Raw genomic sequence first — 113,127 nt, 5'->3', positions numbered from 1 at the left:
CGCCGCGACGCTTTCGCTGCGCGACAGCTTCATCCCTTCATGCATGCTGGCATGGACCAGCGCGTCATGGACGATCAGGTCACCGCGCTGCGGCAGCGTCGCCAGCAGCGTGGCGTTGGCGGTATAGCCGGACGAGAAATAGAGGCTGGCCTCCGCGCCGAAAAACGCGGCAGCCTCCGCCTCCAGCGCCTCATGCTCGGGATGGTTGCCGCGCAACAGCCGCGACCCGCCCGATCCGACGGGCACGCCTTCCGCCACCGCGTGGGCGATGGCGGCGGCGAGGCGGGGGTGGCCCGCCAGGCCGAGATAGTCATTGGAAGCAAAGTCCCGGCCACGCTGCGGAGCCAGCCCCCGCAATCGGTCCCGCGCGGCCAGTCGGGCCAGGTCGGCGCGATGAAAGTCCAGCATGGGGGCTTCCGTATCGCCCTTAGGAAGAGAGCGGAACCCGGAAAGGTGAGGGATCCCCGTGGCCTTCGACGCCCAACTCAAGCCACGCCCCACCCTAACTCAAACAGGCTCCGCCAAAGTCACGATCGATACCCCCGGCGTCATCGGTGCGCGGCCGACCAGATGCCGTTCCAGCCGGAAGATCGCCTCGAACGCCTTGTTGAGCGGCGCGGGCGGCGGCGAATCGTCGCTGTCGTCGCGGCCGGTCAGCCGCCCGGCGATGCGCGCGGCGGCGGCCAGGGGGAAGAGCAGCGAGTTGAAATAGCTGAGCTTGCGGGGTTTCAGCCCCGCCTTCTCGATCGCCGACACCAGCGTGCCCTTGGAATAACGACGATGGTGATGGTTCACCACGTCATGCGCCGACCACATCCACTGGTGCGCGGGCACCGCGATCAGGATCTTGCCGCCCGGCTTCAGGCAGGCTTTCATCGCGGCCAGCGCAGCGACATCGTCCTCGATATGCTCGACCACGTCGAGCACCGCGATCAGGTCGTACGCGCCGCGTTCGATCCCCGGCAGTTCGGGCAGCGGCGCGGCCTGCACCGGCTTGCCCAGCCGCTCGGACGCGATCTGCCTCGCGGCCGGATCGATCTCGATCGCGTCGACCGTGCCGAACTGCGCCAGCATGGGCAGGTTGTGCCCGGTGCCGCAACCGATCTCCAGGATGCGGGCGTTTCCGGGCAGCTTTCCGTAGCGGGTCAGATAGTCGGCCAGGATGTCGCGGCGCGCGCGGTACCACCAATGGGTGGAGTCGTGCGCGGCCATGCGGTCGTAAACGATACGGTCCATGAACTTATCCGAAGACCCATTGGCGGTTGAGCGCGAAGGTCGCGATCGGCGTGATCGTGACCACCGGGATCAGCGCGACCCAGGGTTGTTGATGCAAAAGCCCGGTGACGATCCAGGTAAAGAGCGCATTCAGCACAAGTCCAAAGCCTTGCACCACCAGAAATTTCAGATGCTGCCGTCCGCTGGAATCGCGGGTGCCGTGGCCGCGAAAGCTCCAGGCGCTGTGCAGGAAGAAACCGAAGATCACCGCAACCAGGAAGGCGGGCGGCACCGCGAGCACCGCCTGCCTCTTCGGCAGGACCCATGCGGTCAGCGGCAGGTATACGGCGGAATAGACCACCGTCGACAATCCGCCCGCGATACCGAAACGGATCAGCTGGCCCAGCATTCCGCTGTCCCGCCACCGTTCGATCCGATCGTGAAGAATTGCCACGCGCCCTCGCCCAACCTTGCCCTTTGCGCGGCCCGCGATAGAGCGGGCCCCGAGTCCCCGCGCCTTAGGCTGCGGGCGGGTATGAGGGAAGCGTCTTTGGAACGTCTGCAGCGCGAGATCGATCGCAACTGGCAACGCTGGGTGCTGGTGGCGTGGGCCGCGATCGCCGCCTGGTATCTCTACGACCGGTGGGGTCAGATCCGCTGGTGGTCGCTGTCCGACACCGACGACAATATGCGCCTGATGCAGGTGCGCGCCTGGATGGCGGGCCAGGGCTGGTATGATCTGCGCCAGTATCGGATGAACCCGCCGGTCGGCTTCGACATCCATTGGAGCCGCATCGTCGACCTGCCGATCGCGGGCCTGATCCTGTTCTTCCGCCTGTTCACCACCCCGGCCTGGGCGGAGCGACTCGCGTGCGGGATCGCACCGATCCTGCCGCTGTCGATCACCATGCTGGCCATCGCGGCCACCGCGCGGCGGCTGATCGCACCGCTCGCCTGGCCGCTCGCAATGATCCTGCTGATGTGTGCGGGCGCGACCCAGCTGATGTACATGCCGATGCGCATCGACCATCACGGGTGGCAGCTGGCGATGCTGGCGGTCACCGTCGCCGGCTTGTGCGATCCGAAGGCGCGGCGCGGCGGCGCGCTGGTCGGCCTGGCCAGCGCGGTGTCGCTGGCGATCGGGCTGGAGATGCTGCCCTATGCCGCGATGGCGGGTGCGATCCTGACGTTGCGCTGGGTCTGGGACCGGGCCGAGGCCGAGCGGCTGGCGGTCTATGCGCTGACCCTGGGCGGGGGGAGCGCGGCGGGGTTCGCCGCCTTTGCCTCCAATGCCAATTACGCCATGCGCTGCGACGCGCTGACCCCGGTCTGGCTGTCGGTGACGGTCGTGGCGGGCGCGCTGTTGTTCGTGATGGCCCGGATCAACCCGGAGTCGCGCGCGGCGCGCCTGGGCCTGGCGGTCGGTGCGGGCGCGGTGATCGCGGGCGGCTTTGCCAGCCTGTTCCCGCAATGCCTGACCCGTCCCGAACAGGTCAGCCCCGAGTTGCAGCGCAACTGGCTGAACAATGTCCGCGAGGCCAAGCCGATCTACAAGCATCCGCTGCGCGTCGCCCTGCCGATGGCGACGATGCCGCTGATCGGCATGATCGGTGCGATCGCGGCGGCATGGCGGCGGCGGACGATCGGCTGGACCGCCGTGGCGCTGTTCACGACCTTTGCCTGCCTGATGCTGTTGTGGCAGGCGCGCGCCGCCCCGGCGGCGCAGATGCTGGCGGTGCCCGGCATCGCGGCGCTGCTATGGATGATCCTGCCCTGGCTGCTCCGGCTGCGTTCGCCCCTGCTGCGCGTGCCCGCGATCGTGCTGGCGATCCTGGTCCCGACCGGGATCACGGCGACATGGGTGGTCAAGTATCTGCCCGCCGCCCAGTCCAACGCCTATGCCAACCGCGTCAACACTGCGACCGGCCAGTGCGTGCGGACATCGGTGCTGACCCGGGTCAATGCCTATCCGCGCGCCACGGTCTTCACCTTCGTCGACCTGGGACCGCGCCTGATCGTGACGACGCATCACGATGCCATCGCGGGGCCCTATCACCGCAACGGCGATGCAATCCTGGACGTGCAGCACGCCTTCCAGGGCGGCGAGGCGCAGGCGCACAGCATCATGAAGCGGCATGGTGCGACGCTGTTGCTGATCTGCCCCGACATGGCCGAGTCGACCAATTACCGCGCGCGCGCGCCGGGGGGCTTCTATGACCGGCTGGCGCATGGCTGGACGCCGAAGTGGCTGACGCCGCTGCCGCTTCCCAAGGGTTCGCCGCTCAGATTGTACCGGATCGATTGAGCGGAGCCCTTTCGGCGGGCTCCGGCGTGATCGCCGGGCCTGCCGTCAAAGCGCCCGCTTGAACGCCCAGCTGACATGCGCGCCGCCGGCAGGCGTCTCGCCGATCACGACCAGCTGCTGGGTCGCGACGGGGCGCCCGGTGCCGTCGATCCACAGCGATTCCTCGATCGCCAGCATGCCGCCGCGGCAGCGGAACTGCCACAGCGCGCCGTCCTCCAGCCGCAGGATCGCCTGGCCGCTCTCGGCGGTCACCATCGCCTCGACCCCGTCGCCGAGGTGGAAGCGCAGGGCGAAGTTCGTGCTGCCCGCCTGACGCTTGCGCCCCTCGGGCAGCAAGGCATCCTCGCCGCGCAATTCGCGCCCGTCGCCGGTCAGCAGCAACTGGCGGCGATGGGTGAAGCCATAGCGGCGGACATAGCCGTCATGGCTCGCCTCGATCCGGCTGGCGGCGTCCGATTCCTGTCGGCTGAGCTCGACCTGCGCGACGCCGCGCCCCAGCGTGCCGTCGGCGTGGATCGCGGTGGAGTTCGAATCGCCCAGCGTCAGCGTGGAATGCGCCGCCGTGGTGCGCAGGCCGTGCGCCAGGCTGGCGGGCACCTGCGCCACGGTCGCACGCGCGCCGCCGCAATTCACGACGATCCGCTGCGCCCCGTCCGAAAACTCGAAGGCCAGGGTCGAGGCGCAACCGCCCTCGATCGCGCGGGCGATCGGCGGAGGGGCTGCGTCCATGACCAGCACCGCCTGCCCGGCGGCCAGCCGCTGATAACCCCAGTCGCCCGCCTGGCGCAGCGGCCGGGTGCGAACGCCCGACGCCTCGATGACGGCGGCGATCCGCTCGGGCGTCTCCGGGCCCGAGCCCTGCCAGCTCGACAGCGCGCGGTCGCCATGCATGACGCCGAGCAGTGCCGAAATCATGCGCTGCAACCGCGTCTGGAAGGCTTCGGGGAATGCCAGTCCGCGCGCGTCATAGACTTCGCGCATCATGGTCAGCAGCATGACCGCGTCCAGCTGCACCGCCGGGCTGCGCGCGATGACGCCGCCATCGGCGAACAGCCCGGTGTCGAGCGCGCGGGCCAGCCCCGCCTCGCCGAACGCCTGGCGCGGATCACCCCCCGCCAGCAGCAGCCCGGCCGCGATCACCCCGCACCAGGCGGCGATTCGCGCCACGCCCGGCGGTGCCTTGTCCGCACCGCGATCGAGATGCCGTGCCCCGCGCGCCATCGTGTTGAGCACGCGCGAGCGATAGACGAGATCGGTCGACGACAGGATCAGCGGGGCGTGCGCGGTCCAGAACAGGATGCGCCGCCCCCACAGGTCGGGCCGCCAGGCGGTGGCGTCCACCGTCTCGGCAAAGGCATCGAGCCAGCGGCCCATCAGATATTCGGCGATCGGCGCGCCTTGTGCCCGAGTCGCGACGGTCGACAGGTCGCGCAGCCAGGCAAAGCTGTGCAGATGGTCGGCGAACCCGGTCGACCAGTCGGGCCGGGCGAAATCGATCGATTCGACCCCGCGTTCCTCGCCGCGCCAGTCGAGCACCCCGCCAAGCAGCGCATGGCCGCGCTCGATATCGCCCAGCACCGGGTCCTCGGGCACCGCCATCAGCTTGAGCGGATGCCGACCCTTCAACCGCAGCGAATGGAGCGGCGTGCGCCAGGTCAGCCGGTGGAGATGCTCGCTCAAGCGATCGGCGAGCGACAGGCCGCCGCTCTGCACGCGGACGAGGCGTTTGCCCTCTTCGATGCTGTCGGCGGCAATCCGGGCCTCTTCGGCCCCCATGCGATCGGGCATTACGCTCAACCGCGCAAAGCGGCGATGTTCGCGGCGTAATGCTCCGGGCCACCCCGGAAGGCGGCGGTGCCCGCGACCAGCGCGTCGGCCCCGGCCTCGATACAGCGCTTGGCCCAATGCGGATCGACGCCGCCATCGACCTCCAGGTCGATCGCGCGGCCCGAATGCTCGATCATCTTGCGGATCGCGGCGATCTTCTTGAGCTGGCTCTCGATGAAGCTCTGTCCGCCGAAACCGGGGTTCACGCTCATGACGAGGACCAGGTCGACCATGTCGATCAGGTAATCCAGCATCTTGGCCGGCGTGGCGGGGTTCAGGACGACGCCTGCCCGCTTGCCCAGCCCCTTGATATGCTGGATCGTGCGGTGGATGTGCGGTCCCGCCTCCGGGTGGACGGTGATCGTGTCCGCCCCCGCCTCGGCGAAGGCGTCCAGATAGGCGTCGATCGGCGAGATCATCAGATGCACGTCGAACGGCTTGGTCGTGTGCGGGCGCAACGCCTTCACCACCGCCGGGCCGATGGTGATGTTGGGCACGAAATGCCCATCCATCACATCGATGTGAATCCAGTCGGCGCCGGCGGCGTCGATGGCCCTGACTTCTTCGCCCAGCTTGGCGAAATCGGCGGACAGGATGGAGGGAGCGATACGGACCGGGAGCATGGCGTGTGTCCTTAACGTCATATCGCGCCCAAGTCAGCCTTTGCGTTGCAGCCGCGCGATGAAGAACCCGTCGAGCCGCCCTTCTTTCGCGAGCATCGTCGGCAGGGTGCGGATCGTGCCCTGTTCGGTGATGCCGGGCCAGTCGCCGGTGATCGGCGACAGCGCATAATCGGGCCGCTGCTCCAGGAACGCCGCGATCTGCGCCTCCCCCTCTTCGGGCTCGAGCGAGCAGGTGGCATAGACCATCGTGCCGCCGGGTTTCAGCCAGTCGGCGGCGCGGGCCAGGATCACCCGCTGCAACTCCGCCATCTCGGCGATGATCGCGGGGCGGACGCGGTAGAGGACGTCGGGGTGGCGGCGGAAGATGCCGCTGGCGCTGCACGGCGCATCGACCAGGATTGCGTCCACCTGGTCCTTGGGGGCCCATTCGCGCAGATCGGCGACGACCACTTCGGCGGTCTGATTCGTGCGCTCCAGATTCTCGTTCAGCCGCCCCAGACGCTGCTCGGACTGGTCGATCGCGGTCACGTCCCACCCGGCGGCGGCGAGCTGGAGCGTCTTGCCCCCCGGCGCGGCGCACAGGTCGAGCACCTTGCCCCGGCCCTCGCCCAACAGCCGCGCGGGGATCGAGGCGGCCAGGTCCTGCACCCACCAGGCGCCTTCGTCGAAGCCCTGCAACTCCATGACCGAATGGCCAGAGGGCAGGCGGACATGGCCTGGCAGCAGGCTGACCCCGCCCAGCTTTTCCGCCCATTCCTCGGCCGCCGCCGAATCGGCCAGCGTCAGGTCGAGCGGCGGCGGGGCGGCGATGGCGTGGGCGGCGGCCTCGACCATATCCTCCCCCCAATTCTCTTCCCAGCGTGCCTCGGTCGCCTCGGGGAGAGCGGGGATTTCGGGCAGCAGCACGCCACTCTTGGTGATGGTGCTGAACACGCCGTGGACCAGCTTGCGCGGTCCGCCATCGACCAGCGGCAGCACGGTCGAGATCGCGGCATGCGGCGGCGTGCCGAGCGCCAGCACCTGGACGAGCGCGATGCGCAGCGCAAAGCGCGCCTTGGCATCGTCGGGCAGCCGCTGCTTGGTCGCCGAGTCGATCAGCGCGTCGAGATCGGGCAGGCGGCGCAACGTCTCCGCCGCGATGGCATGGGCCAGACCCCGGTCCGGCCCGCCCGCCAGCGCGCGCGTCGCCGAAGCGAGCGCGGCCTCCAGCGGCTCGCCCCGACGCAGCACCGCGTCGAGCAGGCGGATGGCGGCGCGGCGGGCGGCGGTGCCCAGCGGCTCGGTCGGGCGCTGCTGCCGCCCGCGCCGGTCCTCGCCCTTCGGGGGCCCGCGACGATCGGAACGGCCACGGGTCGGCGATTGGGGAGGACGTGTCACTTGGCAAAACTCCTGTCAGCCCCGACATGGGCTGCAATCATTGCCCCTTAGTCGAAAGGACCGCCCATGGGCCAGCGCCCCGACCATGTGAAGCCGCCAGCCTACCTGTCGCAAAACCCGCCGGTGCCCGAACCGGAGGCCAAGCCGGAGCCGCAAGACGATCCGTTGGGCAAGAATCCGGTGCGATATGGGGATTGGGAATTGAAGGGCGTCGCGGTCGATTTTTGAGGGTCGAGACCCTCCCGCCTTCTTCTTCTGAAGCCCCTCCCGCAGGCGAGTTTCAGGTCGGTCATGCCCCCGGCATGACTTAAACGATGCGGGGCATCGTTTACCTGAAACTGGGTTTGGGGAGGGTAAGGAGCCTCGCAGAGCGCATTGCTTGGGGCCTGCCCTCCCCCATCCCCTCCCGTTTACGGGAGGGGAGCGGCCAGAGGCCGGGTTCTACTACCCCAACCCCGTTCAGCCTGAGCGAAGTCGAAGGCCACGCCCGCGACCTCACCCCATTACCGACGCACTAACGTCCCCGCACCCTGCTTGGTGAAGATCTCCAGCAGCATCCCGTGCGGCACCCGGCCGTCCAGGATCACTGCCGCATCCACGCCCGCCTCGACCGCGTTGACACAGGTTTCCAGCTTGGGGATCATCCCCCCCGAAATCGTGCCATCGACACGCAGTTCGGCGATCTTGGCCGGGTTCAGGTCGGTCATCAGCTCGCCCTGCTTGTCGAGCACGCCCGCGACGTCGGTCAGCAGGAAGAAGCGCGACGCGCCCAGCCGCGCGGCGATCGCGCCCGCCATGGTGTCGGCGTTGATGTTGTAGGTATGGCCGTCCAGCCCGATCGCGACCGGCGCGATGACCGGGATGATGCCGTCGGCGCACAGGCTCTCGATCAGGCGCGGGTCGACCGACACCGGCTCGCCGACGAAACCCAGATCGACATGGCGTTCAATGCCCTGGAGCGGATCGGCCTCGCGCCCCTGAATCTTTTCGGCGATGACGAGGCCCGCATCCTTGCCCGAGATGCCGACCGCGCGGCCGCCGGCGGCGGAAATCCAGCTGACGATTTCCTTGTTGATCGAACCCGCCAGCACCATTTCGGCGATCTGCGCGGTTTCGCGGTCGGTGACGCGCAGGCCGTTGACGAACTGCGACTCGACGCCCAGCCGCTTGAGCATCGCGCCGATCTGCGGACCGCCGCCATGCACCACCACCGGGTTGATGCCGACCGCCTTCAGCAGCACCATATCCTCGGCGAAATCGCGCTGCCGCTCGGGGGCGCCCATGGCGTGGCCGCCATATTTCACCACGAAGGTCTTGCCCGCATAACGCTGAAGATAGGGCAGCGCCTCGGTCAGCGTCTCGGCCTTGGCGAGCAGGGCGGCGTCGGGATCGTGGTTGGTCATGAGCGGCCCTTTATCGCGCGCGCGCGGCGGGGAAAACCGGCAATATGGATCAGGCCCGGTCCAGCCGACGCCCGATCGCGACGAAGACATAGATCAGCGGCGGCACCAGCACCGCCGACAGCGTGACCTTGGCGATCATCTGTCCGACCAGGAGCTGGCCGATCGGGAAGGCGCCGTAAAAGGCGATGGTGACGAACAACAGCGTATCGACCACCTGGCTGAGCATGCTGGCGATCGCCGCGCGCAGCCACAGCAGCTTGCTGCCCTCGCGCCCCTTGAGCGCGGCAAAGATGGTGACGTTCAGCGTCTGCGACACGCCATAGGCGACGATCCCGCCCAGCCAGATCCGCCAGGTCGCCCCCAGCACCAGCTGGATCGCGTCGCGATTGGCCGGGATCATGTCGGGCGATGCCGGCAGCACGAACACCACCCAGGACAGCGCCAGCGACACGAGCAGCGGCACGAAGCCCACCCGCACCAGCCGCCCGGCGGTGGCCGGACCGTGAAGCTCGGCCACTGCGCTCGACGTGACGACCAGCAGCAGGAAGGCGAAGATCCCCGCCTCCACCGCCAGCGGGCCGAGCGCCACCTGCTTGTTGCCCAGCACGCCCGCGATACACACCATGCCGCCATAGAAGATCGACAGCGCAAACAGCGAAGGCGAGATCAGGCGGGGGCGAGTGGAAATGTCAGGCTGGTCCATCGGCGACTGCTAGCGCGAAATCGGCCCGGGGCAAAGGACTTGCGATCCTCCCCGGTACGGGGAGGGGGACCGCCGCGAAGCGGTGGTGGAGGGGGTTCTCCACAAAGGATGTCATTCGTGGCACGCCCCCTCCACCATGCTGCGCATGGTCCCCCCTCCCCTTGCAGGGGAGGAACGCTTGCACCCGGTCGCACGAACCGCTCTATTCCCCGCCGACATGGAAAAGAGGGGGATCACATGCGGTTGGCAAAATGGCTCGGCGGGGTGGCGGCGACGCTGGCGCTGTTGCCCGGTATCGCGGCGGCGCAAGGGAGGCCCGACCAGAGGGCATTCTTCAATCTCTACAAGCAACTGGTCGAAACCAATACCAGCCTGTCGGTGGGCAGCTGCACCCAGGCGTCGGCGCAGATCGCCGACCGGCTGAAGGCGGCGGGCTACCGGGACGCCGATATCACCCTGTTCTCGGTGCCCGAGCATCCCAAGGACGGCGGCATCGTCGCGATCCTGCCCGGCACCGACAAGGCGCTGAAGCCGATGCTGCTGCTCGGCCATCTCGACGTGGTCGAGGCCAAGCGCGAGGACTGGACCCGCGATCCGTTCAAGCTGATCGAGGAGGACGGCTTCCTCTATGGTCGCGGCACCGTCGACGACAAGGCGATGAGCGCGGTCTGGGCCGATACGCTGATTCGCCTGAAAAAGACCCCGCCCAGGCGCACGATCAAGATGGCGCTGACCTGCGGCGAGGAGACGACCTTCGCGTTCAACGGCGCGGAGTGGCTGGCCAGGAACAAGCCCGACCTGATCGCGGCCGAGCTCGTCCTGAACGAAGGCGGCGGCGGGCGGCTCGATTCGGACGGCAAGCGCGAATTGCTGGCGGTGCAGGTCGGCGAGAAGGCGGCGCAAAACTATACCTTCCTCGCCACCAATCCGGGCGGCCACAGCTCGCAACCGACGCCAGAAAACGCGATCTACGAGGTCGCCGATGCGGTGAAGGCGGTGCAGGGTTACGAATTTCCCATCCACCTGACCGACACCACCCGCGCCTTCATGACCGCGACCGCGCAAAAGGTCGGCGGCCAGCTGGGCGACGCGATCACCCGGCTGCTCGCCGATCCGAACGACAAGGCGGCGGATGCGATCGTCAGCCAGGACAAGGCGCTGCACTCGACGCTGCGCACCACCTGCGTCGCGACTTTGTTGCAGGCCGGTCATGCCGAAAACGCCCTGCCCCAGCGCGCGACCGCCAATATCAACTGCCGCATCTTCCCCGGCGAAACGGTCGAGGGCACGCTTGCCAGGCTGAAGGAGTTGGCGGGCCCCAAGATCACCGTCACCGCCAACCAGCCGGTCCGCCCGACCGCCATTCCGCCGAAACTCGATCCCAAGATCATCGGCCCGATGAAGACGCTGGCGGCGAAGCACTTTCCCGGTGTGCCGCTGGTCCCGATGATGTCGACCGGCGCGACCGACGGCATCTTCTTCCAGGCGATCGGCATCCCGGTCTATGGCGCGCCGGGCATCTTCATCGAAAAGGACATGTCGGGCATCCACGGCCTGAACGAGCGGATCCGGGCCAAGTCACTCTATGACGGGCGCGACTATCTGTACGATCTCGTCCGGGCCTATGCCTATTGAGGAATTGCGGGCTCGCAAGGATCGGAGAGCGATGACGAAGCATATCGCTCTCCGGCTCGGGCGGGATGATCGGCTGGACAAGCTCCTGCGCTGACCCGCTTCGACCTGTCGCCTCGAATGGCCGGTCAGTCCTGCCGACCGGGCGCCGTCAACGTCAGCCGGTCGATTAGGACGCGCGCGGGATCGTCGGCATCGACATCGACGAGCAACGCCGCGCCGAGCGGCTGGTCGAGCAGCACGAAGCCGTCCGGGTAGACCGTGCGCAGATGCGGCAGCGCCCGGATGAGCGCCCGGAACGACAGCAGCAGCGCGGGCTCCTCATCGACATGCCATCCGACCAGGACCACCATGTCGCGGCCTGCGGCGAAATCGGCCAAGGCATCGGACACGGCATCCGGTGACGACACGGGCCGATCCGGCGTGCGCTGCAGGGGCGACTGGCGCAATCGCCCGATCAATTCGCGCTGGCGATCGGCAGACAGGGCCGACGCCATGACGCCGACCATCGCCCACCCCTCGAGCAGGTCCAGCACGCGCCGCGCGCGCCGCCGCCCACGCAGGGCCTGGTCGAGCCCAGGTCGATCGCCGGGCCTGTCGATATCGCTGGGCATGCATATCCTCTCCGTCGATTGCGGAGGACCATGAGCCTGGTGTATTACTAAGTCAATACAGTATGGGTCGGTGGCGGGGTGCCATGCCGGATAGACGCGCGCTTCTTGCGCACCCGACGGGATCGCAACGACGACCAGGTTATTGTGAAAGCGCCGCAACGTAGGAGTTCGGTCGAGGCCGATGCTGGCGATCGGACGTTCTGCCCGACCCGCCCCCGCCTCGCGGCCAAGCTGCCAATTCGCTGAACGTCGGCGCCACGGTCCGTTCAGGATAGGTCGCGCATGGTCCACAGCGTACGGGAGCCTATCGTTTCGAGGATGTTGCGATGACACTGCTCAGGACGGGATTGCTGGTCGCGATGGCCGGTGGCGCCATGCTGGGTGCGACCGCCGCCAGCGCACAGGACTGGCGTTATGACGAATATCGCGCGCATCAGGCCGCACGCGGCGCGGAGGTCCGGGCCTATCAGGCGGGCCGCGACCAGCGGGCGGCGGACACCGCGGCCTATTATGGCGATTACCGCGCGGCCGACGCCTATGCCCATGCGGCCGCCGTCCGTCGACATGAGGCACGCCGCGACGCGCATTTCGCCCGGCACGAAGAACATGCCGCGCGGCGGGATTACTGGGACGGCTATTAAGGACCGCAATTCGCCAGACGTGAAAAGGGCCGGTGCGAGGGTTCGCACCGGCCCTTTTTCATCAGGGTGACGGACGGCGATCAGCCGTCGTAGTCGGCACCCAGGTTCTGGTTGCGCGGCGGAGCGGCGGCGGTCAGGCGCAGCGCCTCGGCCGATGCCTGCAGGCTGCCGACGTCATCCGCCTCGTCCTCGTCGTCGATCTGGACGCGCTGGAGGCTGCTGACCACCGACTCTTCCAAATGGGTCGGACGGACGGTTTCCTCGGCGATCTCGCGCAGGGCGACGACCGGGTTCTTGTCGCGATCGCGGTCGACGGTCAGGTCGGCCCCGCCCGAAATCTGACGAGCCCGCTGCGCCGCGAACAGCACCAGATCGAACCGGTTGGGAATCTTGTCGACGCAATCCTCGACGGTGACGCGCGCCATGCGTGTGTCCTTCGCAAATAATGCTGGGATGAAAGAGGGCCCCCTAACAGCAAAGGGGGGGCAAGTCAAAAGCCTTGGCCCTTGCAACGCGCATGTCGCCTGGATCGTTATAGCGACCCGGAGGATATCTTGTCAGTCGCCACGTCCCTGTCGCTTGCTCCGCCGTCCGAACAGCCGCGTTTCGACGTCGACGGACAGGCCCTGACCCTGCTCGATACCGGGCCGCGCCGTCTGGATGCGGTGATGCACCTGATCGAGGGGGCGCGGACGAGCTTGCGCATCCTCTATTATATCTATGCCGACGACGCGACGGGGCGACGGGTGCGTGATGCGATGATCGCCGCCGCGCGACGGGGGGTGGCGGTATCGGTCATCGTCGACGGCTTCGGCGCGGGTGCGGACGCGGCGTTCTTCCAGCCGATGGTCGATGCGGGCGCGCGGCTGTCGCGGTTCGAGCCGCGCTTCGGCCGCCGCTATCTGCTGCGCAATCACCAGAAGCTGGCGCTGGCCGATGCCGAGGGACCCGATCCACGGATCATCATCGGTGGCTTCAATATCGAAGACGATTATTTCGGCACCCCCGCCGACCAGAGCTGGCGCGACCTGGGCCTGCTGGTCGAGGGGCCGGCGGCGGCGCGGATGGCGGGGTATTTCGATGCGCTGTTCGCCTGGACGGAAAATCCCAAGGGGCGGCTGCGCGACCTGAACAAGACGCTGGCGCGTTGGAGCGAGTCGAAGGGGCGGCTTCGCTGGCTGATCGGCGGGCCGACCCGGCGGCTGTCGCCCTGGGCGCGGACGGTGCGCGACGATATGCGGCGGGGCAAGCGCATCGACGTGATCGCCGCCTATTTCACCCCCAGCCCGACGATGCTCCGGCGGCTGGACCGGGCCGGGCGCCGCGATGCCGAGGTGCGGGTCGTGACGGCAGGCAAGTCGGACAACCAGGCGACCATCGCGGCGGCGCGCTTCACCTATGCGGGCCTGCTGCGCAAGGGCGTACAAATCTTCGAATATCAGCTCACCAAGCTGCACACGAAACTCTATGTCATCGACGATGCCGTGCATGTCGGCTCGGCCAATTTCGACATGCGCAGCCTGTTCGTGAACTTGGAACTGATGCTCAGGGTGGAGGACCCGGCCTTCGCCACCCATGTCCGCGCCTACATCGATGGCGAGGTCGCCCGGTCGGAGGCGATCACCCCGGACTGGTACAAGCGCAATACCGGCTGGTTCCAGCGACTGCGCCAGTTCACCGCCTATCTGCTGATCGCGGTGATCGACCCGTCGGTATCGCGCGGTCTGAATTTCGGGATCGAATCGCCCGACGGCGATTGATCCTCCCCGTAGCGGGGAGGCGTGATTCAGTCCTTCCAGGCCCAGTAGAGCTGCGCCGGCGGCACGTTCCACCATTCCATGTCATGGTCAATGTTCGACCAGTGCGGGACCAGGAAGTCCTTCACCTTCGGGCTGAACTGATAGACCAGGAAGGCACCGCCGGGACGCAGCACGTCATGCGTGCCCTTGGCGATCGCCGGGCCGACGCCGGGCGGCAGGGTCGAGAAGGGCAAGCCCGACAGGACGTAATCGGCATGATCGAAACCATGGTCGCGCACGATCTTCTGCACATCGGCCGCCGAGCCGTTCACCGCCGCGAAACGGGAGTCGACGATGGTATGGCTGAGATAGTCGCAGAAATCGGCATTGGTATCGATCGCGATCAGCTTGGCGTCGGGTGCCATCCGCTCCAGGATCGGACGACAGAAGGTGCCGACGCCGGGGCCATATTCCACGAACAGCTTGGTATTGGCCCAGTCGACCGGGCCCAGCATCTTGCGGATCAGCTTGCCCGACGACGGAATGATCGAGCCCACCATCACCGGATGCTTCAGGAACTGTTGAAAGAACATCTGGCCGGGCGACGGATAACCCGTGGCATCGGTGCGGGACTTGCGCGCGGCGGTGGTCGAGCTGGGCATCGAGTTCCTGTCGTTCGTGATCCCCGCGTAAGGGACGCGCGAGGGAAACCCCCTCGTCGCACAGGTGCCGAACGACTTTCAAGCTATTGGGTTGCGCGCAAGGGGTGCATTCCGTCGCAAAGCGAACGCGGCGGATGGGGGAATATCATGGACCGGACGAGTCAAATCGCGGTGATTTTCATGTCCCAACGGACGGGGGATGACGAACCGGGCTATGCCGATGCGGCGTCGGCCATGGATCGGCTGGCGGCGGCACAGCCGGGCTATCGCGGTGTCGACAGCGCCCGCGACGCTGACGGATTCGGGATGACCGTCAGCTGGTGGGCGGACGAGGCGAGCGCCCTGGCGTGGCGGGCGCATCCCGAACATGCGGCGATCCGGGAGCGGGGGCGGGCGGGATGGTATGCGCGGTATGAGGTCGCGGTGGCCAAGGTGGGGCGGAGTTATGGGTGGTCGGCGAATTAGCCCCGACCTCCGATCCTGCCGCTCCCCTCCCGCAGGCGGGAGGGAAAGGAGTCTCACCGAGATCGTCGCCTGTGGCTCTGCCCCCATCCCAAACCCCTCCCCCCTGCCGGGAGGAGGGGCTTCAGAAGGAGGATGGCCTCCCCCTCAGGGCTGCTTGTCACCCCGCGGCGTCAGCATCCCCGGGGCGATGAAGCCGATCGGCTGGATCGCCGCCGCGTCCTGTTTCAGTTTCGCCGCGATCTGTTCGTAGTCGCGCTCCATCTCCGGGGTCACGCTGGCCCGTGCCTCGGTCAGGGCCTCGTCAAAGGCGGCCATGTCGACCTGGGTCGCGCCCAGCGACTTGCGCAGCGCGATCAGACCCGCCCGGCGCACCACATCGCCCAGATCGGCACCGGTGAAGCGATCGGTCCGCGCCGCCACATCGTCCAGATCGACGTCCGCAGCCAGCGGCATCTTGGCGGTCTGGATGCCCAGGATCCGCCGCCGCCCGGCCTTGTCCGGCACGCCGACATAGATCAGCTCGTCGAACCGCCCCGGCCGGAGCAGCGCCGGGTCGATCAGGTTGGGCCGGTTGGTCGCACCGATCACGACGACCGACTGCAACTCCTCCAGCCCGTCCATCTCGGCCAGGATGGTGTTGACCACCCGCTCCGTCACCTGCGGCTCGCCCAGCCCGCCGCCGCGTGCGGGGACGAGGCTGTCGAGTTCGTCGATGAAGATCACCGTGGGCGCGACCTGGCGGGCGCGGGCGAACAGCTTCGTGATCTGCTGCTCGCTCTCGCCATACCATTTGGACAGCAGGTCGCTCGACTTGGTGGCGATGAAGTTCGCCTCCGCCTCGCGCGCGACGGCCTTGGCCAGCAAGGTCTTGCCGGTGCCGGGCGGGCCATAAAGCAGGAAGCCCTTGGCGGGACGGATACCGAGTCGCCGAAACGCGTCCGGGTCCTTCAGCGGCAGCTCGACCCCTTCCTTCAGCTTGATCTGCGCGGTGTCCAGGCCGCCGACGTCATCCCAGCGGACGGTCGGCGCCTGTACCATAACCTCGCGCATCGCCGAGGGCTGCACGCGCTTCAACGCCTCCAGGAAGTCCTCACGCGTCACCGACAGCGTGTCGAGCACCTCGGACGGGATCGTCCGTTCCTCGAGATTCAGGCGCGGCATGATCCGCCGCACCGCCTCGATCGCCGCCTCGCGGGTCAGCGCCGCCAGGTCCGCGCCGACGAACCCGAAGGTGGTGCGCGCCAGTTCGTTCAGATCGACCTTGTCGCCCAGCGGCATGCCGCGCGTGTGGATGCCCAGGATTTCGCGCCGCCCGCGCTCGTCGGGCACACCCACCACGATCTCGCGGTCGAAGCGACCCGGCCGCCGCAGCGCCTCGTCGATCGCCTCGGGACGATTCGTGGCGGCGATGATGACCAGGTTCGCCCGCGCCTCCAGCCCGTCCATCAGCGTCAGCAACTGCGCGACGAGCCGCTTCTCCGCCTCGCCCTGCACCCGGTCACGCTTGGGGGCGATCGAGTCGATCTCGTCGATGAACACGATGGAGGGCGCCGACTTGGTCGCTTCCTCGAAGATGTCGCGCAGCCGCTGTTCCGACTCGCCATACGCCGAGCCCATGATCTCGGGACCGTTGATCAGGAAGAATTGCGCATCCGATTCGTTGGCCACCGCGCGCGCCAGCCGCGTCTTGCCGGTGCCGGGCGGCCCATGGAGCAGCACGCCCTTGGGCGGCTCGACACCCAGCCGTTCGAACAATTCGGGATAGCGCAGCGGCAGTTCGACCATCTCGCGCAACTGATCGATGGTCGAGGCCATGCCGCCGATATCGTCATAGGTGACGTCGGCACGCCGGGCCTCGCGCGGCTCCTCATATTCGGGGCGCAGCTCGACCTCGGTATTCTCGTCGATATGCACGACGCCCTTCGGGCTGGCCGCGACGACGGCGAGGCGGATTTCCTGGAGCGCGTAAGCTGGCGCGTTCATGAACTGCGCGACGCCCGGCGGCATGTTCGTCACGCGCTGCTGTCCGGCGGTGGCCACCACGTCGCCCTGGCAGAGCGGGCGGTTGAAGAAGGTGCGCTTGAGCGCCTGGGCCGAGCCCTGGAGTCGCAGATTCTGCTGTGCCGGCGCGAAGACGACGCGGGTCGCAGGCTTCGATTCGACGCGGCGCACCTCGACGAAATCACCCGAGCCGACGCCCGCATTCGCCCGCTGCAACCCGTCGATGCGGACCAGGTCCAGCCCTTCATCCTCCGGATAGGGGGCGACGACGCGCGCAGGCGTCGCCTGCTTGCCGACGATCTCGACCACATCCCCCTCGGTGATGCCCAGCGCGGCCATCAGGCTGCGCGGGACATGGGCGAGGCCCCGGCCCGAATCCTCGGGGCGGCTATTGGCCACCTGTATCTTGCGGGTCGGCGCGTCGCTGTCGGCCATGATCGTCCCTTGGCAAAGTGTCTGAGACACGAAAGCGCGGGACGTGGGGGTGGGTTCCGGTCTGCAAAAGGGCGGACGGCCCAGCCGAGGCAAAAAAAAGGGCCGATCGAAACGACCAGCCCGTGAAAGTTTTTAGGAGAGGATGCCTGAAAGGCCCGTTCCTTTTGCGGTGCGAAACGTTATGTTGCAAGTGCGAAAAGCTTGGCTATGATTGCAGTTTGTGCAATCCTCTGACCAATAGGTCAACGAGTACAGGTACACCATGCGCAGGCTCCCCCCGCTCGGTGCGATCGAAGCATTTGTCCAGGTCGTGCGCCTAGGCTCCATCAAGGCGGCGGCCGAGGAACTGGCGCTGTCCGCGCCCGCGCTCAGCCGCAGGGTGCAGACGCTGGAACGCTTCGTCGGCAAGCCGCTATTCGCCAGGCGGCATCAGGCGATGGTGCCCAACGAGGACGGCCAGCGGCTGATGGAACAGATCGCCCCCCTGCTCGACCAGCTGTCCGACGCGGTGGAGGCGATGACCAGCGGGCAGGAGGTACTGCGCCTGCGACTTGGTGTGCTGCCGCTCTATGCGTCGCAGCGGCTGTTCCCGCATATGGGGCTGTTGCGCGCGGCGCATCCCGAACTGCATCTGGATATCGACACCGCCGGGCATGGCATCGCGCGGCTGGGTGAGGGGCTGGACGCGGTGATCGCGCTGGGCCGCGATATCGATCCGTCGCTCTATGCCAAGCGACTCGACCGCAACAAGGTCTATGTCATCGGCGCCAAGCGGCTGCTCGAAGGACCCAATCCGCTGCTCCGCCCGGAACAGCTGAACGGCATGACCGCCTTGCTGCACCGCGAAATGCCGGACGCCTTCACCGCCTGGTGCCAGGTCGCGGGCCTGAGCGACATCAAGCCCAAGGCGATCGACTTCTTCGATTCGGGCGGGCTGATGCTGGAGGCGGTGGCGCAGGGACTGGGCGTCGCGTTCATGCATGCCAGCCATTTCGAACATGCGCACGACCCCCGCCTGGTGCGGCTGTTCGATATCGAGGTCGACAGCCCGTACAGCCACTGGTTCGTGTGCCGCCCGCGCGCGTTGCAGCAAAAGTCGGTGAAGCTGTTCCACGACTGGCTGATCGGGACGCTGTACCCGGAAGCGGCGTAAACCATCTCCCCCTCCCGCAGGCGGGAGGGGGTCGGGGGGAGGGCCCGCCCCAGGCGATTCATCTCGTGGCTATCCCTCCCCCATCCCCTCCCGCCTGCGGGAGGGGCGCGCTTGTGGAAAGCGATGGGGGAACAAAAGAACCAACGACAAAAAGCCGCGCGTCCTTCCGGACGGCGGCTTCACGCCTTCAAGTCCTTCGCGGGGCGCTATGCCAGCGCCCCTCGCGAATTACTTGATCTTGGCTTCCTTGAACTCGACATGCTTGCGCACGACCGGGTCGTACTTGTTGAAGCTCAGCTTCTCGGTCTTGGTGCGCGGGTTCTTCTTCGTGACGTAAAAGAAGCCGGTATCAGCCGAGCTGACGAGCTTGATCTTGACGGTGGTCGGCTTGGCCATGACCTGGTTCCTGTATGCGTGAAAAAGCGAAAGCGGCAGCCGGAGCCGCCGCTATATAAGGGCCGCCCATGGCCCATGGACCTGCCTGAGTCAAGCATTTCGCCCCATTTAAGCCCCTCTTTACACCCAAGAGCCTATACGACGTCCCATCGACTTCCTAGGCGGGCGCACGAAAACCGCCATGGCGGCGACGGGAAAGGTGCGAGGAACATGACCGATTCGGGATCTGCGATTCGCGAGCATACCGATGTCCGCGACCAGCTTCGGGCGCGAATCGCCGCGCTTGACGTCCGGGCACCCTATGCACCCGCCACCGAGCTGATGCCCGGCATCGACGCGATTCGCCGCCTGGCCCATGCGCATGGCCTGACCTCCGCGGTCACCGTCACCCATTTCATCGACCGTGCGCTGATGCGCGCGGTGGATACACCGCCCGTCCATGGCTGGCTGGCGATGCTGACCGACGCGGTGGCCAGCGAGCGCCAGGACCTGGAGACGACTCAGCATTTCGCCGAAGCCTGTTCGGTCCGGCTGGCGCGCTGATGGACGCATTGATGATCGTCCTGGTCGTGACGTTTCTGGCCCAGCTTGGTGGACGGTCGAGCGGCTTTGCGACCCGACTGGCCGAGCGGACCGGGGCGATCGTGCCGGTGCTGTCCGGCCTTCTCGTCGCACAAGCGGTGCTTGCCGCGATGGCGGTCGCGCTGGGCATCGCGATCGCGCCGGAGCTGACCCCCGAATTGCGCAGCCTGTTGCTGGCGCTCGCCCTAGTCCTGGTCGGCGTCGCGCTGACCACGCGCATGCCCCGGCCCGGATCGCCGTTCGGCTGGCCCCGGCTGAGGGCGTTCGGCACCGCATTGTTCGGGGGCGGCGCGATCCTGGTCGCCGATTCGGGCATGATGCTGGTGGCGGCCGCCGCCGCGCGATCGCCGCTGCCCTGGGCGGCCTGGCCCGCCGCGATCCTGGGCCTGCTCGGCGCGCTGCTTCCCCCGCTGATGCTGGGCGAGCGCGAATGGCAGCGCCTGCCCTGGCGTACGATCCGCATCGCGATCGGCGCGGTGCTGATACTGGCGGGCGTGATCGTCGGCTTGTCGGCAAAGGGGTTGATCTAGGCGATCGATCAGATTGCGCGGGCTTTGTCGATGGACATGGGGGGAGCATTTGCGCCATCGGTTCGTTCACGCAACGATCCAGACTGCCACGACTGATTGCGGGAGCACGTCCATGTCCGATATCAACCCGGCGCTCGATACGCCGACCGACCTCAACCGCAACGCGACCGCCAGCGTCGCGGATGCCCTGAACGGCGCACTAGCTGATTGCTATGCGCTGTACCTGAAGACCAAGAACTTCCACTGGCACGTCTCGGGCCCGCATTTCCGCGACTATCACCTCATGCTCGACGATCAGGCCGCACAGATCCTGGGCGTGACCGATGCGATTGCCGAGCGGGTGCGCAAGACCGGCAACCTGACGCTGCGCTCGATCGGCGACATTGCCCGCCGCCAGACCATCGTCGACAATGACCGCGAATTCGTGTCGGCCGCCGACATGCTGGTCGAACTGCGCGACGACAATCTGAAGCTCGTCGAGCGTTTCCGCGCCGTCAAGGATGCCGCCGAAGAGGCCAAGGACAATGCCACCAGCGGCATCGTCGACGAATGGACCGACCAGGCCGAGGAACGCGCCTGGTTCCTGTTCGAGGCGGGCCGCAAGGGCTGAGCCGAGCCTGCGCCTTTCGACGATAAAAAAGCCCCGGTGAGAGCCGGGGCTTTTTCGTGGAATATCGGGAGGGGCCTGCCGCCCCTCCCCTTGCGGTTTATGCCGCCCGTCCGAAATCGGCGTCCTCGGCATCCGGCGCCCCGACGCTCAGGTCCAACGCGAAGCCGCGCACCCGTGCCTGCTGATCGGCGATCGATCCGGCGCGCGTGACGGTCGCGCGCCTGTGTGCCGGGCTGCGGCCTGGGGCACGCGGCGCGGGTGGTGCGCCGCGATCGGCGACGTTGATCCGGAAGAAGCTGATGCTCTGCTGCATTTCCTCCGCCTGACAGGCCAGTTCCTCCGAGGTGGACGAGATTTGTTCGGAGGCCGACGCGTTCTGCTGCGTCACCTTGTCGAGCTGCTGGATCGCCTCGTTGATCTGCACCGCACCGATATCCTGCTCGCGGCACGCAGCGCCGATCTCGGCGACCAGTTCGGCGGTGCGGCGGATGTCGGGGACCAGCTTGGCCAGCATGTCACCCGCACGGGTGGCCGCGGTGACGGTGTCGCTCGACATGCCGCTGATCTCGGTCGCCGCGATCTGGCTGCGTTCGGCCAGCTTGCGGACTTCGGCGGCCACGACGGCAAAGCCGCGACCATGTTCCCCGGCCCGCGCCGCCTCGACCGCCGCGTTCAGCGCCAGCAGGTCGGTCTGGCGGGCGATTTCCTGCACGATCGTGATCTTGTCGGCGATGGTACGCATCGCGACGACCGCCTGCTGCACCGCCTCGCCGCTCTGATCGGCATCGATCGACGACTGGCGCGCGATCTTCTCGGTCTGGCTGGCATTGTCGGCATTCTGCTTCACGTTGGCCGCCATCTGCTCCATCGCGGCAGAGGCTTCCTCGGCGGCGGCGGCCTGCTCGGTCGCGCCCTCGCTGACCTGCTGCGACGTCGACGACAGCTCTTCGCTGCCCGCCGCGACATTCTGCGCCGCCAGGCTGGTCTGGCCGATCGTATCGCGCAGCCGCTCGATCATGCGGTTGACGATATCCATCAGGTCCTTGATCTCGTCGTTGGTGGTCACACGCGCTTCGGTGCTCAGGTCGCCGTCCGCGACCGCCGTGATCGCGCCGCCGATGCTGCGCAGCCCCTTGGACACGATGCGCGATATCCAGACGGCACCGGCGATCGCGATCGCCATCGCGATGGCGCCGGTCAGCAGCAGGACCATCGCCGCCTGGTCGTAAAGTTCATCGGTTTCGCGCGCGGCCTTATCCATGTTCCGCTTGCTGAGCGCCACGATCTGATCGGACACGTCCGTAAGCTGGCCCAGCAGGACACGCGATTTGCCGATCGACAACTGGCCCGCTGCGGCATTGTCGTTGCGCATGCCCATTTCGCGAATCTGGTCGTTGATCGGCAGATATTCGGCCCACCGGCTCCGCGCCTGATCCCAGAGGGGTCGCGATTCGTCGGTGGCGTTGGCATAGCCTTCGTTCAGGATCGCCTGCGTATCGGCGCGCGCCTTCATCAGGCTGGTGTCGATCGCATGCATCAGCGCGTCGTCGCTGGTCAGTGCCAGGTTCTTTTCCTGACGCGCGACATAGGACGCCTTGATCGCGAAACCTTGCGCCAGTTCCAGGCGCTTGGCCGGACCGGCCACCAGGTCGTTGATCGCACTGTTCAGCGCATTCATCTTGAGCAGACCCAGTCCGATGACCGTCGACATCAGCAAGAGCAGGATCACGAAGACCGCCCCCAATTTGACCTTGATGGTAGGCCGCATGAAGAAATTTCCCGATTGATGAGGCGTTTGACAACACCCAAGCATGGCGGAACAGGATCACGTCATTCGTGATTCCCGAATGAGGCGGCCAACGTCTCCCGGCGGGCCATCAGGTTCTCCAGGACGAAGCCCGAACAACCAATCCATTACCGGCTCCTCTCGCGAGGCGCGCTTTGGTTTGCGTCGATATTGCGGGCAAGGCTTAAATTTGGGTTATCTTATACCGTTTGCCTGGTCGCTCGCATGGCCGGATTTGCCGTGTCCGTGGGTGCCGGGGCGAGCGGATATGGTGGGGATGGCGATCGGAAATGGGGCGGCAGATCCCGCTCTTCATGCGTAACCGGAACACCAACCCTCCTGGCCGGTTAAGCCCTTATCAGGTCAGGAGGATTGCCCCATGCTCAAGCTCGCCATCACGTTCCTTATCGTCGGTCTGGTCCTGGGGGCCTTGGGCTTTGGCGGTATCGGCGGCGCGTTCGTCGGAATCGCCAAGATCCTGTTCTTCATCGCGATCGCGCTGTTCCTGATCTTCCTGGTGCTCGGGCTGGTCGCGGGCAAGTCGGTGAAGAACGCGATCGACTGATTCGCATATGCGCGAATTTGCGGGGTTGCTCGACGCGCTGATCTACACGCGGTCGCGCAACGCCAAGCTGAAGCTGGTCGCGGATTACCTCGCCGCCACGCCCGATCCCGACCGGGGTTGGGCGATGGCGGCGTTGACCGGCAATCTTGACCTGCCCGGCGTCAAGCCCGCGCTCATTCGCGCCCTGATCGAACAGCGCGTCGACCCCGTCCTCTTTCGCATGAGCCGTGACTATGTCGGCGACACGGCGGAAACGGTCGCCCTGCTCTGGCCAGCGCCCGACCGGCCGCTCGATCCCGAGCCGCTGTCGCTCAGTGCGGTCGTCGAGCGGTTGCGGCATCTGTCCCGCTCCGACGCGCCCACCGTGCTGGCCGACATGCTCGACCGGTCGACCGCGGAGGAGCGGTTCGCCCTTCTGAAGATGGCGACCGGCGGCCTGCGCATCGGCCTGTCGGCGCGACTGGCCAAGACGGCCTTCGCACAGGCTTTCGGGCTGGATGTCGAGGCGGTGGAGGAAATCTGGCACGGCCTGTCGCCGCCCTATACCGAACTGTTCGCCTGGGGCGAGGGGACGGGCGCGCAGCCGACGACGGCCGATGTGCCGGTTTTCCGCCCCTTCATGCTCGCGCATCCGCTGGAGGATTTGCGTGTCGATCTCGACGAATATGCCGCCGAATGGAAATGGGACGGTATCCGGGTACAGATCGTCCATGTCGCCGGGCAGACCCGGCTTTACAGTCGGACCGGCGACGATGTGACCCACGCCTTTCCCGATGTCGCCAGCGCCTTCGATACGGTGGGCGCGGTCGATGGCGAATTGCTGGTCAAGGGCGAGCATCAGGGCGGTACGCTGGAGGATGGCGGCGGTGCGGCCAGCTTCAACGCGCTCCAGCAGAGATTGGGGCGCAAGACCGTGTCGGCCCGGATGCTGGCCGATTACCCCGCCTTCGTCCGGCTTTACGACATATTGGTCGACGGAACGGAGGATCTCCGCCCCCTCCCCTGGACCGAGCGACGGAAACGGCTGGAGGCGTTCGCGGCCAGGCTCGACCCCGATCGGTTCGACGTCAGCGCGGTGATCGAGGCTGCGGATTTCACCGCGCTGGAGGCCTTGCGCGCCACCGCCCGCGATGCCGCGATCGAGGGCGTGATGCTCAAGCGCCGCGATTCACCCTATAGCGGCGGGCGGCGCGTCGGCCTGTGGTACAAATGGAAACGCGACCCGCTGACCGCCGATTGCGTGATGATGTACGCCCAGCGCGGCAGTGGCCGGCGGTCGAGCTATTATAGCGATTACACCTTCGGCTGCTGGACCGAGGAGGGCGAGCTGCTGCCCGTGGGCAAGGCCTATTCGGGCATCACCGACGAGGAATTGCGGGCTTTGGACCGCTTCGTACGCGCCCATACCGTCCAGCGCTTCGGACCGGTACGCGAAGTGGAAAAGACGCTGGTGCTGGAGATCGCGTTCGATTCGATCCACGAATCGAAGCGGCACAAATCGGGGGTGGCGATGCGCTTTCCCCGGATCGCCCGCATCCGCACCGACAAGCCCGCCGAGGAAGCCGACCGGGTGGAGACGCTCAAGCGGCTGGTGACGTAGAGCATCCTATTCCTCCCCTGTAAGGGGAGGGGGACCATGCGAAGCATGGTGGAGGGGTGTCGCCCTGTCGATAGCGGGACACCCCTCCGTCAGGGCTTCGCCCTGCCACCTCCCCTTGCAGGGGAGGAATGGTTGGACCGCCTCAACCGAACAGCCACGTCCCCATCACCCGGCCCGGCATGAAGGCAAAGGAGCCCGCGCCGATCAACCCGGCGAGATACAGGCTGACCATGACCTTGCGGTGCGTAGCGATCCGCCCCGCCCGCGCCGCCGCGATCGCCCGCCACAGGCCGATCAGGGTGATGGGGATAAAAATGTGGATAAAACTGAACTGCCCGTGATTCAGGTCGCGCAGCGCCAGTGCCGACAGCGCCGCGACCACCATCAGCCCCGCCCATATCCTGCCCAGCATCCGGTGCCGCGCATCGCCCTTGCGCGCCAGCAGGACATACAACCCAAGCGGCAGGGCGGGCAGCACCGAGCCGAGATGGATCCACACCGCCACGTCATGCGCCCGCGCCAGCGTCGGCGACAGGCCCAGCGCGCCGCGTGCCATGGCGACCACCGCCATCAGCGACAACGTACCCCCGGCGGCCAGGACGGCGGCGCGCAACAGCAGCGATGTATCGCCACGGCGGGGCTGCGCAGGAAGAAACAAAAGGTCGGTCATCGGTCGAAATCCTGATCGGAAACGGTTCGCCCCCGGTCCTGCCGTCGCACCGGGCCTTTGCCAGCCTGTTTGCGCGGATCGGCGGTTTCCCTTCGTGGACAGGCCGATTTGCCATTTCGCGAAGCGCCAATTGGCCATAGTCACGGGGCCGTGATGCCCCGCTCTCGCCGCATAGTGATCGATATCGCCGCGATGATCGGCGTCGGGCTGCTGCTGGCGGTGCTGGGGCCGTTCGGGACGTTCGAGGCGAGCTTTGCCTATCGGCTGATCTATTGGATCACGCTGATGCTGGCGGGCTATCTCCTCTACAAGCCGGTGATGGCGGGGGCGCTGGTCGTGGCGGCGCGGTTGCACCTGCCCGAAATGGCGGGCTGGGCCGGGGCCGCGATCCTGGCCAGCGTGCCGATGAGCGTCGTCGTCTGGTGGGTCGGGCGACTGGGCCTGCCGATGCGCTGGCCGGATACGGATCAGGCGGTGCTGCTCTATGGCAATGTGCTGGTGATCGGCGGACTGGCCAGCCTGTTGCTCTGGTATGGCGAGAAGCGGCGAGCCCCAGCCCCGGAGGCCGCCCCGCCCGAATCTGCCCCGTCCGAATCCTCCGCGCCGATCGCGACACCCCGCCCCGCATTGCTCGACCGCCTGCCGCCGGGCTTCGGCCCCACCATCGTGGCGCTGGAGATGGAGGACCATTATCTGCGCGTCCACGGCGCCTATGGGTCGGAGCTGATCCTGCTGCGGATGCGCGACGCGGTGACGGAGGTTGCGCCGCTGATCGGCGCGAAGGTGCATCGCAGTTGGTGGGTGGCGCGCAATGCCGTGCGCGAGGCGCATCGCGAAGGGCGTGGACTGCGGCTGGTCCTGACCGGCGGGGTCGAGGCGCGGGTATCGCGCGCGATGGTGCCGGTGCTGGAGGCGGAGGGCTGGTGGTGACGGCCGCTATTTCCTCCCCTGCAAGGGAAGGTGGCAGCCTGAGGGGCTGACGGAGGGGTGTCCACGCCGATGGTGACACCCCTCCACCACCGCCTCCCCAAGCAGAAGCCTGGGGAGGACCAAGATCAGTCGCCGACGCGCTCGATATCGGCACCCACGGCCGACAGCTTTTCCTCCAGCCGCTCATAACCACGGTCGAGGTGATAGACACGGGCGACCGACGTCTCGCCCTCGGCGGCCAGGCCCGCCAGGATCAGGCTCATCGAAGCACGCAGGTCGGTCGCCATGACGGGCGCACCGGTCAGCTTCTCGACGCCCTTCACCATCGCGGTGCGGCCATGCACCTGGATGTCCGCGCCCATGCGCGCCAGTTCGGGCACGTGCATGTAGCGGTTCTCGAAGATCGTCTCGGTTAGGGTGCTGGTGCCCTCGGCCTTGCACAGCATCGCCATGAACTGCGCCTGCATGTCGGTCGCGAAGCCCGGATAGGGTGCGGTCGACAGGGTCAGCGGCTGAAGCGGGCCATCGGCCTTCACGCGGATCGAATCGCGGCCTTCCTCGACGGTGACGCCCGCCTCGGTCAGCGCGGAGAGCGTCGCGCGCATATCCTCGGCACAGGCGCCGACCAGTTCCAGGTCACCGCCGGTGATCGCGGCGGCGCAGGCATAGGAGCCCGCCTCGATCCGGTCAGGCATCACCGAATAGGTGGCACCGTGCAGCCGGTCGACACCCTCGATGGTCAACGTCTCGGTCCCGACGCCATCGATCCGCGCGCCCATTGCGATCAGCAGGCGGCACAGGTCGACGATCTCGGGCTCGCGCGCGGCATTGCCCAGCACCGAGGTGCCCTTGGCCGTCACCGCGGCCATCAGCGCATTCTCGGTCGCGCCGACCGAGACCACCGGGAAGGTATAGCGCCCACCCGACAGGCGACCGCCGGGCGCGCTGGCCTTCACATAACCGGCGGTCAGTTCGATCTCCGCGCCGATGGCCTCCAGCGCCTTCAGGTGAAGGTCGATCGGACGGTTGCCGATCGCACAGCCGCCGGGCAACGACACCCGCGCTTCGCCCGCGCGCGCCAGGATGGGGCCGAGCACCAGGATCGACGCGCGCATCTTGCGCACGATGTCGTAGGGCGCCTCGGTCGAGAAGAGTTGCCCTGCACGGATCGTCATGACCCGGCCGAAATCCTCCGGCCGCGTCCCCTCCACGCGGGTCGACGCACCGATCTGGTTCAGCAGATGGCCGAACCCGTCGACATCGGCCAGACGCGGCAGGTTGCGCAACGTGACCGGTTCGTCGGTCAGGATGGCGCAAGGCATCAGGGTGAGCGCGGCGTTCTTCGCGCCCGAGATCTTCAGGCGACCCGACAGCCGGTTGCCGCCGCGAATAAGGATACGGTCCATAGACCCGCCTTCCTAGCGAAGGTCCGGGGCATCGCCAAGGGTCGCACCCCGCCCCACAGGGCGAAAAGCGGCAGGAAAAACCAAGAAAAGGGCCGGTTGATCGATATCAATGCATGCCGATCCCCTTGATGGCTAAGGCACTGTTCCGCTCGGGGAATGAGGTGTCAGTGGGAAATTTCGGGCTTGGGGATCGCCTGGACAAATGGGTTTCGCTGACCCCAGCAGAGCGCGACGCGCTGTCGCAGCTGGAGGATCGGCCCCGCGCGATACGGCGCGGGACCGTCTTGACCGACGAACAGATGCGCAGCGAGGACATGTACGTGGTCCGACAGGGCATGCTGATGTGCTATGTCCTGCTCGACGACGGCAGCCGCCAGATCCTGCGCTTCCTGTTTCCCGGCGATCTCTTTGCCCTGTCGGCGCTGCTCTATGACCGGTCGCCCGATACGGTGGTGGCGGTATCGAACGCGGTCGTCTGTCCGTTCGACCGGGGGCAGATCACGATGCTGGCGACCGAGCATCCGCGCCTGCTGAGCCTGATTCTTGTCCTCAACCAGATAGAACGGGTCATCTCCACTGATCGGCTGGCGGGACTGGGCCGCACCTCGGCGCGGACGCGGGTGGCCACGCTGCTGCTGTCGCTGCGGGGCCAGATGCGCCAGGCGGGCATGGATGTCGGCGCCTCCTTCGCACCCGGCCTGACCCAGGAGGAAATGGGTGATGCGATCGGGCTGACCGCAGTGCATGTGAACCGCATGCTGCGCCAGCTGGAGGACGAGGGCCTGATCAAGCGCGAGGGCGGTCGCGTCCACCTGTTGAACGAAGCACAACTGGTGGGCGAGGCCCGCTATATCGACCGGTTCGAGGGGCTGGACCTCAGCTGGCTGCCGCCGGGGCGGTAGGCTCTTTTTCCAATCCTCCCCTATGACGGGGAGGGAAGCGATGTTCAGGAAGGGCCGCCCACCCACTTCTGCAAGCGTGGCCGGACCGTCAGGAACTGGCGATAGGCTCGCTCCAATACCCCCAGCACCCATGGCGAGCGCGCAGCGAGCCCCAGCGGGCGCAGTAACGGGATCGCCCGCCACATCGCGGCAAAGGCCGCCGCGCCCGACAGCATCCGGCCATTCTCCCGCGCATGGAAGCGCGCGAGCAGGGTGTCGCGGTCGATCGGGCATTGGTCCGGGCCGTCCCCGCCGATCGCTACGAAATCGATCCGTTTGCGCGTGTCCAGCCGCCGCATTATCGCGATCTCGCGGCGGCACAGCGGACAGGCATTGTCGTACCAGACGGTGACGGTCTTCATGGCGCTTGTCCGTGTGACGCGGCGGCCCGGTCGTGCCGGGCCGCCACGGGCGATCAGAACAGATCCGCCGTCATCACCTTGTTCCACACCTTCACGAAATCGCGGACCATGCGGGCCTCGCCATCCTCGGCGGCGTAGAATTCGGCGATATTGCGCAACTGCGAGTTGGCACCGAAGATCAGGTCGTTGCGCGTCGCGGCATAGCGCGTCTCGCCCGTATCCCGGTCGTCCAGCGTGAAGCGCAGCCCGGCCTCGTCCTGCTTGGTCCAGACATAGTCCATGCTGGTCAGCACCCGGAAGAAGTCGTTGCTGAGCACGCCCACCCGGTCGGTGAACACGCCCGCCTCGCTCTCGTCCCAGTTCGCGCCCAGCGCGCGCAAGCCACCGGTCAGCACCACCCATTCGGGCGCGCTGAGCTTCAGCAGCGCCGCCTTGTCGAGGAAAAGCTCCTCGGGCGCGATACGGCCCGCCGTCACTTCGGCAAAGTGATCGTCGACATAGTTGCGGAAGCCGTCGACCACCGGCTTCAGCCATTCGAAGCTGTCGGCATCGGTCAGTTCGTCGGTAGTGTCGCGACGCCCGGCGGTGAACGGCACCTCCAATGCGATCCCGGCATCCGCCGCCGCCTTCTCGACCGCCGCCGTGCCGCCCAGCACGATCAGGTCGGCCAGCGACACCCGCTTACCGCCGGTCGCCGCATCGTTGAACGCGCCCATGATCTCGCGCAGCTTCGCGATGACGGGCACGGTGCGGCGATTGACCGCCCAGTCCTTTTGCGGCGCCAGCGCCAGCCGCGCACCGTTCGCGCCGCCGCGCTTGTCGCTGTCGCGGTAGGTGACGGCCGCGGAAAAGGCGGTGAAGGCCAGGTCCGAGACCGACAGGCCACTGCCCAGGATCTGCTGCTTCAGCTGCGCGATGTCGGCCGCGTCGATCAGTTCGTAATCGCGCTCCGGGATCGGGTCCTGCCACAACAGGTCGGGCTGGATCGTGACCTCGGGACCGACATAGCGTTCGCGCGGCCCCATGTCGCGGTGGGTCAGCTTGTACCACGCCTTGGAAAACTGCTCGGTGAAATAGTCGAAGTCGTTGAGGAAGCGCTCGCAGATCGGGCGATAGACGGGATCGACCTTCAGCGCGATGTCGCTGGTCATCATCATCAGCGCATGGGTCTTGCCCTCGATATGCGCATCCGGGGTGCGCGGCGCGTCACCGCTGACCGGCGTCCATTGCAGCGCGCCCGCCGGGCTGCGCGTCTGTTCCCATTCCAGGCCCAGCAGGTTTTCGAGATAGCTGTTGTCCCAGGTCGTCGGGTCCTGCGTCCAGCTGCCCTCGATACCGTTGGTCATCGTGAACTCGGCATTGCCGGTGCCTTCGGGATTGTGCCAGCCCAGCCCCATCTCCTCGATCGCCGCGATCTCCGGCGGCGCGCCGATGCGGTCGGCCTTCACCATGCCATGGCTCTTGCCGAAGGCATGGCCGCCCGCGATCAGCGCCACCGTCTCCTCGTCGTTCATCGCCATCCGGGTGAAGGTAATGCGGATATCGCGGGCCGAGCCCATCGGGTCGCCATTGGCATAGGGCCCTTCGGGATTCACATAGATGAGCGACTGGTGCGAGGCGGCCAGCGGCTGTTCCAGATCGTAATCGGCATCGCCATTCTGGCCACGCCAGCGCTTGTCGCGATTGACCATCTCGTCATAGGAATCGACCTTGGTCATGTCGAAGACCTCGGGACCCCAATAGGTCGCGTCATCGGCTTCCCACGCATCCTCGCGCCCGCCGCCGAAGCCATAGGTCGGCAGCCCCATGATCTCGAGCGAGCAGTTGCCGGTCAGGACGATCAGGTCGGCCCAGGACAGCGCCGCGCCATATTTCTGCTTGATCGGCCAGAGCAGGCGACGCGACTTGTCGACATTGCCATTGTCCCACCAGCTGTTGATCGGCGCGAAACGCTGCATCGCCTCGCCGGCACCACCGCGCCCGTCGGCGATGCGATAGCTGCCCGCCGAGTGCCACGACATGCGGATCATCTGCGGCCCGTAATTGCCATAGTCGGACGGCCACCATGCGACCGAGCTGGTCAGGAAGCGCTTGATTTCCGCCTTCAGCGCATCGAGGTCGATCTTGGCGAATTCGGCGCGATAATCGAAATCCTCACCCAGCGGATTGGCGCGCGGGCCATGGCGGTGCAACTGCTCGACCCGCAGCCGGTTGGGATACCATTCGGCCAGCGTCGGCGGCGTGGTGAAGCTGCCCCCGATCCGGTCGCCGCCAAAGGGGCACTTGCCTTCGAGCACGGTCTTGTAATCTTCCATCTGCCAGCCTCTTCGGGTCTATCGGGTTGAAATCGCGCAAGCCGCACCGGGACGACGGACAAGGTCGTCCGCCGTCATGCCGTGATCGGCGAGGATCATGTCACCTGTCGGGAACATCGGCGGCCGCATCTTTCCTGAAGCGGCAAACACATTCGCCGCTCATCCGCTTCGACAACGTTGCGCACCCGGCGTCGATCCTTCGTCAGGCCCGGCCTGCCCTAAAAAAATTATCCTGGATCAGCCCGAATATTAGGGCGTTGACCCTGTTCGGCAAAAAGTCCGGTTTGCGCAGCGGCATGCGCACCGGGCATGGAGGAATTCAGCGATGGTCGGATCGGCCGCCATTATCGGCGCTGGCATGGCGGGGCTGTCCTGCGCGACGCGGATGGCGCAGGGCGGCTGGCGCGTTGCGCTGTTCGACAAGGGCCGCCGTCCGGGCGGACGCCTGTCGAGCAAGGTGGTGACGGCGGATGGACAGTCCTTCGCCTTCGATTACGGCGCACAGTATATGACAGCGCGCGATCCCGCCTTCGTCGCGCAGGTCGAGGTCTGGGCACGGGACGGCGTCGTCGCCCCCTGGCCGGCGGTGGGTGAGGATGCCTGGGTCGGGGTGCCGGGCATGAACGCGATCCCCACCCACATGGCCGCGCCGCTCGCCCCGCGCTGGTCAACGCATATCCGCGAACTGATGCGCGGATCCGATGGCTGGCGGCTGGGCCATGACGCCGGGCGGGAGGGGCCGTTCGACGCGGTGATCCTCGCGATCCCGGCCGAACAGGTTCCGGCGCTGGCCACGGCACATGCCCCCGACCTGGCCGAACGGGCCGAGGCGCATTCGTCCGCCCCCTGCTGGACCGTGATGCTGGGGTTCGAGACGGTGCTGTCCGCCGCCGACATCCTGGCGAATGGCGATGCGAGCGACGGTCCCATCGACTGGGCCGCGCGCAACTCCGCCAAGCCCGGCCGTGACGGCGGCGAGGCTTGGACGATCCATGCCACGCCCGAATGGTCGCGCCGCCATCTCGAAAGCGACACCGCCTCGGTCACCGCATCGCTGCTACGCGCGCTGGAGGAACGGGTCGGAACGCTGCCCTCCCCGGCCTATGCGGCGGCACATCGCTGGCGCTATGCGCGGTCGGGCAAGGCGGGGATCGGCGCCTGGCACCGACCCGATCTGGGGCTGGCGGCCTGTGGCGACTGGCTGATCGCGCCACGGGTCGAAAGCGCCTGGCTATCGGGGCGACAGGCAGCGGAGGCGGTGCTGGCCGGATAGAAGCCGGTCAGCGGCGTTACGCCTTCTCCAACGTGCATTGCAGCGGATGCTGGTTGGCGCGGGCGAAGTCGATCACCTGCGCCACCTTGGTTTCGGCGACTTCGTAGGAGAATACACCGCACACGCCCACGCCGCGCTGGTGAACGTGCAGCATCACGCGGGTCGCGTCGTCCATGCTCATGCGGAAGAATCGCTGGAGGCACAGCACGACGAATTCCATCGGCGTGTAATCGTCGTTCAGCATCAGCACGCGGTAGGGCGTCGGCTGCTTGGTGCGCGTCCGGGTGCGGGTCGCGACGCCCAGGCCGTTGCCTTCGTCGTCCCCATGATCGGGGCCTTGCCCCGGCCCATTACCGGCCATTCCCAGAGGATGGGTGAGAGTGTCGCTGTTCTGGGCCATGACGACAAAATATGGCATGGCGGGGGGTACGCACAAGCCCTTGGCGGGCGGATCGTTCGTATAAATCGGCATGGTTGCATTCCTCCCCTGAAAAGGGAAGCGGCAGGGCACGGCCCTGACGGCGGGGTGTCCCGGTCCATGGATCGTTGCACGACCTGCCACACCATCCCGGCCTTCGCCGGGGGTGGAGCATGGACGGGATCACATTTCAGTGGAAATCCCGCGAGCGCGGCAGCAGGCGGACATCGCGCGGATGGACGCCGCGCTGGGCCGGGGTCCCGCGCGGATCATGCGACCGGGTGGCGACGGCGGGCACGTCCTCCAGCCGGGCGAGCATCGCGCTACGATCCTCGACACCCGCCGTCATCAGGTGGACGACGCCCTCCTCGCTACGCTGGACGACGCCGTGGATCAGCATCAGCCGCGATGCCATCACGGCGCGCCGGTTCGCCTCGAAATCGCGCGCCCACATCAGCGCGTTGACGATGCCCGTCTCGTCCTCGATCGTGACGAAGATCGCATTGCCCTTGCCCGGCCGCTGGCGGACCAGCACCACCCCCGCCACCTTGGCGCGTCGCCCATCGGCCAGCCGGTGGAGATCGGCGGCGGACAAGATGCCCTCGGCCGCCAGCTCGCGGCGCAGGAACGCCATGGGATGGCCCTTCAGCGACAGTCGCGTCGCCCGGTAATCGGCGCTGACCTGTTCGGACAGCGGCATGGGCGGCAGCGCGACATCGGGTTCGGCCGCCATTTCGGGGGCCTCCATCGCCGCGAACAGCGGCAGTTGCGCCGACTTCATCCGCCGCGCCTCCCACTGCCCCTCGCGCCGCCCACGCCCCAGCGAGCGATAGGCGTCGGCCTGGGCCAGCAGATCGAGCGCGCGGCGGGGCAGCCGGGCGCGGATGGCGACCGCCTCGATCGCGTCATAGGGGGCGTGGTCCGCAATCTCCCTGCCCCAGGCTTCGCGGAATGCGTCGATCTGGCGGAAGCCCAGCCGAAGCGCGAAGGCGCCGTCGTCGCGCCGTTCCAGCCGATTGTCCCAGCCGCTGTGATTCACATCGACCGGCCGCACCTCGACCCCGCCATTTTCGCGCGCATCGCGAACGAGTTGCGCGGGGGCGTAGAACCCCATCGGCTGGGCGTTGAGCAACGCGCAGGTGAAGATCGCGGGCTGATGGCATTTCAACCAGGCCGAGACATAGACCAGCCGCGCAAAGGACAGCGCATGGCTTTCGGGAAAGCCGTAGGAGCCGAACCCCTCGATCTGCTTGAAGCAGCGTTCGGCGAAATTCTGTTCGTATCCGCGCCGGACCATGCCACCGACCATCTTCTCGCGGAAATTCTGGATCGTGCCGACATTGCGGAAGGTCGCCATGGCGCGGCGAAGCTGGTTGGCCTCGTCGGGGGTAAACTCCGCGGCGGTGATGGCGAGTTTCATCGCCTGTTCCTGAAACAGCGGTACGCCGTAAGTCTTGTGGAGCAACTGGTAGAGTTCGTCCTTCGGACCATGATCGGGATGCGGCGAAGGATAGGTCACGACCTCCTTGTCCGACCGTCGGCGCAGATAGGGGTGGACCATGTCGCCCTCGATCGGCCCCGGCCGGACGATCGCGACCTGCACGACCAGGTCGTAGAATTCGCGGGGCTTCAGCCGGGGCAGCATGTTGATCTGCGCCCGGCTCTCGACCTGGAACACGCCGATGCTGTCGCCCTTTTGCAGCATCCTGAAGACCCGCTCGTCCTCGTCCTGGGCCAGATCGGTGAGGTCGGGACGGTCGAGGCCGTTGGCCTCCATCAGGTCGAACGCCTTGCGGATGCACGTCAGCATGCCGAGCGCCAATATGTCGACCTTCATGATCTTCAGCTCGTCGATATCGTCCTTGTCCCACTCGATGAAGGTCCGCCCCTCCATCGCGCCGTTGTGGATCGGCACCGTCTCGTCCAGCCGCCCCTGGGTCAGCACGAAACCGCCGACATGCTGCGACAGATGCCGCGGCGCGCCCAGCAGCCGGTCGACCAGGGTGCGCAACCGCGCGATCTCCGGATTGTCGGGGGAGAAGCCGGTTTCGTGGAAGCGCTTCTCCTCGAACTGCCTTGAAAAACTGCCCCAGACCGTACTGGTCAGCCGCTGCGTCACATCCTCGCTTAGCCCCAAGGCCCGGCCGACCTCGCGCACCGTGCTGCGCGGGCGATAATGGATGACGGTCGCGGCGATGGCGGCGCGGTGGCGGCCATAGCGGTCATAGATATACTGGATCACCTCCTCGCGCCGCTCATGCTCGAAGTCGATGTCGATATCGGGTGGCTCCTTGCGCTCGTTCGAGACGAAGCGCGAGAAGAGCAGGTCATGCCTGGTCGGATCGACCGAGGTGACGCCCAAGATCCAGCACACCGCCGAATTGGCCGCCGAGCCCCGCCCCTGGCACAGGATCGGCGGGTCCAGGCTGCGCGCATGCTGCACGACATCATGCACGGTCAGGAAATAATGGGCGTATCGGCAGTCGCGGATGAGCCCCAGTTCCTCCGTCAGGGTGGACTGGAGCTTGGCCGGAACCCCCTGGGGGAATTTCTCTGCCGCCCCCTTCCAGACCAGGTCTTCCAGCCAGTCCTGCGCTGCCCACCCTTCGGGTATCGGTTCGTTGGGATAGTGATAGGCGATGTGATCCAGCCGGAACGTGATCCGCTCGAGGATCGCCACGCTCTCCGCCACCGCCCCCGGCCGGTCGGCGAACAGCCGCGCCATCTCTGACGCGGGTTTCAGGTGCCGCTCGGCATTGGCTGCCAGCCGCCGCCCGCCGGTGCGGATGGTCAGCCCCTCGCGAATGCAGGTCAGTATATCCTGTACCGGTCGGTCGGCGGGTGTGGCGAACAGCGCATCGGTGGTCGCGAGCAGCGGCACCCCCCGCGCCTCGGCCAGCGCGCCCTGCGCCATCAGCCGACGCCGGTCCGCGCCCGATCGCGGCATGGTCACGCCCAGCCAGACCCGCCCCGCCGCCACCGCCACCAGCCGGTCGAGAGTCGCCGCCAGCCCCGGATCGGCCCGTTTCGGGGGCAGCATCGCCTCCGCCATCGGCTCACAGGGCCGCGCCGAGGATTCGGGCAGCGCGATCAACAGTATCTCTTCGGCATGACGGGTCAGGTCGCCCAGCCCCAGGATGCAGCCGCCCTTCCGGGCCCGCTTGTTACCTACGGTCAGCAAACGGGTCAGCCGTCCCCAGCCGGTGCGGTTGATCGGATAGGCCACGATATCCGGCGTGCCGTCGGCAAAGACCAGGCGGGCACCGACGACCAGTTCGAAGGGCGGCATATGCCCGCCCAGTTCCTCGCGGATTTCCCGCAGCGCCCGGTGCGCGCGCACCACCCCCGCCACCGTATTGCGATCGGCAACGCCCAGTCCGTCCAATCCCAGCATGATGGCTTGCTTGACCATATCCTCCGCCGGGCTCGCACCGTCCAGGAAGGAGTAATGCGTCGCCGCGATCAGTTCGGCGAAGTCGGGCATTTAATCTTTTCCTCCCCTGCAAGGGGAGGTGGCAGGGCAAAGCCCTGACGGAGGGGTGTCCCCGGTTGTGAGCGTCCCAATCCTCGCAAGCCGTGACACCCCTCCACCATCCTCCGGATGGTCCCCAGTGTCAGGTCGATCATGCGAACAGGCCGTGCACATACCAGCGCGGCCGCTCGGTCTCGCTGTAGAGGCCGTGGCGAAAGATCCAGAAGCGCCGCCCGCGCACATCCTCGACCCGGTAATAGTCGCGGGTCGGCGGGGCTATGTCGGCGCGCCGCCACCATTCGCCCGCGATCCGCTCGGGCCCTTCGGCGCGCGCCACGTCATGCATCTTGCGTCGCCAGCGGAACCGCGCGGGCGGGCCGTCCGGGGTTTCGGCGGCAAGCGACTCGATCGGCTGGGGCGGGTCGAACAGATGGATCGGGCGGAGCGGCGGCTCCCCTGCCTCGGGCCGGGTCCATTCCGCCTTGGGCGCCGCTTCCGTCGCGGGCAGCAGCAATTCGGCCTGTTCGGGAATATGGCTGTCGCGCGGATGGATCCGCCGCACCCGTTCGCGCCCCAGCCGCGTGCCCAGCCGGTCGATCAGCGCCGCCACCGCCTCCGACTTCGCCTCGCCCCCCTCCAGCCGCAACTGCACCGCGTCGAGCTTCTCGGCCAAGCCGACATCCAGCCGGATCAGGTCATAGCCGAACCCCGGATCGAGCGGATCGGCCAGTGCCTCGATCCGCTCGCGGAACAGGCGCAGCAGCACGGCCGGGTCGCGGGTCGGCTGCCCCGTCTCGACGCGCAGGGCCTGCACCTCGCCATCGCTGCGGAACAGCCGCGCATCCCAGCGCCGCCCGCCCTCGTGCCGTTCCTCCAGCGCGCGTGCCGCCTCGCCCGCCAGTTCCTCCAGCACGCCCAGCATATGCTCGGTCCGCGCCACCGGCTCGGCGAAGCGGCGCTCCACCGCGATCGGCGCGGCGACGACGCGCGGGGTCAGCAGGCTGTCCTCCTCGCCGGTCAGCCGTCGCAGCGCGGTGGCCGCCTCGCGCCCGAATCGCGCCGCGATCGTCGCCATCGGTCGCGCCAATACGTCGCCGACCGACTTCAGCCCCGCCGCGACCAGCGCCGCCCGCGCGTCCTCGTCCAGTTCCAGTGCGGCGACGGGCAGGCGGCGGATCGCCCCCATCTCGTCCGGGGCGGGCGCCCCCGCATGCCGCGCCAGCGCGCGCGCCGCCTCGGGCGTGTCGCCATATGCCAGTCGTACGGTCAGGCCGCGCCGGGCCATGCGAGTCTCGATATCCTCGGCCAGCCCGCGCTCGCCGCCGAACAGATGATCCGCGCCTGTAGAATCGAGCACCAGCCCCTGCGGCGGATCGAGCGCCACCGCCGGGCTGTAGCGCCGCGCCCCCTCGGCCAGCCGTTCCAGCCAGTCGGCATCGGCACCGGGGTCATGCGGAAAGACCTCGATCTCGGGCACCCGCGCGCGGGCATCGGCCAGGGTCAGCCCGACCGACAGCCCCGCCGCGACCGCCGCCGGATCGAGCGCGGCCAGGCGGATCGCGCCGCCCACCGATTCGGCAAAGACGATCGGGGCATCACCCCGCGCCACGAACAGGTGCGGGCGCCGGGCCCGCAGCCGCTCGATCGGCAACCAGGGGAAGACGAGCGCCAGATAGCGGCGCGGGGTCGAAGCTTTGCGTGTCACGGTTCCACTCCACGCGCCACCGGGCGCCCGCAGGCCCTCCCCGTCGACGCAGCAATTCCAGATCATAAGCGGGCGCACCCGGCGCATCCGCTGCCAGCACGCGCGAAGGGGCGGGCGCGACCGACCAGCGGGTCGCCGCGGCGCTGGGCACCGCCTGTCCCCCGACGCGCAACAGGATCATCAGCACACCCGAGGCTTCGGCCGCCAGCATCAACCGGCGCGAGGCGGTCAGGTCCAACCCGCGCATCGCCCCCCAGCCTTCCGCGATGACGGTGCCGAGGCCCGGACAGCGCGCACCATCGGCCGCCGCGCGCAGCAGCGCCGAATCGTCGGCGACCACCACCACGACCAGATCGGCGGGGTCGAGCCCCATCGCGACCAGCCCGGGGCCATGGAGTCGCCCGCCCTGTCGCTCGGCCGCCTCGGTGCGCAACCACAGGATCGGGCGTGCCCCGGCCGCCAGCACGCACCCGATCGCCAGACCGGCCCCGCTGGCCGCTTCCTCCTGGGAAAGGGCATGGATCTCATGCAACCGGGCCGGGTCGAGGCACGGCATCGCATCGTCCTGCCGCCCCGCCCCCGGCGCCTCCCCCGCACGCGCGCCCCGCGCGGCGGCGCCACGCAAACGGTCGATCAGGGCGAAGGGCTCCTCCATATATGTTCTTGTAATGTTCTATCGCCGGAGTCGCCAGCCGTAAAAAATCTGAAAAAAGTGCTTGCCGGATTCGAAACCCACATCTAATAGCCCGCCTCACCCCAGCCGGTTCGCCGGTTCGGAACGCCAGAGCGGGCGTAGCTCAGGGGTAGAGCACAACCTTGCCAAGGTTGGGGTCGAGGGTTCGAATCCCTTCGCCCGCTCCAGTTTTCGCAGCGAACATGCTGCGCCATTCAGCAGCATCGCGAAAACGCAAACGTCACCGATGATGGTGGCGACGACACGAACAGCACCGTGTCGCCCCCCGCGATCCTGCCCCCCTTTTCCTATACTTCCCGCGATTCCAGCAACTGGCCTTCGGCGAACATCAGCTTGTCGAGCAGGCGGCGTTCGATGAAGCCGTCGTCGATTCGCTCCGCCATGAACCGGCCGCCCGCGCCGCGCCGGAAATCGGCGATCAGCCGGTCGCGCGCGTCACAGAAATCACCCCTGCCCCGCTCGTCGGCCCGCGCCGCGTCGCAGGCATGCCAGAAGGACGGGTAATCATGCTGGCCGCCGGTGCGATAGAGCGCATGCAGCCGCCGCCGGCCGGTCCGCCCACCGCGATGCCAGTCGCGGTGCCGGGCCGCCTTGCTGGCCAGCCGGTCCCAGATGAAGATGTCCGCTTCCGGCCGGGTGAAGGTCGCGATCTTGCTGGCGGCCGAACTGTGCCGCCGGGGACGGGCATTGCGAGCCGGCAGCCCGCCCGCCAGCGTGGCGATGTCGACCAGCGGATCGAACGTCGCCGCCGCGCGCGTCGCCATGATCGCGCTCGCCACGCCGGGCTTGTCCCAGGCCTGGCGCTTGGTCAGCTGGAAGGTGACGAGAAACCGGTGCGCGTCCTCCTCGCTCACCCGCCCTTCGAACAGCCGCAGCCAGTGCGTGTCCGGGTAATAGCGCCGCAGCACCTTTTCCTCGGGCGGGCAGCACCAGCGGCGGACATCCTTTTCCGCCAGCATCAGCAACCGCGCCCGATCTCCGTCCGAAAATGGCATGACAAAACCCCCAGCCTAAAACCAGCAAGTGCGTAGGTCGGGCGGATGGCCCGCCGCCATCCGGGGAAATCCGGGATTGCGAAGCCGCCCTGCTTGCGGAAAAGGCGGTACGATGCCGATTCGCCCCGCTTGTGCCTCGGACGCCGCCGCCATCGGCGCGATCATCATGCCCGTGATCCGCGCGGGCGAGACCTATGCGCTCGACCCCGCCATGCCGGAGGCCGCCGCCATCGCCTATTGGCTGGGCCAGGACCGGGCGACCTTCGTCGTGGAGGAAGAGGGGGTGATCCTGGGCACCTATTATCTGCGCGCGAACCAGGCGGGCGGCGGCGACCATGTCGCCAATGCCGGGTATATGACCAGCGCCGCCGCGCGCGGACGCGGACTGGCGCGGGCGATGGCGCTCCACTCGTTCGACGAGGCGCGGGCGCGGGGGTTCACCGCGATGCAGTTCAACTTCGTGGTGAGCAGCAATGCCGCCGCCGTGCATCTGTGGACGGCGCTGGGCTTCGCCACGGTCGGACGGGTGCCGGGGGCGTTCCGGCACCCGCATCTGGGGGCGGTCGATGCCTTGGTGATGCACCGACCGCTATAGTCATCCGGCGATCAGTTTTCTCGGGCAACCTGGAAACCGGCAAAGGACTGGCTGACCGGCATCAGTTCCAGCCGGTTGATGTTCAGGTGCGGCGGCAGCGTGGCGACCCAGAGCAAAGTCGCCGCGATATCGTCGGCGGTCATCGGATCGGATCCGGCATAGAGCGTGTCCGACGCCGCCTGGTCACCGCCGGTGCGGACCGTGGTGAACTCGGTTTCGACCATGCCCGGCTCGATCGAGGTAACGCGCACCCCCTTGCCATGCAGGTCGGCGCGCAGGTTCAGCGAGAATTGCTTCACGAACGCCTTGGTCCCGCCATAGACGTTGCCGCCTGTGTACGGATAGTTCGCCGCCACCGAGGACAGGTTGATGATCCCCCCGCGCCGTTCGATCAGGCGGGGCAGCAGCCGGTGGGTGATGGTGATCAGCCCGTCGATATTGGTCGCGATCATCGTGCGCCACTGGGCCAGGTCGCTGTCCTGCGCAGGCTTGGTGCCGAGTGCGAGGCCCGCATTGTTGACGAGCAGGTCGATGCCCGCAAAATCATCCGGCAGACCGGCCAGTGCGGCGTCCAGCGCATCCTCGTCGGTAATGTCGAAGGCCAGCGGACAAAATGCCTCGCCCAGCTCGTCGGCCAGCGCGCGCAGCCGGTCTTCGCGGCGGCCGGTGCCGATCACCCGCCACCCGGCCGCGACGAAGGCACGCGCGGCGCCCGCACCGATACCGGCGGTCGCACCGGTGACGAGGACAGTCTTGGTCATGGTTTCAATTCCCTCTCGAATCCGGCCCCCTGAGTATCCGGGATACGGATCAGGGGCCATGTACGCTTTGCAAAGCGGCCGGTTGCACGAAGTCGCCACCGGGCATCCGCGATCCAAAACTCACCATGTCACTGAAACCAGGGCTTTTCCCGGATGTTCCGGACAGTGATGCCCAGCCAGAAGGACGGGCGGGAGAATCGAACATGCACCACCGTCCGGCATTATCCAGGCCCCTTCCCCGCTCCGGCCCCTTCCCGCGCGCGCAGGGGGGATGGTGCGAGTTCCGCCCCGCCCTGGACCCGACCGAGGAACCAGCCGCACCCGATACCTCCGGGGAGGCCGTACGCACCGTCTATCCCCGCGCTTCGCCCCGCCCCCACCTGCCCGAACGCTGGGTGCCGGTGCGCGGCTGACATCGCCCCCCGAATGCCCGGGGAGGTTGCAGGGCGTCGGGCCTTTTCCCACATAAGCGGGGCGATCGGACCGGTCGCATCATGCAGGATCGCCCATGCCCCGCCCTTTGCGTATCGACTTCGTTTCCGATGTTTCCTGCCCATGGTGCATCATCGGGCTACGCGGGCTGGAGATCGCGCTGGAACGGCTGAAGGACGAGTGGGGCGACACGGTCGAGGCCCAGATCCATTTCCAGCCCTTCGAGCTGAACCCCGCCATGGCGCCGGAGGGCGAGAATATCGTCGAGCATATCGGTCGCAAATATGGCGCTTCGCCCGAACAATCCGCCGCCAACCGCGCCACCATCCGCGAGCGGGCGGCGGCGGTCGGCTTCACCATGGCGATGACCGACGATGCGCGCATCTATAACAGCTTCGACGCGCACCGGCTGCTCCACTGGGCCGAAGTCGAGGGGCGACAGGCGGCGCTGAAGCACGCGCTGTTCGACAGCTATTTCACGCGCGGCGAGGATATCTCGAATCACGACGTACTGACTGCCGCCGCCGCCCGTGCCGGGCTGGACGCCGAACAGGCCCGCGCGATCCTGTCGTCTGAAAACTACGCCAGCGAGGTGCGCGAGGCGGAGCGACTGTGGCAGGGGCGCGGCATCCAATCGGTGCCCGCCATCGTTATCGACAACCGCTATCTCATTTCGGGTGGCCAGCCGCCCGAATCGTTCGAACAGGCGCTGCGCCAGATCGCCGCCGAAGCCTGAGCCAGAAAGGACATCCCATGGCCGACACCCGTTACGCCAAGACCGAGGAAGCCCTTGGCAAGCTGACGCCCGAGCAATATTATGTGACGCAGCAGAGCGGCACCGAGCGTCCCGGTACTGGCGAATATCTCCACACCCGCGAGCCGGGGCTGTATGTCGACATCGTCTCGGGCGAGCCGCTGTTCGCTTCCGCCGACAAGTTCGATTCGCATTGCGGCTGGCCCAGCTTCACCCGGCCCATCGAGCCCGCGCACGTCAACGAACTGCGCGACACCACGCACGGCATGGTTCGTACCGAGGTCCGCTCGGCGCATGGCGACAGCCATCTGGGCCATGTCTTCCCCGACGGCCCGCGTGATCGCGGCGGCCTGCGCTACTGCATCAACTCCGCCTCGTTGCGCTTCGTGCCGCTCGGGGACATGGAGGCGGAGGGCTATGGCGACTATGTCGATCAGGTCCGCGCGGCCGAGCAGGGATAAAATTCCTCCCCTTGCGGGGGGAGGAACTGCGCCACCTTACGTTAACGGCACCTTTTGCCCTTATGGTCGTTTGCGTCCCGTAACGACGGGATCGAACAAGAGGGGATGCAGGGATGGTGATGGTCTGGGGTTGGGCTCCGCTGCTGATGGCGGCACCACTGGCACCCCAGCAGACCACCGACCCGGTGCCGACCGCCGCACGCGTCTCCCCCGATGCCGCTGTTGGCGATACGCAGCAGCCCCCTACCCGCCGCCGCGCCGTTCGCCCATCCGATAGCGCCCCCTCGGCGATCACCGCCGACACGCGCCGGACGCCGCCGCCGGGGATCATCGGTGACTGGCATGAGATTCGCACCCGGCTCAACGAGCGGGGCATTACCGTCACCGCGCGCTATGCCTCGGAAAGCGCGGCCAATCTCACCGGCGGGCGCAAGACGCTGTTCCGCGAGACGGGGCAGTTCGACGCGGGCGCGCTGTTCGACCTGGAAAAGGTGATGGGGCTGAAGGGCGGGGCGTTCCAGGCCACCCTCACCTATCGCCGTGGCCGCAATCTCAGCGATGACGCGAATCTCGGCACGCTGCAACAGGTGCAGGAGGTCTATGGGCGCGGCCAGACGCTGCGCCTGACGCAATTCTGGTACGAACAGCGGATCGGCGAGCGGTTCGAGCTGAAGCTGGGCCGCACCAATCCGGGCGAGGATTTCGCCATCTTCTCCTGCCATTTCATGAATCTCAGCTTCTGCGGGGCGCAGCCGGGCAATCTGGTCGGCGATTACTGGCAGAATTGGCCGGTCAGCCAGTGGGGCGCGCGGCTGCGCTACGAACCGCGCGACGACCTGTATGTCCAGGGCGCGGTCTATGAGATCAATCCGCGCAACCTGGATACCGACTTCTTCATCGGCCATTTCAAGGGCGCGACCGGCGTGCTGGTCCCCGCCGAGGTCGGCTGGATCCGCAATGCCAGTGCGGGCAAGATCGGATCGTACAAGCTGGGCGGCTGGGTCGCGACGGCGGATGCGGCGGACGTGTTCCTCGACATCAACCGCCGTCCGATCGCGATCACCGGGCTGGCCCCGTTGCAGCGGACCAGCCGCTACGGCGTGTACGTCAATATCCAGCAGCAGCTGACCGGCGAGACCAAGGACGGCAAGGCGGAAAACGGCCTCAGCGTCTTCCTGAACGCGACCCAGGCCGACCGCGCGACCAGCGTGACGGACAACCAGATCGCGGCCGGGCTGTTCTACAAGGGGCTGGTCCCCGCCGTGCCCGGCGACGTGCTGGGCTTCGGCGTGGCGCGCACCCATGTGAACGGGCGCGTGGCGGACGGCCAGCGGCTCGACCCCGCCCGGCCGCCCGTGCAGGGCTCCGAATATGCGGCGGAGGTCTATTACAGCATCCACCCCGCCGAATGGTTGGAGATGCGGCCCAACGTCCAGTTCGTCCACCATCCCGGCGGCTATGCCCAGGCCGATGACGTGACGATCCTGGGCTTGAAGGCGGCCTTCACCCTATAACGCGGGCAATTCACGACCCATTCAATAGGCGGCGCGCAAGGACAGGCGTGCCCAAAGGAGTGATTTGATGATCCGTTCGATGATGGCGTCCGCCCTGCTGGCGCCGACCGCCATGGCGATGGTCGCCGCCCCCGTGCCCGCCGTCGCGCAAGCCACCGGCGATCTGGCGGCGGTGCAGCGGCACCTGCAATCGGTGCAGACGATGACCGCCGACTTCACCCAACAGGACCGCGCGGGCAAGGTGCTGACCGGCACGCTGACCATGAAGAAGCCGGGCAAGATCCGGTTTCAGTATGAAAAGGGCGTGCCCCTACTGATTGTCGCCGATGGCGGCAGCCTGACCTTCATCGACTATTCCGTGCGGCAGGTGCAGCGCTGGCCGATCAAGAACTCGCCGCTGGGCGTCCTGCTCGACCCCAGCCGCGATATCGGCCGTTATGCCAAGGTCGTGCCCAGTGCCGACTCGCGCCTGCTGTCGGTCGAGGCGAACGATCCCAAGCATCCCGAGTACGGCAAGATCACTCTGGTCTTCGCGCGCGATCCGGCGGCGCCGGGCGGGCTGATGATGCAGGGCTGGGTCGCGCTGGACAGCCAGAACAATCGCACGACGATCCGCCTGTCCAACCAGCGATTCGGCGTGCCGGTGGACGACAAGGCGTTCCGATTCAACGACCCGCGGAGGACACCGACCCGTAACTGAACGGTCGGGGGCCGTTTCATTCATCCGGGCGACAGGTTCGCTGGCCTATCAAGGCGTTGCGGTTGAGGGGCCTTCGAGATTCCCCCCTGTTGCTCGGATGAGCACCCTCATCCCGCCTGCGTGACGAACGCTAGGTCGGCCCTCGCTCCATGCCCCCGGAGCGGGGGCCTTTCCGTTTTTCTTCCGGCTCCCATCCCGGCGAAGGCCGGGGCCCGGTCGCCATGCCGCAGATGGCACGCATCACGTGGCGTGGGAGGCAAAGGCGTCGCGCGCTCGATCGTCCGCCACATCTGAACCCCGGCCTTCGCCGGGGTGGTAGAGAAATAGGCAGCACCGCTCCACTATGCGGGTAACCTTGTCTCACCCCCCTGCCCCCGCTACATCGCTTCCCGTGAAAATCGCCTCCTGGAACATCAATTCGGTGCGTTTCCGCGCCGCGATCGTCGAGCAATTCCTGAAGGAAGCCGCGCCCGACGTGCTGTGCCTCCAGGAGACGAAGGTCGTCGATGACGACTTCCCCTTCGATCTGTTCCGCGCGCTGGGGTACGACCACATCATCATCCACGGCCAGCGGATGCACCACGGCGTCGCGATCGTCGCGCGTGTGCCGATCGTCGAGGACGACCGTCTGGACTGGCAGGCCAATGCCGAGGCACGGCATGTCGGCATCCGACTGCCGAACGGCGTGCGGCTGGAGAATGTCTATATCCCGGCGGGCGGCGACGTGGCGGACCGCGAGGTGAACCCCAAATTCGGCCAGAAGATCGATTTCCTGGGCCGCATGATCGAATGGTCCAGCCAGCTCGACTGTCCGACCATCCTGACCGGCGACTTCAACATCGCCCCGCTCGAATCGGACGTGTGGAGCCACAAGCAACTGCTCGACGTGGTCAGCCACACCCCGATCGAGGTGGAAACGCTGGGCAAGCTTCAGGCGTCGAACGACTGGGTCGATCTCGGCCGTCACTTCATCCCCGCGCCGCAGCGGCTCTATACCTGGTGGAGCTACCGCGCGAAGGACTGGGCGGCGTCGGATCGCGGGCGGCGGCTCGACCATATGTGGGCGACGCGCGACGTGGCCGAAAAGGCGGTCGGCCATCAGGTGTTCGAGGGATGCCGCAGCTGGCTGAAACCCTCCGACCATATCCCGATCATGACGGAATTCGATTTTTGAGCCTTCCCGACTCCAAGGCGGCGGCGCGCGCGATCGACGCATTGCGCCGGGGGTGGCCGATCGCGATCGCGGGCCAGCCTTTGCTTGCCGTGGAGACCGCCGATCCGCTGCGCCTTGCCGCCTTCGATCCCGAAGCTCGCGCGCCGGTCCTGATCTCGGCCGGGCGCGCCGCGACGTTGAAACTGACCAACCAGATCGAGGCGGCCGATCCCGACGCCGCCGTCCTGGTCGAGCGTGCCCCCTGGATCGATTTTGCCGCCGCCACTGCGCTGGCCGACCCGCAATTCGACCTCGCCACCCCGTTGAAAGGACCGTTTCGCGCGCTCCCCCTGCCCGACCCGGCGGTCGCGGCGGCGGCGATCCGGTTCGCGCGGATCGCCGGGATGCTGCCCGCCTTTTTCCTGGGCGGCACGGGCGTCGAGGCGGATATCGACCTGGCCGATATCGCCGCGCATGAAAATGCCGAAGCGCTGGCCATCGCCACCCGCGCGCGCCTGCCCGTGGCGGGGGCGGAAGACGCCGAGATCGTCGCCTTCCGCTCGCCCCATGCAGCGGGCGAGCATGTCGCGCTGCTGATTGGCCAGCCGAACAGCCAGCCGCCACTGGTGCGACTGCACAGCGAATGCCTGACCGGCGATGTGCTCGGCAGCCTGAAGTGCGATTGCGGGCCGCAGCTCCATGCCGCGATCCATGCCATCGCCGACTCGGGCTGGGGCATATTGCTCTATCTGCGGCAGGAGGGGCGCGGGATCGGACTGGTCAACAAGCTGCGCGCGTACCAGCTTCAGGATCAGGGTTTCGATACGGTCGACGCCAACACCCGGCTGGGCTTCGCGATCGATGCGCGCGACTTCGGCGTGGCGGCGCGGATGTTGACGTTGATGGGACAGGACCAGGTGCGGTTGCTGACCAACAATCCGGCCAAGGTGGCCGGGCTGGAGGCGGCGGGGGTGCAGGTGGTCGAACGGGTGGCGCACAGCCTGCCGCCCAATCCGCACAATGAACGCTATCTGGCGACCAAGCGGGACCGGACCGGGCACCAGCTCTAAGGCGATACCCCACGCCCCGTTCGCTCAGGCCGAACGGGGGCCAGGTGTTTGATCCATCCAAGCCGAAGCGCCACCCCGGCGGAGGCCGGGATCCAGTCGGGGGTGCCGTTGTGATGGTCCGGCTCGCTCCATCAATGAAGCCTTCGCAACTGGCCCCCGGCCTCCGCCGGGGTGGTAACGCAACAGGTCTGGTCTGGTGGATCAAACACCTAGGGTTAAAGCCCCAATTCCTGCCGCACATCCGCATAATCGTGCGCGATCGCCGCGACCCCGATATCCCGCAACCGCTGGTCGTGCCCGATCGCGCAGTGCGTGCCCATGCACATACCGATGACGTGCCCACCGCTCGCCACCGCGCCAGTCGCGCCGACGGGGGAATCCTCCAGGATCGCGCAATCCTCGATCCGAACGCCCAGGCGATCCGCCGCGAACAGGTACAGGTCCGGCGCGGGCTTGCCCCGCGTGACATGCTCGCGCCCGCTATAGACATGCTCGCCGAACGCCTCGCGCAGGCCCAGATGGCGCAGGTGCCGGTCGAGCCAGACGGTCGGGCTTGACGACACCACCGCCTTGGGAAAATCGGCGGGCAGCATGCGGACGAAATCCACCGCCCCGGCGATCGCGGCGACACCCTCGTCCATCGCGCGCACGTCTTCGCTGCGCCGTGCCGCATAGAAGCTCTCGGGCAGCGTCTGCCCGATCCGCCCCTCGATGGTCGCGATGAAGTCCTTGCCCGCCAGCCCCATATAATGATGCATCGCCTCTTCGGGCGTGTGCGGATGGCCGTTGGCGGTCAGCCATTCGGCCAGGTGGCGATTGCCCTCATATTCGCTGTCGATCAGGACGCCGTCGAAATCGAACAGCAGCGCGGCAAAGCGGCTCATCCGCGCGCTCCGAACAGCGCGCTGCCGATGCGGACATGGCTGGCGCCCAGCATCGCGGCGACCTCGTAATCGTCGGACATGCCCATGCTCAGCTTTTCCAGGCCGAGTTCGCGCGCCATCTTGGCGAGCAGCGCGAAATAGGGCGCGGCATCGACGCCGTGCGGCGGGATCGCCATCAGGCCGATGATCGGCAGCCCGGCGGCGCGTGCCTGCTCCAGCATGGCGGGGGCGTCGGCGATGGCACATCCGCCCTTCTGCTCTTCCTCGCCGATATTGACCTGCAGGAAACAGTCGGGCCGCCTGTCGCTCCTGGCCATCGCCTCGGCCAGGGCAGCGATCAGCGAGGGGCGGTCGACGGTGTGGATCACGTCGAACAGCGCCACCGCGTCGGCCGCCTTGTTCGACTGCAACTGGCCGATCAGGTGAAGTTCGACACCCGGAAACGCCTCGGCCAGTGCGGGCCATTTCGCCGCCGCCTCCTGCACGCGGTTTTCGCCGAACACGCGGTGCCCGGCCTCGAGCAGCGGGCGGATCGTGTCGGCATCATGCGTCTTCGACACCGCGATCAGGGTCGGGGCGGCGTGATCGCCCAGCGCGGCGGCGCGCCGAAGCTGGTCGGAAACGGTGGAAAGGCGGGAAACGCTGTCGTCGGTCATGCCCCGCGCTATAGTCGCGCCGATGGCCGACCGATACCCCGTGACATGGCTGATGACCGACGAACGGCTGGGCGACGGGCTGTGGCGCGCACTCAGGTGCCTGCCGCCGGGATCGGGGGTGGTGTTCCGCCATCACGCGACACCCCCGGCGGCGCGGCGGGCAATCCATCGCCGGGTATGGCGGATCGCCAAGGCGCGGCGGCTGGTCCTGCTGGTCGCGGGGGGTGGCCTGCCCGGCGACGGGGTGCACAGGCATGGCCGGACGACGGGTGTGCGAAGCTGGCCCGCGCATGACCAGACGGAGGCGGTACAGGGCTGGAAGGCCGGGGCCGACCTGCTGTTCGTATCGCCGATTCATCCCACCCGCTCGCATCCCGGCGCGCCGTCGCTGGGCCCGGCCCGCGCCGCGCGGATTGGGCGGGAACTCGGCTTGCCCAGGATCGCGCTGGGGGGAATGGATGCCGCGCGGTTCCGGGCGTTGCGCGGACGCTTTCACGGCTGGGCGGCGATCGATGCCTGGATTTGCCGGGCTTGACCCTCTCGCCGAACCATCGTCTCCTTCGCCGATGGTTTGAGAGGAATCGACGATGCTCGCCCTGATCCTGACCGCCACCGCCACCGCCACTGTGACGACGCCGATTCCGGCGGGCCTTGCCGCCTATGTCCGTGACCGGAAGCTGACACGTTACGACCACGCGCTCTCCGACCTGAACGGTGACGGCGGTCCCGAGGCGCTGGTCTATGCCTGGCAAGGTCGCGAGGGTGGACGGGACGTGAATTTGTGCGGATCGGGCGGATGCGATCTGACCGTGCTCTCGCTCACCCTGACCGGCTACCGCGTCGTTTCGACCATCAGTATCACGCGTCCACCGATCCGCGTGCTGGCCAGCATGTCGAACGGCTGGCACGACCTGAGCGTGCTGGTCGCCGGGGGTGGAATCCAGCCCGGCTACCGCGCCCGGCTGCGCTTCGACGGCAAGGGCTATCCCGCCAATCCCAGCGTCGCACCCGCCCAGGCGATCAAGGGGTCCGAACGCGGCACGACCGTCATCGCGGCGAAGATACGCTGATCGGAGAAAAAACGCCGCCCACCGCCTGGCGGGCAGTGCCGCATCAGAAGCGGAAGGCGGTGCCCAGATAGACGGCCTGGCTGTTGCGGCGATCGTCGTCGATCCGTGCCAGCCGCTCGCGATCCGAACGATAACGAACACCCGCCGTCACATCCAGATTGCGGGTCAACGCATAGGATCCGCCCATGTCGAGCGAATAATTGGCGGGCATGTCGACCAGCTTGGGCGCGCCGTCGATCGGTCGATCGGTCGACGCCTTCACGCGGCCGGTAAAGCGATTGGCGGTATAGCTGACCGCGACATCGGCGGTTTCGCGGCTACCCGGCAGGCCGGCCAGGTCGACGCGCGCAATGTCACCCGACAGGGCCACCCGCTTCCAACCGACCGCCGCACCCAGATTATAGGATACCGGCGCCAGCCCGACGGTGGCTGCGGTGCCCGCCGCGATCCGTTCGTCACTGGTCCGGCTGGTCCGCGCGCGCACCGCGACGCTGACCGCGCGATTGTTGCCGTGCTGGCTTTCGGCCGGGGTAAAGCGCAGATCGCCCGCATCGAGCCCGCTACGCGCGAAGATCGCCGCCAATCGGGGATCGGCCGCGGCGGGGGTGAAACCGCCGCGCATCAGGCTGAGCGAACGCTTGGGTGTCCGGGCGTTCTGCTCGACCGCGCCGATGGCGGGCGCGACCATCGCGGTCGTGGCGGCAAGCGCCCCGATTGCGATTCCGATCACCACACGCCCGAACGACACGGCTCACCCCTTTGTCTTGAAACCCTTTGCAGGTTCGCTCCTAACATGGAAAGCGGCGTGAGCGATCCCATTGTTACGGGCGCGAATGCGAATCTTGTCCGAGTGTTGCGCATCCCCCACAGAATCGAATGGCCTTCCGCGATTCGCCGGGGCGCTTGCCGGGGTGACGGGGCCCCTGTAGAGGCGATAGGCAACCCTTATTCCCAGTCAGGATATTGCCGATGCTTCGCCGTTCCGCCACCGCGTTCGCGGTTATCGCCGCCCTGTCGCTCGGGGCCTGTGCCGGCAAGAAGGAGCGCCCCCAGGGCGATATGGCCGCGTCGAAGGTCACGACGATCGGCGTGAACTCCTATCTGTGGCGCGCAAGCCTCGACACGCTCAGCTTCATGCCGCTGACCCAGACCGATTCCAACGGCGGCGTCATCGTCACCGACTGGTACATCAACCCGCAGGTGCCGACCGAGCGGATGAAGGTGACCGTGACCATCCTCGACCAGGATCTGCGCGCCGACGCGCTGCGCGTGACCGCGCTGCGCGAAGTCAATCGCGGTGGCCAGTGGGTGGACGCACCGGTGCAGGCCGCGACCATCCAGAAGCTGGAAGACATCATCCTGACCAAGGCGCGCGACCTGCGCCGTGCCTCGATCACGAAGTAAAAGACGATACCGATGGCCTCGCGTTACAATGCCCTGAAATCGGATTCGACCTGGCAGCGGATCTGGGAAGAACGGCGCACCTTCGCCGCTGACGACCACAGCCCCAAGCCCCGGTCCTATGTCCTTGAGATGTTTCCCTATCCGTCGGGGCGCATCCATATGGGGCATGTCCGCAACTATACGATGGGCGACGTGCTGGCCCGGTATCGCCGGATGATCGGGCATGAGGTGCTCCACCCGATGGGCTGGGACGCATTCGGCATGCCCGCCGAGAATGCCGCGATGGAAAAGGGCGTCCATCCCGGCGGCTGGACCCGCGACAATATCGCGACGATGAAGGCGCAGCTGAAGCGGCTGGGCTTCGCGCTCGACTGGACGCGCGAAATCGCGACCTGCGAGCCCGATTATTACGGGCATGAGCAGGCGCTGTTCCTCGACCTGTATGCCGGTGGCCTGGTCTATCGCAAGGAATCGGCGGTCAACTGGGACCCGGTCGACATGACCGTGCTGGCCAATGAGCAGGTGATCGACGGGCGCGGCTGGCGCTCGGGCGCGCTGGTCGAGAAGCGCAAGCTGAACCAGTGGTTCCTGAAGATCACCGACTTCGCCGACGAGCTGCTGGAGGGCCTCACCACCCTCGAGCATTGGCCCGACAAGGTGAAGCTGATGCAGGAGAACTGGATCGGCCGCAGCAAGGGCCTGCAGTTCCGCTTTGCGCCGGTCGCGCCCTTCGCGACGCCGATCGAGGTCTATTCGACGCGGCCCGACACGATCTTCGGCGCAAGCTTCGTCGCGATCGCGGCGGATCACCCGATCGCGCGTGAGCTGGGCGAGGCCAACGCGGACGCCGCGGCCTTTATCGAGCGTTGCAAGGCGGGCGGCACGACGGCGGCCGAGCTGGAGACGCAGGAAAAGCTGGGCTTCGACACCGGCTATCGGATGCAGCATCCGATGGACGCCAGCATCACCCTGCCCGTCTATATCGCGAACTTCGTGCTGATGGATTACGGCACGGGCGCGGTGATGGGCGTGCCCGCGCATGACCAGCGCGACCTGGACTTCGCGCGCAAATACGGCCTGTCCGTCACCCGCGTCGTCGCCGACGGCGACGTGGCTGTCCCGGTGTTCGAGGGCGACACCGCCTATACCGGCACCGGGCGGCTGGTGAACTCCGGCCCGCTCGACGGGATGGACGTGGAGGCCGCCAAGGCCGCCGTCATCGCCCGTGCCGAGGGCGAAGGCTGGGGCCAGGGCCAGACCGTGTACCGCCTGCGCGACTGGGGCGTCAGCCGCCAGCGTTACTGGGGCACGCCGATTCCGATCATCCATTGCGACGATTGCGGCGCGGTGCCGGTGCCCAAAGACCAGTTGCCGGTCACATTGCCCGAGGACGTCACCTTCGACGTGCCCGGCAATCCGCTCGACCGACACGCGACCTGGAAGCATGTCGACTGCCCGTCCTGCGGCAAGCCCGCCCGACGCGAAACCGACACGCTCGACACCTTTGTCGATTCGTCCTGGTATTTCATCCGCTTCGCCAGCCAGCCCAAGGATCGTCCGTTCGATCCCGAGGTGGTCAAGCAGTGGCTGCCGGTCGGCCAGTATATCGGCGGCGTCGAGCATGCAATCCTGCATCTGCTCTATGCCCGCTTCTGGACGCGCGCGCTCAAGCATATCGGCCTGATCGACGTGGCGGAGCCGTTCGCGGGCCTGTTTACGCAGGGCATGGTCACGCACGAGAGCTACAAATCCTCGGACGGCCGCTGGCTCGCGCCGGGGGAAATCCGCGACGGCATCGAGATCGCGACCGGTAACCCGATCACCGTCGGTCGCGTCGAGAAGATGTCCAAGTCCAAGAAGAACACCGTCGATCCCGAACCCATTGTGGATCAGTATGGCGCGGACGCGGTACGCTGGTTCATGCTGTCCGACAGCCCGCCCGAGCGTGACCTGCCTTGGTCGGAATCGGGCATCGAGGGTTCGTGGCGCTTCGTCCAGCGCTTGTGGCGTCTGTTCGACGCTTCCGAAGCCGCCGAGGGCGAGGACAAGCCGCTCTCGCGCAAGCTGCACCAGACCATCGCGGGCGTCGCGGCAGATATCGAAGCACTCGCCTTCAACAAGGCGGTCGCCAAGCTGTACGAGCTGGTCAACGCGATCGAAAAGGCCAAGCCGTCGGCGGCGCGTAACGAGGCGATCCGCACCACCATGTTGCTGGTCGCCCCGATGGTCCCGCACATGGCCGAGGAAGCCTGGGCGGGCATGGGCCAGGACGGCCTGATCGCTGACGCGGCCTGGCCAGTCGTGGACGAGAGCCTGCTGGTCGAGGACGAAGTCACCGTCGCGGTGCAAGTCAACGGCAAGCTGCGCGACACGCTGACCGTCGCCAAGGGGCTTCCCAAGGACCAGCTGGAGGCGACCGCGCTGGCGTCGGACAAGGTCATCCGCGCGCTGGACGGCGCAACCCCGAAGAAGGTGATCGTCGTGCCCGACCGTCTGGTGAACATCGTCGCATGAAGCCGCTTCCCCTCATCGCTGCCGGTCTGGCGCTGACGCTCGGCCTGTCGGGTTGCGGCCTGCATCCGCTTTATGCGGGGGGCGGCGCCGGCCCGGTGGCGGGTGCGCTGTCGCAGATCGAGGTCGCACCGATCCAGGGGAAGGCCGGTTGGCTGATGGCCAATGCGCTGAACGACCGGCTGGGCGGCAAGAGCGGCACGGCGCGCTATCGCTTGGACGTGAAGCTGGACGACCAGATTCGCGGGCTTGGCGTGCGGCGTGACGACTCGGTGGTGCGTGAGCGGCGAATCCTGCGCGCGCGCTATCAGCTTGTCGATCAGACCAGCAACGCGGTGCTGGTCGATGCCACCGCCGGATCGGATGCGGGTATCGACGTCGTCCGCTCGGAATATGCGACGATCGCGGCGGAAAACACCGCGCTGGAGCGGCTGTCGGTGATCGTGGCGGACGAGATCGTCGCACGACTCGCCACCTATGCCCGGTCGCGTCCCGGCGAGGCGATGGCGCCCCCTACCCGCCCGTGACGGCGCTGCGGTCTTGAAAGCCAACGCCAACCAGATTCGCCAGGCGCTGGGACGGCCCAGCGCCGATATTCGTCTCTATCTGCTCCACGGGCCCGACGAAGCCGGGGCCAGCGAGTTGGCGCGGGTGCTCGCCAAGGCAATGGGCCCGGAGGCCGAGCGGATCGACCTCGAGTCCGCCACACTGAAAAGCGACCCGGCGCGGCTGACCGATGAAGCGGCGTCCATGTCGTTGTTCGGCGGCCCGCGCCATATCCGCATCGCCAGCGTGGGCGAAGAAGGACTGGCCGCCTTTACCGCGCTGCTCGAAGCCGAGTCGGCGGGCAATCCGGTCGTCGCCATCGCCCCCACGGTCAAGACGACGGCCAAGATCGTCAAGCTGGCGCTCGATTCGCCGCGCGCGATGGCGTTCGGATGCTATGCCCCGACCGCGGCGGATGCCGAGCGGCTGGCCGTCACCATCGGTGGAGAGATGGGCCTGCGCCTGGCCGCCGGCGTGCCGGCGCGGTTGGTAGAGGCGGCAGCCGCCGACCGTTCGGTGATGCTGCGCGAACTGGAAAAGCTCGCTCTGTATCTCGATGCCGCCCCCGACCGTCCCCGCGAAGTCGATCATGCCGCGATGGACGCGATCGGTGCCGATCTGGGCGAGGTCGAGATGGGCGATGCGGTCGAGGCGGTGGTCGAGGGTCGCGTCGGCGATCTGGGCGGCGAACTGGCCCTGCTCGACGAGGGCGGGGCCTCCCCCATCCCCTGGCTGCGCGCGCTCGCCCGGCGGCTGGTCGCGCTGGCCGAGATGCGGGCCGACGTCGATGCGGGCGAGCCGGTGGAAGCGGTGATGAAGCGCCACCGCGTCTTCTTTCGCGACGAGGCCAAGACGGCCAAGGCGCTGCGACGCTGGACCCCGGCGATGCTCGCGCGCGCCCTGGCGCGAATCCGGGCGGCGGAACGCGCCGTCATGGCGCCGGGTAATGCCGGATCGGTACTGGCCGAGGCCGAGGCGACGATCATCGCACAAGGTATCGCCCGGCGGGGTTAGGGCAACCAACGCCCCTACCCCTCAAAAATTGAATTTGAGCTGCGCCAGGCCCCGAAAGGCTACGGCGTCCCGCTTTCAAATACCCTCACCGGTCAGCCGCTGGCACACCATGTCGAGCTGGTCGAGCGTCGAGTAGCTGAGCGTCAGCGTCCCCCCCTTCTCGCCATGCGCGATCCGCACCGACAGGCCCAGGAGATCAGCCAGCTGACCCTCCAGCGCGGCGATGTCTGCGTCGACGACATCCTGCTGCCCGGCAGCACGCGGTCCCTGCTCACCATCGGAGGCAGAGGAGCCCTTGCGACCGCCACCCTTGGCCTCGCGGGTCAGCTTTTCGGTTTCGCGCACGCTCAGGCCGCGTGCGATCACCTGGTCGGCCAGCGCCTCGACCTCGTTCGCCCCCAGCAAGGCGCGGGCATGGCCCATCGACAGCGCGCCGTTGACGACCTGGCTCTGCACCGTGTCGGGCAGTTCGAGCAGGCGCAGCAGGTTGGCGACATGGCTGCGCGACTTGTGGACGATCTTGGCCAGCGCCTCCTGCGTATGGCCGAACTCCCCCGCCAGCCGCTGATAGGCCTGGGCTTCTTCGATCGCATTCAGGTCCTGGCGCTGGATATTCTCGATCAGCGCGACTTCGAGCGTCTGGGCGTCGTCGAAGTCACGGATGACGACCGGGACCTCATGCAGCCGCGCACGCTGGGCGGCACGCCAGCGACGCTCGCCCGCGACGATCTGATAATCCCGGCCATGCGGGCGCACGACGATCGGCTGGATCAGCCCGCGTGCCGAAATCGAGGCGGCGAGTTCATCAAGCGCGGCTTCGTCGAAATGGCGGCGTGGCTGGTCGGGATGCGGTTGCAACGCCCCGACCGGCAACATGCGTACGCCGCCCGGAGTCGGCTGGTCGCCCGGCCGGATCGGCGCCTCGCGAGCTATATCGCCCAGCAAGGCCCCCAGGCCACGGCCCAGACCGGGGCGCGGCCGCTTTGCGCTCGTCTCGCCGCTCATGCCGCTGCCGCTCCCGGCTGGGTGCCGAGCGGCAGGCGTGCGATCAGCTCCCGCGCCAGCGCGATATAGGCCAGGCTGCCGACGCAACGATGGTCATAGATCAGCGCGGGCAAACCATGGCTGGGCGCCTCCGAGAGTCGGACGTTGCGCGGAATCACCGTATCGAACACTACACCCCCCAAAACGGCGCGCACATCGGCCGACACCTGGTCGGTCAGCCGGTTGCGCCGATCGTACATCGTCAAGGCCACGCCCAGGATCGCCAGCCCCGGATTGAACCGCGCACGGATCCGCTCGACCGTGGTCAACAGCTGCGACAGGCCCTCCAGCGCGAAGAACTCGCATTGCAGCGGGACGAGCAGCGAATCGGACGCGACCATCGCGTTGATCGTCAGCAGTCCCAGCGACGGCGGACAGTCGACCAGGACGATATCCCAATTGCCCTGCGTCCGGCGCAGCGCATGATCGAGCCGGTGCGTCCGATTCTCGTAATCGACCAGCTCCAGCTCCGCACCCGACAGATCGACCGTCGCTGGCACGACATCGAGGCGCGGAACCTGGCTATGCACCACCGCATCGTCGATCCGCGCTTCTCCGAGCAGCACATGATAGCTGGAGAACATCCGCTGGCTGTTGGGAATGCCCAGCCCCGTCGAGGCATTACCCTGAGGATCGAGGTCGATCAGCAGGACGTTCAGCCCCGTCGCCGAGAGAGCGGTGGCGAGGTTGATGGCGCTGGTGGTCTTGCCCACCCCACCCTTCTGGTTCGCGATGGCAACGCAGATCATCGGGCCCCTACTCGGTCGAGGATCACGATCGACGAGTCCGCCGAGGTGATGCTATGTTCCACGTGAAACACGAAGCGCCATTGCCGCTTAAGGGTCTTGATCTCGCGCTCGTCCAGGCGGCCACGCGGGAGCAGCCACCGTGTTTCCTGTGTGCCGCAGTGGACGGCGGCGCGCAAAAGATTTTCCACCGTGGCGACGGCTCGGGCCGAAATAACATCGGCCTTCACGTCCACCGCCTCGATCTTCGAGGCATGGACCGTGACGCGGTCCGCCACCCCCAGACGTTCGGCACAATCGCGCAAGAAGTCCGCCCGGCGCTTGCGCGGTTCGACCAGCGCCATCCGCCCCGGCCAGGCAAGTGCCACGACCATGCCCGGAAAGCCGCCACCCGTTCCGATATCGACCCATTGCCCATCGGGACGATCGGCCAGCGGAATCAGCTGTACCGAGTCGAGCGCATGCCGCGCCCAGATCGTCGGAATGGTCGAGGGCGCGATCAAATTCTGCTGGTCGTTCTCGACGATGACGAGGTTCAGGAAATAGTCGATTCGCGCGGCGGCCTCTTCGCCGAACCGTTCTACCACCCAGTCCCGCGCTTGTTCTTCGGTCATGCCGCCACCTTTCGGGCGTGGAGGAGGACGGCCGACAAGGCGGCCGGAGTGATTCCACGAATACGCGATGCCGCCGCCAGCGTGGCAGGGCGCGCGAGGCTGAGCCGGTCGATCATCTCCTGCGACAGGCCCGGAATGGCTTCATAGTCGATCGCGGGCGACAACAGGATCTGTTCGTCGGCGCGCAGCCGAGCGACTTCCTCGGCCTGGCGCTCGACATAGGGAGCGTAGCGCGCATCCTCCAGAGTCTCGGCAATGACGGCCGGGTCACAGCCTTGCGCCGCGTCGGGCGCAACATGGGCAAGTGTGACGCCGTCGAACCGCAGCCATTCATAGGCCGTCCGCCGTGCCCCATCCTGCGCGATCGCCGCACCGCTACGCGCCAGATCGGAGGCGGTTCGTATGACACCCAGCCGTTCCTGCAAAGCGGCCCGCTGCTCCAGCCGCTCCTGCCGATGCGCCAGCCGCTTGGACGACAGGCAGCCTGCAGCCTCGGCGATATCGCCCAGCCGAGTCTCGGCATTGTCGGCGCGTAGCGACAGCCGATACTCGGCGCGCGCGGTCAGCATCCGATAGGGCTCGGTCACACCCTGCAACACCAGGTCGTCGATCATCACGCCCAGATAGCTCGACGCGCGATCAAGGATGACGGGCGACAGACCGCATGCATGGGCGGCGGCGTTGAGCCCGGCGATCAGCCCCTGCCCCGCCGCTTCCTCATAACCGGTCGTACCGTTGATCTGCCCGGCACAGAACACGCCCTCCAGCGCGCCCAGCGCCAGCCGCGCATCCAGCGCGCGCGGGTCGATATGGTCATACTCCACCGCATAGCCGGGCAGCGTGATCACCGCCCGCTCCAGCCCCGGCATGGAGGCGATCATCGCCGCCTGCACATCGGTCGGCAACGAAGTCGACAGGCCGTTGGGGTAGACCAGCGGATCGTCCAGCCCTTCCGGCTCCAGGAAGATCTGATGGCTGTCGCGGTCGGCGAAGCGCTTGATCTTGTCCTCGATCGACGGGCAATAGCGCGGGCCATTCGCTTCGATCGCACCGGTGAACAGAGGCGAACGGTGAAAGGCCGCCGCGATGATCGCGTGGGTTTCTACCGTGGTCCGGGTGATCGCGCAGGCGATCTGCGGCAATGGCCGGGCCGCCGTCATCGGCGACATCGTCCAGGGATCGGTGTCGCTGGGCTGCTCGTCCAGCCTGGCCCAGTCGATCGTCCGACCGTCGAGACGCGGCGGTGTGCCGGTCTTCATCCGCGCCATCGGCAGCCCAAGCGCACGAAGCTGCTCGGCCATGCGGGTCGCGGCACGCTCACCGATGCGACCGCCAAGATGGCGTTCCTCACCCCGGAAGAGCCGTCCGCCGAGGAAGGTGCCGGTCGCCAGCACCACCGCGCGAGCGGACAGGATCGAACCGTCGCCCAGTTGCACACCCGCCAGACGGCCGCCGTCGAGGACCAGCGCCTCGGCCTCGCCCTCGACGATAGTCAGGTTCGGTTGGGCCGCCAGCATCGCCTGGATGGCTCCGGCATAGCGCCGTCGGTCGGCCTGGACACGCGGGCCTTGCACCGCCGTGCCTTTGCTCCGGTTGAGCATACGATAATGGATCGCGCCCTGATCCGCCGCCTGGCCGATCAGCCCGTCAAAGGCGTCGACCTCGCGCACGATATGGCCCTTCCCCAATCCGCCGATCGCCGGATTGCAGGACATGGCGCCCAGGCCATGGCGATCGAAAGACAAAAGGGCCGTCCGCGCACCCCGGCGCGCGGCCGCCGCAGCGGCTTCGGTTCCCGCGTGACCACCACCGATCACTACGACATCAAACATGCTCCCGCCCTACCGGAAGGACGGGGCAGCGTCAAAGCGATCCCTACCAACATTCTATGCTTAACGTTCCACGTGGAACAATCATTTGCCGAGGCAGAAACGTCCGAACAGCGCGTCCAGCATGGTCTCGGTCGCGCTGACGCCCAGCACCTCAGCAAGCGCTTGCCGTGCCACCCGCAGTTCTTCGGCCATCAAAAGCACGTCATCGACCGGTGCAGCGATCAGCGCATTCGCCGCCCGGCGGCACTGTTCCTGCTGATGCCGCTTGAAACCGATCATATCCTCATGCGGAAGCAAAGCCGCCGCCGCCTCGGCCAATGCGTCCCAGACCGCCGCCACACTGACAGGATCGTCGCGCCGCACCGCCAGCTGCCGCCCCTCAGGCAAGCCTTCACGCCCCGGCACATCGGCACGCGAATGGAGCCATATCGCATCGGCGCGCGGCGGGCATGTGTCTGCCATCCACAGCAATATGTCGGCTTGAAGGATCGCCTCCTGTGCGCGGGCAACGCCGATCGCCTCGATCACGTCATCGGTATCCTTGGCCAGCCCGGCGGTGTCGGTAAGCACATAGGCGACGCCGCCGCGTAGCACGCTCGCCTCGATCCGGTCGCGCGTCGTCCCCGCGATAGGGGACACGATCGCCGCCTCCCGTTCGACCAGCAGATTGAGCAAGGTCGACTTGCCGCTGTTCGGCGGTCCGGCCAGCACCACGCGGATGCCGTCATGCAGCCGGTCGACCGGCGGCCGCTCCACCACCTCCAGCATAACGGCGGCAAGCGTGTGCATCTCGCTCTTGATCCGCGCCACCGCGCCAGGGTCGAGCGGCACATCATCCTCTTCGGCGAAATCGAGCATCGCCTCGATCATCGCCGACAGGGTGGCGAGCCGGTCCATCCAGCCGCGCACCTCCTGGCTCACCCGTCCCTCGACGGCGGCGATCGCCGCACGCCGCTGTCGCTCGGTCTGCGCTTTGAGCAGGTCGGCGAGCCCTTCGGCTTCGGCCAGATCGATCCGGCCGTTGAGCAAAGCCCGTCGGGTGAACTCACCCGGCTCCGCGCGACGAACGCCAGGCAACATGGCCAGCGCCCCCTCCACCGCCGCGACCACCGCACGACCACCATGGCAATGCAGCTCGACCAGATCCTCGCCGGTCGCGGTCGCCGGGCCAGGGAAATACAGGACCAGCGCCGAATCCAGCACCGCCCCCGCCCCGTCGCGCAACGTCCGCAAGCTTGCACGGCGGGGCGCAGGCCGTTGTCCGCCCATCCGCTCCGCCGCCGCAATCGCCGCCGGACCACTGACGCGGATCACCGCGATGGCGGCGGGCGGCTGTCCGCTGGAGACGGCGAAGATCGTATCCGTCACGGGATCAGCCCCTCTGCCCTTCGAACATCCGGCGCCACATGGTCATGCTCGCCTCACCCATCGGCGCCCAGTTGCGCATCATCGCCTCGATCATCTCGGGCTTCACGCCCGACTGCATCGTGTCCAGCATCATCTGGACATAGCGTTCATGGATCGGCGTCAGGTCTGGCAGCCCCATGGCGCGGCGCGCCTCCTCGGGCGTGCAGTCGATTTCCACATTCACTTTCACAGGCCAATCTCCTCACGCGACCAACTGAGGCATAAGACGTTATCGTCGCGACGACCACAGGAGACCAGCATGACCGGAACCAAGACCATCGCCGCCGCGAATGGCGAAGGCCAGTTCAACGCCTATTATGCCGAGCCGGAGGGCGAACCGGCCGCCGCGATCATCGTCATCCAGGAAATCTTCGGCGTGAATGCGGGCATCCGCCGCAAATGCGACACGCTGGCCGAGGCGGGTTATCTCGCCGTCGCTCCCGACCTTTTCCACAAGATCGCCCCCGGCATCGAACTCGATCCGGACGTGCCGAACGAGATGCAGCAGGCGCTCGACCTGATGGGCCAGTTCGACCAGGATGGCGGCATTCGCGACATCGAGGCGACGATCAAGGCGATCCGTGACGAACATGGCACGGACACCAAGGTCGGCGTCGTCGGTTATTGCCTGGGCGGGCGGCTGGCGTTCATGACCGCCGCGCGGACCGATGTGGACGCCAGCGTCGGCTATTACGGCGTCGGCATCGACGGGCTGCTGGGCGAGAAGCACGCGATCGCCAAGCCGGTCCTGCTCCATATCCCGGAGGAGGATCACTTCGTCGACAAGGATGCACAGACGCGGATGCATGAGGGGCTGGACGACCACCCCAAGGTCACGCTGTACGACTATGCCGGTGAGGATCACGGCTTCGCGGCGGAGTTCGGCCAGCGCCGGTCGGAGGAGTCCGCGCAACTGGCGGACGAACGCACCCTGGCGTTCTTCGCGGAACATCTCCGCTGACATAAAAAGGGGGGAGCCCCGCGGCTCCCCCTTTCCTATTACGCCGCCTTGGCCAGCGCCTCGGCGATCAGCTTACGGCTGTTATCCACGCCGTACAGGGCGATGAAACTGCCCATCCGGGGCCCCTGCGCCGATCCCAGCAGTGTTTCGTACAGCGCCTTGAACCAGTCGCGCAGCGACGGGAAGGCGTCGGTCTTGCCGATCTCATAGACGATGTTCTGGATATCCTCGGCACCCGCGCCCGCTGGCAGCGCGGCGAGCTGCGTGTCCAACTGGCGCAAACCCTCTGCCTCATGCGGCTCGGGCGCGCGGCGCTGGAGCGTCGGGGCGATGAAGTCGCGGCCATAGGCCAATGCATGGTCGATCAGCCGGTCGAGCTCGGGATATTTCGCAGGCGACGCTTCGGGCACATAATTGGCCAGATAGCCCCAGACCTGTTCCTTGGTCGCCTCGCCCATCACCCCGACCAGGTTGAGCAGCAGGCCGAACGTCACCGGCAACTCACCCTCGGGCAGCTTGCCGTCATGAATATGGTGCACCGGGTTGCCCAACTGCTCCTTCAGCGACTGGTTGGGATAGTTGACCCGGAACTGCCAATATTCGTCCACCGCGCGCGGGATGACGCCCATGTGAAGCTGCTTGGCTTTCTTCGGCTCGCGATAGGCGAAAAAGGCCAAACTCTCCTCCGGCCCATAAGTCAGCCACTGGTCGAGGCTCAGGCCGTTGCCCTTGGACTTGGAGATCTTCTCGCCATGCTCGTCGAGAAACATCTCATAGTTGAAGCCCTCGGGCGGACGACCGCCCAGCACGCGTGCGATCTTGGACGACTGGGTGACCGAGTCGATCAGGTCCTTGCCCGCCATCTCGTAATCCACACCCAGTGCGACCCAGCGCATCGCCCAGTCGACCTTCCACTGCAGCTTGGACAGGCCGCCCAGCGCGGACTGGACGATCCGTTCGCCGTCATCCTCGAACGCGATCAGACCGGCGTCCGCATCGACCACCTCGATCGGCACCTGAAGCACGATGCCCGACTTGGGGCTGATCGGCAGGACCGGCGAATAGGTGGCGCGGCGCTCGGCGCGCAGCGTGGGGAGCATCACATCCTGGATACCTTGGAAATGCTTGAGCACCAGTCGCAGCGCATCGTCGAACCGGCCCGAGGTATAATAGTCGGTCGACGAGGCGAACTCGTAATCGAAGCCATAGCGATCGAGAAACTGGCGCAGCAGCGCGTTGTTGTGCGCCGCGAAACTGTCGAACTTCTCGAACGGGTCGGGCACCTGGGTCAGTGGCTTGCCGAGATGGGTCCGCAGCATCTCCGGGTTCGGCACATTGTCCGGCACCTTGCGAAAGCCGTCCATGTCGTCAGAGAAAGCGATCAGCCGCGTCTTCTGATCCGACAGCGCGTGGAAGGCATTGCGGACCATGGTGGTGCGCAGGACTTCGTTGAACGTGCCGATATGCGGCAGGCCCGAGGGGCCATAGCCGGTTTCGAACAGGATCGGCTCACCACCCGGTTTGCCGTCAGGATAGCGTTTGAGGAGCTTGCGAGCCTCCTCATAGGGCCAGGCCTTGGACTCGAGAGCGGTGGAGCGGAGTTCGTCTGTCATGCCCTGCCTCTGGCAAGACGGGACGTGATGCACAATGGGTTTTGCGATCTCCACCGGTTATCCCCGAGTCACACAGGGGTAGTGCAAGGGTTGCTCACAGGGTTATCCACAGAGCCGTCTTGTTCCACGTGGAACACGATGGGGCGTTCTGCTTGGCGTTCCCTCCCCCATCCCCTCCCACCTGCGGGAGGGGCGTGCGTTCTTGAAACGGAATGCGCGCTTCAAGCGGTGAACCCCTCCCGCGGGCAGGAGGGGTTTGGGGAGGGCCTCCCGAACAGCAGCAAACGAAATGAGCCTCACCCCGTTGCCAACCTGTTCCAACAGTCCGATATCCTGACTGTGACCGCGCTCCCCCACCCCGCCCTTCATGCCAGCCACAGCGGCGTGTGGATTTCGACGCAAGGAAAGACCCGCGCCGTCTCGCGCGGTGAGGCAATCGGGCTGGCGTCCGAAACCCCGGTCATCCTGCTCAATGCGCCACTGATCGGCCAGCGACTGGGCTATGCCGAACTGTCCGGTCTCGACATCCTCGAACTCTTCGCCTTTCTCTGCCCCGCCCGGTTTGCGGTGCCGACCCCGCACGGTCTGGCACGCGCCTGTGGACTGGAGCCACCGGAGAGTGATGCCGAGATCGCCGCCTTTCTGCTCCGCGCGACCGAGACACTCCTCGCCACCCCCGACGGGGCATGGCCCGAGCGCGAAGGTGCCTGGACCGCGGCGCAAAGTCTCGCGCGACTGCGCTGGCCCTGGACGCCGCTGATCGGCCCACGCCTCACCCGGCCCGAGCGCAACGAGCGCTGGCTGTTCAGCGCATTGCCCGAATGGGAGGAGGATGCCCCCCGCCCCGCCCCGCGCACCATCGACCTGCCGCCCGCCGATGCCGAAGATCGTCTTCGCCATTTGACCGGGGAGGGTGCGGAGGAACGCCCGGGCCAGCGCGCCTATGCCGCCGCCGTCACCGCCGCCTTTGCCCCGCGCGCGGTGCGGGACACACCGAACATGGTACTGGCCGAGGCGGGTACGGGCATCGGCAAGACGCTCGGCTATCTTGCCCCCGCCAGCCTCTGGGCCGAACGGGCGGGCGGCGCAGTATGGATCTCCACCTATACCAAGGCGCTTCAACGCCAGTTGAGCGGGGAAACCTCCCGCATCTTTCCGGGCCCCGTGTTGCGCAAGGAGCGCGTCGTCACGCGCAAGGGGCGGGAGAATTATCTCTGCCTGCTCAATCTGGAGGATGCGCTGCAGGGCGGGTTCGCGGGCCGCGCGGCGGTGCTGGCGCAACTGGTCGCACGCTGGGCCGCTTATAGCAGCGATGGGGATATGGTCGGCGGCGATCTGCCCGGCTGGCTGACCACCCTGTTCCGCCGCAACGGCTCTGCCGCGCTGACCGACCGGCGGGGTGAGTGTGTCTATGCCGGGTGCCCGCATTACCGGAAATGCTTCATTGAGCGTGCGGCGCGGGCATCGGTGCAGGCGGATATCGTCATCGCCAATCATGCGCTCGTCATGGTCAATGCCGCGCGCGGGCGCGAAACGCAGACGCGACCGACCCGCTACGTCTTCGACGAGGGCCATCACCTGTTCGACGCGGCGGACTCGATGTTCGCGACCGCGCTGACCGGATCGGAGACGATCGAGCTGCGCCGCTGGATTCTCGGCCCCGAAGCCGGATCGCGCGGACGCCGTCGAGGACTTGCCGCGCGGCTGTCCGATGTCGCCAGCTATGACGAGGGCGGCAATCGTGCGATCGGCGACGCGGTGCAGGCCGCGCAGGCGCTGGCGAGCGAGGGCTGGCTCGGGCGGCTGGCGGAGGGCCAGCCCTTCGGTCCGATCGAGACGCTTCTGGCGGCGGTACGGGGACTCGCTTTCGCCCGTGCCGAACAGCCGGGCGATGCGGGCTATGGGCTGGAGACCGAATTGGCCGATCCCTCGCCCGCGCTGATCGAGGCCGCCGGGCCCGCCGCCCATGCGCTCGACGCACTGCTCCGGCCCTTGGTTACGCTCGGCCAGCGGCTGGAGGCGGTGTTGCAGGAAGCACCCGACTGGCTCGACGGGCAGGCGCGGGCGCGGGTGGAGGGCGCGATCGCCTCGATCGCATGGCGCGCGGAAACGGTCGCCGCCTGGCTGTCGCTCCTCGCGCGGATCGGCGGCCCCGTCGATCCCGATTTCGTCGACTGGCTGGCGGTCGACCGGGTCGAGGGGCGCGAATATGATATCGGCCTGCATCGCCACTGGCTCGACCCCACCCGGCCTTTCGCGGAGATCGTGCTGAAGCCCGCGCACGGCGCACTCGTCACTTCGGCGACCTTGCGCGCGGGCGGCGACTGGGACGTGGCGGAGGCACGAACCGGCGCGCCGCATCTCGCGCGGGGCCCGGCGCACTTCGTCGCGCCCAGCCCGTTCGACTATCCGACCCGTGCCGAGGTGCTGATCGTCACCGATGTGAAGCGCGGCGATATCCCCCAGCTCGCCAATGCCTATGCGCGGCTGATCGCGGCATCGGGCGGCGGGACGCTGGGCCTGTTCACCGCGATCCGGCGGTTGCGCGGCGTGCATGGCCGCATCGCCGACCGGCTGGCGCGCGACGGGCTGGCGCTGCACGCGCAGCATGTCGATCCGATCGACACCGGCACGCTGGTGGATATCTTTCGCGACGATCCGTCCGCCTCGCTGCTCGGCACCGATGCGCTGCGGGACGGTGTCGACGTGCCCGGTGCCTCGCTGCGGCTGGTGGTGATGGAGGGCGTGCCCTGGCCCAAGCCCACCGTTCTCCATGCCGCGCGCAAGCTGGCGGGGGGTGGTAGTGCCTATGACGACCGGATCGTCCGCGCGCGTCTGGCCCAGGCGTTCGGGCGGTTGATCCGGCGGGCGGACGATCGCGGCGCCTTCGTCCTGCTGTCCGCCGCGATGCCGTCGCGATTGCTCGACGCGTTTCCGCCGGGCGTCGCGATTTCACGTGTGACGCTCGACGAAGCGGTCGCACGGGTTGCGGCCCGGCTTTCCTCCGACGCGCCGATAGGGCATGGGGTCGACGATATTCTGCCAGCCGCCGCGACGGAGTTTCCGGATCGATGAAGACGCTGACGCTCCTTCGCCATGCCAAGTCGAGCTGGGACGATCCCGTCGCCCGCGATTTCGACCGTCCGCTCAATGCCAAGGGACGGCGTGCCGCGGCGATGATCGGGCGGCATCTGAAGGCGGAAGGGTTCGCGTTCGACCATGTCCTCGCCTCCCCCGCCATCCGCGTGATCGAGACGCTGGACGAAGTGTGGAGCGGCTATGGTCGCACGCTGGAGCCGGTATGGAACCGGGCTCTCTACCTCGCCTCCGCCGCCAGCCTGCTCGATCTGGTCCAGGGGCTGCCCGACGATGCGGACCATGTCCTGATGGTCGGGCATAATCCGGGATTGGAGGATCTGGTCCTCGACCTGACGCTGGACGGTGAATTGCGCGAGCGGGTGGAGGACAAATATCCGACCGCGACCGTGGCGCAGATGACGCTGCCGGTCGAGCGCTGGGCCGAGGCGCGGGCGCATCACGCCACGCTGGTGGCGTTCATCCGGCCACGGGACCTCGACCCGACGCTGGGGCCGGATGCACCCTAGCTATTCCACCCCAGGCCAGGCTGGGGGAGACGTGTTCATTTCTTGCCTTCGAGCATGGCCTTCAGGCCCGACAGCGCCCCGAGCGGGCCAGCCTCGTCCTCGCTGATGACGCCCGCCTCCTTCAATGTCGCGGCGGCTTCGGGGCTGCGCGGAAAGGGATCGAGCGACAGGGCCATCGTCTCGGCCGCCGCTTCGCCCAGGTCGATCGTGCCGCCCTCGATCTCGATCGTGTCGAGCGAATCCTCGGATAGCTCGATTTCCTCCTCCCCATTCTGCCCCGAGGATTCGACGAAGCGCAGTGCGACGGGTTCGTCAACCTTGGCGGGCACCGGATCGCCGGTCACCGAACAGGGTTGGACCACCGTGCCGTACACCTTGCCGGTGACCAGGATACCCGCCGCATCGCGCCGCACGACAAGATTTGCCGACAGCGCGTCCACCGACAACAGGCCGAACCGCCGGGCCAGCGCACGGCGTTCATCGGCGGTGGTGTCGATCGATACCGGCTTCTCACGCTCGCCGATCGTGTCGATCTTTTCGGGGCGGCTCCATTCGGGGGTCACGGCAATTCTCCAAGGGTGAGGCGGGCAAGCGAAACGTCCGCCAGCCGCTCATGTAGGGTGTGAAGCGCGTCGCGAACATGGGCAACCGCGTGTCGGTTGGCCGGCGCCTCGCCGCGGTAGAGATTGCGGACCAGCGCGGCGTCCAGCATGGCGGCGTCGCCCGCCAACCCCTCGCGATAGGCGGTCAGGCGGCCACCCAGCATGGCCATCATCCGGCCGATATGCTTGCCGACCACGATATCGCCGATCCCCAGTTCGCGGAGCTGGCCGTCCATGTCGGTCACGAACCGTTCGGTAATACGCGCCGCCAGCCCGGCCGCCGCAGGATCGGACTCCAGCCGGATCAGGACCAGCGAGAGGATGGCGGCGATCATGTCGAACCGGCCGTCGACCGTATCGGGCACCGCACCGTCGATATACCAGTGCGGTTCGCGCGCGCGCAGCACCACGGCATTGTACAGCGGCAGCGCCGCATCCCCGTCGCGGCCCAGATAGCGCGCGATCCCCTGCTTGATCCAGCCCAGGGCCATGGCACCCCTCCCCTCCTTGATCGCGCGACCGACGCACGCGCGAATTGCTTGTATGCGCCTTTCCCTTGGCATATCGAGGGGGTGACGGTCGAGCGGATCGACCGCCTGTATACCTGCCTGTGCGGCCGATATCCCCGGCCCGGAGATGATGATGAGCGTTTCTACCACCCGCGCCCTCGGGCTCGGCCTGGCGATGGCCTTGGCCGCGTCCGCCTGTACGCCGCTGCGGTCGCATCAGGGCTATGTGGTCGATGTCGATCTCGTCAACGCGATCCAGCCGGGTGTCGACAACCGCCAGTCGGTGCTCCAGACGCTGGGCACGCCGACGATCAACAGCCAGTTCAATGGTAGCGACTGGTATTATGTCGCCCGCGACAGCCGCAACCTGGGCTTCAACCTGCCCAAGCCCGCGTCGCAGATCATGCTGCAGATCAGCTTCGATCAGGCGGGCAACGTGACGACGATCCGCCGCGGCGGCATCGAGCAGGTCGCCAGCATCTCGCCCTATGGCAAGACCACGCCGACCCTGGGTCGCCAGCGCGGCTTCTTCCAGGATCTGTTCGGCAATATCGGCGCGGTCGGCGCACCGGGCGCCGGTGGCGGGCCGGGCCAGGGTGGTCCGGGACGCACCCGACCGTAACTTCTACCGGACTTATCCACAGACTATCCCCGGCCTTTTCCTCGGAGCGACGGGGAATGGTGCGGGATACTATCGACCCGGCGCATGACATGCGCTGCGCCTTCGCTCGGTATGAACGAAGGCCTCGAATTGCTGTTCGTCTGCCTGCCCCGTTTGGCCGCGTCGCCTGATAAGCAACGACGCGGCCGTGCCGTGCTTGGGTCGGCACGATCCCGAAAGGGGATGGGATCGGGCCTGCTAACGTCCCAAAACGAAAATGGGTTCGCCAGCGGGCTTGTTTCCCGCTGGCGAACCCATCGAAACCGTAGCGTCGGCGGGGCCGGAGCCCCTCACCCTTACTGGTTCATCGAGTCGAAGAAGTCCTCGTTGGTCTTCGAGTTCTTCATCTTGTCGAGCAGGAACTCCATCGAGTCGATCGTGCCCATCTGCATCAGGATGCGGCGCAGCACCCACATCTTGGACAGCTTGTCCTTCTCGACCAGCAGCTCTTCCTTGCGGGTGCCCGACTTGCCCACGTCGAGCGCCGGGAAGATGCGCTTGTCCGCCACCTTGCGGTCGAGGACGATTTCCGAGTTGCCGGTGCCCTTGAACTCTTCGAAGATGACCTCGTCCATGCGGCTGCCGGTATCGATCAGCGCGGTGGCGATGATCGACAGCGAGCCACCCTCCTCGATGTTGCGCGCCGCACCGAAGAAGCGCTTCGGCCGCTGGAGCGCGTTGGCGTCGACACCACCGGTCAGCACCTTGCCTGAGGACGGGACCACGGTGTTGTAGGCGCGGCCCAGACGGGTGATCGAGTCGAGCAGGATGACGACATCCTTCTTGTGCTCGACCAGGCGCTTGGCCTTTTCGATCACCATCTCGGCGACCTGGACGTGGCGCTGCGCCGGTTCGTCGAAGGTCGAGGAGACGACCTCGCCGCGCACCGAGCGCTGCATGTCGGTGACTTCTTCCGGACGCTCGTCGATGAGCAGGACGATCAGGAAGACTTCGGGGTGGTTGTCGGTGATCGCCTTGGCGATGTTCTGCAGCATCACCGTCTTACCCACGCGCGGGGGCGCGACGATCAGCGTGCGCTGGCCCTTGCCCTGGGGGCTGACGATGTCGATGACGCGCGCCGACTTGTCCTTCTGGGTCGGGTCGGCCGGGTCGAGGATCAGCTTCTGCTCGGGATAGAGCGGGGTGAGGTTGTCGAAGTTGACGCGGTGCCGGACCGCATCGGGATCGTCGAAATTGACGCTGGTCAGCTTGGTCAGCGCGAAATAGCGCTCGCCGTCCTTGGGTGCGCGAATCTCGCCTTCCACTGTGTCACCGGTGCGCAGGCCGTGCTTGCGGACCTGATTGGGCGAGACATAGATGTCGTCGGGACCGGCCAGGTAATTCGCTTCCGGCGAACGCAGGAAACCGAAACCGTCGGGCAGCACCTCGATCGTGCCCAGGCCCATGATCTGGTCGCCCTTTTCCGCCTGCTCCTTCAGGATGGCGAACAGCAGGTCCTGCTTGCGCAGCGTGGACGCGCTCTCGACCCCCAATTCCTCGGCCAGCTGGACGAGATCGGCGGGGGTTTTCTTTTTCAGGTCTTTCAGATGCATGATCGGTCCGGATGGTCGGAGGGCGTCGGTCGGCGAGGATCGCGGCGAAACGAGGCTGTCGATAAGGAAGCGTACCCGACGCGAGGACCGCGCCGTACAGGGTCGGAGTTAGGTTTCGGGGAAGGCCAAGTCAATGGGGAAAGGTTTCTTAAGCCCCTCCCGCAGGCGGGAGGGGTTTGGGGAGGGAAAGCCACGCGCGATGATCTCGGTGAGACTCCCTGCCCTCCCCCACCCCCTCCCGTTTACGGGAGGGGAGAAAGTTAAAACGGCTTGATCACCACCAGCACGACGATCACCGCCGCCGCCAGCGCCGGGACCTCGTTGATCATCCGCAGCTGCTTGCCGCTGAGCTTCGTCTGCCCACGCGCCAGCGTCTTGGAATAGCCGACCATCCAGCCATGATAGCCGCTGAGCAGCAGGACGAAGGCCAGCTTCGCATGGAGCCAACCCAGCCCCGGCACACCCGAGAACAGCCCCAGCGAGCCCGCCAGCAACAGCCCGAGCACCCAGACCACGATCATCGCCGGGGTCAGGATGATCTTGCGCAGCTTGCCCTCGCGCTCGACCCAGCGGGCTGCATCGACGCTATCGCCCGCCACCAGGGCTTCCTGATGATAGACCAGATAGCGCGGCATCATGAACAGCCCGGCCATCCAGAAGATCACGAAGATGATATGCGCCGCCTTCACCCAGTCATAGGCGGCCCCCAGCAGTCCGATCATGCGCGGTTCCTCACACGGGCGATCAGATGCTCGACATGCGCGATCGGCGTGTCGGGCAGGATGCCGTGTCCCAGGTTGAAGATATGCGGCCGCTCGGTAAAGGCCGCGAGGATGCGGTCCACCGCCCCGTCCAGCGCCTCGCCCCCGGCGATCAGCGCCAGCGGATCGAGATTGCCCTGCACCGGCAGCCCTTCGGGCAGATGGGTGTCGGCCCAGACCGGATCGACCGTCTCGTCCAGCCCGACCGCGTCCACCCCGGTTTCGCGGGCATAAGCGGGCAGCTTGCCCCCTGCCCCCTTGGGGAAACCGATCACCGGCACGCCCGGACAGCGCTGGCGGAAACCCTCCACGATCGCGGCGTTGGGGGCGATCACCCAGCGTTCGAACTGCGCCGGCGATAACGAACCGGCCCAGCTGTCGAACAGCTGCACCGCCTCGACGCCGTTGGCGACCTGCCCCGCCAGATAATCCACGGTCATGGCCACGATCGCATCGATGATCGCGCCGAACCCGACCGGATCGTTATAGGCGAAGCGCCGCGTCTCGCCCTGGTCCTTCGACCCCTGCCCCGCCACCATATAGGTCGCGACCGTCCAAGGAGAGCCCGCAAAGCCCAGGAAGCTGGTCTGTGGCGGCAACTGGCCCGCGACCCGCGCCACGGTGGCATAGACCGGATCGAGGCGCTCTGGGACACGTGTGAGGGCATTTAGCGCATGATCGACCAGCGCAGGCGCCAGGCGCGGCCCCTCCCCCGCCCCGAAGCTGAGGTCCTGGCCCAGCGCCCAGGGGACCATCAGGATGTCGGAGAACAGGATCGCGCCGTCGAAGCCGAAGCGACGGATAGGCTGCACCGTCACTTCGGCTGCGGCCTCCGGATCGGTGGCCAGCGCCAGGAAGCCACCCTTCTGCGCCCGGAGTTCGCGATACTCCGGCAGATAGCGGCCCGCCTGCCGCATGAGCCACATCGGCGGTGTCGCCTGCCGCTCACCCGACAGCACGGCGAGCAGGGGCTTTTGGATCGAAACGTCGGTCAGGAGACCCCCCTTCTTCTATTCAAGAAGATTCTAAGAATGGATTGTTGAAGTGGTTGGCACGTTGGTTGTCGGGATTATGCGGCTCTCCCCGATATGCCAACACGTTGACTCATGGGGAATCGCCGATTCAACGGGATTCGGATTCATCACCCCCGTAACTCACAGCCTGTGGAAAAGAATCGGGCCTGTGAGATTCATTGTGGACGAATCGGTCGTTATCCACCGCCGGTCCGCCGCTTGGCCGGTCGGCGAAGTTACGCTACCGATTCGCGACATGTTATCCACAGAGTCATTAGTCCGGCCATGACGACGCGCCTCCATCTTCACCTGCTGTCCGATTCCACCGGCGAAACGCTGGAGAACATCGCCAAGGCGGCGCTGGCGCAATATGACGATGTGGAAACCGTCCGCCACTTCTGGCCGATGGTCCGCACCGAGAGCCATCTGGAGCGCATCCTGCAGGAGATCGCGCAGAATCCGGGACTGGTGATCTACACGCTGGTCAACTCGACGACGCGGCGCGTGCTGGAAAGCCGCTGCCATGCGCTGGGCCTGCCGACGGTCGCCCCGCTCGATCCGGTCAATGCCGCGCTGTCGGGCCTGCTGGGCGTCCAGGCCAAGATGCGCCCCGGTCGCCAGCATGTGCTCGACGCCGCCTATTTCGCGCGGGTCGATGCGATCCAGTTCACCATCGCGCATGACGACGGCATCGCCTGGGAGGAATGGGAAGAGGCCGATATCGTGCTGGCAGGCGTCAGCCGCTCGTCCAAGACGCCGACTTCCATCTATCTCGCCAATCGCGGGTATAAGACCGCCAACATCCCGATCGTGGTCGAAAGCCCCCCGCCCCCCTTTCTGTTCACGCTGAAGAAGCCGCTGGTCGTCGGGCTGACCACCAGTGCGGACCGGCTCATCGCGATCCGGCGCAACCGGTTGTTGTCGCTGAACCAGGCGCCCGACACCGATTATGTCGAGCAGGAGGCGGTGAACCGCGAACTGACCTTTGCCCGGCGCATGTTCGCCGACAATGACTGGCCGGTGATCGACGTCACCCGCCGTTCGATCGAGGAAACGGCGGCCGCGATCATCTCGCTCGTCAACCAAAGGAAGCCCGCATGATCATCCTCGCCTCGCAAAGCGCCTCGCGCCGGGCGATGCTCGACGCCGCCGGGGTGGCCTATGAAGCGCTGCCCGCGCGTGTCGACGAAGCGGGGGTGAAGGCGGCGATGGCGGGTGCCTCCCCGCGCGACCTGTCCGACGCGCTGGCCGAGATGAAGGCGGTGAAGGTTTCCGCCAATGCCGGGCCGGTCCCGGTGCTGGGATCGGATTCGATCGTGGCACTGAGCGACGGCACTTTGCTCGACAAGCCGGAGAGTCGCGAAGAGGCGGCCGAGCATCTGGCGCGGATGAGTGGCGGCAGTCACGAATTGTGGAGCGCCGCCGTCATCGCCGAGCATGGCCGCCCCGTATGGCGCCATGTCGAGCGGGCGAAACTCCATGTCCGCCCGCTGTCGGGCGCGTTCATCGACCGCTATCTGGACCAGGAATGGCCCCAGATCGCGGGCTGCGTCGGGTGTTTCCGGATCGAGGGGCCGGGGGTGCAGCTCTTCTCGCGGATCGATGGGAGCCATTTCACCATATTGGGAATGCCGTTGCTTCCCGTGCTGGGATATCTGCGTGAGCGTGGCTGGATGGCGGCGTAATGGCGCGGCACTATGCGGAGGTGATCGGCGACCCGATCGGCCATAGCAAGTCACCCAAAATCCACGGTTTCTGGCTGGAGACGCTGGGGATCGCGGCGGACTATCGCGCGGTGCATGTCCGCCCCGACGCGCTGGCCACCTATTTCGCCGAGCGGCGCGCCGATCCGGACTGGCGCGGTTGCAACATCACGGTGCCGCACAAGATCGCGAGCCTGGCGCATGTCGGGGAGCAACGCGACGTCGCCACCGCGATCGGTGCGATCAATACCGTCTTTCGCGGAGACCAGGGCGCGTTGGTCGGCACCAATACCGACGCGGCGGGCTTTGCCGCACCGCTCGAGCGGTTCGATCTGGCAGGCAAGCCGGTCACGGTCATCGGGGCAGGGGGCGCGGGCCGGGCGGTGCTGTACGCGCTGGCACGGATCGGTGTCGGCCCGGTTACGCTGTTCAACCGGGATGTGGAAAAGGGCGCGGCGTTGCTGTCCTCCCTGGGGATCGACGGAAGGGCCGTGCCGATCGGCCAGGCTGTGCCCCCCGGCGCGCTGGTGGTCAACGCGACCAGCCTGGGCATGACCGGCCAGCCGCCACTCGCCCTCGACTTGTCGGCCCTGCCGCAGGACGCGGTCGTCTATGACATCGTCTATGCGCCGCTGGAGACGGACATGCTGGCGGCGGCGCGGGCGAGGGGGCTGGCGACGATCGACGGGCTGGAGATGCTGATCGGCCAGGCGGCGGTAGCGTTCGAGCTGTTCTTCGGTGCGGTCCCCCCACGTGAGCGGGATGGCGAATTGCGCGCGATGCTGTTGCGGTGAAGATTCTGGGTCTGACCGGCTCGATCGGGATGGGCAAGTCGACCGTGGCGCAGATGTTTCGCGACGAAGGCGTGCCGGTGTTCGACTCCGATGCCTGTGTCCACCGCCTGCAAGGGCCCGGCGGCGCGCTGGTGGCGGCGATCGAATCGGCTTTTCCGGGGACGACCGGACCCGATGGCGTGAGTCGCGCGGCGCTGGGGCAGGCGGTGCTGGGCGATGATTCGGCGATGCGTCGGCTGGAGGCGATCGTCCATCCGGCGGTCCAGGCCGAACGCGCGGCCTTTCTGGCGGCGCATGATGACGCACCTTTGGTGGTCGTCGACGTGCCCCTGTTGTTCGAAACCGGCGGCGACAAATCTGTGGATAAGGTGTTGGTGGTTTCGGCAAAACCCGAAGTACAGGAGGCGCGGGTGTTGGCAAGGCCGACCATGACCAAGGCTAGGTTCGACGCGATCCTGGCGCGCCAGATGCCCGATGTGGATAAACGCGCCCGCGCCGATCATGTCATCGCGACCGATATTCCACTGGCCGAAACCCGCGAAAAAGTGCGGACGCTGATCGCTTGCATCGCCGCATCCGAAGGCCGATAGTCGTTTCATGAGAGAGATCGTTTTCGACACCGAAACGACCGGGTTCAAATTTTCGGAAGGCGACCGGCTGGTCGAAATCGGCTGTGTCGAACTGGTCAACCGGGTCGAAACCGGTCGCACCTATCACGCCTATTTCAATCCCGAACGGTCGATGCCGGCCGAGGCGCAGGCGGTCCACGGGCTGTCGGATGCCTTTCTGAAGGACAAGCCGGTCTTTGCCGCCGGGGTTTCCGACTTTCTGGATTTCATCGGCGATGCGCCGCTGATCGCGCACAATGCGACCTTCGACTTCGGCTTCATCAATGGCGAGCTGGGCGCGCTGGGTTTTCCGCCGGTCGATGAAAAGACGCGGATGATCGACACGCTGGCGATCGCGCGCAGCCGCCATCCGGGCGCCAAGCACACGCTCGATGCGCTGTGCTCGCGCTATGGCATCGACCGCTCGCATCGTGTCCTGCACGGCGCGCTGCTCGACGCGCAGCTGCTGGCGCAGGTCTATGTCGAGCTGATGGGCGGACGGCAGATCGGCCTGGGGCTGCTCGCCGATACGGAGGTCGATAGCGGGCCGACGATCGTCGCCCGCGCACCGGCCCGGGTTCGCCCGCCGCGCCATTTCCGGCCGAGCGAGGCGGAACTCGCCGCTCATGCGGCGTTTCTTAAGAGCATAAGCGATCCGGTTTGGGGGGCCGAGGCGTCCGGTTGACGCCACGGGACAGGCCAAAAGGACCGTCCCACCAGAGTGCATCAAGGAGAAGACGATGGATATCCGGATTTCTGGTCATCAGGTCGAAACGGGCGACGCGCTGCGGACCCATGTGACGGACCGGCTTCAGGGTATCGCCGAGAAATACTTCGCCCGCGCCATCTCGTCCGAGGTGACGTTCGGCAAGGGCCCGCACGACGTCGGGTTCAAATGCGATATCGTGATGCACGTCACCCGTGGCCTGGTGCTCAAAGGCCGCCACGAGGCGCAGGACGCACACCTCGTGTTCGACGGTGCCGCGACCAAGATCGAAAAGCAGCTGCGCCGTTACTCGCGCCGCCTGAAGGATCGCCATGCGGGCCAGGCGATCGAACTGGCCGAGGCCGGGGCCTATGATGCGGGTTATACGCTGTTCGCCGAACAGGTGGACGAGGACGAGGCGGGCGATGCGCCCCTGATCATCGCCGAAACCCGCGTCGATATTCCCGATGCCAGTGTGTCGGATGCGGTGATGATGCTTGACCTGCGCAATACTGCGGCGCTGTTGTTCAAGAATTCGGGCACCGGTTCGTATAATATGGTCTATCGCCGGGGCGACGGAACCATCGGTTGGGTTGAACCACAACGGGTCGGTACGACCGGATAAGCTCTATCGTTCTTCCGCGCGGCCCGTTATTGGACGGGCCGCGCGGGGGCGCACCGGAAAGACCATGAACGACTTCAGCGATCTGTTGCGCCACGATACGGTGCTGGCGGGCGTCAGCGCCGCCAACAAGAAGACCCTGTTCCAGGCGCTGGCGGCGGCTGCCGCCGGGCCTGCGGGACAGGATGCCAAGCTGCTGGCCGATGTGCTGGCCGAGCGGGAAAAGCTGGGCTCGACCGGTTTCGGCGGCGGCGTCGCCATTCCGCATGGCAAGGTGGCGGGGCTGACCCAGATCGTCGGCGTCTTCGCCCGACTGGCCCAGCCGGTCGATTTCCAGGCGGTCGACGACATGCCGGTCGATTTGGTCTTTGCGATGTTCTCGCCCGCCGATGCTGGCTCGGCACATCTGAAGGCGCTGGCACGGGTGTCGCGTCGCCTGCGCGACAAGGGCTTCGTCGCCAAGCTGCGCGGGGCGGGTTCGCCGGACGCGATCTGGGCGCTGCTGAGCCAGGCCGACGCGCGTGACGCCGCGGCCTGAGGGCGAGGCCGCGCATTTCCGGGCGCTGGAGGCGCTCTATGCCAAGGCCCCGATCAACGCGTTTTTTCAGTCCACGCTCGAAATCCCCGAAGCCGGAACCGCGCGAATCCGCTTTCGGGTGGACGAGCGGCATTTTCATGCGGCGGGCGCGGCGCATGGCACCATCTATTTCAAGATGCTCGACGATGCGGCCTTTTATGCCTGCAACAGCCTGGTCACCGACCGCTTCCTGCTGACGACGCAGTTCAACCTGCTGCTGACCCGGCCGATGAAGGCGGGCGAAGTGGTGGCCGAGGGGAGGTTGGTCAGCGGGCGGCGGCGGGTGTTCGTCGCCGATGCGCGCTTGATCGATGTGGAGGGCGAAGAGGTCGCGCGCGGCACCGGCACCTTCATGCGCTCGCAGATCGCTTTGGCCGGATTGCCCGGTTACCGGACCGCCTGACGGCATGGACGGTCGCCTGCCCAGCGATATGCTGGTGACCGCGCTGCTGCGCCGGATGAACGACAGCGGCGGCATGGGCATGGTGCTGGCCAAGGGCGATGCCCATGCCGGCGGCATCCTGGTCGTCGTCGTCGATGCGGAACGGCGCGAGCGGGTGCTGGAGCGGGGTATCGGTCCGGATGGCCGAACCGCGCTGATCGATTCGACGCCTGCAAACGATGTGATCGGCTATTGGCGGCGGCGGCGGGCGCGCGATCCGGACTTGTGGGTGATCGAACTGGATGGCGCTGCGGCGGAACGGTTCACCGCTGAAACGATCCTGCAACATTGACGAACGCGGCCGGATCGGCCACGAGCCCCTCCATCAACTATCAGCGTTGTGCTTATCGGGTGCGATCCGGTGGGTTACGCAGTCGGGGGGAAGCCCGGACGAGCGCCTTTTGGCAATGCTCGGGTCCGTGATCCAACCGCATGTCTGTTCGAGTGAATGACCGTTTTCAAGCGAGTCGCGGCATCTGCGGCCATGGCTCTTTCCCTGGCGGGTCTTCTCGCCACCAGCACCCCCAGCCTTGCGACCAACGTCGCCGCCGGTGGGGTCGCTGCTCCAGCCTCTGCAATGGCTGTTTCCGGGATCAACGCCGCCGAATTGGCGATGGTTCCCCAAAGCGCCCGGGCCACGATGTCCGCGCTCCCCGATTTTTCCCAAGTTTCCGAAGGCGATGACGACGGCGATTATGAATCGCTGGCCGACGCCGTGGCCGACCAGGACGAGATTGCGTCGAGCGAAGAGCTCCGCTGCCTGGCCGGTGCCATCTATTTCGAGGCGCAGGGTGAGCCGCTGAACGGTCAGCTCGCCGTCGCCCAGGTCATCCTGAACCGCACCAAGTCGGGCCGCTTCCCGACCGGCGTCTGCGACGTCATCAAGCAGCGCGGCCAGTTCAGCTTCGTGCGCCGCGGTGAAATCCCCTCGGTCAGCCCGTCGCGCAGCGCCTATCGCACCGCCGTCGCGGTCGCCAAGGTCGCCCTGGCCCAGGCCTGGGACAGCACCGCTGGCAAGGCACTGTACTTCAACACCCCCGGCAACCGTCCGGGCGTGCGCGTCCAGAAGGTCGCGTCGATCGGCAACCACATCTTCTATCGTTGATGGTCACGGCTCCGTTTCGGGGCCTTGCTTTTACGCGGTCCCCCTCGGGGCTTTGCAAATGTTCGCCGAATGTTCTAAGCGGGTGGCATGTTGGACATGCCGCCCGCTTCGTGTGTCGAGGACCCGGCCTCGCCACTCTGCGCCGCTGACGTCGCGCGCGGCGTGACCCGGATGCTGCTCCGCCACGACCTCGTGACCATTCCCGAAGTCCCATTGGAGGGCGGCCGCCGTGCCGACCTGATGGCGCTGGATGCGCGCGGGAACGTCGTGGTGGTCGAGATCAAGGTGTCGCGCGCCGATATGCTCGGCGACGGCAAATGGCCCGATTATCTGGCGCATTGCGACCGCTTCTATTGGGCGGTCCCGGCCGGGTTCGACTGGTCGCCGCTGGAAAGCGCGGCATTTCTTCCTGAGCGGACCGGGATCATCGTCGCCGACCGCTATGATGCCGCGATCGTGCGCGAGGCGCACAGCGTGCCGCTGCCCGCCCATGTACGGAAGAAGGCGACGCTGAATTTCGCGCGCAGGGCAGGGCGGCGGATGATCGGGCTGACCGATCCGGATGCGGGGATGTGATCGGTTTGGGGCCGAGGTTTTCCCTTGGCCCTCGACTTGGCTCAAGCTGAACGGCGGGAGCGTGAAGCCCCTTCCCCAACAGACGTTCAGCCTGGGCGCATTCGAAGACCACGCCCCGAGCTCGCCCAAAACTCACCGCGTCAATATCAACGTCACCACCGACTGCGGCGGCGCGATATCCCCCGAAATATCCACAGCCTTATGAACGGCATCGGTCACGATCATCCGCCGCTGCCACCGCCCCGGCACCGCCACCGTCAGCGGGCGTGGGGACAGGCCCGGATTGACATGGACCAGCACCAGCCGCCGCCCGTCCGGCGACAAGGCTCCCACCGTATCCATGTCGTCCACCGGCACCAGCCGGTCGCCCGGCCGGATATAGCGGCTGAACTGCGCCATCGCCCAGTATTTGCCGGTGACGTGGATCGCATGGGGCTGGTCCGCCGCGCCCATCAGGTCGGCCTTGACGATGCCCCAATTGGATCCCTTCTCGCCCTTGCGGGTGCTGAGATCCTCGACCGCCTGCCAGAAGACCCAGGCGGCGGGCTCCAGCCGCTTGAGGTCGCCGACGACATGCTCGGCAAAGGCCAGCGGCGTCGCCATGCCGGTCAGGTCTTCCGGGTCGCCCGACAAGGGCGTGTCGTTCTCGCTCATCCACATCTTGATGCCCGACGCGCGGGCAATGTCGCGCACCGCCGTCTGGTGCACGGTGCCATAGCTGTGGACGTTGAGTTGGCCGATCCTGGCGCGCGTGGCGGGCGGGTAGGCGGCCCAGTCCTGGACGAACAGGTGCGAGGCGGTTTCGTCGGGCGCGGCGATGACCGTCGCCAGCCCCCTGATTTTCAGCGCGGCGGCGGTGGCGTCGATCATCTGCGCCTGCCGCGCCGGGCTCCAATGCGCGCCCTCCTGCGTATTGGCGGCGAACCAGTAATTGGTGTTGGGCTCGTTCACCGGCGACAGCGTGCGGAAGGTCAGGTGATGCCGCCGCTGCAATTCGTCGGTGACGCGGGCCAGATAGGTGGCGAAAGCGGTTTCCTGGCCGGGGCGCAGATTGTCCTCGGTGCCCTTTTCCGCGCCCGACACTCGGCCGCTGACCGTCATGAACCACGGCGGCGAGTTGGAGAAGGCCTCGAAGATCGGTTGCTTCACGCGGGCGGTGATCGCATCCAGCCACCATCGCTGGTTGGCGTCCTGGTTCCAGTCCCACATGGCGGGGTCGTTGGCGCGCCACCAATCCTTGCCGCTCACGCCCGCGGGTTGCCGCCAGAAGCCCGGCACCGCGCGACCCACCTTCATATAGGGCGGGGTATCCGCCGCATTGCCGCCACCGATATTGTAGCGCGCGATCGTCCAGCCCAACCCGTCCGGACCATAGAACAGGTCGGCCAGCCGGATCCGCTCCGCCTCGGGCCAGCCGCCGGTGACATGCGCGAACCAGGCCAGCGCCGTACCCCAGCCCTCGAACACCGTCGATGGCCGGTCGATCGCGGGGCGTAGCGTCACGGGCACCGGGCGATCCATCGCCGGTGATGCAGGCTGCTGCGCCAAGCTGGGCGTGGCGGCTGCGGACATGCCCAGGGCCAGCAGGGCAGCGAGTCGCCATCGCCGTGGCTTGTCTGGAATCATCCCGCCCATAGTCTCATGCTCCCGTTTTACGTCTGACTATAGGATCAGGATTGATCAGCCCGTCAATCCCGGTTTTCGGATCAAAAATACGCCATCAATCGAACCATTTAGGCTTTCCCGTGAAATATTCGGTCGTGTTAAGCCAGCCGTGACAGGAAATTCCAGTTGCGAGGCCTCGGAACGGAACGTATAAATCAGACAATTAGGTACGCGCCCATGACAAAATGGGCAGGCCTATAAAGGGAGGGGATAAGGCGATGAAGATCGGCACGATTCTGCTGTGCGGTACGTCCATGGCGGCTTTGTGGGGCACACCGGCCATGGCGCAGGTCCAGGCGACCGCGCAATCGACCCAGGCACTGACCGCCGATCAGGCCGCCAAGGCCCCACCCAGTGACCAGGACATCGTCGTCACCGGCGTCCGCGAGAGCCTTCGTTCTGCCCAGGCGATCAAGCGCAATGCCGACCAGATCGTCGACTCGGTCCAGGCGCAGGATATCGGCAAGCTGCCCGACGCGAACACGACCGAGGCGTTGCAGCGTATCACCGGCGTCCAGATCCAGCGTCGTTACGGCGAAGGCGCGACCGACTTCGATCACCGCACCCAGCCCGCCGTGACCGTGCGCGGCCTGACTCAGGTGCAGAATTTCCTCGATGGCCGCGCCGTTTACTCGGCATCGGGCGGCCGTGCCTTCGATCTGGAGGGCGTGCCCCCCGAATTGCTCGCGGGCATCGACGTGTACAAGAACGCACCCGCCAACATCATCGAGGGCGGCATCGGCGGCGCAGTGAACCTGCGTACGCGCCGGCCGTTCGACTCGGCGGGTCAGGTTATCTCGCTGACCGCGCGCGGCAATTATTATGACCGGGTCGACAAGTTCGGCGGCTCGATCTCGGGCCTGTACAGCAACCGCTTCGACAGCACGATCGGTGAGATCGGCATCCTGGTCAACGCGGTCTATTCCAAGAGCCAGTATCGCCAGGACGGCCTGCTCGCCGGGCCCTTCGCCGAGGCGCAGCCGGGCACGATCGCCAACGCGCCCGCCAATGCGCGCATCCCGTACGGCTTCGAAATCTATGACGACAGCGGCGACCGCCGCCGCTTCGGCATCGCCGCCGCGCTGCAATGGCAGGCGAACGAGGACGTGCTGGTCACCGCCCAGTATCAGGGCACCAAATACTGGTTCAACCGCACCGGCGCCTATTACTACGACTACAACAACCGCTCGAACCAGTATAACGCCGCCGGGCAGGTCACCTCCTATGGCACGGGTGCAGCGCCGGGCGCGGCCTTCACCTTCAACGACCAGGGTTATGCGACCAGCGGCGCGCTTTCGCCCCAGACGTTCGAGACCGGGCGTTTCGACCAGGAATTGTGGAGCGCCAGCCAGAACTATACCTTCAACGTCGGCTGGCAGGCGACCGACCGGGCGAAGGTGAATTTCGACGTCCAGTATCTGACGTCCTATTATAATGCCGATCGCAACGGCCATGTCCTGTCGCTCTACAACCGGTCGGGGCAGACCGCGCTCAACGCGCCGCATCCCTCGACCGTGGTGTTCGACCTGCGCGGCAAATATCCGCGCTGGGACGTGACCGACCCGACGGTGCTGAACAATCCTGCCAACTATACGCTGCCGTTCATCGCCGACTCGCTCCAGCGCAACGATGCCGAGACGCTCGCGCTCGCCTATGACATCGAATATGATTTCAAGGGCGGTGTGCTCCAGAAGCTGCGCGGCGGTGCGCGCTTCGCCGACAATACCATCGACCTGCGCGGCACCTGGAACGGCGTCAGCCTGTACCAGGGGGTGGCACCGGGCACCGATGCCCCGGCCGGCACCGCGCTGATCCCGCTGTCGCGCTTCCCGCAGCTGGCGATGAAGGGGCCGTCGGCCAACTGGTTCGACGGCAATACGGTGAAGGGGGGTATCCTGTACCCGGCCTTCCCGGCGGGAGACGGCGTCTGGGCACAGACCAAGGCGCTCTATGCGCTGTTCGGCGCGAAGACCAAGGATGCCTTCACGCCGGGCGACCTGAACAACCAGACCGAAAAGACCTACACCGCCTGGGGCATGGCCGATTACGAGTTCGAGGCGGGCGGCGTGCGCTTCGACGGCAGCGCCGGCGCGCGGATCATCCGCACCGACCTGACGTCCAACGGCACGCAGTTCAACGCCGATGGCAGCAGTGCGCCGCTGGCGCTCAAGAACCGCTATAATCGCGTCCTGCCCAGCGTGAACCTGCGCGCCCGGCTGACCGACGAGTTCCAGATGCGCTTCGCCTATTCCAAGGGGCTGGCGCGCCCCAATTTCGACCAGCTTTCGACCAACATCACGCTCAACAACCCGAACCAGGTCAATCCGGCGACCGGACGGCCGAGCGCCAGTTCTGGCAATCCACGGCTCAGCCCGATCGACTCGGACAATCTGGACCTGACGGCGGAATGGTATTTCGCCTCTGCGGGCTCGCTGACCGGCGGTATCTTCTACAAGAAGATCGACGGCTTCCTGGCCAGCGGCCGGGTCGTCGGAGTCTATGGCGGTCGGGCTTACGACGTGAACACCGTCGTCAATTCGGGCAGCGGCACGGTGAAGGGCGCCGAGATCGGCTATCAGCAGTTCTTCGACTTCCTGCCGGGCCTGCTCAGCGGTCTGGGGATCCAGGCGAACTATACCTATGTCGACTCCAACGTCGCCAATCCGTTCGCGGGCAACAATCCCAACGCGCCGCAGTCGTTGCCGCTCGAGAAGCTGTCCAAGCACAGCTACAATCTGATCGGCCTGTACGAGAAGGGCCCGGTGACCGCGCGTGTCGCTTGGAACTGGCGTTCCAGCTATCTCGATGCGACCACGGGCAGCGGTGCGAATGGCGAGGCGCAATATGCACGCCCCTATGCCTCGCTCGACGCCTCGCTGAACCTCAACCTGACCAAGAATCTCGCGGTATCGATCGATGCGGTGAACCTGAACAACCGGATGAACGTGCTGTACATCGGCACGCCTGCCGCACCGCTTCAGTATCAGCTGAACGATCGCCGCTTTGGCGCATCGATCCGCGTCCTTTATTGACGACCCCACCTCGGCATGGGGGAGGCACCGCCCCCATGCCGCCTTTCCTCAGGCAATGGTGCGATCGGACGCATGATGCAACAGCCCCGGACCGCCCCGCAGCACGGCGACCCTGCGGCGATCGGGCGGATCGTCATCCTGGGCGGTGGGACCGCCGGCTGGATGGCGGCGGCGGCGCTGTCCCGCGTTCTGGGCCGTGACGGACCCGCCATCACGCTGGTCGAATCCGATACGATCGGCACGATCGGCGTCGGCGAGGCGACGATCCCGCCGATCCAGGCCTTCAACGCGCTGCTTGGCATCGACGAACGCGAGTTCGTGCGCGAAACCAACGGCACCTTCAAACTGGGTATCGAGTTCGTCGACTGGCGGCGGCCCGGCCACCGTTATTTCCACCCCTTCGGCACCTATGGCCATGATTTCGGGGCCATTCCGTTCGAGGCGATCTGGCAGCGCATGAAGCAGGCGGGGCGTGCCGCACCACTCGACGCCTATGCGCTGGCGACTCAGGCGGCGGCGGCCAACCGCTTCACCACCCCGCGCCCCGGCAACACGCCGCTGGGCCATATCGGTTATGCCTATCATTTCGATGCCGGGCTCTATGCCCGCTTTCTACGTCGCCGGGCCGAGGCGCAGGGTGTCCTACGGCATGAAGGGCAGGTCGCGTCCGTGGAGCGCCGCGACGACGGGTTGATCGCGGGGCTGGTGCTGGAGGACGGCACGCGGATCGCGGGGGATTTGTTCATCGACTGCTCGGGGTTTCGCGCGCTGCTGCTGGGCGAGACGCTGGGCGTCGGGTTCGAGGATTGGGGACATTGGCTGCCCAACGACCGCGCCATCGCCGTGCCCTCGGCACGGACCGGTGCGCTGACGCCCTATACCCGTTCCACCGCGCACGGGGCGGGGTGGCAGTGGCGCATCCCGCTTCAGCATCGCACCGGCAACGGCATCGTCTATGCCTCGACCCATTTGTCTGACGATGAAGCGACCGCGCGGCTGCTGGCGGGGCTGGATGGACCAGCACTTGCCGAGCCGCGCAGCATCCGTTTCCGTACCGGACGGCGGACGCGGATGTGGGAAGGAAACTGCATCGCGTTGGGGCTGGCGGGCGGCTTTCTCGAGCCGTTGGAGTCGACCAGCATCCATCTGATCCAGGTCGGTATCGCACGGATGCTCGAAATGCTGCCGACGACCGCGTTCGAAGCCGCCGACCGCCGCCGCTATAATCGGCTGATGGCGGAGGAATATGAGGATATCCGGGACTTCATCATCCTGCACTTCCACGCCACCGACCGTGACGACACATGCTATTGGCGGGATCTGCGCACCATGACGGTGCCCGAAACCTTGCAGGATCGGCTGGATATCTATCGCGCGACGGGGCGAATCCATCGCGAGGGCGAGGCGCTGTTCACCAAGACGAGCTGGCTGGCGGTGATGGACGGGCAGGGGTTGAGCCCGCGCGGGTTCGACCCGATCGCGCTGGGCATGGCGGGCGAGGAAGCCGCTGCGCGACTGGCGCATATTGCGACGGTGACGCGAAAATCGCTTGAGCTGATGCCCGATCATGACGCATTTCTCCGACAACATGGCTATGCCATGGCCACAAGCGCGGCGGCGCAGCGATAAAAAAGGGGAGTGGCATGAAGTGGCGTTTGGCGGCCGGTGCGGCCGTGGTGGCTCTGGCGAGCCCCGTTCCGGCCCAGACGAACGGTCCGCAAGTGGCCCCGGTGCAGGTCGATCCCCGCCGCCCCGACTGGGAGAACCCCGCCGTCAACGCGCGCGGCACCCGGCCCGCCAGCGCCACCGCCTTTCCCTATGAAAGCCGTGCGCTGGCGCTGGCGGGGGATAAGGCCAAGTCCAGCCGTTATATGAGCCTGGACGGCGCCTGGTCCTTCGCCTTCTCCCCCTCGGTCGACGGTGCGCCCAAGGGGTTCGAGCGGCCCGATTACGACGTGTCCAAGTGGAAGACGATTCCGGTCCCCGCAATGTGGCAGGCGCACGGGTATGGGAAGCCCAAATACAATAACATTACCTATCCCTTCCCGGCGAACCGGCCGCTCGTGCCGCATGACGACAACGAGACGGGATCATATCGTCGTGATATCACCTTGCCCGACGGGTGGCGTGGGCAGGATGTGATCCTTCAGATCGGTGCGGCGGGATCGGCCTATCGGGTGTGGATCAACGGGCAGGAGGCGGGTTACTCCGAGGATTCAAAGCTCCCCACCGAATATGACGTCACGCGGTTCCTGAAGCCGGGGCGCAACGTCGTGGCGATCCAGGTCCATCGCTGGTCGGACGGCAGCTATCTGGAGGATCAGGATTTCTGGCGCGTCTCGGGCATCGAGCGGTCGGTCTATTTGCGCGCCGTGCCCCGGACACGGATCGACGACCTGTTCGTCCATGCCGGGCTAGACAAGGGCTATCGCGATGGGACGCTGTCGACAGAACTGACGCTGCCCGCGCTGCCCCAGGCGATGACGGCGCGGATGACGCTGCTTGACGGCGAGCGGACGGTGGTGACGCGGCAAGTGGCGCTAGCGAAGGGCGCGACCTCGGCGACGCTGGATGCGGCGGTGCCCGGCGTGCGGGCATGGTCGGCGGAGACGCCCAACCTTTACACGCTGCTGGTCGAACTGGTCGACGCGCAAGGACAGGTGGTGCAGGCCACGCCGCAGCGGATCGGCTTTCGCACCGTCGAGATCAAGGACGGGCAGGTCATGGTCAATGGCCGCCGCATTATGATCCGCGGCGTCAACCGGCACGAGCATGACCCGGAAACCTTCCACGTCATCTCCGAGGAGTCGATGCGTCGCGACCTGGAGCTGATGAAGCGCAACAACTTCAACGCGATCCGCACCTCGCACTATCCCAACGACCCGCGCTTCCTGGCGCTGGCGGACGAATATGGCTTCTACCTGATGGACGAGGCCAATATCGAGAGCCACGCCTATATGGAGCAGGGCAACCGCCACGGTGACGAGCGGAGCAGGTATCAGATCGGCTTCGACCCCGCCTGGGAAAGCGCGCATGTTGCCCGCGTGATGAATATGGTCGAGCGGGACAAGAACCACCCCTCGATCATCTTCTGGTCGCTGGGCAACGAAGCAGGCATCGGCCCGAATTTTGAGAAGGCGGCGGCGGCGATCCGGCGGCGCGACGGCTCGCGGCTGATTTCCTATCTCGGCTGGGGGACGCTCGACTGGAGCCACCAGCCCAATTCCTACGTCGATATCTATGCGCCCATGTATGACGATATCGAGAAGATGGTCGACTGGGCCGAGGACCCGACGCGGACCCAGCCGATGATCCAATGCGAATATGCCCATATGCAGGGCAATTCGGGCGGCAATTTCAAGGATTATTGGGACACCATCTACGCCCACGCCAAGTTGCAGGGTGGTTTCATCTGGGACTGGGTCGACCAGTCCATGTACCGCTATACCAGGGACGGGCGGCGTTACTGGGGCGATGGCGGCGAATATGGCCCGAATCCCGGCGGCGATATCGAGTTTGGCGACGGGCTGAACCAGCCCGACCGGACCCCCAACCCGCAACTCTATGAGGTGCAGAAGGTCCAGTCGCCGATCCGCTTCGACGGTTATGATGCGAAGACCGGGCGTCTGACCGTTCACAACCGTCATGACTTTATCGACCTGTCGGGCTTCACTTTCGACTGGGTGGTGGAGAAGAACGGGGTCGTGGTGGCGAAGGGCGATCTGCCTGCGCTGACCACCGCCGCCGGACAGGTGCAGACGGTCGCGCTCGCACCGAAGTTCACGCCCGAGGCCGGGGCGGAATATCTGCTGACCGTCCGCGCCCATGCCAAGGACGGCACGATCCGTGCGGTTCCGGCGAATTACGTCATCGGCTGGGAGCAGTTCGCGCTGAGCGACGCGCCTGCCATGCCGGTTGCCGCCAAGGGCCAGGTCGCCGTCGCGGATACGGCCGACAATGTGACCCTCTCCGCGAACGGGGCGGAGCTGGTCATCGATCGCAAGACCGGGCTGGTCGCCAGCTATGCCTCGGGAGGGCGCGTGCTGGCGAAAGGCGGCAAGCCCAATTTCGTCCGTGCCGAAACCGACAACGACACCGCCAATGGCACGGTGGCGCAGCAGGGCCCGTGGCTCACGATGAACGGCCGCTATCAGGTACGCAGTGTATCGATCGGTCCAGATCGAAGCGTGACGGTGGATCACGAGATGGGGGCGGGGGCGGCGCGCTTCGTCACCCGATACAGGATGGCGGGCGACGGTGCGGTCGATGTCGACGGGCAGTTCGTGCCGCTCAAGGCCGACCTGCCGCCGCCGGTTCGCATCGGCCTGTGGTACACCATGCCCACGACGATGAAGACGGTCGAATGGTATGGCCGGGGCCCGCATGAAAGCTATGTCGATCGGAAAAGCTCGGCCGCGATCGGGCTGTGGCGCGGGACGATTGCCGAGCAGGACCATGATTACATGCGTCCCCAGGACACCGGCAACAAGGTCGATGTCCGCTGGATGGAGTTGTCGGGCGAGGGGGGCGGCCTGCGGGTCCGCGCGCCCCGGCCGCTGATGATGCAGGCGCTCGCATTCCCCTATACCGATCTCTACCGCCGCGCGCCCGGCACCTGGAAATCGACCGATATCGTGGCCCATGGCGAGACGACGCTGATCATCGATGCCGCGCAATGGGGTGTCGGCGGCGACACGACATGGAGCCATGTCGGCCAGCCGCACATGAAATACCGGACGAAGCTTGAGCCGACGCGGGTCGTCTTCCGCCTGGAGCCTTTCACCGGCCAGGGCACGACCCCCGACCAGGCCAGGCCCGGCCGCGCGACGGAACCGCAATAGGGCTATCCTTTACTCTGACAATAAGTCATCATGCCGCGTCAGGCAGAGGAGAATCCATGAAAAGGGCAACGAAATTCCTGTTCGCGGCGGCCGCCGCCACGCTGTTCGCGGGCGCGGCGAGCGCCCAGACGGCGGCGGCCAGCGCGCCGACGACCACCGGAGACGCCGTGTCGGTGCACGGCGACCGGCCGGGTCCGATCTATAACCGCCGCATCTTCGGCCAGTTTGCCGAGCATCTGGGCACCGGCATCTATCCGGGCATCTGGGTGGGCAAGGGCAGCAAGATCCCCAACATCAACGGTTATCGCCGCGACGTCATCGACGCATTGAAGGCGATCCGCGTTCCCGTCATCCGCTGGCCGGGCGGTTGCTACGCCGACGAATATCACTGGCGCGAAGGTATCGGTCCGCAATCCAAGCGCCTGACCAAGGTCAACACCAACTGGGGTGGCGTGACCGAGGACAACAGCTTCGGCACCAACGAATTCATGAACTATAGCGAGATGGTCGGCGCCGAGGCCTATGTCTCGGGCAATGTCGGCTCGGCCGCGCCGTCCGAGATGGCCGAGTGGGTCGAATATATGACCTTCCCGTCCAAATCGACCTATGCCGAGGAGCGCCGCAAGAACGGCCGCGACCGCCCCTGGAAGCTGGCCATGTTCGGCATCGGCAACGAGTTGTGGGGCTGCGGCGGCAATATGCGTCCCGAATATGCCGCCGACGTGACGCGCCGCTACTCGACGTTCCTGAAGGTGCCGGCCGGCGAAAAGCTGATGAAGATCGCCAGCGGCGCCAACAATGACGACTACAACTGGACCGAAGTGATGATGCGCGATGCGGGCTCCGCGTTCGACGGCATCGGCGTCCATTATTACACCGTCCCCGGCTCGTGGGCGAACAAGGGCGCGGCGACCGGCTTCGACGAGGAGGCCTGGGCCCGCACCCTGTCCAAGACGCTGAAGATGGAAGAGCTGCTGACCCGGCACTCGGCGATCATGGACAAATATGATCCGAACAAGCGGGTCGCGCTGCTCGTCGACGAATGGGGCACCTGGTATGATGTCGAACCCGGCACCAATCCGGGCTTCCTCTATCAGCAGAACTCGCTTCGCGACGCGGTGGTGACGAGCCTGAACCTCGACATCTTCGCCCGCCACGCCGACCGGGTGCGCGGCGCCAACATCGCGCAGATGATCAACGTCCTCCAGGCGATGATCCTGACCGACGGCGCACGCATGGTGAAGACGCCGACCTACTGGGTCTTCGACATGTACAAGGACTATCAGGACGCGACCGTCCTGCCGGTCGACGTGCAGTCGCGCTGGTACAACAAGGACCAGTGGGTGATGAAGGCGGTCAGCGCCTCGGCCGTGCGGGACAAGGCGGGCGTGGTCCATGTCGGCCTGACCAATGTCGATCCCAACCAGCCCACGACCGTCTCGGTCAAGCTGGACGGTCTGAACGCCGCCCAGGTGTCGGGTCGTATCCTGACCGGCACGGCGATGGACGCGCACAACACCTTCGACGCGCCGAACCAGATCACGCCGCAGCCGTTCAACGGCGCGACGCTGTCGGGCGGCATGTTGACCGTGCAGATCCCGGCCAAGTCGGTCGTGATGCTGGACCTGCGCTGATGTGGTCCCGCGCCGGGGCGCTGTTCGCCGCCGTCCTGCTCGCCCCAATATGGGGAACTGCGATGGCGGGGTCCGCCGCGCCCCGGCGCGACCTTTCGTGGAATGCGCCGGGCGCGGGCAATCCGCTGCTCCCCGGCTATTTCGCCGACCCCTCCATCGTGCGCGATGGGGGGCGTTGGTACATCTTCGCCACGATCGACCCGTGGGGGGATGACCGTCTGGGCCTGTGGACCTCGGACAATGGCCGCGACTGGACTTTCTCCCAGCCCAACTGGCCGACAAAGCAGGCCGCGACCAGCCCGACCTCGGGCGATGCGAAGGTCTGGGCCCCCTCGGTGGTCAAGGCACCGAACGGCCGCTGGTATATGTATGTCTCGGTCGGCAGCGAGGTATGGGTCGGCTCCGCAGCCTCTCCGGCGGGTCCCTGGGCCGATGCCAATGGCGGCAAGCCGCTGATCGCGCGCGACTTCGCGCCCGCCTATCACATGATCGATGCCGAGGCGTTCGTCGATGATGACGGCCAGGCCTATCTCTATTGGGGATCGGGGCTGAACTGGGTCAACGGGCATTGCTTCGTCGTGAAGCTGAAGCCCGACATGGTCCATTTCGATGGCGCGCCGAAGGACGTGACCCCGGCAAACTATTTCGAAGGCCCCTTCATGGTGAAGGAGAAGGGGCGATACCTGCTGACCTATAGCGACGGCAACACGACCAAGGACACCTACAAGGTGCGCTATGCGGTCGGATCGTCGCCGATGGGGCCCTTTGTCGAGGCGGCGAACAGCCCGGTCCTGGAAACCGATGCCGGCAAGCAGATCATCAGCCCGGGCCATCACGCGATCTTCGCGGACCAGGGGCGGTCCTACATCCTCTATCACCGCCAGGCGCTGCCCTTCGTCATGGGCGGCGAGCGGGTGTTGCGGCAGGTGGCGGTCGATCCGCTGACCGTACGTGGCGATGGCCTGTTGGAGAAAGTCCGGCCCAGCCATGATCCGGTGATCCCGGCCTTTGCGGCGCATCGGACACGGGGCTTGCGCTGGACCGGCAAGGGTGCCGATGCGCTGGCGGCGGACGATAACTACGCGACCGCCTGGCGGCCGGACACCGGGCAGCCGCCGGTGCTGACCGCCGACCTGGGCATGGTGCGGACGTTGCGCGAAAGCCGGGTGCGTCCGGCCTTTGCGATCCAGCCGCAGGATCTGCGGATCGAGGCGTCGGTGGACGGCAAGAACTGGCGTCAGGTCGCCGCGGAGACGGGAGTGCGCGGCTCGCCGATCACCTTGCGCCATCCGGGCAAGGCGCGCTTCCTGCGCATGACGGTGCAGGCCAAGGAACCCGCGATCCTGGAATGGTCGATCTTCTGATGCCTTGAGCCCCTCCTCAGCGACGGGGGAGGGGTTTGGGGAAGGGGGCTGCCACGGTGGCGATGGTCTCGGTGAGACTCCTTTCCCTCCCCCATCCCCTCCCGCCTGCGGGAGGGGTGTGTCTTGGGTGAGCTTTCGCAGTTTATCTGACGCTCCTCACACCCCCTTGGGCAGCGCAAACGCCATCGTATAATCCCCATAACGCGTGCCCAGCGCGCCATGCCCGCCGGCGGTGATGACGACATATTGCCGCCCGTCGCGCCCGCGATAGGTCATCGGCGTTGCCTGCGCGCCTGCGGGAAGCCGTGCACGCCACAGGACCTTGCCGCTCTTCAGGTCATATGCGCGCAAATACTGGTCGGTGGTCGCGCCGATGAACACGATCCCGGACGCGGTGATGATCGAGCCGCCCAGATTGGGCACGCCGGTCTTGATCAGCACGCCCAGATGGCTGCCGAACAGGCCGGTGTCCTGCGCGGTGCCCAATATCTTCTTCCACACGACCTTCTTCGTATTGAGGTCGACCGCGGTCAAATGGCCCCAGGGCGGCGCGTTGCACGGCGCGCCGAACGGGCCGATCCAGGCGGCGACCACCGCGACATAGGGGGTGTTGTACTGGGTCTGGAGGTTGGGCTCGCGCGCATTCTCGCCGCCCTTCTTCTTTTCCATATAGGATTTCACGCGCGGATCGTCGCGGCGCATCAGCCAGATCTTGAACGGCATCTCCATCGTGTTGACGGTGAAGACCTGCCGCACCGGATCGAGCGCCGCGCCGCCCCAGTCGGTGACGCCGTCGAACGCGGGATGGCCGATGATCGGCTTCAACCCCGTCGGCTGATAGATGCCGGTGCCCTGCGCGCGGCGAATGTCGATCCGGCAGAAGAGCTGGTCGATCGGCGTCGCGCCCCAAGTCGCCTTTTCGGTCGGGGCGGGCGGGGTGAAGGACGGCAGGCCGACCGACCAGGGCTGGGTCGGGGACACCTTCACCCCCGGCGTCGCACCGTCCTGGCGCGCGGACCGCTCGACGATCGGGGTGATCGGCGCGCCGGTCAGGCGGTTGAGGAAATAGACCTGGCCCATCTTGGTCGTCTGGATCAGTGCCGGGATCGTTTGTCCGTTCGGCGCGCGATAGTCGAACAGCGACGGGCCGATCGGCAGGTCCATGTCCCACATGTCGCGGTGGACCAGCTGGCGGACCCAGCGCAGCTTGCCGGTGGCGATCTCCAGCGCGACGATGGCGGTGCCGAACCGGTCGTCGAACGGCCGTCGCCAGCCGATCCAGTAATCGGGCGAGGCATTGCCGGTACCCAGATAGACCAGGCCATTGGCCGGATCGGCTGTCATCGCGCCCCAGACATTGGGTGTGCCGCGCGTATAGGTCTGCCCCTCGGGCAAGGGCGGGATCGCGTCCTGCGACCGACCGACGTCCCAGGCCCAGATGCCGGCGCCCGTTACGGGATCATAGGCGCGCACGACGCCGCTGGGGATGTTGCGGTTGACGTTGTCGACGATCCGCTCCCCGACGATCAGGCGGCCGTTCGCGACGACGGGGGGCGAGGTGCTGATCTGGTCCGCCGGGCCTGACACGCCCATGTTGCGGCGCAGGTCGATGCCGCCATTCGTGCCGAAACCGGGGCAGGGCCGCCCCGTATCGGCATCCAGCGCCATCATGCGCGCATCGAAGGTCGGCGCGAAGATGCGGCGCGGGCAGGGCGTGCCCGCCGGGGCCTGGTAAAAGGCGACGCCGCGACAGACGAGATAGCTGTTGCCCTGGCGGCTGACCTGATCCCTCCAGGTCCATTTGGTCCGCCCGGTCGTCGCGTCGATCGCCTGGACGATCGAATGCGGGGTACAGGTATAGAGCGTGTCGCCGATATGGATCGGCGTCGCTTCGGAATGATATTCGCGCTTATGCTCGACCGCTTCCGCGCGGTCGGGCAGGTCGCCGGTCCGCTGGGTCCAGGCAAGTTCCAGCTTGCCGACATTGCCCGGCGTGATCTGCGACAGCGCGGAGTAGCGCTGACCCGACAGCGTGCCGCCATAATCGGTCCAGTCGCCGACCGGTGCCCGTGCCGCGACTGGCAACCCGGCGGGGAGGGCGGGGTCCTGTGCCTCGGCCGGGCGGCTGCGCAGCACCGGCACCGCGATCAGCAGCGCGACGATGCCGAGCATGGCGGGCACCGCGCGGGTGCGGACGCGGGGCATATGCATCCCGGCAATCAGCCAGGGCAGGATGACGAGGATGAGGAGAACGGTGGGCGCGACGACGCGCGGCACCAGTTGAAGCGGGTCCGGCCCCACTTCCCACAATGCCCAGACGATCGTCGCCAGCCAGATGACGACATATAGCCAGCGTCCGCGCGGATCGCCCCGCCCGATCCATGCGCCCGACAGGATCATCGCCAGCCCGGTCACGACATAATAAGGCGAGCCGCCGATCAGCGCGAGATAGCCGCCCGCCACCGCAAAGAAGCCACCGAGCAGGGCGAGCGTCCAACCCAGGATTTTTGCCAAGATCCGACCAAGCACGCGCGCCCCCCCTTTTGACTGTAACAAAAGATTGCTGGGGGATGAACGCGTCGAAACTTGCTTGGTTCGGTCTGGCCGTCGAGAGAGGCAAATAATCGGGGTTCGCACAGGGGGCGAGGTGATATGGCGACGATGGAGATCGACATGGCTCGGGGTGCCCTGGCCCCCTATCTGTCACACTGGACCGCGCCCGATGGCTGGGTCCATCGCCGCTATGACCGGCCGCGCGTACCGGGGACGGTGCGGCGCGGGCGTCTGCTGTTCCAGACGGGGCGGGCCGACATGATCGAGAAATATGGCGACGCGATCGATCATTTCCGGGCGCAGGGCTGGGACGTCAGCGCTTTCGACTGGCGGGGGCAGGGCGGCTCGGGGCGGCTGACCGGTGACGGCACCGGGCATATCGACCGGTTCGAGCAGTTGGGCGAGGATCTTGCCACCTTTCATGCCGCCTGGGTCGATGAGGCGCCGGGGCCGCATGTCGTGCTGGGCCATTCGATGGGCGGCTTCGTCACGCTGTCGGCGCTGGCTGCGGGCACGATCACGCCCGATGCGGTGGTGCTGGTCGCGCCGATGCTCGCGCTGCGCTCGCCGGTCGGACAATGGGCGGGCGCGCGCTTTGCCCGCTGGCAGGTCGGGCGCGGCGATCCGGCTCGCCCCGCCTGGCGACGGCTGGAAACCGACGCGGCGGCGCGCGCCCGGCAGAAGCGGCTGACCCATGACGTGGCGCGCTTCGCCGACCAGCAGGCCTTTCGCCGCGAATGGCCCGAACTGTGCCTGGGATCGCCCAGCTGGCACTGGGTGGCCGAGGCGTTTCGCGCGACGGCGGCGCTGCGCCGCGATCCAGGGCTGGCGCAAATCCAGGTGCCGGTGCTGATGCTGGTGGCGCTGGCCGACCGACTGGTCGATGCGCGCGCCGCAGGACAGGTCGCCGCGCGCCTGCCGCAGGGGGAATTGGTCGCCTTCGGCAGGGACTGCGCGCATGAGATCCTGCGCGAGGCCGATCCGATCCGTGCCAATGCCCTGGCCGCGATCGACGCGTTTCTGGCGCGGCGAGTCTAAGCGGCTATTTCGCGCCGCAACGCACCGACCCGCCCCCGGTGGCCCGGCATTTGGGTGTGCCCTCGACGATCACGCGACCCAGGCCGTTATTGCCGATGGTCGCGGTATAGCGTGCCCGCGCGCCGATCTCGCCCGCACCCTCCAGTGTGACGGACAGGTCGCCCGCATCCAGCCCGCTGGCCGCCAGCGCGACCGGACCGTTGGCGAGCAGCCGGGCACGGCCCACCCGTCCGCCGCCGATGCCCAGCCGGGCGGGGCCGAACAGCGTCGCGGTCAGTTGATCGCCGTCCGCCCGCTCGACCTGAATCTCGCCTGCGCCTGTGATCGACAGCGTCATGGCGCTTCCCTTCAGCGCCTGCGCATTCACCTGCGCCCCGCCGATGACGGTGATGGCCGAGAGCGGCGGCGCGGTCAGTGTCAGCGTGACGGGTGTTGTACTGCGCACCGGCCCGCCATCCGCCACCACCCGCCGGACGACGAGCACGCCGTTGGACAGCCGCGTCTCGACCGCGCGCAAAGCCTCGGCATCGCCCGATACCATGCCACGCGGCGAGGGGCCGGTGGTGATGGTCACGCGAAACGGCCCCTCGACGCGCAGCTTGTCGAAGCTGCTCAGGTCGACCCGGCGCTCTGCGGCCAAGGCAATGGCAGGCAGTGCGGCGAGGATCAGCGACAGGGTGAGGGCGGGGCGATGGAGCATGACGCCACCTTCGCCCCGTCACCGCCGCCCCGCAACCCGGATCAACGACCGCAGCGCGCCGAGCCCGACCCCATCTTGTTGACGGTGCAGGTCGATTGCGGGCCCAGATCGGCGCTGCCCGAGCCCATCAGGTTGACCTTGGCCGGACCTTCGACCCGCGCCGTGACATTGCCCGAGCCAGCGATCGAGACATCGGCCTGGCGGGTGCGCAGTCCGGTCGCGCGGACATCGCCCGACCCGGCGACGCCAATCTTCAGCGTATCGGCGGTGCCGCTGGCACTGATCGAGCCCGACCCGGCAACACCCAGATCGGCATGGCCGACCCGCATCGCGCCGATGACCAGGTCGCCCGACCCGGCGATGCCGCCATGGAATCGTGGCCCCTCGACCCGGTCGACCGTCATCCGGCCCGATCCCGACACGCCCGCATCGGCGAGGTGCGGCAGGGTGACGAGGATTCGGACCGGATTGCCCTTCGACCAGCCCCAGTGCACGCCCTTCTTGCGGCCGATGCGCAGGGTCGTGCCGTTGCGCTCGACCTGCAACTGGTCGAGCGTGTCCGCCGGACCCTCCGCCCGTACCGAATAATCGCCGCCGACCCGGACCTCCACCGGATCGCTGCCGTGCAGGTCGACGCCGGTGAAGTCGCGTGCAGCGAAGCTTCGGGCATTGCCCGATCCCTGCGCAGGTACGACGTCGCCTTCGTCCGAAGACCAGTCGAACGAACAGGCGGCGGTGGGGATCGCGAGCACCGCGACGGCGATCAGGGGCAGGCGTAAGGATCGGATCATGGAACGGTCTCCTTGTGTATTGTTCTAGCAATACACAAGGAGACCGGCACCACGCAAATGAAAAGGGGCGGCACCGCATGGCACCGCCCCCTTTCGCCTCGGTCGAGCCGCCGCCGCCGGTCAGGCGGCGGGCTTTTCCTTGTTGTAGATGGCCGCGGCGGCGCGCAGGATTTCCAAGATCTTTTCCTGAGCGCGGGGCTCGTCCACCTCTTCCATCGCGGCGAGTTCGCGCGCGAGGCGGCTGGTCGCCGCTTCGAAGATCTGCCGCTCGGAATAGCTCTGCTCGGGCTGGTCGTCGGCGCGGAACAGGTCGCGGACCACTTCGGCGATCGACACCAGGTCGCCCGAGTTGATCTTGGCTTCATATTCCTGGGCACGGCGCGACCACATGGTGCGCTTGACCTTGGGCTTGCCCTTCAGGGTTTCCATCGCCTCGCGCATGGTCTTGTCCGAGGACAGCTTGCGCATGCCGACCGACTCGGCCTTGTTGGTGGGAACGCGCAGCGTCATGCGTTCCTTTTCGAAGCGCAGCACATAGAGTTCGAGCTGCATCCCTGCGATTTCCTGCTTTTGCAGCTCGATCACGCGGCCCACGCCATGCTTGGGATACACGACATAGTCACCGACGTCGAAGTGGAGCGCCTTGGCAGCCATTGGGGGCCTTTCCGGATCAAAGGCCTTCGCACGAGCGCCGGACGAGCGGAAATGAGTCCACTGATCTCATCGGCCTCGGGAAGGAAGGGTCGAACACATCAAGGCGGGCGGTCGCGAAAACAGCTAAGCCCGTCGCGGGACTATATAGCATGGTCGCAACAAAATTACCAGCATATCTGCGGGCTAGGGGAACCTTCGGGCGCAGGCGGCCGAGGCATGGTCCATGCTGACCGCCTTCCCTCCTCTTCCTCCCCTGTAAGGAGAGGGGGACCATGCGAAGCATGGTGGAGGAGTATCCCCATCATCGAGAGGGTGACACCCCTCCGTCAGGCCTTCGGCCTGCCACCTCCCCTTGCAGGGGAGGAAAAGTTTATATCAGTCGCCCTTGCCGGGTTCCGGGCTGAAGAACTGGTCGTACTTGTTCTCGACGCCCTTCATCGCGTCGGCGTCGGGCGGCGTCTGGTCCAGCTTGCGCGTGACGTTGGGCCACTGGGCGGAGAAGGTGTTGTTCAGCTCCAGCCACTGTTCCAGCCCGCTCTCGGTATCGGGCAGGATCGCTTCGGCCGGGCATTCCGGCTCGCACACGCCGCAGTCGATGCATTCAGACGGGTTGATGACGAGCATATTCTCGCCCTCGTAGAAGCAGTCGACGGGACACACCTCGACACAGTCCATATACTTGCAGCGAATGCAGGCATCGGTGACGACGTAGGTCATGACAACTCCCAAGGTACGAACGCGTGCTGCTATGCCGCGTATGGCGATCCGTCAACGCTTGAAACCGGGGAAGTGACCAGATCGCAGTAACAGGCGCGCCCCTCGGCGGGCGGTCCGCGCCGGACGGGCAGCGATTCCACCCGCAGGACGCGGACGTCACCCGCCTGTGCAAAGGTCAGGATGCTGCCCACCCGGACCGGCGCATGGGCGCGATCGATCGCGCGGCCGTCCATGCGGAAATGCCCGTCGCACGCCATTTCCCGTGCCCGCTCCCGCGACTTGGCGATCCGCGCCCACCAGAGGAAACGGTCGAGCCGCATCGACTCAGGGGCGGGGGCACGGGTGCTCATAGGGTGGGACGGTCCTTTCGGGAGGAGAAACCCATAAATCTTCTACCGCCCCGGCGAAGGCCGGGGTCCAGATGCCAAATGGGCGGGTGGCGCGCCATCACGTTCACCGCAACTGGGCCCCGGCCTCCGCCGGGGTGGCAAGGGGAATTATGGTCACGGTGTCCGCCCCCAGTCGGCGAGCGCGGCAAAAGCGTTGCCGGGGCTGGCCGCGACGCGCGGGGCGGGGCGGGCGGGTGGTCGACCGCGCCAGATCCAGCGGGCTGGTTCGTTCTCCTCGCCCCGGATCTTGCGAAAGCCCAGATCGCCCATCAACCGGTCAAGCGTCGCCGCCTCCAGCCCGATCGAGGTGGCAAGCGCGGCGTCGGGGGTGAACGGCCCGCGCCCCACCCGTGCGTCATGCGCGGCGCGCGCGATGCGTTCGACCAGGTCGATGCGCACCGCCTGCTCGCCGAGCGGCCGGAAGCCCGAGGCGACGGTACGTCCCGGCTCGTCGCGCTTCAGGATGGTCGCGCCCGGCCGGGGCAGCGCGGGGCTTTGTCCCCATAGCGTCATCAACGTGCGCCGCCACGTGGCGGCACCGGGTTTCAGCAGGCGCGGGTCGAAGACGTCGAGCGTGCCGATGGTGATGCCCAACCCGCGCAGACGCCGCCGTTCGTCGGGCGACAGCGCGTCGATCATCAGGCGCAGCGGCTGGCGCGGCGCGATGCCGCCCGCATCCTCCAGCGCAGCGGCGACGGCGCGGATCGCCGGTGACGCCTTGGCCTCGCGCGCCAGTCCCGCCAGCCGGACGAGTGCCGGTAGTTGCCGGTCGAGCGACCGCGCCAGCCATGTCTCCAGCCGCGCCTTCACCTGATCGCGCTGGAGCGGGGCCAGGCAATCGAGGTCGCGTTCCAGCCGCAGAACCGGCCGCCCCAGCGACGGACCCGAGGTCAGTCGCGCGACGCCATGCCCGTCCCAGACCAGCCGGTCCTCCCGAAGCATGAATGCATCATGCTCGGCGGCGATCAGCGCCTCGGCGCGGCGCGACCGCTCGGTGCCCAGCCGCTTTTCGGCCGCGGCGAGCAGCAGCCGCTTGTCATTGGCTCGCGCGCCCGCCTCGACGGTGAAGCGAAACCCCTCCAGCCGCCCGATGGGGTGATCCTCGACCAGCACCTCGCCCTCCGGCCCGATGATGACGGGCAGCGCGCCCGCATCCGCGCCGATGCGGCGGATCAGCGCGGTGGTGCGCTTGTCGACGAAACGCTGGGTCAGGCTGGCGTGAAGACCGTCGGACAGCCGCTCCTCGATCTCGCGGGTACGCTCGGCCCAGTGGCGCGGATCGGCCAGCCAGTCGGCGCGCTGCGCGATATAGGCCCAGCTGCGGATCGCGGAGAGGCGGCCCGCCAGCGTCTCGACATCGCCCGCCATATTGTCGAGCCGCGCAATCTCGTCGGCGAACCACTGGTGCGGGACATGGCCGAGGCCTTCGGACAAATGACCGAACACGCGCGAGACGAAACGGGCATGGGGATCGATGCCGACCTTGCGGAAGTCGGGAATGCCGCACGCCGCCCACAGCCGCGCGACCATGGCGGGGCGCCCCACCCGGTCGCGGACCCAGGGCTCGTCGGCGAGGCGCTTGAGCACCTGCAAATCGGTGGCGAGGGGGGCGGCGCGCAGCACGCCGGGTTCGGGCCTGCGCTCCAGGGTCTTGATCAGCGCGTCGATGCTCGACAGGTCGGGATCGCCCTCGCGCCAGAAGAGATGGTCGAGCCGGGGGAAGCGATGCTCCTCGATCGCCAGCACTTCCTCGGGCAGGAACGAGTCCGGCCCCTCCTCGGCCAGCGCGCCGAAGGTGCCGTCGCGGTGGTGTCGCCCCGCTCTCCCGGCGATCTGCGCCATCTCGGCCACCGTCAGGCGGCGACGGCGGCGGCCGTCGAACTTGTGGAGCCCGGCAAAGGCGACATGCGCGACATCCATGTTGAGGCCCATGCCGATCGCATCGGTGGCGACGAGGTAATCGACCTCGCCCGCCTGGAACATCTCGACCTGCGCGTTGCGGGTGCGTGGGGAAAGCGCGCCCATCACCACCGCCGCGCCGCCGCGCAGACGGCGCAGCATCTCGGCCACCGCGTAGACCTCCTCGGCCGAGAAGGCGACGATCGCCGAGCGCTTGGGCAGGCGGCTGATCTTCTTGGCACCCGCATAGGTCAGGGTGGAGAAGCGCGGCCGGGCGATGATCTCGGCATCGGGGACCAGCGCGCGGATCATGGGTTTCAGCGCCTCGGAGCCCAGGATCATCGTCTCGTCGCGGCCGCGCACATGCATCAACCGATCGGTAAAGACATGACCGCGCTCGGGATCGGCGCCCAGCTGCGCCTCGTCCAGCGCCACGAAGGCGACATCGCGGTCGGGCATGGATTCAACGGTGCACAGGAACCAGCGCGCATCGGGGGGCACGATCTTTTCTTCGCCGGTCACCAGCGCAACCTGGTTCGCGCCCTTCAGCGCGACGACCCGGTCATAGACCTCGCGGGCGAGCAGGCGGAGGGGAAAGCCGATGATGCCGCTGGAATGCGCGCACATCCGCTCGATCGCGAGGTGCGTCTTGCCGGTGTTGGTCGGCCCGAGAACGGCCGTCACGGCGCCCGATACGCGGCTTGTCATGCCCCCTACATCGGGCTTCGCGCGCGCGGTTGCAACGGCATGGGGCAAGATCGTCGCCAGCCCACGACATTTGTGCCGGTCCGGCCACGTCTTGCCGCAGCATCGGGGCGGCGGGGCGCAGCGGCTTTGACTTTCGCGGGCACGATCGACACCGCAAAATCCTGTGCGCCGGGGGGAATCGGCGACGCTGTTCGACGATTTCACGGAAACGCATTCCACCGATGTTCCTTGCCACCGACGAAGCCCTGTTAATGACCGGCGGCACCGCCGTGCGTCCGCAGGGCGTCACCTTCCCGCCCGCCCGGACGACCGTCTGGGCGCGCTGGCGCCAAGCCGCGCGCGATACCGACTGGGTGCCCGATCTGGGTGCGCGGATCGGCAGCCGCGACTGGTGGCGCGGCCTGATCACCTGCTCGGCGCTGTGTGCCGCGACGATCGCGATGGCGCCCCGGCTGGAACGGCCGATCCTGGGGGCCGCACCGGAGCCGCTGACCGGCGAGGCTTGGACGAATGCGCGGGCACAGGCGATCGCGCCGATCGCGCTGGGCGCCGACAGCGGACGGCGCATGGCGGCGGGCGACCTGGTCACGCATCTCGCCGAAGCGCCCGAGCGGCCGATGGTCGAGCTGTCGGCGACGGTCGGCTCGGGCGACCGGCTGGCCCGCGTGCTGCAACGCGCCGGCGTCAGCCGGGATCAGGCCCGCGACGCCGCCGAGCTGGTCGAACAGGCGGCGGGGGGCGAGGCCATCGCATCGGGCACCCGTGTCGCACTGACCCTGGGGCGGCGGCCGAGCCGGACGGTCGCGCGTCCGCTGGAGGCGATGAAGCTGCGCGCGCGTTTCGACCTGGCCGTTACGCTGACCCGTACGCCCAAGGGGCTGGAGATGACGCAGACGCCGATCGCGATCGATCGCACGCCGCTGCGCCTGCAGGGTCTGGCCGGTTCGAGTCTGTACCGTTCGGTCCGCGCGGCGGGCGCGCCGGCCAAGGTGGTCGAGGGCTATATCAAGGCGTTGTCGGCGCGCATGTCGGTCGGCCGCGACGTGAAGCGGTCGGACAGTTTCGACCTGATCATCGAGCGGGAGCGTGCCGCGACCGGCGAGACGCGGCTGGGCAAGCTGTTGTTCGTCGGGCTGAACCATGGCGGGCGCAAGACGCAGCTCGCCCGCCTCCCCGACGACGAGGACGGCCAATGGTATGACGTCAACGGCCAGACCGAGCGGCGCGGCGCGATGAACATGCCGGTCGCGGGGCGCATCACCTCGTCCTACGGCAAGCGGATGCACCCGGTGCTGGGCTTCATGCGGATGCACAAGGGGACCGATATCGGCGCGCCTTACGGGACACCGATCCATGCGATCATGGACGGCGTCGTCCAGTTCGCCGGACGCTCGGGTGGTTACGGCAATTTCGTCAAGCTGACCCATTCGGGCGGCATCGCCAGCGGCTATGGCCATATGAGCCGCTTCGCCGTGCGGTCGGGCGCGCATGTTCGCCAGGGCCAGGTGATCGGCTATGTCGGCTCGACCGGCATGTCGACCGGCCCGCATCTGCACTGGGAAGTGTGGAAGAACGGCGCTGTCGTGAACCCGCGCACGCTGAACCTGTCGAGCGTCGCGGTCCTGTCGGGTGCCAAGCTGCGCGCGTTCCGCCGTGAGGTGCAGAGCCTGTTGGCGGTGCGGCCGGGGCGGTAAGACCGCACACGCCCGCCCGCTCCACCTCCGTTCAGCCTGAGCGAAGTCGAAGGCCAAGGGATGACTTGGCCAAGAGCGGCATGTGCACTTCGACTTCGCTCAGTGCGAACGGCCGTGGGGTGACATTGGCTCTTACTTACCCGCCGCGCGCCAGCGGGCGACGGTGTCGGCCACCATCGGCGCCCCGCGGGCGGGCTGTGCCCAGAGCGCGGTGATCTTCATGTCGTTCGATGCGGGGCGCTTGCCTTCGTCCAGGTCGACGAAGCTGGCGCGCATCGGGAACGTCACGCCTTCGCCGCACAGGATCGCCTCGCGGTTGCGCAGCGCCGAGATGGTGTCGAGCAGCCCGCGCCCGCCCTCGGGCATGGCCGAGCGGACCACCGCCTGATCGCGCTCGTTGTTCAGGCGCATCGCGATGATCGTACCGCATTGCGACAGCACGCCCTCGGCCAGGTCGGACGGACGCTGGGTGACGAGGCCCAGCGAGACGCCGTATTTGCGCCCCTCCTTGGCGATGCGCGACAGGATGCGGCCAACGGCCGAATCCTGTTCGGCGCGGGCGGGGATGTAGCGGTGCGCCTCTTCGCAGACCATCAGGACCGGGCGGCGCTCGGCCGGGTGCGACCAGATGGCATGGTCGAAGATCATCCGCGCCAGCATCGCGACGACCACGCTGGTCACGTCCGACGGCACGCCCGACACGTCGATGATCGAGATCGGCCGCCCCTCGCCCGGCAGGCGCAGGATGCGGCCCAGGAAGGACGCCATGGTATCGGCGACCAGCATGCCGGAGAACATGAAGGCATAGCGCGGATCGCCCTTCACCTCGTCGATCTTGGACTTAATCCGCAAGTAAGGGGCGATGTCGCCCGCCCGCTCCAGCTTGCTCATCTCGGCGGTCAGCAGGCTGGTCAGGTCGGACAGCAAATAGGGGATGGGCGTGTCGACGGTGACGCGGGGCAGGTCGGCGGCGGCGCGGCTGCGCATCCGCGCGGCGAGCAGGCATTTGGCAAGCACATCGGCATCGCTCTGGCGATCGGCCGGACCCGACGAGAGCAGGATCTCGCAATGCTCCGCGAAGTTCATCAGCCAATAGGGCATGCGCAGATTGCCAACATCGTGGATCTCGCCCGCGTCGCGAAAGGCGGAGGCATATTCGCCGTGCGGGTCGATCATCACGATATGGCCGCGTGGCGCCAGTTCGCAGATCCGGTGCAGGATCATCGCGGTCGCGGTCGACTTGCCGGTGCCGGTCGACCCCAGAATGGCGAAATGCCGCCCCAGCAGCGCGTCGACCGCCAGCGTGGCGGGCACCGTGCGCGCGGGGTGGACAGTGCCGATGGTCACGGTCGTGGTGTCGCGATTGCCGTGGATCCCGGCCAGTTCGGCATTGGTGATCGCATGGATGGTCGCGCCGGGCATCGGATAGGAGGTGACGCCGCGGCGGAAACCGCAAAGCTCGCCACTATAGGGATCGCGCATCCCCTCGCCCATCAGGTCGATCTCGGTCGCGATGGCGGCTCCGTCGCCGGACGGGTCGAGCGACAGCGAGCGGATGGTGCCGATGATCCAGCGGTCGTCGCGCTTGATCTTCACCGGCATCGCCACCTGCCCCGCCGCCGCCAGCACCGGGTCGCCATGCCCGGCCAGCGCGGTCACCGCCTGACGGTCGAGCACGATGCGCCCCGTCGATCCGGCGATGCCGAGCAGCCAGCCGATGACCGGCGTGTCGTGCGAAGTGGCGACGGGATGTTCGGCGGCGGGGGCGGGCGAAAACATGAAAAGCGATACCGTCCGGTCTTTTGGGAGGATGATATCGTTAGCAGCCGATCCTTAAGATGCCGTATCTCAAGGAAATCAGATCCGCCGCGCGATCCAGCCGGCGGTCCAGCCGAGCAGGATCGACAGCGCCACCGCGGTCAGGCCATAGGGGATGGCGGCGCGGTCGGCAGCGCGCGCGACGAAGCGTTCGAACCCCGATTTGCGAATATCAATGTCCCGCACGGCGGCGGCCAGCACGCGGCCGTCGCGGATCAGGAAGGTCTCGGCGGTGAAGCGTCCCACCGGCACGCGCGCGGGGATGGTGACGCGGGCGCGGTAGAGGACGTCGTCGGTGATCTCGACGGCGCGCGGCGCCTCGACATACAGGCCGGAGCGGCGGCGCTGGTCGACCAGCCCCGCCTGGAAACGCGCCTGGACATCGGCGGGCGCGCTGGAGGCGGGGGAGAGTTGCAGGCTGTCCAGCCCGAGTTCGTAAATGGCGCGGGTGCGGTCATCGACGATCCGGTCGATCGGCCGGGACGAGGCGATGGCGTAGAAGGACGGCGCCGACTGGTAACGCAGCCGCCCGGCATTGACCCACAGCCCGGCGATCTTCTCCTTCTCACGGATCAGGATCGACTGGGTCGGGCCCTTCACCACCACGACGATATCGGTCGGCCGGTTGTCCTGCGGCGCACGCCCACCGGGATAGAGGATCGCGCCGAACAGCAGCAGTTCGGCACCGGTGAAGCTGTAGGCGATCTGGATGTCGCGTTGCGACACGTCGGGGACCAGCACCGGCTTGGCCTGCGCCATCAGCAGCGGCGACACCAGCGCCAGCGCGGCGGCGGCACGTTTCACAGCGGCTGCACCGTGAAGATTTCCTCGGGCCGCCACACCAGCCCGAGCAGGATACGGATGCCGACCAGCAGCACGATGACCGCCAGCGCCAGGCGCAGATATTCGGGCTTGGCATTGGTGGCGAGCTTCGCGCCGATCTGCGCCCCCGTCACCGATCCGACCAGCAACAGCCCGGCCAGCACGATATCGACCGCCTTGGTCGTCGTGGCATGGACCATCGTCGCGACGGCGGTGACGAACAAGGTCTGGAACAGCGAGGTGCCGAGCACGACGTTGGTCGCCATGCCCAGGATATAGATCATCGCAGGGACGAGGATGAACCCGCCGCCGACCCCCAGCAAGATGGTCAGGATGCCGGTGAAGAATCCCAGCATCAAGGGTGCCAGGGGCGAGATATACAGGCCCGAGGCATAGAAGCGGGTGCGGAAGGGCAGGGCCGCCACGACCGGATGATGCCGCCGCCGCGCCGCGCGCTGCGGCCGTCCGCGACGCTGCGCGATGATCGCACTCGTCGCCTCGCGCGCCATGACCGATCCGATCCACCCCAGCATCAGCACATAGACGATGGCGATGACCGTATCGATCTGGCCACTCGCCTGGAGCAGGCGAAAGATCCAGGCGCCCGCGAAAGATCCCACGATGCCGCCCGCGACCAGGACGCCGCCCATCTTGGTATCCACGCCGCCACGCCGGAAATGGGCGAACACACCCGACACGCTGGCCCCCGTCACCTGGCTGGCGGCGGAGGCGGCGGCGACGGTCGGCGGGATGCCATAGACGATCAGCAACGGCGTGGTCAGGAAACCGCCGCCCACCCCGAACATGCCCGACAACAGGCCCACGCCCGCGCCCAGCGCGATGATGACCAGCGCGTTGACCGACAGGTTGGCGATCGGAAGATAAAGATCCACCGCCGCTTTATAGCCGCATGGACCTTTCGGAACAGTGTCGATGGCTCAGAAATCGCCCGCCAGGCTCAGCGCCGGACCCGAGCCGGGCGCGGCACCGCCCGCCACCCGTTGTCGCCAATCGAGCGACAGGCGGACGCGTCGATTTCCGACCGGCACCGCGACCCCCAGGGTGGGACCGAAATCCAGCCGCTGCGCACCTCGCTGCGCCCCGCCCCATAGCCCGACACCCAGGTCGAGGCCGGGGGTCAGCGGCACCGCCACGCGCATCGCGCCGTCGGCAAAGGGCTCGGTCCGATCGCGCACCACCACGCCGCCCTGGGCATAGGCGGTGAGGGTCAGCCCGGTAGCGGCCGGGCGGGGGCCGATGCCGGTCACGGCCAGCAATGCCGTCCCGCCGGGTCCCTGATCCAGCGCCACACGCCGTTCGACCAGCACGCGCACCGGCACGGTGTGAGAGGGCTGCCAGTCGAGACCCACTCCCATCTCGCGCCCCACGCCGCTCGCCGGGGCGGACAGGCGCAGGCTTGCCGACCATGCACTGCGCGAATCGAGGCGGCGCAGCAGGCGAAGTCCCGCCTGACTGCCACCCAGCTGCCCACCCGGCGTCAGCGCGCCGCCGCCCTGCCGGGCCACCGCCCATATCCCAAGGCTCCAGCGGTCCGGCCGCAAAGGCGTGTCTGGCCAGACGGGGGCGATCGACGCTGGCGCGTCGCGCAGGATCGGCGGGGGCATGATCGGCTCGATCGCCACCGCGCTGGTAAGGGAAATCAGGGGGCGTGCGTGCACCATCGCTCCGCCTGTCGGGCGAAGCACCGGCTTCCGGCGCAACGGCTGCCACGGCACATCTCCCGCCAATCTGGTCGGAGTTCTCCGCGCATGGCGGCGCGGCGGGGCGGGCGTTGCGGCTTCGGCCACCGCCGCGACCGACAAGCGGCCCGTCTTCTCCAGGCCGGTCTCACCCGGCAACAGGAATGCCACCCGCCCCAGGGTCCACAACGCCAATATACCCCCCAGGAAACGGATCGGCCGTCCGCTCATGACCGGGCGGGGAGGTCGGGAAACTGGTGATCGGTCTTGTCCCAGGTCAGCGGTCGTCCGCGCAGCATCAGCAGATAGCGGACCATCGCGCGCGGAGCCGCGGCCAGCGCCACGAAATTGCCGACGACGAAGCGCGGCAGCGACCACAGCGCCTCGTGCCAGCCATAAGCCTGCCCGGTAAAGACCATTCGCACGCCCAGCCGCCACCAGAGCAGCATGGCGTTGACCGCGATCAGCCCGCCGAGCAGCGGATCGGTCACGGGTAGCGCGGCCCCGCGTGCCCAGCACAGGATGATCACCACCGCCTCGGCAAACAGGCCGAGATAGGCGGCGCCCAGGACCAGCATGGCCAGCGGCGCGCGCCGGTCGCGCGATCGCCACCAATGGTCGCCGATCGCCCAGGTCCGGCCCCATCCCGTCCGGTCCCAGCCGACCAGCGCGATGCCCGTCATCCACCGCGCCTTCTGCCGGACGGCGGCGGGCAGGGTGGCGGGAAAATAGGCACGCACCGCCACCACGCTACGCGGCGGACCATCGGCGACCCGCGCGAACAGCCCCTTGCCGCCCAGCTCGGCGATCCGCAGGCCCAGTTCGTAATCCTCGGTCAGGCTGCTCGCATCGAACGGATCGCCGCCGCGTCGCCGCGCAATCTCACGCAGCATCGCGGGCGCGATTGCGCAGCCGGTGCCCGCCAGCGGCAATCCGGCACCCAGCGCGGTACGCACGACCAGCTGCTTGATATGGCTTTCGGCAAACTCGTCGGCATAGTGGCCCGACACCAGTCGCGATCCGGGGGCGACCAGCGGCAGGACCGGCAACTGGACCACGGCGCGTCCTTCGATCAGCGAGTCGAAGACCAGCAGCTCGTCGGCATGCACCACGTCCTCGGCATCGTGCAGCACCACCGCCCTGACCGCAAAGCCCTCGTCCCGCGCATCGCGTTCCAGGGCATGCCAGACCGCATTCAGGCAGTCCGCCTTCGTCGTCGGGCCCGGACGTGGTCCGATGACCAGCCGCACCCGTGGGTCATGCTCGGCAACGTCCGCCGCCGCCGCGATGGTCGCCGGATCATTGGGATAGAGCCCGACATAGATACGGTAATCGTCATGACGCAGCCGCGCGAGCGCATTGGCCAGCATCGCGCCGATCACGGCCGATTCGTCCCAGGCGGGCACCAGGATCACCATGCGTCCCGGCGTCTCCGGCGCGGCCAGCGCCCAACTGCGCAGCGGTGTGGCAGGCCCACGGGTCAGGCGACGCGTGAAATAGATCAGGTCGACGAGCAGGTCGTCGATCCCGCCAAGCAACAGGCCCGCACCCGCGAACAGCAACAGCTCGCGCGCAACGATCGCGATCCCCCCGATGACCCCGTCCAAGCGGCAATCTCCCCTTTGCCGGGACCGAGCCTGACCGACCGCGCAGGCATCTTCAACGCCAAACTTCGGCTCATATCGGGAGAGACGCGGGAAGCGGATGAATATGGAAGCCATTCAGCCGCATTTTCAGCGGGACACGCGCGGGGCGGTTGCGTTGTTTGCTGCGGCGCAACATATGGGTGGGGAAAGGATTCCATGATGGCGCGGACATTTTCCCCCGGCATCGTCCACACCGCGCTGGCGGTGGGCGGCTTTGCGATCGGCACGACCGAATTCGCCGCGATGAGCCTCGAGCCCGATCTGGCGCGCGGCCTGGGCATCGATGCGCCGATGGCGGGACATGTCATCAGCGCCTATGCGCTGGGCGTGGTGGTGGGCGCGCCGCTGCTGGCGGTGCTCTCGGCGAAGGTGGCGCGGCGGACGCTGCTGATCGTGCTGATGCTGATGTTCGCGGCAGGCAACGGCCTGTCGGCGATGGCACCCGATTATCACTGGATGCTGTTCTTCCGCTTCCTCAGCGGCCTGCCGCACGGCGCCTATTTCGGGATCGCCGCACTGGTAGCGGCCTCGCTCGTCCCCGAATCGCGGCGGACGGTGGCGGTCGGGCGGATCATGCTGGGGCTGACCGTCGCGACCGTTGTCGGCGTGCCGTTGGCGCAGATGCTGGGCCAGTGGCTCAACTGGCGCTGGGTGTTCGGCGTGGTCGCGGGGCTGGCCCTGTTGACCGCGACCTTGGTCTGGATCGCCGCGCCGCACGACCGCCCCGACGAGGGGGCGAGCATCCGTCGCGAGCTGGACGCGCTGAGCAAGGGGCAGGTCTGGCTGACGCTGGCCATCGGCGCGATCGGCTTCGGCGGCATGTTCGCGGTCTATACCTATCTGGCGGCGACCCTGACCGAGGTGACGGGGGCGTCGGTAGCGATGATCCCGCTCGTGCTCGCCGTATTCGGGCTGGGCATGACGATCGGCAATATCGTGGTGCCGCGCTTCGCCGACCGTGCGTTGATGCCGACCGCCGGGGCGCTGCTGCTCTGGTCGGCGGCGATGCTGGCGCTCTATCCCTGGGCGGCGGGGAGCCTGTGGACGATCCTGCCTGTCGTCTTTGCGATCGGACTGGGCGGGGCGCTGGGCACCGTGCTCCAGACGCGGCTGATGGACGTGGCGGGCGAGGGGCAGGGGCTGGCTGCGGCGCTCAACCATTCGGCGTTCAACACCGCCAATGCCATCGGGCCCTGGGCGGGCGGTCTGGCGATCGCCAATGGCCTGGGGTGGACCTCGACCGGCTATGTCGGCTGCGGGCTGGCGCTGGGCGGTTTTGTCATCTGGTTGATCGCGATGCGCGTGTCGCGCGGGCAGGTCAGCGTGCCAGCGGATCGATCGAATCGTCCGGTGCTGCTGCACTGAGGCTTTTGGCCACGGCCTCGACCCGTTCCATGACGCGCAGGATATTGCCGCTGGTCAGCCCGGCAAGATCGGCATCGGTCCAGCCGCGCCGGACCAGTTCGGCCAGCACCAGCGGATAACCGTCGACGCCGGTCATCCCCTCCGGCCCGGTGCCGTTGATCCCGTCATAATCGCCGCCGAATCCGACCGCGCCGCGCCCGGCGATGCGGGCGACATGCTCGATATGATCCGCCACCATCGTCGCCGTCACGCGCGGAACAGGGTGCTGCGTATCCCAGGCGATCAGCGGCGCGGGGCTGCGCGGGCCATAGATATTGGCGGGCACGCCGACCGACCTAGCATAGGCGGTACGCGCCGCATCCCAGGCCCGCCAGTCGGTGGACAGGAAGGCGGGGTAGCAGTTCACCATCACCACCCCGCCGCTCGCGCCGATCCGGTGGAGCATGGCATCGGGAATGTTGCGCGGTGCATCGGCCAGCGCGCGGACGTCGGAATGCGAGGCGATGACCGGCGCCTTGCTGACGTCCAGCACCGCCGCCATCGTCGCGTCGGAGACATGCGCGACATCGACGATCATGCCGATGCGATTCATCTCCGCCACCACCGCGCGGCCAAAGGGGCTCAATCCGTTGGCGATGGGCGTATCGGTGGACGAATCGGCCCATGCCAGGCTGCGACCATGGGTCAGCGTCAGATAGGCGACGCCCAGCGCCTTGTACTGGCGCAGTACCGACAGCCGCCCGTCGATCTGATGCCCGCCCTCGACCCCGATCAGCGAGGCGATTCGGCCTGTATGGGACAGGCGGCGTACATCCTCGGCTGTGCGCGCCATCGCGAGTCGCTCGGGGTGCGCGGCGACAAGACGGTGAACGCGGTCGATCTGTTCCAGCGTCATCTCGACCGCGCGCGGGCCGGTGACATCGGCGGGAATCCATACCGACCAGAATTGCCCGCCGACCCCGCCGCGCTTCAGCCGGGGCAGGTCGGTCTGCAGCGGATGCGGCAGGGCGGTGGTGTCGGTGGCCAGCGCAGGCGATTCGGGCGGAACGCCGGTGTCGCGCAACTCCCAGGGCAGGTCGTTATGCCCGTCGATAATCGGCGCGCGGGCGAGGAGCGACTCGACCCGGCGCGTGATGGCCGGATCGGCGGCCTGCGCAAGGAGCAGCGCGATCAGCATGTCGGTCGCTGCTCGAATTGGATGAGGGTGGTGTCGGTGGGCAGCTCGGTCGTTTCGACCCGGCCGACCCGCGCGGCGGGCGGTCCCGATTCGGCCTCGGCGATGATCCGCACGGCCTTGTCCTCAGGGCCCTGCACCACCGCCTCGACCGAACCGTCAGCCCGGTTGCGGACCCAGCCGGTAAGCCCCAGCGACTCGGCGCGACCGAGAAACCAGTAGCGATACCCGACGCCCTGCACGCGCCCGGTAATTCGAAGATGACGACCGACCATGACCGAGATTGTCGCGCGGGCGGGCGGGAAAGGGAAGGGGCGGCTGAATTCCTCCCCTTGCAGGTGAGGAAAACCTGTTCGCGCAGAGGCGCGGAGGACGGAGAACAGTTCTTCTCCGCGCTCTCTGCGCCTCTGGGCGAACCAAAACTGCCTCAGACCTTGCTGGTCAACTCCGGCACGACGGTGAACAGGTCGCCAACCAGGCCGATATCGGCGACCTGGAAGATCGGCGCATCTTCGTCCTTGTTGATCGCGACGATGACCTTGGAGTCCTTCATCCCCGCCAGATGCTGGATCGCGCCCGAGATGCCGACTGCGACATAGACTTCCGGCGCCACGATCTTGCCGGTCTGTCCGACCTGATAGTCGTTGGGGGCATAGCCCGCATCGACCGCCGCGCGGGACGCACCAACGGCGGCGCCCAACTTGTCGGCGAGCGGGTCGATCAGCGCGTGGAACTGCTCTTCAGAGCCCAGCGCGCGGCCGCCCGAAACAATGATCTTCGCGCTGGTCAGCTCGGGCCGGGCATTCTCGGCCTTTTCCGCACCGACGAAGCGGGATTTGGCCGTATCGCCGGTCGAGGAAACTGCCTCGACCGTGCCCGCCCCACCCTCGGCCGCTGCCTTTTCGAAGGCGGTGGTGCGGACCGTCAGGACCAGCTTTTTGTCACTGGTCTTCACCGTGGCGATCGCGTTGCCCGCATAGATCGGCCGGGTGAAGCTGTCCGGCCCCTCGACCGACAATATGTCGCTGATCTGCATCACGTCGATGAGGGCTGCGACACGCGGCGCAATGTTCTTGCCCGTGGTGGTCGAGGGCGCGAGGAAGGCATCGTGATGGCCCATCAGCTCGGCGACCAGTGGCGCGACATTCTCGGCCAGTGCGTTGGCGTAGGCCGCGTCGTCGGCGACATGGACCTTGCCGACCCCTGCGATCTTCGCGGCGGCCTGCGCGACGCCGTCGACACCCTGACCCGCGACGATCAGGTGCACCTCGCCCAGCTTCGACGCCGCCGTGACGGCCG

At 67.1% G+C, this 113,127-nt stretch carries 106 protein-coding genes and 1 tRNA gene (1 of these 107 only partly in view); 52 read left to right on the top strand and 55 right to left on the bottom strand.

The genetic code is table 11. From position 1 onward, the window contains the following. The 3 genes from SOM26_RS11665 to SOM26_RS11655 form a co-directional block, all read right to left on the bottom strand. Positions 1-408 carry the 5' end (the start) of an 8-amino-7-oxononanoate synthase gene (locus SOM26_RS11665; RefSeq protein ID WP_320452895.1) on the bottom strand. Its footprint begins 702 nt before the window's first position, so 408 of the gene's 1,110 nt are visible here — the first part of the coding sequence; its start codon is at positions 406-408; its stop codon lies beyond the left edge, outside the window. 99 nt (positions 409-507) lie between these two features. Further along, positions 508-1,236, bottom strand: a complete 729-nt coding sequence (locus SOM26_RS11660; protein WP_320452894.1) for a class I SAM-dependent methyltransferase — start codon at positions 1,234-1,236, stop codon at positions 508-510. Positions 1,237-1,240: 4 nt separating this feature from the next. Beyond that, the gene (locus SOM26_RS11655; protein ID WP_320452893.1) at positions 1,241-1,624 is read right to left on the bottom strand and encodes a GtrA family protein; all 384 of its coding nucleotides are present in this window, start codon (positions 1,622-1,624) and stop codon (positions 1,241-1,243) included. A 126-nt stretch (positions 1,625-1,750) separates the two neighbouring features. Here SOM26_RS11655 and SOM26_RS11650 point away from each other — a divergent pair, with 126 nt between their 5' ends. After that, complete coding sequence (locus SOM26_RS11650) at positions 1,751-3,520, top strand: AcrB/AcrD/AcrF family protein (protein ID WP_320452892.1); 1,770 nt, start codon at positions 1,751-1,753, stop codon at positions 3,518-3,520. Between the two features lie 45 nt (positions 3,521-3,565). Here the strand turns inward: SOM26_RS11650 and SOM26_RS11645 are convergent, their stop codons facing one another. From SOM26_RS11645 to SOM26_RS11635, 3 genes are read right to left on the bottom strand one after another with little or no spacing between them, the layout of a single operon-like run. Further along, the gene (locus SOM26_RS11645; protein WP_320452891.1) at positions 3,566-5,296 is read right to left on the bottom strand and encodes a heparinase II/III family protein; all 1,731 of its coding nucleotides are present in this window, start codon (positions 5,294-5,296) and stop codon (positions 3,566-3,568) included. Between the two features lie 17 nt (positions 5,297-5,313). Beyond that, positions 5,314-5,970 (bottom strand): ribulose-phosphate 3-epimerase, encoded by a 657-nt coding sequence (rpe, locus tag SOM26_RS11640; RefSeq protein WP_320452890.1) that lies wholly within the window; start codon positions 5,968-5,970, stop codon positions 5,314-5,316. A gap of 33 nt (positions 5,971-6,003) precedes the next feature. Next, complete coding sequence (locus tag SOM26_RS11635; RefSeq protein ID WP_320452889.1) at positions 6,004-7,347, bottom strand: RsmB/NOP family class I SAM-dependent RNA methyltransferase; 1,344 nt, start codon at positions 7,345-7,347, stop codon at positions 6,004-6,006. 66 nt (positions 7,348-7,413) lie between these two features. Between SOM26_RS11635 and SOM26_RS11630 the strand changes: the two genes are divergently transcribed. Next, positions 7,414-7,575 (top strand): DUF1674 domain-containing protein, encoded by a 162-nt coding sequence (locus SOM26_RS11630; RefSeq protein ID WP_267435977.1) that lies wholly within the window; start codon positions 7,414-7,416, stop codon positions 7,573-7,575. Positions 7,576-7,850: 275 nt separating this feature from the next. On the opposite strand, the gene argB is transcribed toward SOM26_RS11630, so the two are convergent. Beyond that, on the bottom strand, positions 7,851-8,750 hold the full coding sequence (argB, locus tag SOM26_RS11625) for an acetylglutamate kinase (RefSeq protein WP_320452888.1): 900 nt from the start codon (positions 8,748-8,750) through the stop codon (positions 7,851-7,853). Positions 8,751-8,799: 49 nt separating this feature from the next. Beyond that, on the bottom strand, positions 8,800-9,453 hold the full coding sequence (locus SOM26_RS11620; protein WP_320452887.1) for a queuosine precursor transporter: 654 nt from the start codon (positions 9,451-9,453) through the stop codon (positions 8,800-8,802). 237 nt (positions 9,454-9,690) lie between these two features. Between SOM26_RS11620 and SOM26_RS11615 the strand changes: the two genes are divergently transcribed. Further along, the gene (locus SOM26_RS11615) at positions 9,691-11,088 is read left to right on the top strand and encodes a M20/M25/M40 family metallo-hydrolase (RefSeq protein WP_320452886.1); all 1,398 of its coding nucleotides are present in this window, start codon (positions 9,691-9,693) and stop codon (positions 11,086-11,088) included. Between the two features lie 125 nt (positions 11,089-11,213). Here SOM26_RS11615 and SOM26_RS11610 read toward each other — a convergent pair whose 3' ends face one another. Further along, a complete protein-coding gene (locus tag SOM26_RS11610; protein WP_320452885.1) occupies positions 11,214-11,699 on the bottom strand; it encodes a hypothetical protein in 486 nt (161 codons plus the stop codon). Positions 11,700-12,025: 326 nt separating this feature from the next. On the opposite strand from SOM26_RS11610, the gene SOM26_RS11605 reads away from it, so the two are divergent. Next, entirely contained in the window at positions 12,026-12,340 is a 315-nt protein-coding gene (locus SOM26_RS11605; RefSeq protein ID WP_320452884.1) for a hypothetical protein, read from the top strand. A gap of 80 nt (positions 12,341-12,420) precedes the next feature. Here the strand turns inward: SOM26_RS11605 and rpoZ are convergent, their stop codons facing one another. Next, positions 12,421-12,765: a DNA-directed RNA polymerase subunit omega gene (rpoZ, locus tag SOM26_RS11600; protein WP_320452883.1), complete on the bottom strand. Its 345-nt coding sequence runs from the start codon at positions 12,763-12,765 to the stop codon at positions 12,421-12,423. A 129-nt stretch (positions 12,766-12,894) separates the two neighbouring features. On the opposite strand from rpoZ, the gene SOM26_RS11595 reads away from it, so the two are divergent. Next, positions 12,895-14,100, top strand: a complete 1,206-nt coding sequence (locus SOM26_RS11595; RefSeq protein WP_320452882.1) for a phospholipase D-like domain-containing protein — start codon at positions 12,895-12,897, stop codon at positions 14,098-14,100. 26 nt (positions 14,101-14,126) lie between these two features. Here SOM26_RS11595 and SOM26_RS11590 read toward each other — a convergent pair whose 3' ends face one another. Beyond that, positions 14,127-14,741, bottom strand: coding sequence for a class I SAM-dependent methyltransferase (locus SOM26_RS11590; protein ID WP_320452881.1), 615 nt, complete (start codon positions 14,739-14,741; stop codon positions 14,127-14,129). Positions 14,742-14,921: 180 nt separating this feature from the next. Here SOM26_RS11590 and SOM26_RS11585 point away from each other — a divergent pair, with 180 nt between their 5' ends. After that, a complete protein-coding gene (locus SOM26_RS11585) occupies positions 14,922-15,206 on the top strand; it encodes an antibiotic biosynthesis monooxygenase family protein (RefSeq protein ID WP_320452880.1) in 285 nt (94 codons plus the stop codon). Between the two features lie 144 nt (positions 15,207-15,350). Here the strand turns inward: SOM26_RS11585 and SOM26_RS11580 are convergent, their stop codons facing one another. Next, the gene (locus SOM26_RS11580) at positions 15,351-17,642 is read right to left on the bottom strand and encodes a CDC48 family AAA ATPase (protein WP_320452879.1); all 2,292 of its coding nucleotides are present in this window, start codon (positions 17,640-17,642) and stop codon (positions 15,351-15,353) included. Positions 17,643-17,904: 262 nt separating this feature from the next. Here SOM26_RS11580 and SOM26_RS11575 point away from each other — a divergent pair, with 262 nt between their 5' ends. After that, positions 17,905-18,795, top strand: a complete 891-nt coding sequence (locus tag SOM26_RS11575; protein WP_320452878.1) for a LysR substrate-binding domain-containing protein — start codon at positions 17,905-17,907, stop codon at positions 18,793-18,795. A gap of 228 nt (positions 18,796-19,023) precedes the next feature. Here SOM26_RS11575 and rpmG read toward each other — a convergent pair whose 3' ends face one another. Then, a complete protein-coding gene (gene rpmG, locus SOM26_RS11570; protein WP_007407030.1) occupies positions 19,024-19,191 on the bottom strand; it encodes a 50S ribosomal protein L33 in 168 nt (55 codons plus the stop codon). 210 nt (positions 19,192-19,401) lie between these two features. Between rpmG and SOM26_RS11565 the strand changes: the two genes are divergently transcribed. The 3 genes from SOM26_RS11565 (at position 19,402) to SOM26_RS11555 (ending at position 20,913) form a co-directional block, all read left to right on the top strand. Further along, positions 19,402-19,734 carry a hypothetical protein gene (locus SOM26_RS11565; protein WP_320452877.1) on the top strand — a complete coding sequence of 111 codons (333 nt, stop codon included), beginning with the start codon at positions 19,402-19,404 and terminating at the stop codon, positions 19,732-19,734. Continuing rightward, complete coding sequence (locus SOM26_RS11560) at positions 19,734-20,303, top strand: TMEM165/GDT1 family protein (protein ID WP_320452876.1); 570 nt, start codon at positions 19,734-19,736, stop codon at positions 20,301-20,303. Before SOM26_RS11565 ends, SOM26_RS11560 begins: the two co-directional genes overlap by 1 nt. A gap of 112 nt (positions 20,304-20,415) precedes the next feature. Next, positions 20,416-20,913, top strand: coding sequence for a Dps family protein (locus tag SOM26_RS11555; protein WP_320452875.1), 498 nt, complete (start codon positions 20,416-20,418; stop codon positions 20,911-20,913). Between the two features lie 97 nt (positions 20,914-21,010). Here the strand turns inward: SOM26_RS11555 and SOM26_RS11550 are convergent, their stop codons facing one another. After that, positions 21,011-22,681, bottom strand: a complete 1,671-nt coding sequence (locus tag SOM26_RS11550) for a methyl-accepting chemotaxis protein (RefSeq protein WP_320452874.1) — start codon at positions 22,679-22,681, stop codon at positions 21,011-21,013. Between the two features lie 397 nt (positions 22,682-23,078). On the opposite strand from SOM26_RS11550, the gene SOM26_RS11545 reads away from it, so the two are divergent. After that, positions 23,079-23,264 carry a DUF1328 domain-containing protein gene (locus SOM26_RS11545; protein WP_320452873.1) on the top strand — a complete coding sequence of 62 codons (186 nt, stop codon included), beginning with the start codon at positions 23,079-23,081 and terminating at the stop codon, positions 23,262-23,264. A 7-nt stretch (positions 23,265-23,271) separates the two neighbouring features. Beyond that, positions 23,272-24,864, top strand: a complete 1,593-nt coding sequence (locus SOM26_RS11540) for a cisplatin damage response ATP-dependent DNA ligase (protein WP_320452872.1) — start codon at positions 23,272-23,274, stop codon at positions 24,862-24,864. A 142-nt stretch (positions 24,865-25,006) separates the two neighbouring features. Here the strand turns inward: SOM26_RS11540 and SOM26_RS11535 are convergent, their stop codons facing one another. Beyond that, positions 25,007-25,534 (bottom strand): DUF2306 domain-containing protein, encoded by a 528-nt coding sequence (locus SOM26_RS11535; protein ID WP_320452871.1) that lies wholly within the window; start codon positions 25,532-25,534, stop codon positions 25,007-25,009. A gap of 174 nt (positions 25,535-25,708) precedes the next feature. On the opposite strand from SOM26_RS11535, the gene SOM26_RS11530 reads away from it, so the two are divergent. Further along, the gene (locus tag SOM26_RS11530) at positions 25,709-26,464 is read left to right on the top strand and encodes a LytTR family DNA-binding domain-containing protein (RefSeq protein WP_320452870.1); all 756 of its coding nucleotides are present in this window, start codon (positions 25,709-25,711) and stop codon (positions 26,462-26,464) included. Positions 26,465-26,589: 125 nt separating this feature from the next. Here SOM26_RS11530 and murA read toward each other — a convergent pair whose 3' ends face one another. After that, positions 26,590-27,870, bottom strand: a complete 1,281-nt coding sequence (gene murA, locus SOM26_RS11525; RefSeq protein ID WP_320452869.1) for a UDP-N-acetylglucosamine 1-carboxyvinyltransferase — start codon at positions 27,868-27,870, stop codon at positions 26,590-26,592. Positions 27,871-27,998: 128 nt separating this feature from the next. Between murA and SOM26_RS11520 the strand changes: the two genes are divergently transcribed. Next, positions 27,999-28,772: a Crp/Fnr family transcriptional regulator gene (locus SOM26_RS11520; RefSeq protein ID WP_320452868.1), complete on the top strand. Its 774-nt coding sequence runs from the start codon at positions 27,999-28,001 to the stop codon at positions 28,770-28,772. Positions 28,773-28,816: 44 nt separating this feature from the next. On the opposite strand, the gene SOM26_RS11515 is transcribed toward SOM26_RS11520, so the two are convergent. Continuing rightward, positions 28,817-29,173 (bottom strand): thiol-disulfide oxidoreductase DCC family protein, encoded by a 357-nt coding sequence (locus SOM26_RS11515; protein WP_320452867.1) that lies wholly within the window; start codon positions 29,171-29,173, stop codon positions 28,817-28,819. Positions 29,174-29,226: 53 nt separating this feature from the next. Continuing rightward, positions 29,227-31,488 carry a catalase/peroxidase HPI gene (gene katG, locus SOM26_RS11510; protein WP_320452866.1) on the bottom strand — a complete coding sequence of 754 codons (2,262 nt, stop codon included), beginning with the start codon at positions 31,486-31,488 and terminating at the stop codon, positions 29,227-29,229. Between the two features lie 325 nt (positions 31,489-31,813). On the opposite strand from katG, the gene SOM26_RS11505 reads away from it, so the two are divergent. Further along, positions 31,814-32,761 (top strand): NAD(P)/FAD-dependent oxidoreductase, encoded by a 948-nt coding sequence (locus SOM26_RS11505; protein ID WP_320452865.1) that lies wholly within the window; start codon positions 31,814-31,816, stop codon positions 32,759-32,761. A gap of 16 nt (positions 32,762-32,777) precedes the next feature. On the opposite strand, the gene clpS is transcribed toward SOM26_RS11505, so the two are convergent. The 4 genes from clpS to SOM26_RS11485 form a co-directional block, all read right to left on the bottom strand. After that, on the bottom strand, positions 32,778-33,122 hold the full coding sequence (gene clpS / locus SOM26_RS11500; RefSeq protein WP_042486836.1) for an ATP-dependent Clp protease adapter ClpS: 345 nt from the start codon (positions 33,120-33,122) through the stop codon (positions 32,778-32,780). A gap of 247 nt (positions 33,123-33,369) precedes the next feature. Then, complete coding sequence (locus SOM26_RS11495; protein ID WP_320452864.1) at positions 33,370-36,663, bottom strand: error-prone DNA polymerase; 3,294 nt, start codon at positions 36,661-36,663, stop codon at positions 33,370-33,372. 139 nt (positions 36,664-36,802) lie between these two features. Next, entirely contained in the window at positions 36,803-38,356 is a 1,554-nt protein-coding gene (locus SOM26_RS11490) for a Y-family DNA polymerase (RefSeq protein WP_320452863.1), read from the bottom strand. Beyond that, positions 38,247-39,011 (bottom strand): ImuA family protein, encoded by a 765-nt coding sequence (locus SOM26_RS11485; RefSeq protein ID WP_320452862.1) that lies wholly within the window; start codon positions 39,009-39,011, stop codon positions 38,247-38,249. The genes SOM26_RS11490 and SOM26_RS11485 overlap by 110 nt, the downstream gene beginning before the upstream one ends. Before the next feature lie 131 nt (positions 39,012-39,142). On the opposite strand from SOM26_RS11485, the gene SOM26_RS11480 reads away from it, so the two are divergent. Next, a tRNA-Gly gene (locus tag SOM26_RS11480) sits at positions 39,143-39,217 on the top strand. Positions 39,218-39,337: 120 nt separating this feature from the next. Here the strand turns inward: SOM26_RS11480 and SOM26_RS11475 are convergent. Beyond that, on the bottom strand, positions 39,338-40,009 hold the full coding sequence (locus SOM26_RS11475; protein WP_320452861.1) for a hypothetical protein: 672 nt from the start codon (positions 40,007-40,009) through the stop codon (positions 39,338-39,340). A 148-nt stretch (positions 40,010-40,157) separates the two neighbouring features. Between SOM26_RS11475 and SOM26_RS11470 the strand changes: the two genes are divergently transcribed. Beyond that, positions 40,158-40,640, top strand: coding sequence for a GNAT family N-acetyltransferase (locus SOM26_RS11470; RefSeq protein ID WP_320452860.1), 483 nt, complete (start codon positions 40,158-40,160; stop codon positions 40,638-40,640). 11 nt (positions 40,641-40,651) lie between these two features. Here SOM26_RS11470 and SOM26_RS11465 read toward each other — a convergent pair whose 3' ends face one another. Then, complete coding sequence (locus SOM26_RS11465) at positions 40,652-41,401, bottom strand: SDR family NAD(P)-dependent oxidoreductase (RefSeq protein ID WP_320452859.1); 750 nt, start codon at positions 41,399-41,401, stop codon at positions 40,652-40,654. A 508-nt stretch (positions 41,402-41,909) separates the two neighbouring features. Between SOM26_RS11465 and SOM26_RS11460 the strand changes: the two genes are divergently transcribed. The 6 genes from SOM26_RS11460 (at position 41,910) to ribA (ending at position 47,485) form a co-directional block, all read left to right on the top strand. Beyond that, positions 41,910-42,569: a DsbA family oxidoreductase gene (locus tag SOM26_RS11460; RefSeq protein WP_320452858.1), complete on the top strand. Its 660-nt coding sequence runs from the start codon at positions 41,910-41,912 to the stop codon at positions 42,567-42,569. Positions 42,570-42,586: 17 nt separating this feature from the next. Then, a complete protein-coding gene (gene msrB / locus SOM26_RS11455) occupies positions 42,587-43,048 on the top strand; it encodes a peptide-methionine (R)-S-oxide reductase MsrB (protein WP_320452857.1) in 462 nt (153 codons plus the stop codon). Positions 43,049-43,161: 113 nt separating this feature from the next. Continuing rightward, complete coding sequence (locus tag SOM26_RS11450; protein ID WP_320452856.1) at positions 43,162-44,562, top strand: carbohydrate porin; 1,401 nt, start codon at positions 43,162-43,164, stop codon at positions 44,560-44,562. A gap of 67 nt (positions 44,563-44,629) precedes the next feature. Beyond that, positions 44,630-45,262 (top strand): LolA family protein, encoded by a 633-nt coding sequence (locus SOM26_RS11445; protein ID WP_414712054.1) that lies wholly within the window; start codon positions 44,630-44,632, stop codon positions 45,260-45,262. Positions 45,263-45,605: 343 nt separating this feature from the next. After that, positions 45,606-46,436: an exodeoxyribonuclease III gene (locus SOM26_RS11440; RefSeq protein WP_320452855.1), complete on the top strand. Its 831-nt coding sequence runs from the start codon at positions 45,606-45,608 to the stop codon at positions 46,434-46,436. Continuing rightward, positions 46,433-47,485, top strand: a complete 1,053-nt coding sequence (gene ribA, locus SOM26_RS11435) for a GTP cyclohydrolase II (protein ID WP_320452854.1) — start codon at positions 46,433-46,435, stop codon at positions 47,483-47,485. Before SOM26_RS11440 ends, ribA begins: the two co-directional genes overlap by 4 nt. Before the next feature lie 215 nt (positions 47,486-47,700). On the opposite strand, the gene SOM26_RS11430 is transcribed toward ribA, so the two are convergent. Beyond that, on the bottom strand, positions 47,701-48,369 hold the full coding sequence (locus tag SOM26_RS11430; protein WP_320452853.1) for an HAD family hydrolase: 669 nt from the start codon (positions 48,367-48,369) through the stop codon (positions 47,701-47,703). Beyond that, positions 48,366-49,025: a YggS family pyridoxal phosphate-dependent enzyme gene (locus tag SOM26_RS11425; RefSeq protein WP_320452852.1), complete on the bottom strand. Its 660-nt coding sequence runs from the start codon at positions 49,023-49,025 to the stop codon at positions 48,366-48,368. Before SOM26_RS11425 ends, SOM26_RS11430 begins: the two co-directional genes overlap by 4 nt. Positions 49,026-49,047: 22 nt before the next feature. On the opposite strand from SOM26_RS11425, the gene SOM26_RS11420 reads away from it, so the two are divergent. Both SOM26_RS11420 and SOM26_RS11415 read left to right on the top strand, forming a co-directional pair. Next, the gene (locus tag SOM26_RS11420) at positions 49,048-49,560 is read left to right on the top strand and encodes a thiamine phosphate synthase (protein ID WP_320452851.1); all 513 of its coding nucleotides are present in this window, start codon (positions 49,048-49,050) and stop codon (positions 49,558-49,560) included. Positions 49,561-49,612: 52 nt separating this feature from the next. Continuing rightward, a complete protein-coding gene (locus SOM26_RS11415) occupies positions 49,613-50,095 on the top strand; it encodes a COG3650 family protein (RefSeq protein ID WP_320452850.1) in 483 nt (160 codons plus the stop codon). A gap of 43 nt (positions 50,096-50,138) precedes the next feature. Here the strand turns inward: SOM26_RS11415 and SOM26_RS11410 are convergent, their stop codons facing one another. After that, a complete protein-coding gene (locus SOM26_RS11410; RefSeq protein ID WP_320452849.1) occupies positions 50,139-50,843 on the bottom strand; it encodes a hypothetical protein in 705 nt (234 codons plus the stop codon). 221 nt (positions 50,844-51,064) lie between these two features. On the opposite strand from SOM26_RS11410, the gene SOM26_RS11405 reads away from it, so the two are divergent. The 4 genes from SOM26_RS11405 to holA are packed head-to-tail and all read left to right on the top strand — an operon-like array spanning position 51,065 to position 55,570. After that, positions 51,065-51,499, top strand: coding sequence for a DUF3576 domain-containing protein (locus SOM26_RS11405; RefSeq protein ID WP_320452848.1), 435 nt, complete (start codon positions 51,065-51,067; stop codon positions 51,497-51,499). A 12-nt stretch (positions 51,500-51,511) separates the two neighbouring features. Next, a complete protein-coding gene (gene leuS, locus SOM26_RS11400; protein WP_320452847.1) occupies positions 51,512-54,013 on the top strand; it encodes a leucine--tRNA ligase in 2,502 nt (833 codons plus the stop codon). Then, positions 54,010-54,537 carry an LPS assembly lipoprotein LptE gene (gene lptE, locus SOM26_RS11395; protein WP_320452846.1) on the top strand — a complete coding sequence of 176 codons (528 nt, stop codon included), beginning with the start codon at positions 54,010-54,012 and terminating at the stop codon, positions 54,535-54,537. The genes leuS and lptE overlap by 4 nt, the downstream gene beginning before the upstream one ends. Before the next feature lie 13 nt (positions 54,538-54,550). Next, on the top strand, positions 54,551-55,570 hold the full coding sequence (gene holA / locus SOM26_RS11390) for a DNA polymerase III subunit delta (protein ID WP_320452845.1): 1,020 nt from the start codon (positions 54,551-54,553) through the stop codon (positions 55,568-55,570). 75 nt (positions 55,571-55,645) lie between these two features. Here holA and SOM26_RS11385 read toward each other — a convergent pair whose 3' ends face one another. From SOM26_RS11385 to SOM26_RS11360, 6 genes are all read right to left on the bottom strand, one after another. After that, positions 55,646-56,575, bottom strand: a complete 930-nt coding sequence (locus tag SOM26_RS11385; RefSeq protein ID WP_320452844.1) for a ParB/RepB/Spo0J family partition protein — start codon at positions 56,573-56,575, stop codon at positions 55,646-55,648. Next, positions 56,572-57,363 (bottom strand): ParA family protein, encoded by a 792-nt coding sequence (locus tag SOM26_RS11380; RefSeq protein WP_320452843.1) that lies wholly within the window; start codon positions 57,361-57,363, stop codon positions 56,572-56,574. The genes SOM26_RS11385 and SOM26_RS11380 overlap by 4 nt, the downstream gene beginning before the upstream one ends. After that, on the bottom strand, positions 57,360-57,974 hold the full coding sequence (gene rsmG, locus SOM26_RS11375) for a 16S rRNA (guanine(527)-N(7))-methyltransferase RsmG (RefSeq protein ID WP_320452842.1): 615 nt from the start codon (positions 57,972-57,974) through the stop codon (positions 57,360-57,362). The genes SOM26_RS11380 and rsmG overlap by 4 nt, the downstream gene beginning before the upstream one ends. After that, positions 57,971-59,806, bottom strand: a complete 1,836-nt coding sequence (gene mnmG / locus SOM26_RS11370; protein WP_320452841.1) for a tRNA uridine-5-carboxymethylaminomethyl(34) synthesis enzyme MnmG — start codon at positions 59,804-59,806, stop codon at positions 57,971-57,973. Before mnmG ends, rsmG begins: the two co-directional genes overlap by 4 nt. A gap of 81 nt (positions 59,807-59,887) precedes the next feature. Continuing rightward, a complete protein-coding gene (gene mnmE, locus SOM26_RS11365; protein WP_320452840.1) occupies positions 59,888-61,174 on the bottom strand; it encodes a tRNA uridine-5-carboxymethylaminomethyl(34) synthesis GTPase MnmE in 1,287 nt (428 codons plus the stop codon). A gap of 4 nt (positions 61,175-61,178) precedes the next feature. Continuing rightward, positions 61,179-61,403, bottom strand: a complete 225-nt coding sequence (locus SOM26_RS11360; protein WP_320452839.1) for a DUF6489 family protein — start codon at positions 61,401-61,403, stop codon at positions 61,179-61,181. 69 nt (positions 61,404-61,472) lie between these two features. Here SOM26_RS11360 and SOM26_RS11355 point away from each other — a divergent pair, with 69 nt between their 5' ends. After that, positions 61,473-62,174 carry a dienelactone hydrolase family protein gene (locus SOM26_RS11355; RefSeq protein WP_320452838.1) on the top strand — a complete coding sequence of 234 codons (702 nt, stop codon included), beginning with the start codon at positions 61,473-61,475 and terminating at the stop codon, positions 62,172-62,174. A gap of 38 nt (positions 62,175-62,212) precedes the next feature. On the opposite strand, the gene SOM26_RS11350 is transcribed toward SOM26_RS11355, so the two are convergent. Continuing rightward, positions 62,213-63,787 (bottom strand): lysine--tRNA ligase, encoded by a 1,575-nt coding sequence (locus SOM26_RS11350; RefSeq protein WP_320452837.1) that lies wholly within the window; start codon positions 63,785-63,787, stop codon positions 62,213-62,215. 339 nt (positions 63,788-64,126) lie between these two features. Here SOM26_RS11350 and SOM26_RS11345 point away from each other — a divergent pair, with 339 nt between their 5' ends. After that, complete coding sequence (locus SOM26_RS11345) at positions 64,127-66,862, top strand: ATP-dependent DNA helicase (protein WP_320452836.1); 2,736 nt, start codon at positions 64,127-64,129, stop codon at positions 66,860-66,862. After that, entirely contained in the window at positions 66,859-67,392 is a 534-nt protein-coding gene (locus SOM26_RS11340; protein WP_320452835.1) for a SixA phosphatase family protein, read from the top strand. Before SOM26_RS11345 ends, SOM26_RS11340 begins: the two co-directional genes overlap by 4 nt. A 35-nt stretch (positions 67,393-67,427) precedes the next feature. Here SOM26_RS11340 and SOM26_RS11335 read toward each other — a convergent pair whose 3' ends face one another. Continuing rightward, on the bottom strand, positions 67,428-67,955 hold the full coding sequence (locus SOM26_RS11335; protein ID WP_320452834.1) for a YceD family protein: 528 nt from the start codon (positions 67,953-67,955) through the stop codon (positions 67,428-67,430). Next, positions 67,952-68,485, bottom strand: a complete 534-nt coding sequence (locus SOM26_RS11330) for a ubiquinol-cytochrome C chaperone family protein (protein WP_320452833.1) — start codon at positions 68,483-68,485, stop codon at positions 67,952-67,954. Before SOM26_RS11330 ends, SOM26_RS11335 begins: the two co-directional genes overlap by 4 nt. A gap of 145 nt (positions 68,486-68,630) precedes the next feature. Between SOM26_RS11330 and SOM26_RS11325 the strand changes: the two genes are divergently transcribed. Next, positions 68,631-69,125: an outer membrane protein assembly factor BamE gene (locus SOM26_RS11325; protein ID WP_414712052.1), complete on the top strand. Its 495-nt coding sequence runs from the start codon at positions 68,631-68,633 to the stop codon at positions 69,123-69,125. A gap of 335 nt (positions 69,126-69,460) precedes the next feature. On the opposite strand, the gene rho is transcribed toward SOM26_RS11325, so the two are convergent. The 3 genes from rho to hemE form a co-directional block, all read right to left on the bottom strand. Further along, on the bottom strand, positions 69,461-70,717 hold the full coding sequence (gene rho, locus SOM26_RS11320) for a transcription termination factor Rho (protein ID WP_320452831.1): 1,257 nt from the start codon (positions 70,715-70,717) through the stop codon (positions 69,461-69,463). A 260-nt stretch (positions 70,718-70,977) separates the two neighbouring features. Next, positions 70,978-71,439 (bottom strand): CopD family protein, encoded by a 462-nt coding sequence (locus tag SOM26_RS11315; protein ID WP_320452830.1) that lies wholly within the window; start codon positions 71,437-71,439, stop codon positions 70,978-70,980. Then, on the bottom strand, positions 71,436-72,458 hold the full coding sequence (gene hemE / locus SOM26_RS11310) for a uroporphyrinogen decarboxylase (protein WP_320453179.1): 1,023 nt from the start codon (positions 72,456-72,458) through the stop codon (positions 71,436-71,438). Before hemE ends, SOM26_RS11315 begins: the two co-directional genes overlap by 4 nt. A gap of 318 nt (positions 72,459-72,776) precedes the next feature. On the opposite strand from hemE, the gene SOM26_RS11305 reads away from it, so the two are divergent. From SOM26_RS11305 to SOM26_RS11255, 11 genes are all read left to right on the top strand, one after another. Then, positions 72,777-73,592: a pyruvate, water dikinase regulatory protein gene (locus SOM26_RS11305; RefSeq protein WP_320452829.1), complete on the top strand. Its 816-nt coding sequence runs from the start codon at positions 72,777-72,779 to the stop codon at positions 73,590-73,592. After that, complete coding sequence (locus SOM26_RS11300) at positions 73,589-74,176, top strand: Maf family protein (RefSeq protein ID WP_320452828.1); 588 nt, start codon at positions 73,589-73,591, stop codon at positions 74,174-74,176. The genes SOM26_RS11305 and SOM26_RS11300 overlap by 4 nt, the downstream gene beginning before the upstream one ends. Then, positions 74,176-74,988 carry a shikimate dehydrogenase gene (aroE, locus tag SOM26_RS11295; protein ID WP_320452827.1) on the top strand — a complete coding sequence of 271 codons (813 nt, stop codon included), beginning with the start codon at positions 74,176-74,178 and terminating at the stop codon, positions 74,986-74,988. The genes SOM26_RS11300 and aroE overlap by 1 nt, the downstream gene beginning before the upstream one ends. Further along, the gene (gene coaE, locus SOM26_RS11290; RefSeq protein WP_320452826.1) at positions 74,985-75,578 is read left to right on the top strand and encodes a dephospho-CoA kinase; all 594 of its coding nucleotides are present in this window, start codon (positions 74,985-74,987) and stop codon (positions 75,576-75,578) included. Before aroE ends, coaE begins: the two co-directional genes overlap by 4 nt. A 7-nt stretch (positions 75,579-75,585) precedes the next feature. Then, positions 75,586-76,281, top strand: coding sequence for a DNA polymerase III subunit epsilon (dnaQ, locus tag SOM26_RS11285; RefSeq protein ID WP_320452825.1), 696 nt, complete (start codon positions 75,586-75,588; stop codon positions 76,279-76,281). A 55-nt stretch (positions 76,282-76,336) separates the two neighbouring features. Beyond that, positions 76,337-76,927, top strand: a complete 591-nt coding sequence (gene hpf, locus SOM26_RS11280) for a ribosome hibernation-promoting factor, HPF/YfiA family (protein WP_320452824.1) — start codon at positions 76,337-76,339, stop codon at positions 76,925-76,927. A gap of 64 nt (positions 76,928-76,991) precedes the next feature. Further along, positions 76,992-77,462: a PTS sugar transporter subunit IIA gene (locus SOM26_RS11275; protein WP_320452823.1), complete on the top strand. Its 471-nt coding sequence runs from the start codon at positions 76,992-76,994 to the stop codon at positions 77,460-77,462. Then, entirely contained in the window at positions 77,446-77,904 is a 459-nt protein-coding gene (locus tag SOM26_RS11270; protein ID WP_320452822.1) for a PaaI family thioesterase, read from the top strand. The genes SOM26_RS11275 and SOM26_RS11270 overlap by 17 nt, the downstream gene beginning before the upstream one ends. Before the next feature lie 4 nt (positions 77,905-77,908). Further along, positions 77,909-78,235: a DUF1491 family protein gene (locus SOM26_RS11265; RefSeq protein WP_320452821.1), complete on the top strand. Its 327-nt coding sequence runs from the start codon at positions 77,909-77,911 to the stop codon at positions 78,233-78,235. A gap of 192 nt (positions 78,236-78,427) precedes the next feature. After that, positions 78,428-79,048: a cell wall hydrolase gene (locus SOM26_RS11260; RefSeq protein WP_320452820.1), complete on the top strand. Its 621-nt coding sequence runs from the start codon at positions 78,428-78,430 to the stop codon at positions 79,046-79,048. Between the two features lie 87 nt (positions 79,049-79,135). Beyond that, a complete protein-coding gene (locus SOM26_RS11255; protein WP_320452819.1) occupies positions 79,136-79,624 on the top strand; it encodes an MmcB family DNA repair protein in 489 nt (162 codons plus the stop codon). Between the two features lie 132 nt (positions 79,625-79,756). Here SOM26_RS11255 and SOM26_RS11250 read toward each other — a convergent pair whose 3' ends face one another. Next, a complete protein-coding gene (locus tag SOM26_RS11250; protein ID WP_320452818.1) occupies positions 79,757-81,196 on the bottom strand; it encodes a glycoside hydrolase in 1,440 nt (479 codons plus the stop codon). 311 nt (positions 81,197-81,507) lie between these two features. Between SOM26_RS11250 and SOM26_RS11245 the strand changes: the two genes are divergently transcribed. The 5 genes from SOM26_RS11245 (at position 81,508) to SOM26_RS11225 (ending at position 92,160) form a co-directional block, all read left to right on the top strand. Further along, positions 81,508-84,321 (top strand): TonB-dependent receptor, encoded by a 2,814-nt coding sequence (locus SOM26_RS11245; RefSeq protein ID WP_320452817.1) that lies wholly within the window; start codon positions 81,508-81,510, stop codon positions 84,319-84,321. A 72-nt stretch (positions 84,322-84,393) separates the two neighbouring features. Beyond that, a complete protein-coding gene (locus SOM26_RS11240; protein WP_320452816.1) occupies positions 84,394-85,950 on the top strand; it encodes a tryptophan halogenase family protein in 1,557 nt (518 codons plus the stop codon). A 14-nt stretch (positions 85,951-85,964) separates the two neighbouring features. Continuing rightward, positions 85,965-89,162 carry a glycoside hydrolase family 2 TIM barrel-domain containing protein gene (locus SOM26_RS11235; RefSeq protein ID WP_320452815.1) on the top strand — a complete coding sequence of 1,066 codons (3,198 nt, stop codon included), beginning with the start codon at positions 85,965-85,967 and terminating at the stop codon, positions 89,160-89,162. 56 nt (positions 89,163-89,218) lie between these two features. Continuing rightward, positions 89,219-90,796 carry an alpha-N-arabinofuranosidase gene (locus SOM26_RS11230; RefSeq protein WP_320452814.1) on the top strand — a complete coding sequence of 526 codons (1,578 nt, stop codon included), beginning with the start codon at positions 89,219-89,221 and terminating at the stop codon, positions 90,794-90,796. After that, positions 90,796-92,160 carry a family 43 glycosylhydrolase gene (locus SOM26_RS11225; RefSeq protein WP_320452813.1) on the top strand — a complete coding sequence of 455 codons (1,365 nt, stop codon included), beginning with the start codon at positions 90,796-90,798 and terminating at the stop codon, positions 92,158-92,160. Before SOM26_RS11230 ends, SOM26_RS11225 begins: the two co-directional genes overlap by 1 nt. 156 nt (positions 92,161-92,316) lie before the next feature. On the opposite strand, the gene SOM26_RS11220 is transcribed toward SOM26_RS11225, so the two are convergent. Then, positions 92,317-94,689: a membrane-bound PQQ-dependent dehydrogenase, glucose/quinate/shikimate family gene (locus tag SOM26_RS11220; protein WP_320452812.1), complete on the bottom strand. Its 2,373-nt coding sequence runs from the start codon at positions 94,687-94,689 to the stop codon at positions 92,317-92,319. 144 nt (positions 94,690-94,833) lie between these two features. On the opposite strand from SOM26_RS11220, the gene SOM26_RS11215 reads away from it, so the two are divergent. After that, positions 94,834-95,751: an alpha/beta fold hydrolase gene (locus tag SOM26_RS11215; protein WP_320452811.1), complete on the top strand. Its 918-nt coding sequence runs from the start codon at positions 94,834-94,836 to the stop codon at positions 95,749-95,751. Positions 95,752-95,755: 4 nt separating this feature from the next. Here the strand turns inward: SOM26_RS11215 and SOM26_RS11210 are convergent, their stop codons facing one another. The 6 genes from SOM26_RS11210 to SOM26_RS11185 all read right to left on the bottom strand — a co-directional run bounded on the left by SOM26_RS11210 (position 95,756) and on the right by SOM26_RS11185 (position 101,609). Next, the gene (locus tag SOM26_RS11210; RefSeq protein WP_320452810.1) at positions 95,756-96,451 is read right to left on the bottom strand and encodes a GIN domain-containing protein; all 696 of its coding nucleotides are present in this window, start codon (positions 96,449-96,451) and stop codon (positions 95,756-95,758) included. A gap of 41 nt (positions 96,452-96,492) precedes the next feature. Continuing rightward, the gene (locus SOM26_RS11205; protein ID WP_320452809.1) at positions 96,493-97,242 is read right to left on the bottom strand and encodes a head GIN domain-containing protein; all 750 of its coding nucleotides are present in this window, start codon (positions 97,240-97,242) and stop codon (positions 96,493-96,495) included. 120 nt (positions 97,243-97,362) lie between these two features. After that, on the bottom strand, positions 97,363-97,896 hold the full coding sequence (locus tag SOM26_RS11200) for a CarD family transcriptional regulator (protein WP_042486954.1): 534 nt from the start codon (positions 97,894-97,896) through the stop codon (positions 97,363-97,365). A gap of 375 nt (positions 97,897-98,271) precedes the next feature. Next, entirely contained in the window at positions 98,272-98,613 is a 342-nt protein-coding gene (fdxA, locus tag SOM26_RS11195) for a ferredoxin FdxA (protein WP_042486955.1), read from the bottom strand. Between the two features lie 29 nt (positions 98,614-98,642). Continuing rightward, positions 98,643-98,963, bottom strand: a complete 321-nt coding sequence (locus SOM26_RS11190) for a S4 domain-containing protein (RefSeq protein WP_320452808.1) — start codon at positions 98,961-98,963, stop codon at positions 98,643-98,645. Positions 98,964-99,116: 153 nt separating this feature from the next. Then, on the bottom strand, positions 99,117-101,609 hold the full coding sequence (locus SOM26_RS11185) for a helicase-related protein (protein WP_320452807.1): 2,493 nt from the start codon (positions 101,607-101,609) through the stop codon (positions 99,117-99,119). Between the two features lie 221 nt (positions 101,610-101,830). Here SOM26_RS11185 and SOM26_RS11180 point away from each other — a divergent pair, with 221 nt between their 5' ends. Beyond that, complete coding sequence (locus SOM26_RS11180; protein ID WP_320452806.1) at positions 101,831-103,303, top strand: M23 family metallopeptidase; 1,473 nt, start codon at positions 101,831-101,833, stop codon at positions 103,301-103,303. Positions 103,304-103,435: 132 nt separating this feature from the next. Here the strand turns inward: SOM26_RS11180 and SOM26_RS11175 are convergent, their stop codons facing one another. From SOM26_RS11175 to SOM26_RS11155, 5 genes are all read right to left on the bottom strand, one after another. Next, positions 103,436-105,082: an ATP-binding protein gene (locus tag SOM26_RS11175; protein WP_320452805.1), complete on the bottom strand. Its 1,647-nt coding sequence runs from the start codon at positions 105,080-105,082 to the stop codon at positions 103,436-103,438. A 78-nt stretch (positions 105,083-105,160) separates the two neighbouring features. Then, complete coding sequence (locus tag SOM26_RS11170) at positions 105,161-105,880, bottom strand: TIGR02186 family protein (protein WP_414712059.1); 720 nt, start codon at positions 105,878-105,880, stop codon at positions 105,161-105,163. Positions 105,881-105,921: 41 nt separating this feature from the next. Further along, the gene (locus SOM26_RS11165; RefSeq protein WP_320452803.1) at positions 105,922-106,836 is read right to left on the bottom strand and encodes a sulfite exporter TauE/SafE family protein; all 915 of its coding nucleotides are present in this window, start codon (positions 106,834-106,836) and stop codon (positions 105,922-105,924) included. A gap of 45 nt (positions 106,837-106,881) precedes the next feature. Further along, the gene (locus SOM26_RS11160) at positions 106,882-107,874 is read right to left on the bottom strand and encodes a hypothetical protein (RefSeq protein WP_320452802.1); all 993 of its coding nucleotides are present in this window, start codon (positions 107,872-107,874) and stop codon (positions 106,882-106,884) included. Beyond that, positions 107,871-109,250 (bottom strand): glycosyl transferase family protein, encoded by a 1,380-nt coding sequence (locus tag SOM26_RS11155; protein WP_320452801.1) that lies wholly within the window; start codon positions 109,248-109,250, stop codon positions 107,871-107,873. The genes SOM26_RS11160 and SOM26_RS11155 overlap by 4 nt, the downstream gene beginning before the upstream one ends. 198 nt (positions 109,251-109,448) lie before the next feature. Between SOM26_RS11155 and SOM26_RS11150 the strand changes: the two genes are divergently transcribed. Continuing rightward, positions 109,449-110,654, top strand: a complete 1,206-nt coding sequence (locus SOM26_RS11150; protein ID WP_320453178.1) for an MFS transporter — start codon at positions 109,449-109,451, stop codon at positions 110,652-110,654. Here the strand turns inward: SOM26_RS11150 and SOM26_RS11145 are convergent. From SOM26_RS11145 to SOM26_RS11135, 3 genes are all read right to left on the bottom strand, one after another. Then, positions 110,608-111,831: a dipeptidase gene (locus SOM26_RS11145; protein ID WP_320452800.1), complete on the bottom strand. Its 1,224-nt coding sequence runs from the start codon at positions 111,829-111,831 to the stop codon at positions 110,608-110,610. The genes SOM26_RS11150 and SOM26_RS11145 overlap by 47 nt on opposite strands. Next, positions 111,825-112,103 (bottom strand): acylphosphatase, encoded by a 279-nt coding sequence (locus SOM26_RS11140; protein WP_320452799.1) that lies wholly within the window; start codon positions 112,101-112,103, stop codon positions 111,825-111,827. Before SOM26_RS11140 ends, SOM26_RS11145 begins: the two co-directional genes overlap by 7 nt. A 152-nt stretch (positions 112,104-112,255) precedes the next feature. Then, on the bottom strand, positions 112,256-113,127 hold an 872-nt coding region (locus tag SOM26_RS11135), incomplete at its 5' end, for an electron transfer flavoprotein subunit alpha/FixB family protein (RefSeq protein ID WP_320452798.1).

It is taken from the genome of Sphingomonas sp. CFBP8993, assembly GCF_034044895.1.
GTDB lineage: Bacteria > Pseudomonadota > Alphaproteobacteria > Sphingomonadales > Sphingomonadaceae > Sphingomonas.
This window is presented reverse-complemented; position numbering and strand designations above follow the sequence as displayed.

Bases quoted from the DNA above. Each gene is read 5' to 3' on its own strand.
- SOM26_RS11660 (WP_320452894.1), bottom strand. From the start codon at position 1,236: ATGGACCGTATCGTTTACGACCGCATGGCCGCGCACGACTCCACCCAT.
- SOM26_RS11655 (WP_320452893.1), bottom strand. From the start codon at position 1,624: ATGCTGGGCCAGCTGATCCGTTTCGGTATCGCGGGCGGATTGTCGACG.
- SOM26_RS11650 (WP_320452892.1), top strand. From the start codon at position 1,751: ATGAGGGAAGCGTCTTTGGAACGTCTGCAGCGCGAGATCGATCGCAAC.
- SOM26_RS11645 (WP_320452891.1), bottom strand. From the start codon at position 5,296: ATGGGGGCCGAAGAGGCCCGGATTGCCGCCGACAGCATCGAAGAGGGC.
- rpe (WP_320452890.1), bottom strand. From the start codon at position 5,970: ATGCTCCCGGTCCGTATCGCTCCCTCCATCCTGTCCGCCGATTTCGCC.
- SOM26_RS11630 (WP_267435977.1), top strand. From the start codon at position 7,414: ATGGGCCAGCGCCCCGACCATGTGAAGCCGCCAGCCTACCTGTCGCAA.
- argB (WP_320452888.1), bottom strand. From the start codon at position 8,750: ATGACCAACCACGATCCCGACGCCGCCCTGCTCGCCAAGGCCGAGACG.
- SOM26_RS11620 (WP_320452887.1), bottom strand. From the start codon at position 9,453: ATGGACCAGCCTGACATTTCCACTCGCCCCCGCCTGATCTCGCCTTCG.
- SOM26_RS11615 (WP_320452886.1), top strand. From the start codon at position 9,691: ATGCGGTTGGCAAAATGGCTCGGCGGGGTGGCGGCGACGCTGGCGCTG.
- SOM26_RS11610 (WP_320452885.1), bottom strand. From the start codon at position 11,699: ATGCCCAGCGATATCGACAGGCCCGGCGATCGACCTGGGCTCGACCAG.
- SOM26_RS11605 (WP_320452884.1), top strand. From the start codon at position 12,026: ATGACACTGCTCAGGACGGGATTGCTGGTCGCGATGGCCGGTGGCGCC.
- rpoZ (WP_320452883.1), bottom strand. From the start codon at position 12,765: ATGGCGCGCGTCACCGTCGAGGATTGCGTCGACAAGATTCCCAACCGG.
- SOM26_RS11590 (WP_320452881.1), bottom strand. From the start codon at position 14,741: ATGCCCAGCTCGACCACCGCCGCGCGCAAGTCCCGCACCGATGCCACG.
- SOM26_RS11585 (WP_320452880.1), top strand. From the start codon at position 14,922: ATGTCCCAACGGACGGGGGATGACGAACCGGGCTATGCCGATGCGGCG.
- SOM26_RS11580 (WP_320452879.1), bottom strand. From the start codon at position 17,642: ATGGCCGACAGCGACGCGCCGACCCGCAAGATACAGGTGGCCAATAGC.
- SOM26_RS11575 (WP_320452878.1), top strand. From the start codon at position 17,905: ATGCGCAGGCTCCCCCCGCTCGGTGCGATCGAAGCATTTGTCCAGGTC.
- rpmG (WP_007407030.1), bottom strand. From the start codon at position 19,191: ATGGCCAAGCCGACCACCGTCAAGATCAAGCTCGTCAGCTCGGCTGAT.
- SOM26_RS11565 (WP_320452877.1), top strand. From the start codon at position 19,402: ATGACCGATTCGGGATCTGCGATTCGCGAGCATACCGATGTCCGCGAC.
- SOM26_RS11560 (WP_320452876.1), top strand. From the start codon at position 19,734: ATGGACGCATTGATGATCGTCCTGGTCGTGACGTTTCTGGCCCAGCTT.
- SOM26_RS11555 (WP_320452875.1), top strand. From the start codon at position 20,416: ATGTCCGATATCAACCCGGCGCTCGATACGCCGACCGACCTCAACCGC.
- SOM26_RS11550 (WP_320452874.1), bottom strand. From the start codon at position 22,681: ATGCGGCCTACCATCAAGGTCAAATTGGGGGCGGTCTTCGTGATCCTG.
- SOM26_RS11545 (WP_320452873.1), top strand. From the start codon at position 23,079: ATGCTCAAGCTCGCCATCACGTTCCTTATCGTCGGTCTGGTCCTGGGG.
- SOM26_RS11540 (WP_320452872.1), top strand. From the start codon at position 23,272: ATGCGCGAATTTGCGGGGTTGCTCGACGCGCTGATCTACACGCGGTCG.
- SOM26_RS11535 (WP_320452871.1), bottom strand. From the start codon at position 25,534: ATGACCGACCTTTTGTTTCTTCCTGCGCAGCCCCGCCGTGGCGATACA.
- murA (WP_320452869.1), bottom strand. From the start codon at position 27,870: ATGGACCGTATCCTTATTCGCGGCGGCAACCGGCTGTCGGGTCGCCTG.
- SOM26_RS11520 (WP_320452868.1), top strand. From the start codon at position 27,999: ATGGCTAAGGCACTGTTCCGCTCGGGGAATGAGGTGTCAGTGGGAAAT.
- SOM26_RS11515 (WP_320452867.1), bottom strand. From the start codon at position 29,173: ATGAAGACCGTCACCGTCTGGTACGACAATGCCTGTCCGCTGTGCCGC.
- katG (WP_320452866.1), bottom strand. From the start codon at position 31,488: ATGGAAGATTACAAGACCGTGCTCGAAGGCAAGTGCCCCTTTGGCGGC.
- SOM26_RS11505 (WP_320452865.1), top strand. From the start codon at position 31,814: ATGGTCGGATCGGCCGCCATTATCGGCGCTGGCATGGCGGGGCTGTCC.
- clpS (WP_042486836.1), bottom strand. From the start codon at position 33,122: ATGGCCGGTAATGGGCCGGGGCAAGGCCCCGATCATGGGGACGACGAA.
- SOM26_RS11495 (WP_320452864.1), bottom strand. From the start codon at position 36,663: ATGCCCGACTTCGCCGAACTGATCGCGGCGACGCATTACTCCTTCCTG.
- SOM26_RS11485 (WP_320452862.1), bottom strand. From the start codon at position 39,011: ATGGAGGAGCCCTTCGCCCTGATCGACCGTTTGCGTGGCGCCGCCGCG.
- SOM26_RS11475 (WP_320452861.1), bottom strand. From the start codon at position 40,009: ATGCTGGCGGAAAAGGATGTCCGCCGCTGGTGCTGCCCGCCCGAGGAA.
- SOM26_RS11470 (WP_320452860.1), top strand. From the start codon at position 40,158: ATGCCGATTCGCCCCGCTTGTGCCTCGGACGCCGCCGCCATCGGCGCG.
- SOM26_RS11465 (WP_320452859.1), bottom strand. From the start codon at position 41,401: ATGACCAAGACTGTCCTCGTCACCGGTGCGACCGCCGGTATCGGTGCG.
- SOM26_RS11460 (WP_320452858.1), top strand. From the start codon at position 41,910: ATGCCCCGCCCTTTGCGTATCGACTTCGTTTCCGATGTTTCCTGCCCA.
- msrB (WP_320452857.1), top strand. From the start codon at position 42,587: ATGGCCGACACCCGTTACGCCAAGACCGAGGAAGCCCTTGGCAAGCTG.
- SOM26_RS11450 (WP_320452856.1), top strand. From the start codon at position 43,162: ATGGTGATGGTCTGGGGTTGGGCTCCGCTGCTGATGGCGGCACCACTG.
- SOM26_RS11445 (WP_414712054.1), top strand. From the start codon at position 44,630: ATGATCCGTTCGATGATGGCGTCCGCCCTGCTGGCGCCGACCGCCATG.
- SOM26_RS11440 (WP_320452855.1), top strand. From the start codon at position 45,606: ATGCGGGTAACCTTGTCTCACCCCCCTGCCCCCGCTACATCGCTTCCC.
- SOM26_RS11430 (WP_320452853.1), bottom strand. From the start codon at position 48,369: ATGAGCCGCTTTGCCGCGCTGCTGTTCGATTTCGACGGCGTCCTGATC.
- SOM26_RS11425 (WP_320452852.1), bottom strand. From the start codon at position 49,025: ATGACCGACGACAGCGTTTCCCGCCTTTCCACCGTTTCCGACCAGCTT.
- SOM26_RS11420 (WP_320452851.1), top strand. From the start codon at position 49,048: ATGGCCGACCGATACCCCGTGACATGGCTGATGACCGACGAACGGCTG.
- SOM26_RS11415 (WP_320452850.1), top strand. From the start codon at position 49,613: ATGCTCGCCCTGATCCTGACCGCCACCGCCACCGCCACTGTGACGACG.
- SOM26_RS11405 (WP_320452848.1), top strand. From the start codon at position 51,065: ATGCTTCGCCGTTCCGCCACCGCGTTCGCGGTTATCGCCGCCCTGTCG.
- leuS (WP_320452847.1), top strand. From the start codon at position 51,512: ATGGCCTCGCGTTACAATGCCCTGAAATCGGATTCGACCTGGCAGCGG.
- lptE (WP_320452846.1), top strand. From the start codon at position 54,010: ATGAAGCCGCTTCCCCTCATCGCTGCCGGTCTGGCGCTGACGCTCGGC.
- SOM26_RS11385 (WP_320452844.1), bottom strand. From the start codon at position 56,575: ATGAGCGGCGAGACGAGCGCAAAGCGGCCGCGCCCCGGTCTGGGCCGT.
- SOM26_RS11380 (WP_320452843.1), bottom strand. From the start codon at position 57,363: ATGATCTGCGTTGCCATCGCGAACCAGAAGGGTGGGGTGGGCAAGACC.
- rsmG (WP_320452842.1), bottom strand. From the start codon at position 57,974: ATGACCGAAGAACAAGCGCGGGACTGGGTGGTAGAACGGTTCGGCGAA.
- mnmG (WP_320452841.1), bottom strand. From the start codon at position 59,806: ATGTTTGATGTCGTAGTGATCGGTGGTGGTCACGCGGGAACCGAAGCC.
- SOM26_RS11355 (WP_320452838.1), top strand. From the start codon at position 61,473: ATGACCGGAACCAAGACCATCGCCGCCGCGAATGGCGAAGGCCAGTTC.
- SOM26_RS11350 (WP_320452837.1), bottom strand. From the start codon at position 63,787: ATGACAGACGAACTCCGCTCCACCGCTCTCGAGTCCAAGGCCTGGCCC.
- SOM26_RS11340 (WP_320452835.1), top strand. From the start codon at position 66,859: ATGAAGACGCTGACGCTCCTTCGCCATGCCAAGTCGAGCTGGGACGAT.
- SOM26_RS11330 (WP_320452833.1), bottom strand. From the start codon at position 68,485: ATGGCCCTGGGCTGGATCAAGCAGGGGATCGCGCGCTATCTGGGCCGC.
- SOM26_RS11325 (WP_414712052.1), top strand. From the start codon at position 68,631: ATGATGATGAGCGTTTCTACCACCCGCGCCCTCGGGCTCGGCCTGGCG.
- rho (WP_320452831.1), bottom strand. From the start codon at position 70,717: ATGCATCTGAAAGACCTGAAAAAGAAAACCCCCGCCGATCTCGTCCAG.
- SOM26_RS11315 (WP_320452830.1), bottom strand. From the start codon at position 71,439: ATGATCGGACTGCTGGGGGCCGCCTATGACTGGGTGAAGGCGGCGCAT.
- SOM26_RS11305 (WP_320452829.1), top strand. From the start codon at position 72,777: ATGACGACGCGCCTCCATCTTCACCTGCTGTCCGATTCCACCGGCGAA.
- SOM26_RS11300 (WP_320452828.1), top strand. From the start codon at position 73,589: ATGATCATCCTCGCCTCGCAAAGCGCCTCGCGCCGGGCGATGCTCGAC.
- aroE (WP_320452827.1), top strand. From the start codon at position 74,176: ATGGCGCGGCACTATGCGGAGGTGATCGGCGACCCGATCGGCCATAGC.
- dnaQ (WP_320452825.1), top strand. From the start codon at position 75,586: ATGAGAGAGATCGTTTTCGACACCGAAACGACCGGGTTCAAATTTTCG.
- hpf (WP_320452824.1), top strand. From the start codon at position 76,337: ATGGATATCCGGATTTCTGGTCATCAGGTCGAAACGGGCGACGCGCTG.
- SOM26_RS11275 (WP_320452823.1), top strand. From the start codon at position 76,992: ATGAACGACTTCAGCGATCTGTTGCGCCACGATACGGTGCTGGCGGGC.
- SOM26_RS11265 (WP_320452821.1), top strand. From the start codon at position 77,909: ATGGACGGTCGCCTGCCCAGCGATATGCTGGTGACCGCGCTGCTGCGC.
- SOM26_RS11260 (WP_320452820.1), top strand. From the start codon at position 78,428: ATGGCTCTTTCCCTGGCGGGTCTTCTCGCCACCAGCACCCCCAGCCTT.
- SOM26_RS11255 (WP_320452819.1), top strand. From the start codon at position 79,136: ATGTTGGACATGCCGCCCGCTTCGTGTGTCGAGGACCCGGCCTCGCCA.
- SOM26_RS11250 (WP_320452818.1), bottom strand. From the start codon at position 81,196: ATGTCCGCAGCCGCCACGCCCAGCTTGGCGCAGCAGCCTGCATCACCG.
- SOM26_RS11245 (WP_320452817.1), top strand. From the start codon at position 81,508: ATGAAGATCGGCACGATTCTGCTGTGCGGTACGTCCATGGCGGCTTTG.
- SOM26_RS11240 (WP_320452816.1), top strand. From the start codon at position 84,394: ATGATGCAACAGCCCCGGACCGCCCCGCAGCACGGCGACCCTGCGGCG.
- SOM26_RS11235 (WP_320452815.1), top strand. From the start codon at position 85,965: ATGAAGTGGCGTTTGGCGGCCGGTGCGGCCGTGGTGGCTCTGGCGAGC.
- SOM26_RS11230 (WP_320452814.1), top strand. From the start codon at position 89,219: ATGAAAAGGGCAACGAAATTCCTGTTCGCGGCGGCCGCCGCCACGCTG.
- SOM26_RS11225 (WP_320452813.1), top strand. From the start codon at position 90,796: ATGTGGTCCCGCGCCGGGGCGCTGTTCGCCGCCGTCCTGCTCGCCCCA.
- SOM26_RS11215 (WP_320452811.1), top strand. From the start codon at position 94,834: ATGGCTCGGGGTGCCCTGGCCCCCTATCTGTCACACTGGACCGCGCCC.
- SOM26_RS11210 (WP_320452810.1), bottom strand. From the start codon at position 96,451: ATGCTCCATCGCCCCGCCCTCACCCTGTCGCTGATCCTCGCCGCACTG.
- SOM26_RS11205 (WP_320452809.1), bottom strand. From the start codon at position 97,242: ATGATCCGATCCTTACGCCTGCCCCTGATCGCCGTCGCGGTGCTCGCG.
- SOM26_RS11200 (WP_042486954.1), bottom strand. From the start codon at position 97,896: ATGGCTGCCAAGGCGCTCCACTTCGACGTCGGTGACTATGTCGTGTAT.
- fdxA (WP_042486955.1), bottom strand. From the start codon at position 98,613: ATGACCTACGTCGTCACCGATGCCTGCATTCGCTGCAAGTATATGGAC.
- SOM26_RS11190 (WP_320452808.1), bottom strand. From the start codon at position 98,963: ATGAGCACCCGTGCCCCCGCCCCTGAGTCGATGCGGCTCGACCGTTTC.
- SOM26_RS11185 (WP_320452807.1), bottom strand. From the start codon at position 101,609: ATGACAAGCCGCGTATCGGGCGCCGTGACGGCCGTTCTCGGGCCGACC.
- SOM26_RS11180 (WP_320452806.1), top strand. From the start codon at position 101,831: ATGTTCCTTGCCACCGACGAAGCCCTGTTAATGACCGGCGGCACCGCC.
- SOM26_RS11175 (WP_320452805.1), bottom strand. From the start codon at position 105,082: ATGTTTTCGCCCGCCCCCGCCGCCGAACATCCCGTCGCCACTTCGCAC.
- SOM26_RS11170 (WP_414712059.1), bottom strand. From the start codon at position 105,880: ATGGCGCAGGCCAAGCCGGTGCTGGTCCCCGACGTGTCGCAACGCGAC.
- SOM26_RS11160 (WP_320452802.1), bottom strand. From the start codon at position 107,874: ATGAGCGGACGGCCGATCCGTTTCCTGGGGGGTATATTGGCGTTGTGG.
- SOM26_RS11150 (WP_320453178.1), top strand. From the start codon at position 109,449: ATGGCGCGGACATTTTCCCCCGGCATCGTCCACACCGCGCTGGCGGTG.
- SOM26_RS11145 (WP_320452800.1), bottom strand. From the start codon at position 111,831: ATGCTGATCGCGCTGCTCCTTGCGCAGGCCGCCGATCCGGCCATCACG.
- SOM26_RS11140 (WP_320452799.1), bottom strand. From the start codon at position 112,103: ATGGTCGGTCGTCATCTTCGAATTACCGGGCGCGTGCAGGGCGTCGGG.